This window comes from Streptosporangium lutulentum, assembly GCF_030811455.1.
In the GTDB taxonomy this organism is placed as follows: Bacteria; Actinomycetota; Actinomycetes; order Streptosporangiales; family Streptosporangiaceae; genus Streptosporangium; species Streptosporangium lutulentum.
Window position 1 is genome coordinate 4,352,442 of record NZ_JAUSQU010000001.1, and the last position, 115,343, is coordinate 4,467,784.

At 69.2% G+C, this 115,343-nt stretch carries 91 protein-coding genes and 4 tRNA genes (2 of these 95 cut by a window edge); 53 read left to right on the top strand and 42 right to left on the bottom strand.

Translation table 11 applies throughout. From position 1 onward, the window contains the following. A protein-coding gene (locus tag J2853_RS19445; protein WP_307559915.1) for an alkaline phosphatase family protein crosses the window boundary here: on the top strand, nucleotides 1-474 show its end. 1,719 nt of this gene lie to the left of the window's left edge; the window shows 474 of its 2,193 coding nt (coding positions 1,720-2,193); its start codon lies off the left edge, out of view; it ends in the stop codon at nucleotides 472-474. Here the strand turns inward: J2853_RS19445 and J2853_RS19450 are convergent. After that, complete coding sequence (locus J2853_RS19450; RefSeq protein WP_307559917.1) at nucleotides 420-968, bottom strand: HIT family protein; 549 nt, start codon at nucleotides 966-968, stop codon at nucleotides 420-422. The two genes, J2853_RS19445 and J2853_RS19450, sit on opposite strands and share 55 nt — an antisense overlap. Nucleotides 969-1,143: 175 nt before the next feature. Here J2853_RS19450 and J2853_RS19455 point away from each other — a divergent pair, with 175 nt between their 5' ends. Further along, on the top strand, nucleotides 1,144-1,689 hold the full coding sequence (locus J2853_RS19455) for an Asp23/Gls24 family envelope stress response protein (RefSeq protein WP_307559919.1): 546 nt from the start codon (nucleotides 1,144-1,146) through the stop codon (nucleotides 1,687-1,689). Nucleotides 1,690-1,915: 226 nt separating this feature from the next. Here J2853_RS19455 and thrS read toward each other — a convergent pair whose 3' ends face one another. Together thrS and J2853_RS19465 are read right to left on the bottom strand one after the other, a co-directional pair. Continuing rightward, on the bottom strand, nucleotides 1,916-3,889 hold the full coding sequence (gene thrS / locus J2853_RS19460; RefSeq protein ID WP_307559921.1) for a threonine--tRNA ligase: 1,974 nt from the start codon (nucleotides 3,887-3,889) through the stop codon (nucleotides 1,916-1,918). 69 nt (nucleotides 3,890-3,958) lie between these two features. Further along, nucleotides 3,959-4,570, bottom strand: a complete 612-nt coding sequence (locus tag J2853_RS19465) for a glycoside hydrolase family 25 protein (protein WP_307559922.1) — start codon at nucleotides 4,568-4,570, stop codon at nucleotides 3,959-3,961. 94 nt (nucleotides 4,571-4,664) lie between these two features. Here J2853_RS19465 and dapD point away from each other — a divergent pair, with 94 nt between their 5' ends. Together dapD and J2853_RS19475 are read left to right on the top strand one after the other, a co-directional pair. Beyond that, nucleotides 4,665-5,642 carry a 2,3,4,5-tetrahydropyridine-2,6-dicarboxylate N-succinyltransferase gene (dapD, locus tag J2853_RS19470; protein WP_307559923.1) on the top strand — a complete coding sequence of 326 codons (978 nt, stop codon included), beginning with the start codon at nucleotides 4,665-4,667 and terminating at the stop codon, nucleotides 5,640-5,642. Nucleotides 5,643-5,858: 216 nt separating this feature from the next. Further along, entirely contained in the window at nucleotides 5,859-6,461 is a 603-nt protein-coding gene (locus tag J2853_RS19475) for a phosphatase PAP2 family protein (RefSeq protein ID WP_307559925.1), read from the top strand. 146 nt (nucleotides 6,462-6,607) lie between these two features. Here the strand turns inward: J2853_RS19475 and J2853_RS19480 are convergent, their stop codons facing one another. Then, entirely contained in the window at nucleotides 6,608-7,504 is an 897-nt protein-coding gene (locus J2853_RS19480; protein WP_307559926.1) for an LLM class F420-dependent oxidoreductase, read from the bottom strand. 715 nt (nucleotides 7,505-8,219) lie between these two features. Next, nucleotides 8,220-8,291: transfer RNA gene (locus J2853_RS19485), tRNA-Val, on the bottom strand. Nucleotides 8,292-8,749: 458 nt separating this feature from the next. Here J2853_RS19485 and J2853_RS19490 point away from each other — a divergent pair. Next, complete coding sequence (locus tag J2853_RS19490) at nucleotides 8,750-9,166, top strand: SsgA family sporulation/cell division regulator (RefSeq protein ID WP_089210725.1); 417 nt, start codon at nucleotides 8,750-8,752, stop codon at nucleotides 9,164-9,166. A gap of 225 nt (nucleotides 9,167-9,391) precedes the next feature. Here J2853_RS19490 and J2853_RS19495 read toward each other — a convergent pair whose 3' ends face one another. Next, a complete protein-coding gene (locus tag J2853_RS19495) occupies nucleotides 9,392-10,003 on the bottom strand; it encodes a DUF305 domain-containing protein (protein ID WP_307559929.1) in 612 nt (203 codons plus the stop codon). Between the two features lie 85 nt (nucleotides 10,004-10,088). Between J2853_RS19495 and J2853_RS19500 the strand changes: the two genes are divergently transcribed. Further along, on the top strand, nucleotides 10,089-11,477 hold the full coding sequence (locus tag J2853_RS19500; protein WP_307559931.1) for an LVIVD repeat-containing protein: 1,389 nt from the start codon (nucleotides 10,089-10,091) through the stop codon (nucleotides 11,475-11,477). Nucleotides 11,478-11,482: 5 nt separating this feature from the next. On the opposite strand, the gene J2853_RS19505 is transcribed toward J2853_RS19500, so the two are convergent. From J2853_RS19505 to hutH, 3 genes are all read right to left on the bottom strand, one after another. Next, entirely contained in the window at nucleotides 11,483-12,313 is an 831-nt protein-coding gene (locus J2853_RS19505) for an aminotransferase class IV (RefSeq protein WP_307559933.1), read from the bottom strand. Between the two features lie 10 nt (nucleotides 12,314-12,323). Further along, on the bottom strand, nucleotides 12,324-13,322 hold the full coding sequence (locus tag J2853_RS19510) for a chorismate-binding protein (protein ID WP_307559935.1): 999 nt from the start codon (nucleotides 13,320-13,322) through the stop codon (nucleotides 12,324-12,326). Nucleotides 13,323-13,468: 146 nt separating this feature from the next. Next, on the bottom strand, nucleotides 13,469-15,034 hold the full coding sequence (gene hutH, locus J2853_RS19515; RefSeq protein ID WP_370879297.1) for a histidine ammonia-lyase: 1,566 nt from the start codon (nucleotides 15,032-15,034) through the stop codon (nucleotides 13,469-13,471). A 134-nt stretch (nucleotides 15,035-15,168) separates the two neighbouring features. Between hutH and J2853_RS19520 the strand changes: the two genes are divergently transcribed. From J2853_RS19520 to J2853_RS19530, 3 genes are all read left to right on the top strand, one after another. Further along, a tRNA-Gly gene (locus tag J2853_RS19520) sits at nucleotides 15,169-15,240 on the top strand. Nucleotides 15,241-15,266: 26 nt separating this feature from the next. Continuing rightward, a tRNA-Cys gene (locus J2853_RS19525) sits at nucleotides 15,267-15,337 on the top strand. A 13-nt stretch (nucleotides 15,338-15,350) separates the two neighbouring features. After that, nucleotides 15,351-15,425: transfer RNA gene (locus tag J2853_RS19530), tRNA-Val, on the top strand. Between the two features lie 187 nt (nucleotides 15,426-15,612). Here the strand turns inward: J2853_RS19530 and J2853_RS19535 are convergent. Further along, nucleotides 15,613-16,242, bottom strand: coding sequence for a GNAT family N-acetyltransferase (locus tag J2853_RS19535; RefSeq protein ID WP_307559937.1), 630 nt, complete (start codon nucleotides 16,240-16,242; stop codon nucleotides 15,613-15,615). A 339-nt stretch (nucleotides 16,243-16,581) separates the two neighbouring features. Between J2853_RS19535 and J2853_RS19540 the strand changes: the two genes are divergently transcribed. Then, nucleotides 16,582-17,190, top strand: a complete 609-nt coding sequence (locus J2853_RS19540) for a flavin reductase family protein (RefSeq protein WP_307559939.1) — start codon at nucleotides 16,582-16,584, stop codon at nucleotides 17,188-17,190. A 521-nt stretch (nucleotides 17,191-17,711) separates the two neighbouring features. On the opposite strand, the gene J2853_RS19545 is transcribed toward J2853_RS19540, so the two are convergent. Further along, a complete protein-coding gene (locus J2853_RS19545; protein WP_307559940.1) occupies nucleotides 17,712-18,140 on the bottom strand; it encodes a PPOX class F420-dependent oxidoreductase in 429 nt (142 codons plus the stop codon). Nucleotides 18,141-18,452: 312 nt separating this feature from the next. Then, nucleotides 18,453-22,049, bottom strand: a complete 3,597-nt coding sequence (locus J2853_RS19550) for a galactose-binding domain-containing protein (protein WP_307559942.1) — start codon at nucleotides 22,047-22,049, stop codon at nucleotides 18,453-18,455. Nucleotides 22,050-23,102: 1,053 nt separating this feature from the next. Between J2853_RS19550 and J2853_RS19555 the strand changes: the two genes are divergently transcribed. The 6 genes from J2853_RS19555 to J2853_RS19580 all read left to right on the top strand — a co-directional run bounded on the left by J2853_RS19555 (nucleotide 23,103) and on the right by J2853_RS19580 (nucleotide 32,080). Further along, nucleotides 23,103-24,116 carry a LacI family DNA-binding transcriptional regulator gene (locus J2853_RS19555; protein ID WP_307559944.1) on the top strand — a complete coding sequence of 338 codons (1,014 nt, stop codon included), beginning with the start codon at nucleotides 23,103-23,105 and terminating at the stop codon, nucleotides 24,114-24,116. Nucleotides 24,117-24,371: 255 nt separating this feature from the next. Continuing rightward, on the top strand, nucleotides 24,372-25,727 hold the full coding sequence (locus tag J2853_RS19560; RefSeq protein ID WP_307559946.1) for an ABC transporter substrate-binding protein: 1,356 nt from the start codon (nucleotides 24,372-24,374) through the stop codon (nucleotides 25,725-25,727). 73 nt (nucleotides 25,728-25,800) lie between these two features. Then, entirely contained in the window at nucleotides 25,801-26,712 is a 912-nt protein-coding gene (locus tag J2853_RS19565; RefSeq protein ID WP_307559948.1) for a carbohydrate ABC transporter permease, read from the top strand. Between the two features lie 10 nt (nucleotides 26,713-26,722). After that, on the top strand, nucleotides 26,723-27,709 hold the full coding sequence (locus J2853_RS19570) for a carbohydrate ABC transporter permease (protein WP_307559950.1): 987 nt from the start codon (nucleotides 26,723-26,725) through the stop codon (nucleotides 27,707-27,709). A gap of 125 nt (nucleotides 27,710-27,834) precedes the next feature. After that, complete coding sequence (locus J2853_RS19575; RefSeq protein ID WP_307559952.1) at nucleotides 27,835-30,336, top strand: CBM35 domain-containing protein; 2,502 nt, start codon at nucleotides 27,835-27,837, stop codon at nucleotides 30,334-30,336. Nucleotides 30,337-30,418: 82 nt separating this feature from the next. After that, the gene (locus tag J2853_RS19580; protein ID WP_307559954.1) at nucleotides 30,419-32,080 is read left to right on the top strand and encodes a glycoside hydrolase family 13 protein; all 1,662 of its coding nucleotides are present in this window, start codon (nucleotides 30,419-30,421) and stop codon (nucleotides 32,078-32,080) included. Between the two features lie 69 nt (nucleotides 32,081-32,149). On the opposite strand, the gene J2853_RS19585 is transcribed toward J2853_RS19580, so the two are convergent. Beyond that, on the bottom strand, nucleotides 32,150-32,587 hold the full coding sequence (locus tag J2853_RS19585; protein ID WP_307559956.1) for a YchJ family protein: 438 nt from the start codon (nucleotides 32,585-32,587) through the stop codon (nucleotides 32,150-32,152). A 149-nt stretch (nucleotides 32,588-32,736) separates the two neighbouring features. Here J2853_RS19585 and J2853_RS19590 point away from each other — a divergent pair, with 149 nt between their 5' ends. After that, nucleotides 32,737-33,522: a GNAT family N-acetyltransferase gene (locus J2853_RS19590; RefSeq protein ID WP_307559958.1), complete on the top strand. Its 786-nt coding sequence runs from the start codon at nucleotides 32,737-32,739 to the stop codon at nucleotides 33,520-33,522. A gap of 84 nt (nucleotides 33,523-33,606) precedes the next feature. Here J2853_RS19590 and J2853_RS19595 read toward each other — a convergent pair whose 3' ends face one another. Both J2853_RS19595 and J2853_RS19600 read right to left on the bottom strand, forming a co-directional pair. Next, nucleotides 33,607-34,416, bottom strand: coding sequence for a class I SAM-dependent methyltransferase (locus J2853_RS19595; RefSeq protein ID WP_307559959.1), 810 nt, complete (start codon nucleotides 34,414-34,416; stop codon nucleotides 33,607-33,609). 147 nt (nucleotides 34,417-34,563) lie between these two features. Continuing rightward, the gene (locus J2853_RS19600) at nucleotides 34,564-35,199 is read right to left on the bottom strand and encodes a TetR/AcrR family transcriptional regulator (protein ID WP_307559960.1); all 636 of its coding nucleotides are present in this window, start codon (nucleotides 35,197-35,199) and stop codon (nucleotides 34,564-34,566) included. A 130-nt stretch (nucleotides 35,200-35,329) separates the two neighbouring features. Here J2853_RS19600 and asnB point away from each other — a divergent pair, with 130 nt between their 5' ends. The 9 genes from asnB (at nucleotide 35,330) to J2853_RS19645 (ending at nucleotide 46,538) form a co-directional block, all read left to right on the top strand. Then, nucleotides 35,330-37,168 carry an asparagine synthase (glutamine-hydrolyzing) gene (asnB, locus tag J2853_RS19605; protein WP_307559961.1) on the top strand — a complete coding sequence of 613 codons (1,839 nt, stop codon included), beginning with the start codon at nucleotides 35,330-35,332 and terminating at the stop codon, nucleotides 37,166-37,168. Nucleotides 37,169-37,410: 242 nt separating this feature from the next. Continuing rightward, complete coding sequence (locus tag J2853_RS19610) at nucleotides 37,411-37,992, top strand: DUF4956 domain-containing protein (RefSeq protein ID WP_307559963.1); 582 nt, start codon at nucleotides 37,411-37,413, stop codon at nucleotides 37,990-37,992. Continuing rightward, a complete protein-coding gene (locus J2853_RS19615) occupies nucleotides 37,989-38,819 on the top strand; it encodes a polyphosphate polymerase domain-containing protein (protein ID WP_307559965.1) in 831 nt (276 codons plus the stop codon). Before J2853_RS19610 ends, J2853_RS19615 begins: the two co-directional genes overlap by 4 nt. 73 nt (nucleotides 38,820-38,892) lie before the next feature. Further along, nucleotides 38,893-39,825 (top strand): LysR family transcriptional regulator, encoded by a 933-nt coding sequence (locus J2853_RS19620; protein ID WP_307559967.1) that lies wholly within the window; start codon nucleotides 38,893-38,895, stop codon nucleotides 39,823-39,825. Nucleotides 39,826-40,152: 327 nt separating this feature from the next. Then, on the top strand, nucleotides 40,153-40,626 hold the full coding sequence (locus J2853_RS19625) for a formate dehydrogenase subunit gamma (RefSeq protein WP_307559968.1): 474 nt from the start codon (nucleotides 40,153-40,155) through the stop codon (nucleotides 40,624-40,626). Beyond that, complete coding sequence (locus tag J2853_RS19630) at nucleotides 40,623-42,188, top strand: formate dehydrogenase beta subunit (protein WP_307559970.1); 1,566 nt, start codon at nucleotides 40,623-40,625, stop codon at nucleotides 42,186-42,188. The genes J2853_RS19625 and J2853_RS19630 overlap by 4 nt, the downstream gene beginning before the upstream one ends. Continuing rightward, nucleotides 42,185-44,980, top strand: a complete 2,796-nt coding sequence (gene fdhF / locus J2853_RS19635; protein ID WP_307559972.1) for a formate dehydrogenase subunit alpha — start codon at nucleotides 42,185-42,187, stop codon at nucleotides 44,978-44,980. The genes J2853_RS19630 and fdhF overlap by 4 nt, the downstream gene beginning before the upstream one ends. 3 nt (nucleotides 44,981-44,983) lie before the next feature. Further along, the gene (locus J2853_RS19640; protein WP_307559975.1) at nucleotides 44,984-45,247 is read left to right on the top strand and encodes a formate dehydrogenase subunit delta; all 264 of its coding nucleotides are present in this window, start codon (nucleotides 44,984-44,986) and stop codon (nucleotides 45,245-45,247) included. A gap of 253 nt (nucleotides 45,248-45,500) precedes the next feature. Next, complete coding sequence (locus tag J2853_RS19645) at nucleotides 45,501-46,538, top strand: DUF4331 family protein (RefSeq protein WP_307559977.1); 1,038 nt, start codon at nucleotides 45,501-45,503, stop codon at nucleotides 46,536-46,538. A 252-nt stretch (nucleotides 46,539-46,790) separates the two neighbouring features. Here J2853_RS19645 and J2853_RS19650 read toward each other — a convergent pair whose 3' ends face one another. After that, nucleotides 46,791-50,069: a discoidin domain-containing protein gene (locus J2853_RS19650; protein ID WP_307568741.1), complete on the bottom strand. Its 3,279-nt coding sequence runs from the start codon at nucleotides 50,067-50,069 to the stop codon at nucleotides 46,791-46,793. Between the two features lie 267 nt (nucleotides 50,070-50,336). Between J2853_RS19650 and J2853_RS19655 the strand changes: the two genes are divergently transcribed. The 3 genes from J2853_RS19655 (at nucleotide 50,337) to J2853_RS19665 (ending at nucleotide 54,900) form a co-directional block, all read left to right on the top strand. Next, nucleotides 50,337-51,389, top strand: a complete 1,053-nt coding sequence (locus tag J2853_RS19655) for a LacI family DNA-binding transcriptional regulator (RefSeq protein ID WP_307559979.1) — start codon at nucleotides 50,337-50,339, stop codon at nucleotides 51,387-51,389. Nucleotides 51,390-52,413: 1,024 nt separating this feature from the next. Continuing rightward, nucleotides 52,414-53,829: a M14 family zinc carboxypeptidase gene (locus J2853_RS19660; protein WP_307559981.1), complete on the top strand. Its 1,416-nt coding sequence runs from the start codon at nucleotides 52,414-52,416 to the stop codon at nucleotides 53,827-53,829. 180 nt (nucleotides 53,830-54,009) lie between these two features. Then, nucleotides 54,010-54,900 (top strand): MurR/RpiR family transcriptional regulator, encoded by an 891-nt coding sequence (locus tag J2853_RS19665; RefSeq protein WP_307559982.1) that lies wholly within the window; start codon nucleotides 54,010-54,012, stop codon nucleotides 54,898-54,900. Nucleotides 54,901-54,939: 39 nt separating this feature from the next. On the opposite strand, the gene J2853_RS19670 is transcribed toward J2853_RS19665, so the two are convergent. Beyond that, on the bottom strand, nucleotides 54,940-55,863 hold the full coding sequence (locus J2853_RS19670; RefSeq protein ID WP_307559984.1) for a hypothetical protein: 924 nt from the start codon (nucleotides 55,861-55,863) through the stop codon (nucleotides 54,940-54,942). Next, on the bottom strand, nucleotides 55,860-56,243 hold the full coding sequence (locus tag J2853_RS19675; RefSeq protein WP_307559986.1) for a hypothetical protein: 384 nt from the start codon (nucleotides 56,241-56,243) through the stop codon (nucleotides 55,860-55,862). The genes J2853_RS19670 and J2853_RS19675 overlap by 4 nt, the downstream gene beginning before the upstream one ends. Before the next feature lie 374 nt (nucleotides 56,244-56,617). Here J2853_RS19675 and J2853_RS19680 point away from each other — a divergent pair, with 374 nt between their 5' ends. Beyond that, on the top strand, nucleotides 56,618-57,835 hold the full coding sequence (locus J2853_RS19680; protein ID WP_307559988.1) for a threonine synthase: 1,218 nt from the start codon (nucleotides 56,618-56,620) through the stop codon (nucleotides 57,833-57,835). A gap of 70 nt (nucleotides 57,836-57,905) precedes the next feature. Here J2853_RS19680 and J2853_RS19685 read toward each other — a convergent pair whose 3' ends face one another. Together J2853_RS19685 and J2853_RS19690 are read right to left on the bottom strand one after the other, a co-directional pair. Next, nucleotides 57,906-58,232: a hypothetical protein gene (locus tag J2853_RS19685; protein ID WP_307559990.1), complete on the bottom strand. Its 327-nt coding sequence runs from the start codon at nucleotides 58,230-58,232 to the stop codon at nucleotides 57,906-57,908. A 235-nt stretch (nucleotides 58,233-58,467) separates the two neighbouring features. Further along, on the bottom strand, nucleotides 58,468-59,031 hold the full coding sequence (locus tag J2853_RS19690; protein WP_307559992.1) for a CGNR zinc finger domain-containing protein: 564 nt from the start codon (nucleotides 59,029-59,031) through the stop codon (nucleotides 58,468-58,470). A gap of 180 nt (nucleotides 59,032-59,211) precedes the next feature. Here J2853_RS19690 and J2853_RS19695 point away from each other — a divergent pair, with 180 nt between their 5' ends. The 4 genes from J2853_RS19695 (at nucleotide 59,212) to J2853_RS19710 (ending at nucleotide 64,255) form a co-directional block, all read left to right on the top strand. Continuing rightward, on the top strand, nucleotides 59,212-59,655 hold the full coding sequence (locus J2853_RS19695; RefSeq protein WP_307559994.1) for a VOC family protein: 444 nt from the start codon (nucleotides 59,212-59,214) through the stop codon (nucleotides 59,653-59,655). A gap of 37 nt (nucleotides 59,656-59,692) precedes the next feature. Further along, entirely contained in the window at nucleotides 59,693-59,896 is a 204-nt protein-coding gene (locus J2853_RS19700) for a hypothetical protein (protein ID WP_307559995.1), read from the top strand. A 723-nt stretch (nucleotides 59,897-60,619) separates the two neighbouring features. Further along, nucleotides 60,620-62,533 carry a Xaa-Pro dipeptidyl-peptidase gene (locus J2853_RS19705; RefSeq protein ID WP_307559997.1) on the top strand — a complete coding sequence of 638 codons (1,914 nt, stop codon included), beginning with the start codon at nucleotides 60,620-60,622 and terminating at the stop codon, nucleotides 62,531-62,533. Nucleotides 62,534-62,710: 177 nt separating this feature from the next. After that, entirely contained in the window at nucleotides 62,711-64,255 is a 1,545-nt protein-coding gene (locus J2853_RS19710; protein WP_307560000.1) for an amidase, read from the top strand. A gap of 402 nt (nucleotides 64,256-64,657) precedes the next feature. On the opposite strand, the gene J2853_RS19715 is transcribed toward J2853_RS19710, so the two are convergent. Beyond that, complete coding sequence (locus J2853_RS19715) at nucleotides 64,658-65,614, bottom strand: ROK family protein (RefSeq protein WP_307560003.1); 957 nt, start codon at nucleotides 65,612-65,614, stop codon at nucleotides 64,658-64,660. Between the two features lie 62 nt (nucleotides 65,615-65,676). Here J2853_RS19715 and J2853_RS19720 point away from each other — a divergent pair, with 62 nt between their 5' ends. The 4 genes from J2853_RS19720 to J2853_RS19735 all read left to right on the top strand — a co-directional run bounded on the left by J2853_RS19720 (nucleotide 65,677) and on the right by J2853_RS19735 (nucleotide 71,466). Continuing rightward, a complete protein-coding gene (locus tag J2853_RS19720) occupies nucleotides 65,677-66,729 on the top strand; it encodes a LacI family DNA-binding transcriptional regulator (RefSeq protein WP_307560005.1) in 1,053 nt (350 codons plus the stop codon). A gap of 718 nt (nucleotides 66,730-67,447) precedes the next feature. Next, a complete protein-coding gene (gene mmsA, locus J2853_RS19725; protein WP_307560007.1) occupies nucleotides 67,448-68,995 on the top strand; it encodes a multiple monosaccharide ABC transporter ATP-binding protein in 1,548 nt (515 codons plus the stop codon). A 5-nt stretch (nucleotides 68,996-69,000) separates the two neighbouring features. After that, nucleotides 69,001-70,290 carry a multiple monosaccharide ABC transporter permease gene (gene mmsB, locus J2853_RS19730; RefSeq protein ID WP_307560009.1) on the top strand — a complete coding sequence of 430 codons (1,290 nt, stop codon included), beginning with the start codon at nucleotides 69,001-69,003 and terminating at the stop codon, nucleotides 70,288-70,290. A 63-nt stretch (nucleotides 70,291-70,353) separates the two neighbouring features. Then, a complete protein-coding gene (locus tag J2853_RS19735; protein ID WP_307560012.1) occupies nucleotides 70,354-71,466 on the top strand; it encodes a substrate-binding domain-containing protein in 1,113 nt (370 codons plus the stop codon). A gap of 257 nt (nucleotides 71,467-71,723) precedes the next feature. On the opposite strand, the gene J2853_RS19740 is transcribed toward J2853_RS19735, so the two are convergent. Continuing rightward, a complete protein-coding gene (locus J2853_RS19740) occupies nucleotides 71,724-72,563 on the bottom strand; it encodes an SDR family oxidoreductase (protein ID WP_307560014.1) in 840 nt (279 codons plus the stop codon). Nucleotides 72,564-72,638: 75 nt separating this feature from the next. On the opposite strand from J2853_RS19740, the gene J2853_RS19745 reads away from it, so the two are divergent. Next, nucleotides 72,639-73,250: a TetR/AcrR family transcriptional regulator gene (locus J2853_RS19745; protein ID WP_307560016.1), complete on the top strand. Its 612-nt coding sequence runs from the start codon at nucleotides 72,639-72,641 to the stop codon at nucleotides 73,248-73,250. Between the two features lie 204 nt (nucleotides 73,251-73,454). On the opposite strand, the gene J2853_RS19750 is transcribed toward J2853_RS19745, so the two are convergent. Further along, nucleotides 73,455-74,975 carry a PA0049 C-terminal domain-containing protein gene (locus J2853_RS19750; RefSeq protein WP_307560018.1) on the bottom strand — a complete coding sequence of 507 codons (1,521 nt, stop codon included), beginning with the start codon at nucleotides 74,973-74,975 and terminating at the stop codon, nucleotides 73,455-73,457. Nucleotides 74,976-75,585: 610 nt separating this feature from the next. Here J2853_RS19750 and J2853_RS19755 point away from each other — a divergent pair. Then, the gene (locus tag J2853_RS19755; RefSeq protein WP_307560020.1) at nucleotides 75,586-77,277 is read left to right on the top strand and encodes a PQQ-dependent sugar dehydrogenase; all 1,692 of its coding nucleotides are present in this window, start codon (nucleotides 75,586-75,588) and stop codon (nucleotides 77,275-77,277) included. 183 nt (nucleotides 77,278-77,460) lie between these two features. On the opposite strand, the gene J2853_RS19760 is transcribed toward J2853_RS19755, so the two are convergent. Beyond that, nucleotides 77,461-77,586: a hypothetical protein gene (locus J2853_RS19760; RefSeq protein WP_307560022.1), complete on the bottom strand. Its 126-nt coding sequence runs from the start codon at nucleotides 77,584-77,586 to the stop codon at nucleotides 77,461-77,463. A gap of 150 nt (nucleotides 77,587-77,736) precedes the next feature. Here J2853_RS19760 and J2853_RS19765 point away from each other — a divergent pair, with 150 nt between their 5' ends. From J2853_RS19765 to J2853_RS19775, 3 genes are all read left to right on the top strand, one after another. Continuing rightward, complete coding sequence (locus J2853_RS19765; protein ID WP_307560024.1) at nucleotides 77,737-78,174, top strand: cupin domain-containing protein; 438 nt, start codon at nucleotides 77,737-77,739, stop codon at nucleotides 78,172-78,174. Beyond that, entirely contained in the window at nucleotides 78,155-78,325 is a 171-nt protein-coding gene (locus tag J2853_RS19770) for a hypothetical protein (RefSeq protein ID WP_307560026.1), read from the top strand. Before J2853_RS19765 ends, J2853_RS19770 begins: the two co-directional genes overlap by 20 nt. 801 nt (nucleotides 78,326-79,126) lie before the next feature. Continuing rightward, complete coding sequence (locus tag J2853_RS19775) at nucleotides 79,127-80,167, top strand: hypothetical protein (protein ID WP_307560028.1); 1,041 nt, start codon at nucleotides 79,127-79,129, stop codon at nucleotides 80,165-80,167. Nucleotides 80,168-80,221: 54 nt separating this feature from the next. On the opposite strand, the gene J2853_RS19780 is transcribed toward J2853_RS19775, so the two are convergent. Both J2853_RS19780 and J2853_RS19785 read right to left on the bottom strand, forming a co-directional pair. Continuing rightward, a complete protein-coding gene (locus tag J2853_RS19780) occupies nucleotides 80,222-80,881 on the bottom strand; it encodes a hypothetical protein (RefSeq protein WP_307560030.1) in 660 nt (219 codons plus the stop codon). A 47-nt stretch (nucleotides 80,882-80,928) separates the two neighbouring features. Next, the gene (locus J2853_RS19785) at nucleotides 80,929-82,164 is read right to left on the bottom strand and encodes an ArsB/NhaD family transporter (RefSeq protein ID WP_370879300.1); all 1,236 of its coding nucleotides are present in this window, start codon (nucleotides 82,162-82,164) and stop codon (nucleotides 80,929-80,931) included. Between the two features lie 36 nt (nucleotides 82,165-82,200). Between J2853_RS19785 and J2853_RS19790 the strand changes: the two genes are divergently transcribed. Together J2853_RS19790 and rox are read left to right on the top strand one after the other, a co-directional pair. After that, nucleotides 82,201-87,906: a WD40 domain-containing protein gene (locus tag J2853_RS19790; RefSeq protein WP_307560034.1), complete on the top strand. Its 5,706-nt coding sequence runs from the start codon at nucleotides 82,201-82,203 to the stop codon at nucleotides 87,904-87,906. Nucleotides 87,907-88,157: 251 nt separating this feature from the next. After that, nucleotides 88,158-89,696 carry a rifampin monooxygenase gene (rox, locus tag J2853_RS19795; protein ID WP_307560036.1) on the top strand — a complete coding sequence of 513 codons (1,539 nt, stop codon included), beginning with the start codon at nucleotides 88,158-88,160 and terminating at the stop codon, nucleotides 89,694-89,696. Nucleotides 89,697-89,852: 156 nt separating this feature from the next. Here rox and J2853_RS19800 read toward each other — a convergent pair whose 3' ends face one another. The 3 genes from J2853_RS19800 to J2853_RS19810 form a co-directional block, all read right to left on the bottom strand. Then, entirely contained in the window at nucleotides 89,853-90,974 is a 1,122-nt protein-coding gene (locus J2853_RS19800) for an alpha/beta hydrolase (protein WP_307560038.1), read from the bottom strand. Between the two features lie 102 nt (nucleotides 90,975-91,076). After that, entirely contained in the window at nucleotides 91,077-91,484 is a 408-nt protein-coding gene (locus tag J2853_RS19805; RefSeq protein WP_307560040.1) for a cupin domain-containing protein, read from the bottom strand. After that, nucleotides 91,481-91,759 (bottom strand): hypothetical protein, encoded by a 279-nt coding sequence (locus J2853_RS19810; protein WP_307560042.1) that lies wholly within the window; start codon nucleotides 91,757-91,759, stop codon nucleotides 91,481-91,483. The genes J2853_RS19805 and J2853_RS19810 overlap by 4 nt, the downstream gene beginning before the upstream one ends. A gap of 281 nt (nucleotides 91,760-92,040) precedes the next feature. On the opposite strand from J2853_RS19810, the gene J2853_RS19815 reads away from it, so the two are divergent. Further along, nucleotides 92,041-93,183 carry a sensor histidine kinase gene (locus J2853_RS19815; protein WP_307560044.1) on the top strand — a complete coding sequence of 381 codons (1,143 nt, stop codon included), beginning with the start codon at nucleotides 92,041-92,043 and terminating at the stop codon, nucleotides 93,181-93,183. After that, nucleotides 93,180-93,839: a response regulator gene (locus J2853_RS19820; protein ID WP_307560046.1), complete on the top strand. Its 660-nt coding sequence runs from the start codon at nucleotides 93,180-93,182 to the stop codon at nucleotides 93,837-93,839. The genes J2853_RS19815 and J2853_RS19820 overlap by 4 nt, the downstream gene beginning before the upstream one ends. A gap of 99 nt (nucleotides 93,840-93,938) precedes the next feature. Here J2853_RS19820 and J2853_RS19825 read toward each other — a convergent pair whose 3' ends face one another. From J2853_RS19825 to J2853_RS19835, 3 genes are all read right to left on the bottom strand, one after another. Then, entirely contained in the window at nucleotides 93,939-94,886 is a 948-nt protein-coding gene (locus tag J2853_RS19825) for a TauD/TfdA dioxygenase family protein (protein WP_307560048.1), read from the bottom strand. A 347-nt stretch (nucleotides 94,887-95,233) separates the two neighbouring features. Further along, on the bottom strand, nucleotides 95,234-95,860 hold the full coding sequence (locus J2853_RS19830) for a cysteine hydrolase family protein (RefSeq protein WP_307560050.1): 627 nt from the start codon (nucleotides 95,858-95,860) through the stop codon (nucleotides 95,234-95,236). A gap of 33 nt (nucleotides 95,861-95,893) precedes the next feature. Continuing rightward, the gene (locus J2853_RS19835) at nucleotides 95,894-96,907 is read right to left on the bottom strand and encodes a zinc-dependent alcohol dehydrogenase (RefSeq protein ID WP_307560051.1); all 1,014 of its coding nucleotides are present in this window, start codon (nucleotides 96,905-96,907) and stop codon (nucleotides 95,894-95,896) included. A 95-nt stretch (nucleotides 96,908-97,002) separates the two neighbouring features. Between J2853_RS19835 and J2853_RS19840 the strand changes: the two genes are divergently transcribed. Beyond that, entirely contained in the window at nucleotides 97,003-97,926 is a 924-nt protein-coding gene (locus tag J2853_RS19840; RefSeq protein WP_307560054.1) for a LacI family DNA-binding transcriptional regulator, read from the top strand. Nucleotides 97,927-98,022: 96 nt separating this feature from the next. Here the strand turns inward: J2853_RS19840 and J2853_RS19845 are convergent, their stop codons facing one another. Continuing rightward, complete coding sequence (locus tag J2853_RS19845) at nucleotides 98,023-98,994, bottom strand: zinc-binding dehydrogenase (protein ID WP_307560056.1); 972 nt, start codon at nucleotides 98,992-98,994, stop codon at nucleotides 98,023-98,025. Nucleotides 98,995-99,223: 229 nt separating this feature from the next. On the opposite strand from J2853_RS19845, the gene J2853_RS19850 reads away from it, so the two are divergent. Next, nucleotides 99,224-100,171, top strand: coding sequence for an alpha/beta fold hydrolase (locus J2853_RS19850; protein WP_307560058.1), 948 nt, complete (start codon nucleotides 99,224-99,226; stop codon nucleotides 100,169-100,171). Between the two features lie 38 nt (nucleotides 100,172-100,209). Here the strand turns inward: J2853_RS19850 and J2853_RS19855 are convergent, their stop codons facing one another. Continuing rightward, complete coding sequence (locus J2853_RS19855; RefSeq protein ID WP_307560059.1) at nucleotides 100,210-100,581, bottom strand: DUF5997 family protein; 372 nt, start codon at nucleotides 100,579-100,581, stop codon at nucleotides 100,210-100,212. A 55-nt stretch (nucleotides 100,582-100,636) separates the two neighbouring features. Between J2853_RS19855 and J2853_RS19860 the strand changes: the two genes are divergently transcribed. The 3 genes from J2853_RS19860 (at nucleotide 100,637) to J2853_RS19870 (ending at nucleotide 105,382) form a co-directional block, all read left to right on the top strand. Further along, nucleotides 100,637-101,377: a LysR substrate-binding domain-containing protein gene (locus J2853_RS19860; RefSeq protein ID WP_307560061.1), complete on the top strand. Its 741-nt coding sequence runs from the start codon at nucleotides 100,637-100,639 to the stop codon at nucleotides 101,375-101,377. Nucleotides 101,378-102,361: 984 nt separating this feature from the next. Beyond that, entirely contained in the window at nucleotides 102,362-104,833 is a 2,472-nt protein-coding gene (locus tag J2853_RS19865; protein WP_307560063.1) for a family 20 glycosylhydrolase, read from the top strand. Nucleotides 104,834-105,190: 357 nt separating this feature from the next. Beyond that, entirely contained in the window at nucleotides 105,191-105,382 is a 192-nt protein-coding gene (locus J2853_RS19870; protein ID WP_307560065.1) for a hypothetical protein, read from the top strand. A gap of 122 nt (nucleotides 105,383-105,504) precedes the next feature. Here the strand turns inward: J2853_RS19870 and J2853_RS19875 are convergent, their stop codons facing one another. The 4 genes from J2853_RS19875 to J2853_RS19890 form a co-directional block, all read right to left on the bottom strand. Continuing rightward, nucleotides 105,505-105,987, bottom strand: coding sequence for a MarR family winged helix-turn-helix transcriptional regulator (locus J2853_RS19875; protein ID WP_307560066.1), 483 nt, complete (start codon nucleotides 105,985-105,987; stop codon nucleotides 105,505-105,507). 58 nt (nucleotides 105,988-106,045) lie between these two features. Continuing rightward, complete coding sequence (locus tag J2853_RS19880; protein ID WP_307560068.1) at nucleotides 106,046-106,843, bottom strand: YceI family protein; 798 nt, start codon at nucleotides 106,841-106,843, stop codon at nucleotides 106,046-106,048. A gap of 189 nt (nucleotides 106,844-107,032) precedes the next feature. Continuing rightward, nucleotides 107,033-109,561, bottom strand: coding sequence for an MFS transporter (locus J2853_RS19885; protein ID WP_307560070.1), 2,529 nt, complete (start codon nucleotides 109,559-109,561; stop codon nucleotides 107,033-107,035). A gap of 854 nt (nucleotides 109,562-110,415) precedes the next feature. Then, the gene (locus tag J2853_RS19890) at nucleotides 110,416-110,706 is read right to left on the bottom strand and encodes a hypothetical protein (RefSeq protein ID WP_307560073.1); all 291 of its coding nucleotides are present in this window, start codon (nucleotides 110,704-110,706) and stop codon (nucleotides 110,416-110,418) included. Nucleotides 110,707-110,856: 150 nt separating this feature from the next. On the opposite strand from J2853_RS19890, the gene J2853_RS19895 reads away from it, so the two are divergent. Then, nucleotides 110,857-110,979, top strand: a complete 123-nt coding sequence (locus J2853_RS19895; RefSeq protein ID WP_307560075.1) for a hypothetical protein — start codon at nucleotides 110,857-110,859, stop codon at nucleotides 110,977-110,979. 193 nt (nucleotides 110,980-111,172) lie between these two features. On the opposite strand, the gene J2853_RS19900 is transcribed toward J2853_RS19895, so the two are convergent. From J2853_RS19900 to deoC, 4 genes are all read right to left on the bottom strand, one after another. Beyond that, entirely contained in the window at nucleotides 111,173-112,108 is a 936-nt protein-coding gene (locus J2853_RS19900) for a ribokinase (RefSeq protein ID WP_307560077.1), read from the bottom strand. Between the two features lie 89 nt (nucleotides 112,109-112,197). Then, nucleotides 112,198-113,064, bottom strand: a complete 867-nt coding sequence (locus tag J2853_RS19905) for an aldehyde dehydrogenase family protein (protein ID WP_307560078.1) — start codon at nucleotides 113,062-113,064, stop codon at nucleotides 112,198-112,200. Nucleotides 113,065-113,112: 48 nt separating this feature from the next. Next, nucleotides 113,113-114,540, bottom strand: coding sequence for an aldehyde dehydrogenase family protein (locus tag J2853_RS19910; protein WP_307560080.1), 1,428 nt, complete (start codon nucleotides 114,538-114,540; stop codon nucleotides 113,113-113,115). Between the two features lie 11 nt (nucleotides 114,541-114,551). Further along, on the bottom strand, nucleotides 114,552-115,343 hold the 3' portion of the coding sequence (gene deoC / locus J2853_RS19915) for a deoxyribose-phosphate aldolase (protein WP_307560082.1). The gene runs 150 nt beyond the window's last position; the window shows 792 of its 942 coding nt (coding positions 151-942); the start codon falls outside the window, past its right edge; it ends in the stop codon at nucleotides 114,552-114,554.

Genomic DNA, 115,343 nt, shown 5'->3' on the forward strand with positions numbered 1-115,343 from the left:
GGCCAGGTGTTCACCGGCGAGGCGCTGGATGTGATCCTCCGCAAGCTCGGCGCGATGCTGAGCACGCTGCTCAGCCCCAACCTGATGCCGATCGTGATCGCCGCGTTCGCCTTCCTGATCTACGCGCTGCTGCGGCCCGAGGCCGCCAGCGCCGGGATCCTCCCCGCCGCGTTCACCCACTCCCCCGCGCTGAAGGCCGGCTTGATCGGCACCCTGATCAGCGGGGTGGTCGGCATGCTGGTCAACGACTCCGGCGCGGCCGTGCTGTCCATGGCGCTGGCGCTCGGGGTGCCGCTGACGCTGTCGGTGGGCATCAGGGCCCTGAACGACGGCCCGGCGCCCGACGAGGCCGGCCTCCGGGCTCCGGACGACGGCACGCCGCACCGCACGGGCGCCGGTGTTCCCGAGGGGGAGGCGCCTTACGAGGGGGGCCAGGACTCGGCGAGCAGTTCCCTGGTCTCACGGAGCAACTGAGGCAGCACCCTGGTGTGACCGACCACGGGCATGAAGTTGGTGTCCCCGCCCCAGCGGGGCACCACGTGCTGGTGCAGGTGGGCGGCGATCCCCGCGCCCGCCGCGGCGCCGAGGTTCATGCCCACGTTGAAGCCCTGCGCGCCGCTCGCCTTGCGCAGGGCGGTCAGCGCCCGCTTGGTGAAGTCGCCGAGTTCGGCGGTCTCCGCCACGTCCAGGTCCGCGTAGTCCGGCACGTGCCGGTAGGGGCAGACCATCAGGTGGCCCGAGTTGTACGGGTAGAGGTTGAGCAGCGCGAAGACCGAGTCGCCCCGGGCGATGATCAGGCCGTCCTCGTCGCTCATCTTGGGGATCTCGCAGAACGGGCAGCCGTCTTCGGGACCGGAGCCGGTGGGCTTGTTGGCTCCCTTGATGTAAGCCATCCGATGAGGAGTCCAGAGCCTTTCGAACGCGTCCGGCGTCCCTGCCCCGTGCTGCTCCTGCGGCTCTTCGCTCATGGCGATCAGCATATTGCCACGCGGATTCGTCCGGTCTGGCACCTCCCGGCTGGACGCCGCGTGAGGGGCGACCGGGAGGGTTCGGATGCGCCGCATTCCGCATTGGCGGACAAATGCGGCAGATTTCCGGCAGAATCCCAGCGAGCGTGACCACCGAACACCTGAGGAGCACCCCATGACCGACGTCTCCGTTGAGGATCTCACCGAGGAGACCGACTCTCCCTCCGAGACGAGCGGCACCGCCCGTCCGTATTCCCTGGGCCTTTCCACCCCGTCCGATCTGTCGGAGCTGCCGGCGCCGTCCGTCGCCGAGCCGCTGTCCTCCGCCGTGGTCAAGGGCCGGATCAAGGTCGCCGACGAGGTCGTGGAGAAGGTCGCGGCCCTCGCCACGCTGGAGGTGGCGGGCGTCGCCGACCTGGGAGGAGACTTCGCCCGGACGCTGGAGTCGGTCCGCGAACGCATGGGTGTCGGCAGCAAGCGCGGCAACCAGGGTGTGAGCGCCCACGTCCAGGACCGCACGGTCGCGGTGGACGTGACGATCGTGGCGGAGTACGGGCACGTGGTCATGGAGGTGGCCAACGAGGTCAAGACCAACGTGGCCCGCACGGTCAGCCGGATGCTGGGCATGCGGGTCGTCGAGGTCAACGTCAACGTGGACGACGTGCGCCTGCCCGGCGAGGTCGTTCCCACGGCCCCCGCCGACGGCCCCGAAGAGTCCTGATCTCTCCGTGCGGCCCGCGTTCGACCGGTGTCGGCGCGGGCCGCGCGTCTCAGAAAGCGTGATCACGGACGAGGCCGCGGCCCTGTCCACCGCGCCGAGCTTGCCGAAAACAACAAAGGGAACCCCTTCTCCCGAAGGAGCCCAAAGGATGGAAAACGAACGGCCCGCGCCTCCGGGAGACGCGGGCCGTTCGTGACGGGTGGGACGGGTCCCGCGGCGACGCCGGTCAGACCTGGACGCGCCGCTCGATCGCGTCGGCGATCTCGTTGATGGCGTCGTCGATCGGGACGCCGTTCCGCTGCTCGCCGTTGCGGAAGCGGAAGGAGACCGCGCCGTTGGCGATGTCCTCGTCTCCGGCCAGGAGCATGTACGGCACCTTCGACTTCTGCGCGTTACGGATCTTCTTCTGCATCCGGTCGTCCGAGGCGTCCACCTCGATCCGGATACCCCGCTCGCGCGCCTTCTTGGCCAGGTCGTGCAGGTAGGGCGCGTGGGCCTCGGCGATCGGGATGCCGACGACCTGCACCGGGGCGAGCCACGGAGGGAACGCCCCCGCGTAGTGCTCGACCAGGACGCCGAAGAACCGCTCGATCGAGCCGAACAACGCCCGGTGGATCATGATGGGCTGCTGACGGGAACCGTCGGCCGACTGGTATTCCAGGTTGAAGCGCTGCGGCAGGTTGAAGTCGAGCTGGATGGTCGACATCTGCCACGAGCGGCCGATCGCGTCGCGGGCCTGGACGGAGATCTTCGGCCCGTAGAACGCCGCGCCGCCCGGGTCGAGGACCAGCTGCAGGTTCTCCGACTCGGCGACCTCGCGCAGGGTCTCGGTCGCCTCCTCCCAGTCTTCGTCGGTGCCGACGAACTTGACCGGGTCCTTGGTCGACAGCTCCAGGTAGAAGTCGTCGAGGCCGTAGTCGCGCAGCAGTTCGAGCACGAAGCGCAGCAGCGACTTCAGCTCGTCGCGCATCTGCTCGCGGGTGCAGTAGATGTGGGCGTCGTCCTGCGTCATGCCGCGCACGCGGGTGAGGCCGTGGATGACCCCGGACTTCTCGTAGCGGTACACGGTGCCGAACTCGAACAACCGCAGCGGCAGCTCACGGTAGGAGCGCCCGCGAGCCCCGAAGACCAGGTTGTGCATCGGGCAGTTCATCGGCTTGAGGTAGTACTTGGCGCCTTCCAGCTCCATGGGCGGGAACATGCCGTCGGCGTACCACTCCAGGTGGCCGGAGGTCTTGTAGAGATTGTCCTTGGTGATGTGCGGGGTGTTGACGAAGGAGTAACCCGCCTCCTCGTGCCGCTTGCGCGAGTAGTCCTCCATCACGCGGCGGATCACGCCGCCCTTGGGGTGGAAGACCGGCAGGCCCGAGCCCAGCTCGTCGGGGAAGGAGAACAGGTCGAGCTCGGCGCCCAGCTTGCGGTGGTCGCGCTTCTCGGCCTCCTCCAGCAGGTGGAGGTATTCGTCCTGCTTCTCGCGCGACTCCCAGGCGGTGCCGTAGATCCGCTGGAGCTGCGGGTTCTTCTCGCTGCCCCGCCAGTAGGCGCCGCCCGAGCGCATCAGCTTGAACGCCGGGATGGACCGGGTGGTCGGCACGTGCGGGCCGCGGCACAGGTCCTTCCAGCACCGCTCGCCGGTCTTCGGGTCGAGGTTGTCGTAGATGGTCAGCTCCGCGCCGCCCACCTCGACGTCGGCCCCGTCGTCCGAGCCGGCGCCGCCCTTGAGACCGATCAGCTCCAGCTTGTACGGCTCCGCGGCGAGCTCCTCACGCGCGTCGTCGTCGGAGACGGCACGGCGGGAGAAGAGCTGCCCCTGCTTGACGATCTCGCGCATGCGCTTCTCGACGCGCTTGAGATCATCGGGGGTGAACGGGCTCTTGACGTCGAAGTCGTAGTAGAAGCCGTTCTCGACCGGCGGGCCGATGCCCAGCCTGGCCTCGGGGAAGATCTCCTGAACGGCCTGGGCCATGACGTGGGCGGTGGAGTGGCGCACGATGGCCCTGCCGTCGGCGCTGTCCACCGTGACCGGCTCGATCACGTCGCCCTCGGACACGGCCGCCGCGAGGTCCTTCAACTCGCCGTTGGCACGGGCGGCGATCACGGAGCGGCCGTCGGCCTCGAGCGCGTCGCCGTACGTCGTGCCCCCCGCCACCACACGCTCGGCTCCGGCGAGGGTGATACGAAGTTCTGGCACGGCGGACACTGGTGCTCCCTGAAAAACATCGAAGGTTGGTCTGAACCTCGATGCTACCGGTGCTCGCAGCGCGATATCTCAGGCATCCCGGCTCCGGCGCGGGCGATACCCCAATGAGGTGAGGTCGGCCCGGGTGCCGCGGAACACATTGCGGTCCACCGGCCTGTTGGAGTGCTGATGGATGGTCCAGCTGCTCCACGGCACCGGAACCTCCGGCCTGCCCCGCGGATGGTCGGGCGCGGCGATCCAGAGCGGATATCCCTCCAGCCCCGCGCAGTTGCCGTTGCGCGCGAACGAGAGGAACGTGTAGATCACCGGCCTCACCCCGGCCTGCTCGATGACCGCGTCGCACCAGCGCCGGGCGAAGCGGGCCACCTTGGGGGCGGGCAGGTGATCGTTGGTCTCCAGGTCGAGCGCCAGCAGATCGCCGCGGTGCAGCCCGCCCGCCTGCCCCACGGCCCTCAGGAAGTGCCCCACCTGGGCCTCGGGATTGCCCGACGGACGCGCGAAATGGTAGGCCCCGCAGACGATCCAGCTCTCCCGCATGCCCGTCCAGTTCCTGACGAACCACGGGTCGGTGAAGGTGACCCCCTCGGTCGCCTTGGCGAAGGCGAAGGCGACCCCCGCCCTGGCATGACGCCCCCAGTCGACGACGCCCTGCCAGTTCGACACATCGATGCCGTTCAACATGGCGGTCACGCTAACCGGCGGAGATCCTCCCGTACACGCCCGACGCTCCCTCGGCGTACTGCCATTGCGCCGACTTTGACTAGGCTTGGGCGGCGTGAACGCAGCAGCCCAGACCTCCGGTGCCCACGGCGCCGGCATCGCGACCATAACGTCCGGCGGAACCGTGCTCGACACCTGGTTCCCCTCTCCTCAGCTGGGCGAGCCGTCCTCGCCCGGCACCAGGCGGCTGAGCGCCTCCGAGGCCGTCGAGGCGCTCGGCTCCGGGGCCGCGGCACTGCTCGGCCCCGACGAGGACCGCGGCGTCGAGGTGGTCGCGGTGTACACCGGGATCACCAAGCTGTCGGAGGCCCCCGTCGACGCGCACGACGCCTACCTCCGCCTCCACCTGCTGTCGGCCCGCCTCGTCCAGCCGCACGGCCAGAACCTGGACGGGCTGTTCGGCCTGCTGAGCAACGTCGTGTGGACCAGCCACGGCCCCTGCGCGGTCGAGGGCTTCGAGGAGGTACGGCTGCGCCTGCGCGCCCGCGGCCAGGTGACCGTCTACGGCATCGACAAGTTCCCCCGGATGGTCGACTACGTGGTGCCCGGCGGCGTCCGGATCGCCGAGGCCGACCGCGTCCGCCTCGGCGCGCACCTGGCCAGTGGCACGACGGTGATGCACGAGGGCTTCGTCAACTTCAACGCCGGGACCCTGGGCACCTCCATGGTCGAGGGCCGCGTCTCGGCGGGTGTCGTCGTGGGCGACGGCTCCGACGTCGGCGGCGGCGCCTCCATCATGGGCACCCTGTCCGGCGGCGGCAAGCAGGTCATCTCCATCGGGCAGCGCTGCCTGCTCGGCGCCAACAGCGGCATCGGCATCTCCCTCGGCGACGACTGCGTCGTGGAGGCCGGCCTCTACGTCACCGCAGGGACCAAGGTGACCCTCCCCGACGGCCGGGTGGCCAAGGCCTCGGAGTTCTCCGGCGCCTCCGGACTGCTGTTCCGCCGCAACTCCACCTCCGGCGCCGTCGAGGTCGTCCCCCGCCAGGGCACCGGCCCGGAGCTCAACAGCATCCTGCATTCCAACGACTGACCCGCGGAACCCGTGGGGCGGGTGTGGTTCGCGGGGCGGGACCGGCTCACCGAGCCGCCCCTCCCCCGGACCCGCCCGCGATCGACGACGTGCCGGGATCCGATCCCTGACCTCCCACCTGACGGTGGTGACCCACGGACCTCACCCCGAGGGGAGCGGTTCTCCCTCCCCGGGGCGGAAGCCCAGGGATTTCCGCACAGGCACGGAAGGAATTCGATGACCGGTCAGGAAACGGCGACCACAACGGCGGTCGCCCGGTGGGTGACCGGGCTGTTCGCGCCACAGGTTCTGGTCATCGGGCTGCCTCCGCTCGTCGGGCTGCTGGCCGACGGGTGGCCGGGGGCGGCCTGGGGACTGGTGGCCTCGGCCCTGTGCGGCGGCGTCCCCGCCGGGGTGATCCTGGCCGGGGTCCGTTCGGGGCGGCTGGACTCCCATCACCTCGTGGACCGGGCGAGCCGGACGGGGCCGCTGCTGGTGGCGGTGGCGGCGGTGCTCGTGGCGCTGGTGCTGCTGATCCTCCTGGGCGCTCCCCGGTTGCTGGTCGCCACGGTCACCGCGATGCTGGCCGCGCTCGCGGTGACGGTCCCGGTCACCCTCGCGTGGAAGATCTCCTTCCACGCGGCCGTGTCGGCGGGCTCCGTCGTGGTGCTCGCCCACGTGTTACCCGCCGTGCCGACCCTCGTCGTGGGCGCGCTGCTCGTGGCGACGGTGTGCTGGGCCCGGGTACGGCTCACCCACCACACCCCGGCCCAGGTCGTCGCCGGAGTCCTCATCGGCGCCGGTACGGCCTGGGCGGTCCTGAGCGGCTTCGGCCCCTGACCGGGGCCCGGAGGGGCCTTACCCGCTCGGTCTTCGGTCCTTCGGCCTCTCAGCCCCTCACTCCCTCGGCCCTCGGCCTCCCCGGCACCCGGCCCTCCGGCTCCCGGCTCCCGGCTCCCGGCTCCCGGCTCCCGGGGGAAGATCCCTCAGAGCAGGGTCTTGAGGAACTCCCTGGTCCGCCCGTCACGGCTGTATTCGGCGGCGACGAAGTCGGTGACCCCGATCTCGGCGAGCGCCTCGATCTGGGCGGCCACGGCGTCCTCGTCGCCGACCATCGCCACTCCGCCCGGGCCCTCGACGCCCTCCCTGTCGAGCATCGCCCGGTAGGACGGCAGGTGGCCGTAGATCGCGAACTTCGCCGAGGCCTCCGCCCTGGCCGCCTCGACGTCGTCGGTGACGCAGATGGGCAGCGTGCACACGATCCTGGGCGCGGGACGGCCGGCCGCCCGGGCGGCCTCGGTGATGGCGGGCACGACATGCTCGGCCACGGTCTTGGGGCCGGTCATCCACAGCACCGTGCCGTCGGCCACCTCGCCGGCCAGCTTGAGCATGCGAGGGGCCAGCGCGGCGAGGAGCACGGGCATGTTCCCCGTGCCCGGTGTCGACAGCTCGATGTTCGCCTTGAGGGTCTCCCCCTCGAAGGACGCCTTCTCCCCGCGGACGAGCGGCATCAGGACGGACAGGTATTCGCGCATGTGCCGGGCGGGCTTGTCGAAGCTGTAGCCGTACATGCCCTCGATCACCATCTGGTGCGAGAGGCCGATGCCGAGCGCGAGCCGTCCGTCCACGGCGGCGTTGACCGTGAGCGCCTGCTGGGCGAGCGCGGCCGGATGACGGGGGTAGGTCGGCACGACGCCGGTGCCGAGCTCGATCCCGGGCACCTGGCTGCCGACCACCGCGAGCGCGGTCAGCGCGTCCAGGCCGAAGATGTTGGACACCCAGGCCGAGGAGAAGCCCTCGTCGGCCCCACGGGCGACTCGCTCCCGCAGCTTGCTCAGCGCGTCCGGCCCCTTGGGCTCGTTGAGAAACAGTCCGAATCGCATCGCTACCGAACCTCATTCTAGATTTTTCGTTCAGTGTAGGGCCCAGCGGCCCCGATCGACCGCCCCGCAGGCGATCCGGGCCCGTTCGATCATCCGGGCCCGCGATCGTCATGGGCGGCCGGACGGACTCGCGGCCACCGAAGCGACGGGAGACGGGAGACGAGCCCTCCATTGCCGGAAAAGGCCTGCGGCCTCCTCCGGCAATGGAGGGCGGGGCGCACGGGATGTCCCCGGGATGACCGGCGCGGCGGATGCGCCGCCGCGGCGACTAAGGTCAAACGTCTACAACAGTCATCATTATGGCAATAAACGGTCAAAGACATCATTAATGCACTCAGGGCAGATAAGGTGCGAGAGTTACGAAATCAGACAAGAGCGACTGAATGGTTCGCATTTCAATGCATGGATAGTCATGCGTACTCGCCATGACCTATCGGAGAAAATCACCCTCCGACCCGCCCGGCCGACTCACCTCTCCGGCGGCTCGTCACCGGCGACCCCGCCGGAAAATCCACCGGAGAACGGTCCGGCCGCGCCGGCGAACGGGGGCTCGGACCCGGCTTTGCCCCGCCCCGGGCGAGGAATCGGAACCCTCCCCACAGGGGGCCATCTAAAATGATCTTGACTTCCCGGGGTTCTTCCAGAGGAATCCCCGGGCATGGAAAACCCGACGGACCATGTAGTCCGTCGGGCTCCGACCTGCGTCTTACTACTGTGGGCGATACTGGGATCGAACCAGTGACCTCTTCGGTGTGAACGAAGCGCTCTCCCGCTGAGCTAATCGCCCGCCCCGTCGGCGACCTCTCGATGCCGACGTGAGAAACCATACCGCACTCCGAGACCGCTCGCGAAGCGGTCCCGACCACCAAGATGATCTTGGAGGTGACAGGATCGGTGAAGCAAAGGTCTGGGGATGCATCCGGCAGGGGGCTACGGTGTCATAGCATCGTCCTGATCCACAGAAGCACCGAACGACCCGAGCTAGACCCCTATCTCCTGAGACGCCCTAGCGGGGAGTCGACGGTGACCAAAACGATACGCAAAACCCTTGTAAATACGGCCCTGTTGGTGATGTTTAGCCAGGTAGATGCCCAAATGTCGCGCTGTGATGTGTGTTACAGAAGGGCGTGGAGGCGGAATCTTTCCTACAGGTTTCTTTGTTCCGCGTGCATAGCTCGGGACGAAGTCCGTCAGAGCATCAAAAGCCCCGAAGAGGGGACCGACGACGAAAAGGTTTGGCTGACGATGAACAGCTCCACCGTCTCTGCCGAGCTGGGCCTTCGGCTTGTGGTCCCCGACCGTACCACCGTCCCCCTGCTAGCCGGACTCAGCTACACGGCCGACGATCCATACGCGATCCGGATGGCCTTCCACGTGGGGAACGACGAACCGGTCGAGTGGATCTTTGCCCGTGAGTTGCTGACAGTCGGCATCGTGCGGCGCGTGGGCGACGGAGACGTCCAGGTGTGGCCCGCGCGTGCCGATGGTGAGCGCACCCTGCACATCAGCCTCACGTCGCCGTTCGGACAGGCCCTGTTCGAGGTGCCGCTGGCTCCGCTCACGGAGTTCCTGCACCGGACGTACGAGCTGGTCCCGGCGGGTCGCGAGACCGATTTCATGGATCTCGACGCCGAGCTCAGCAACATGCTCTGGAGTTCCTGACCCATCCGGCGGCCGCCGCCTCCCCGGCCGCCCCTGGCGCGCCCCGGCCGCCTCGCCGCGGCGGGGGACACGCCCCCCGCCGCGTGACCCTCACGTCCGCCCGCCGAGATCCGCGAGCCCGGCCTCCGGGCTCGCGGATCTCGCGTCACAGAGGCCGGACGCCGAATCGCCGCGCACCCGGTCCCCAGGCCGCCGTGGAGCCCGCCGTCCGGGCCGCCGCGCGGTCTAGCCGCCCAGCCTGAGCAACTCCCCGCGCATCCGGGTGATCTCGACGGCCTGGCCGGAGGCGACGTCCTTGGCCATCGTCAGCATGATCCGATCCGTGCCCTCCCCGATCTGCTCCCTGGCCATCGTCATCGCCGCCTCATGGTGAACGATCATCAGCTTCAGGAAGAGCCTGTCGAACTCCACCCCCCTGGCCGCCTTGAGCCGGTTCGTCTGCTCCTGCGTGATCACGTGGCCGTCATGGCCGTCGTGACCGTCCGGCGCCGGCCGACCGGCCGATTCCAGCCAGGACGTCAGGGCCGCGATCTCGGGCCGCTGGGCGGCGGTGATCCGCTCGGCGAGTTTCCACAGGACCGGTGAGGACGATCTGGGCCGCACCAGCGCGGCCATCTCCAGCGCCTGCCGGTGGTGCGGGATCATGCCCTCGGCGAACCTCACGTCGGCCGCCGTGACCCTCGCCTCGGACTCTCCGAGATCCTCCCCCGGCCGTGCCGTACGGCCCGCGTCGCCGGGGCCGCCCGGGATGATCACCGGTGCGCCGGTGCCCGCGACAAGCGGGGTCCGCGGCTCCGGTTCGGCCGCCGCGCAGCCGACGAGACCCGATGCGATCAAGATCGCAACAATAATCCGATCCGGCAGACGCAACCTCCGCATAGTTTTAATAATGGGGCAAAAGAGCCGACTCGATGGGGGCACTGTGCGATCGACCGTGGCATCCGGCCTGTGCGCGTTAGTTCTGGTGGCCGGATGCGCCGCGGATCCCGGGCCCGCGGATCCGCCGGTCGCCGCCACCTCGACGGGCGCGACGGCCTCCGGGGACCCCTCGCCCTCGGGTTCCCCCGAGGGCTCGGAAGAGGTCATCAAGAGCGCCAATGTCACACATGTGGCCAACGTGCCACCCCAGGCGCCGCTCGACGGCCCCCAGGCCTGGGGCACCGATCTCGCCTTCCAGGGCGATCACGCGTTCGTCGGCAACTTCGACGGCTTCAGCGTGTTCGACATCTCCGACCCCGCCAAGCCCACCGCGGTCAGCCGGGTGCTCTGCCCCGGCGAGCAGAACGACATCTCCGTGAGCGGGAACCTGCTGTTCCTGTCCCTCGACGCGGCGCGCGTCGGGCCGGAGTGCGACAGCGCGGAGCAGCGGGGCACCGGCTGGGAGGGCATCCGGATCTTCGACATCACGGACAAGGCCCATCCCACGTTCGTCTCGGCGGTCCGCACGGAATGCGGCTCCCACACCCACACGGTCGTCCCCGGCAAGAACCCGGACACGGTCTACCTCTACGTCTCCTCCCCCGGCCCCGAACAGTCGGCGACCTGCCCGGCCCCGCACAACAACATCTCCGTGGTCGAGGTGCCCGTCAAGGACCCGTCCGCCGCCAAGGTGGTGTCGCAACCCAAGCTTTCCGGGCAGAGCGGCCAGGAGGAGATCGCCAGCGGCTGCCACGACATCACGGTCTACCCGGAGAAGGACCTGGCCGCCGCCGCCTGCTTCGGCGACGGGTTCCTGCTGGACATCTCCGACCGGGTCAAGCCCACGGTGCTCCAGCGCGTGAGCGACGAGGAGAACTTCTCGATCTGGCACTCGGCGACGTTCAACAACTCCGCCACCAAGGTCGTGTTCGGCGACGAGCTGGGCGGCGGCGGGAGCGCGACCTGCGACGCCGACACCCCGAAGACCAAGGGGGCGAACGCCGTGTACGACCTCACCCCGGACCGCACGCTCAAGCTGCGCGGCTATTTCAAGATCCCCCGGGAGCAGGACCCCACGGAGAACTGCGTCGCGCACAACGGTTCGCTGATGCCGGTCCCCGGCAAGGACATCCTGGTCCAGGCCTGGTACCAGGGCGGAGTGTCGATCGTGGACTTCACCGCCGAGCCCAAGGAGATCGGCTTCTTCGAGCGCGGCCCGGTCGAGGGGCTCGGCGGCTCCTGGTCGGCCTACTACTACAACGGCTACATCTACTCCAGTGACATCACCAGGGGCCTGGACGTGCTCCGCGTCGACGACCCGCTGACCGACCCGGCCAAGAAGGTCACGATGAGGGAACTGAACGCCCAGACCCAGATGTCCTACCCGGACTGATCCCCTCAGGGGTCGAGGTCGGCGGCTCCGCGCTCGGCGAAGATCTTCATCGCCTTGGCGGTGATCGGGCCCGGAGCGGCCGGCAGCACGGTCTGGTCGACCGCGCGGATCGGCTGGATGTCACGGGTGGTGGAGGTCAGGAACGCCTCGTCGGCCTCGTAGAGGGCCGACAGCGGGACATCCTCCTCCGTGCCCCCGCACCACTCCAGCGTCAGCGCGCGGGTGACCCCGGCCAGGCAGCCCGAGGCGAGCGTGGGAGTGATCAGCCGGCCGTCGCGCACGATGAAGACGTTGCTGCCGGTGCCCTCGCAGAGGTCACCCGCGAGGTTCTCGAAGATCGCCTCCGCGCCGCCCCTCGTCTTGGCGTAGAGCAGGGCCTTGGCGTTGTCGCCGTAGGAGGTGCTCTTGACGCCCGCGAGCGCGCCGCGCTCGTTGCGCGGCCAGGGCACGACGGTGACGTCCGCGGTGGCGGGGAACGGCGCCTGCTCACCGACGATCACCACGGCCGTGCAGCCCTGGTCACCGCGGTCGGAGCCGAGCGGTCCCGGACCGCTGGTGTAGGTGACGCGGATCCTGCCGAGCGGCCACGGCGGCGCCTCCGCAAGGCAGGCGCGGATACCGGCGGCGATCGCGTCCACGTCGGGCTCGGGCAGGTCCATGCGCTGAGCCGACAGCCGAAGCCGGTCCAGATGACGGGTGAGGGCGAACGAGGCTCCGTTCATGCACTTGATCGTCTCGAACACTCCGTCACCGACCATCAGTCCGTGATCGAAGACTGAGACGATGGCCTGATCCGGAGGGATAAGTGCCCCGTTAACCCATACGGGTACGTTCATGCGACTCCTTCTAAGCTGATGTGGAAGCCAGCGCGATGAGCCGGGAGGCCTTCAACTCGGTCTCGTCCCACTCGCGGCGCGGATCGCTACCCCAGGTTATGCCCGCGCCCGTACCGAAGTGGATTTCACCGGGCGAGAGCCAGAACGTGCGGATTCCCACGGCCAGCGATGCCCGGCGCCGGTCGGCGTCGACCCAGCCCACCGTTCCACAGTACGGCCCTCGCCGCTCCGGTTCGAGCTCATCGATGATCCGCAGGGCGGAGGATTTCGGGGCCCCGGTCACGGAACCCGGAGGAAACGTCGCGGAGAACAGCTCGGGCCAGCCGTATTCCGGCGCGAGCCGCGCCCGGACCGTGGAGACCAGGTGCACGAGACCCGGATGCTCCTCCACCTCGCACAGCGCGGGCACGCTCACCGAGCCGACCTCGGCGACCCGGCCCAGGTCGTTGCGGACCAGGTCGACGATCATCACGTTCTCCGCGTAGTCCTTCTCCAGCAGGTCCTCCGCCGTGACCCCGGTCCCCTTGATCGGCCTGGACTCGATCACGTCGCCGTCCCTGGACAGGTAGAGCTCCGGGGAGGCGGACACGACGCTCACCTCCGGCAGGCTCACCGTCGCCGCATAGGGCGCGGGATTGCCCTCCGCCAGCCGTACGGCCAGCGCCAGCGGGTCCGGGCTCCCCGGCAGGGGCGCGCTCAGCACCCGGCACAGGTTGGCCTGGTAGACGTCACCCCGCTCGATGTGATCGCGGATGCGGCGCACGCCGTCCTCGTAGGCGGCCCGGTCCAGCGAGCTGCTCCACGACGACGGATGCGGTCCCCGCCAGGGGCCGCGCGGCGAGGGCAGCGGCGCCAGCCGGACGTCGTCGAACCTGGCACACGTCACCTTGCCCTCGTAGTCGACCACGACGGCCCACCAGCCCTCGCCGTCGAGCGCCGCCAGATCGGTGGTGACGTCGCGGAGCCGGGTCGCCAAGTACCCAGTGACATGCGCAAATGAACCATGCACGCCTCTATTGTCCCGCCATCTTCGCTTGACTCGTCATCCTCGCGAGAAAGCGCACCGGCGCGGGCCGCGGGCGGGCGACGCCGGCGACCCACACCCGCAGGTGGGTGACGCCGGCGACCACGCCCGCGGACGGATGACGCCGGCGGCTACGACAGAGGGCCGGTGATCGACTCCGCGGCGGCGGCGACCGTGTTGTCGGCGACGAGCTGAACCACCGTCTCGATCTCCGGGGCCAGGAACCGGTCCGGTCCGGGGCCGGGGACGGTCTCACGCAGGGCGGCCACCACGGCCCCGGTCGCGGGGGCGGGCCGGTGCGGCGCCCGCAGATCCAGCGCCCGGGCCGCGGTGAGGATCTCCACCGCGAGGACCCTGGTGAGGCCGTCCACCGAGCGGCGCAGCTTGCGCGCGGCCGACCAGCCCATGGAGACGTGGTCCTCCTGCATGGCGGAGCTCGGGATGGAGTCCACGCTCGCGGGCACGGCCAGGCGCTTGAGCTCGGAGACGATCGCGGCCTGGGTGTACTGGGCGATCATGTGGCCGGAGTCCACGCCGGGGTCGTCGGCGAGGAAGGCGGGCAGGCCGTGGCTGCGGGCCACGTCCAGCATGCGGTCGGTACGGCGCTCGGAGATGCTCGCCATGTCCGCGACCGCGATGGCGAGGAAGTCGAGCACGTAGCCGACCGGGGCGCCGTGGAAGTTGCCGTTGGACTCCACCCGGCCGTCGGCCAGGACCACCGGGTTGTCGATCGCGGAGGCGAGCTCGCGCGTGGCGACGGAGGCGGCGTGCGCGAGGGTGTCGCGGGCGGCTCCGGCGACCTGCGGGGCGCATCGCAGTGAGTAGGCGTCCTGGACGCGGGTGCAGGTGCCGTCCCGGTGGGATTCCATGATCCCGGAGTCCTTGAGCAGGGCCCGGAGGTTGGCGGCGCTGGCGGCCTGCCCGGGGTGCGGGCGCAGGCCCTGCAGGTCGGCGGCGAAGACGCGGTCGGTGCCGAGCAGCGCCTCCACGCTCATGGCGGCGCTGATGTCGGCGGTCCTGAACAGGCGGGTGAGGTCGTCCATGGCCAAGATGAGCATGCCGAGCATGCCGTCGGTCCCGTTGATGAGCGCCAGGCCCTCCTTGGCGGCCAGCTCGACGGGCTCGATGCCCGCCTGCTTCAGCGCCTCGGCGGCGTCCGTGCGCTCGCCCGCGGCGTCGCGGACGACCCCCTCGCCCATGATCGTGAGGGCCACGTGGGAGAGCGGCGCGAGGTCGCCGGAACAGCCGAGGCTGCCGTACTCGTGCACGATCGGGGTGATCCGCGCGTTGAGCAGGCTCTCCAGCACCTTGGCGGTCTTCGGGCGCACGCCGGTGTGACCGGTGGCCAGGGTGTGCAGGCGCAGCAACATCAGTGCCCGGGTGACCTCAATCTCCACCTCGGGGCCCGATCCCGCGGCGTGCGAGCGGACCAGAGAGCGCTGCAGCTGGGCACGGAGCGAGGGGTCGATGTGCCGGGTGGCGAGGGCGCCGAACCCGGTCGACACCCCGTAGGCGGGGGTGGGGCTCTCCGCGAGTTCGTCCACGCGGGTGCGGGCGGCGGCCATCGCCGCCACGGCGTCGTCGGTGAGGCGTACGGCGGCGCCGTGGCGGGCCACCTGGACGACCTCTTCGAAGCTCAGCGGCTCCGGACCGATGTTCACGACCACGTTGTCGCGCATGGCGTCACTCTCTCGCATAGTAAGCATTGGTAACCGGTGAACCCGGTGCTGGCTCCTTACATCACAACATACCGGTCCTATTCGGTTTGGGGAGTAGCCGGGTATTCGCTAGAGTTCCCTCAGTGACGCCGAGCCGATCCTGGCAGGCACACGCGGAAGTGGCTCAGTGGTAGAGCATCACCTTGCCAAGGTGAGGGTCGCGGGTTCGAATCCCGTCTTCCGCTCGGAAAGGGACTTCTGTCCCCCACTCGGTGGAGTGGCCGAGAGGCGAGGCAACGGCCTGCAAAGCCGTGTACACGGGTTCAAATCCCGTCTCCACCTCTGGTTTCAGCACGGACGATTAGCTCAGCGGGAGAGCGCTTCCCTGACACGGAAGAGGTCACAGGTTCAATCCCTGTATCGTCCACCACACTCCACGGCAGACCAGGCCTGACCTGGTTAAAAAGTCAAAGCCCCAGTTCACGGCACACACCGAGAATCTGGGGCTTTTTGTCGTTCCGGGTTGTCCGCGGTGCCTGTCGGCACCGGTGCCGATGTTGTGCTGACCCGTGGCGGCTCACCGGAACGCTCCATGATTTACCACCATGAAGGTCGCTTCAGAGACCAAAGTCGGACAGACAAGCGTCCAGACCGTGAACCTCAACGGGGACCGGGCAAACGAAGTCGTAACGATTCACGCGGAGCCGCTGGTCGATGCGGCGCTTGCCTTGAACCACCCGGGTGGTGATGCCGTCCGGTTGGTAGCCGAGCTTCCGGGAGACCGCCAACGACGCCGGGTTGTCCACGAACGCCGATGAAGTGGCCGTTTCTGCGTCCAGCCCGTCGAAGGCGAGGCTCAGGACGGCGGCGCGCATCTCAGTGCCCAGGCCCTTGCCCTGCCAGGCGCGCCCGAGCCAGGAGCCACTGGTGACCTCCCGGCTGGTCGCGAAGTCCGTCGCGCCGACGCCTTGGGAGCCGATGACCTGGCCGTCGTGCACGACGACGAAGTTGGCCTGCCATTCTTCGGGCCGCCACGCGGCGAGCATCCCGAGGTTGTGCTTGACCGTGTTGCGCGGCAACTGGTCGGCGGGGGCCTCTGTCCACGGGTGGAGGAACGGCATGAAGCCGGGCTCGTGCACCCCCTCCAGTGCCCGGTCGGCGAGCTCGTCCAGGTCCGCGAAAGAGGGCAGCCGCAGTTCCAGGCGAGGCGTGGTGAGGCGAAGATCGAGTAGAGGCCAGTGGCGCATATCCGGTGATTATCCCCGTGCGCCTGCCGTACGGCATCCGAATTGATCGCTGGTCGATTCCGGCGGACCACCCGCTTCGTGGTCGACCACGAAGCTCCCCGTGCCAGGAACGGTCACGGTCAATCCATCAGCCCTCAGGGCCCTGTGAACCTTCTGCCCCGTACCCGTGGCAACGCCGAACTCACTCAGCGGCTCAACCACGCTTGGCACACGGCCCCCAGGAGCGCAGATCCCATCATCGATGTTTCGGTCTCCGGGCCTCGGGTTCGCACGATGAGCTCTGAAACGGCTCCGCGTGGCTGCCGCCACGCGATGTGAGCGCGATGAATACTGAACGGCATGCGTGTCGACTTTGATCCCGAGGTCCTGGGCGGGGCGGCTTTCTACCGGTTCCTGACCTCGGTCGTCGTTCCGCGTCCGATCGCGTGGGTCTCCACCGTCACACCCGACGGAGCGGTGGACAACCTCGCTCCGCACTCCTTCTTCAGCGTCGCCAGCACCGATCCCCCGATCGTGCAGTTCACCTCGATCGGCCGCAAGGACTCCCTGCGCAACGTCGAGGACACCGGAGAGTTCGTCGTCAACTTCTCCTCCGAACCGCTGCTGAACCTGATCCGGGCCACCGCCACCGATTTCCCCCGGACCGTGAGCGAATTCGGCTTCGCGGGAATCGAACGCGAAGCCAGCCGTCATGTGCGACCGCCCCGGGTGGCCGCCTCTCCCGTTGTCCTGGAATGCCGTTCACACACCACTCTGCGCATGGGTAACTCCACCTTGGTGTTCGGCAGGGTCTTCCTCGCGTCGGTGCACGAGGAGTACATCGTCAACGGCCGGCCCGACGCCGAGCGGCTGCGCCCGTTGACCAAGCTCGGCGGCGACGAATGGGGGACGCTGGGCGAGATCTTGCACCTGAGCCGCATCCCTTACGAGGAGCCGCAGGCCGAATGACCCGTTGAGTCCGGAGGCTTCCCCGGCACGGTTCGGGCGAGCATGCCGCGGCCGACGCCGAACCGGTCACGCCGGCGCCCGAAGTCCTGTTCTCCCGCATTCCGTCCGGCCTCGAAGGTCTGAGAAGCGATCTGACCTCATGTTGGCTTGAGGTAGCAAGGTGGTCCGGGTGAAGACAACAGAGATCATCGAGCAGGCCCGCGAGATCGAGGCGATCAAGCGGGTGGTCGCCATGATCGAGCACTCCCAGAACAACGAGCTTCCCGACGAGTTCGTCGGCCTGTTCCGGTCCGACGCGATCTGGACGACGGGCGGGGGGAAGCTCCTGATCGGTCGCGATGAGATCGGAGAAGGCCCGCTCACCGGTGTGGCCGGTGAGCGGGTCTCGACGGCCGCCGGCCCGGGTTCGCCGGCCTGGAGATTCCTCGGCGTGTTCGATCGGCTGATTCACCCCGTCGTCGCGGAAGGCGACGCCGGTGACGGGTTCGTCGCGTCGAGCCGCCGCGGCCGGTGTCGCGGCGTCAGTCGGCGACGTCGGAGAAGGCGACGACCTTCTCGATGCGGACCCGGACCAGCAGCTCGCCGGGGACGCCGTTGCGGGCGCCGTACTCCTGTGCCAGATCCGCGCCCATGTAGCGGGCGGCGATCCGGGTCGCCCAGTCACGGAGCGCTTTCGGCTCGTCGCTGAGGTCGGCCCTTCCCTGCATCGTGACGAAGTCGAAGGGCGGCCGCTCGTCGTCGACGCATATCGCGACCCGGCAGTCTCGTGCCAGGTTGCGGCCCTTGACGGTGCTCTGACCGGTCATGAAGATCAGGTCGTCGCCGTCGAGCAGGAACCACACGGGCGCGATGTGCGGGCTCCCGTCGACCCGTACGGTCGACAGCTTGCCGGTGCGGGTCCCCTCCGAGACGAACGCCTGCCACTGCTCCTTCGACATTTTCTGTGCCATGTCTCCATCCTGCAACCATCGCCCGCCGAATCGCCGACCGCCTCGCCGGACCGCGCCGTCCTCGCGTCCACCGGGACGGGCCGGGACCTGACGCGCCGTCCGGGTGCGGGAGGACTCGGTGCCCGGCGCACGGCAAGGAGCTCGCGACCGAGGTCGTCGAGGACAGCGGGCCTCGGCGGACGAGGGGGCCGCTCCGAGGTCTCCGGGGGACCGAACAGGAGTGCCGCCGGAGGTCGGACCTCCGGCGGCACCCTGTCGTCGGCTCCGCCGACGTGGCGGCGTTGTCGGCGTCGTCGACTGCTTCTGGTTTTCCTACGGGTTGACGTTGATAGTGAAGGTGGACGTCGTGTTCCTGATGTTCACGGCGTTATTGGTCATCCTGAGGTTGTTGAACGTCACCGAGCCGACCGCGGGTCCCTGGCCGGGCTCGGGCATCTCGTTGGCCCAGATGCCGAACCCGGACTTGGCGTCGAAGGCGTCGCCGCTCTTCTGGGCACCCGAGATGGAGACGTTCGTGAAGACCGTGTCCGTGACCGGGAACTGCGGCTGGCCTCCCACGTAGTTCGTCTGGAACATGATGCCGCTGTAGGTCGGGTCCACGATGTCCACGTCGCTGACGCGGATGCCCTGGAACACCTTCGAAGCGGAGAAGACCCAGATCGCCGGGAAGGTCTGTCCTCCCCAGAAGTGCCCGCCGGCGCGGACGATCGAGATGTTCTCGAACCTGGTGGGCGGGCTGGCGCCGAAGCCGTTCATCGGGTAGCCGAAGTCGAGCGAGCTGATCGTGATGCCGGAGTAGACCAGCGTGTCCGCGATGTAGATGTTCCTGAACACGTTGTCGTACCCGCCGTAGACCGCGACACCGGCGGCACGCCAGGTCAGGATCGAGGTCAGGTTCTCATACACGTTGCCTCTCATATCGGATCCACCGCCGTCGATGGCCGAGAACAACGCGAAGCTGTCGTCTCCGGTCGCGCGGGCCTCGTTGTTGCTGACGAGGTTGTCCGTGCTGCCGTTCGTCATGTTGATGCCGTCGGCGAACATGTTGCGGATACGGGAGTTCTTGATCGTCACCCGGTCGGTGTTCAGGCCCCAGTACAGGCAGACCATGTGCTCGTTCCAGATGTTGTCGATCACGATGTTGGCGACGTTGGCGAAGTCGAACACCTTGCCCGGACCGTCGATGCGTGAGGTGTAGTTACCGAAGTAGGCGAAGTTCGAGAACGAGGAGCCTCCCGCCGATCCCTCCGCGCGGAAGCCGATGTCGGTGTTGTCCTGGGTCGTCGGAGCGCGGAACTGGGTGTACCACGGACCGGCGCCGACCACCTTGACGGCCTTGCCGTACACCTGGAACTTGCTCGCCGTCTGGTAGGTGCCCGGCGGCAGGTAGACGCCGACGAGGGTGCCGGTGGTGTCCATCCGGACCCGGTCGAGCGCGTTCTGCACGTCCTGGTGCGCGAAGCCCGTGGGCACCGCGTAGGTGGTGGGGTTGGGGTTGGCGATGGGCGCGACCTGCTCCAGGTTGATGAAGTCGATCGCGTACGTCGTCGTGTTGGCGGGGTCCTTCTGCAGCCTGATCTTGCTGCCGGCCGGGACGGTCGTCCCGAGCATGACGTTGGCCTCGTCGTAGATGTGACGTGCGCCCGCTCCCGGCGAGTTGCCGGGTGACGCCTCGTTGCCGTACAGCCACGCGTACTTGGAGGTCAGGTCGATGGGCTTGAGGAAGGTGCCGTTGACGTAGATGTTGAGGGTGGAGTTGATCCCGCTGCCGCCCGCCGCGTCCGGGATGGAGAACCGGGTGACGAGGGTGTTGGTGCTGGCCTTGGTGGTGAACTCGACGTAGCTGCCGTTGGAGTTCAGCGTCACGGCCTTGCGGCCGGAGGCCTCGCCCGCCAGGGTGCCGACGTCCCGGCTCGGGCCGACGACGGCCGCGCCGCCGCCGGTGACGGCGTCCTCGGCCTCATACATGTCGTAGGGCATGTTGGCGCCGCGTCCGACGAAGAACGACTGCGTGCCGGTGTTGTTCGCCCGCTTCACCGGCAGTTCGTTGGCGTCGTCGGCCAGCACCGTCTTGACGGTGTACTTGCCGTTGGCGGCCGTCCACGTTCCCAGGTTGACCGGGGCCGTGGTGGCGCCGGCGGCGATCACGCCGCTGTAGGAGCCGGTCAGCGTACGGAGAACGGTGCCGGCCTCGTTGGCGACCGTCAGGGTGATGGCGTGGGCGCCGCCCGCGGAGGCCACGTTGCCCTGGTTCTTGATCGGCACGGAGAAGGTGACGACGTTGCCGTTCGCCGGGTTGCTCGGCGTCCAGCTGGGCACCGCGACGAGGTCCGAGCTGTCGACGGGCCTGACGACGAGCGAGGACGGGTTCGTGAAGGTGTTGTTCGCCTCGTTCTGCTCGATGACGTCGTTGGCCTCGTCGACCTTGGCGCTCAGCGGGTAGGTGGCCGCGTCACGAGGGCCGACGTTGGCGGAGACGTTGGCGGTCGCCCCGGCCGCCAGCGCGCCGACGGCGGCGGTGCCGACCTTGGTGGTTCCCAGATAGAAGTTGACGTTCGTCGCGCCGGAGGCCGCCGTCCCGGCGTTGCTGACCGTGGCCGCCAGTGTGATGGCGTCGGTCTCGATCGGGGACGCGGGAGACGCCGACATGCCCGTGATCGTCAGGTCCGGGTTCGGGGCGGGAGTGCCGATGACCTGGAACTCCGCGACCTGGCCGGCGGGGGCGCCGGTGTTCGTGGTGAACCTGAGCTGGACGTCGGCGACCGTGGCGGTGACGGGGATCGTCACGGTGTTCCCGGTGGCGGGGTTGAAGGTGTGGGCCGTCGCCGAGGACAGGTTGGTGAAGCCGGTGGCGTTCTGCTCACGCCCGAGGACCTGGACGGTCTGCGTGCGCGTCCCCCAGGAGCTGTCGGGGTTCAGCTTCAGCACGACCGAGTTGACGGAGGCGTTCGAGCCCAGCTGCACGGTGATCGTGCTGGGCTGGCCGTTGCCCTCCCAGTAGGTCGCCGTGTTGTTGTCGTTGGCGTTCGTGGCCACGAAGGTGTGAACCGTGCCCGAAGCGGTGATCGCCTTGCCGACGGCCAGGTTGGAGCCGCCGCCACCGCCGCTGCCGGTACGCGTGACGGTGTTGCTGTTCGAGGACTGGTTGCCCGCCGCGTCCTTGGCCCTGACGTAGTAGGAGACCGTCGCGGTGGCCGGCTGGGTGTCGGTGTAGGTCAGGACGTTGCCCGCCACGCTGGCGCGCAGGGCGTTGTTGGCGTAGACGTCGTAACCGGTCACGCCCACGAGGTCGGTCGAGGCGCCCCAGGTCAGCCTGATCTGGCCGGAGCCGGGCTGGGTGTAGGCCAGGTTGGACGGCGCGCTGGGAGCCGTCGTGTCGTTGCCGGAGCCGACGGGACCGTACACCTCGAACTCGGAGAGCTGACCGGCGGGCCAGCCCGTGTTGCCGGTGATGTTCACCCGCACGTATCGGGCGTTGGTCGCGGTGAAGTTGATCGTCACCGTGTTGCCGGTCGCCGGGTTGAAGGTGTATCCGGCGGAGCCGACGGTGGTGGTGGTGGGCGAGCCGCTCGTGCCCGTCAGCACCGACAGGGTCTGCGTCCTGGTGGCCCAGGCCGTCGCCGGCGGCAGCTTCAGGATGACCTGGTTGACGCTGGTCACGGCCCCGAGGTCGATCTGGGCCCACTGCGGGAAGGCGTTGTTGTTGCTCTCCCAGTAGGTGCTCGGGTTGCCGTCGTTGAGGTTGCCGGCCCCGTAGACGTCACTGACGCCGCTGACCGTGGCCGTCTTCCCCGCCGCCAGGTTGGGCCCGGCCGCGGAGGCCGGGGAGACCGGCCCGGCGAGAGCGATCAGGCTGACCGCGAGTGTCGCCGCGATCAGCCGTAACACCGTTACGTACTTCTTTCTCATCGCTTCTTCTATCTCTCGTCTGTAACGACAGGGGGTGGCGGGGAGGCTTTCACCTCCGCCGCGGAATGCACTCGTTTACCGACGGGTGGTGCCTTGCTCGCGAAGTGTGTTCGGGGGTCCGGTGAGCGGGTCGGCGGGTGTGACCCGCCATGCCGATCCGCGAGTCTCGCTCCGTTCGCCGTGAGGAGCCGCGCCGCCCACCGTGTCACCGGCGGGACGGGAAGGTGACCGGCGGAACCGGTGATGTCTGTGAACGTCGAGTTTCGCCCCGGCGCCGGAAGAACGGTGTCCGGGACTTCTTCCGCGTCACCTGTGACGGCGACCCCGGGCGTTCCGGCCAGGCTCGGTCGCGATCTTGACAGCGCTTGTCGCGATCCGGGCCGGGTGACGGCCCGCCGATCGCGTCGACTCGGGAACGATCGGTCTTTGCAACCGCTGCCGCCAGGGCGGCGACCGGCCGCGCAATGCCGAAACCGACATCACCTGGGCCTCTCCGTTGATGAACGGGACAGGCGCACGGCTACGGCGCACTCCTGCCAGAAGTTGCGGAGAATAGAAAGAAACTGAATATAGCTTTGCAAAATTCTTACATTGCTTTGGCCAAAGGTTACATACGTGCTACGGCCACGTCAACGGCTCAAGAAGTTCGACTTGTTATGACATAGCAGACCAAGGCCGTTATGGCCTTTCCGGTCGACGCGAAGTTCCCGGCTCCCTCGGCGACGGACGGGAGCGGGGCCGCGTTCGCGCCCGAAGGTGAATCGCCGTCGGCGCCCGGAGATCTGACAGCACCTGTCAGATCCCGCCTCACTCCGGGAGGGCTCGGCGCCCGCGCGTCCCCGTTCCGGCCGACCCCGATCCGGCGCGGCGAGGACCCTCCGCGCCGATCTCGCCGAGCCCGGAATCCCTCCGGCCGGAACATGACCGCCGCCGAAGCGCCGGACCCGCGCCCCGGCATGCCGGCGGGCTCCGGAACGGCATGGCGAAATTCTTTATGTCAATTTCTTGCGCAGTCGATCTTCATTTTTGCGCCAACTGTTGTAACGTGGCGATGTGTCCAGACGACTTTCAGATGTAGCCAAGTTCGCCGGGGTCAGCGTGGCGACGGTGAGCCGCGTGCTGCACGACAAGCCCGGCATCGCCCAGGCGACCAAGGATTCGGTGCTGACGGCCCTCGACGTGTTCGGGTACGAGCGCCCGGCCAAGTTGCGCAACGAACGGGGCCCGCTCATCGGCCTCGTCCTGCCTGACCTGCAGAATCCCATCTTCCCCGCCTTCGCGGAGCTGGTGGTGTCGGCGCTGATCCGGCGCAACCTGCTGCCGGTCCTCTGCACCCGCACGGCCGACGGGGTGTCCGAGGCGAACTACATCGAGATGTTGCTCGCCCAGCAGGTCGGCGGCATCGTCTTCATCGGCAGCAGCTACGCCGACGCCGGCCCCGAACACTGCCGCACGCTGCGAGAACGCCGGCTGCCGATCGTCCTGATCAACGCCGCGGACGAGAACCTCGACGTGCCCCGGGTCTGCGTGGACGACAGCGTCGCCGTCGATCAGGCGCTGGATCACCTGACGGCCCTGGGACACGAGCGGATCGGGCTGGTTCTCGGCCCCGTGGGGCACGTGCCCTCGGTCCGCAAACTCGCAGCGTACGCGGCCTACGCGCAGGCGCGGGGCGATCGGGAATGGCGAGGGCGCGTCGCCCACACGATCTTCTCGATGGAGGGCGGGGGCACCGCGGCGACGCGCCTGCTGAAAGAGGAGGTCACCGCGCTGATCTGCGCCAGCGACGCCCTGGCGCTGGGCGCGATCCGGGCCGCGCGCAAGCAGGGCCTGAGCGTTCCCGGCGACCTGTCGGTGGTGGGATTCGACGACTCCGCCCTGATGAACGTGACGGATCCGCCGCTGACGACCGTACGCCAGCCGATCCAGGCGATGAGCACCGCGGCGGTCGCGTCGCTGATGTCGCAGATAGACGGCCGTGCCGTGCCCGTCGACGAGGTGCTGTTCGATCCCGAGCTGATCGTGCGCGGCTCGACGGGCATGTGCCGGCGGGGGGATCGTCGCTGACCGGCCATGCCGGTCCCCCTCTTGTCGTCAAATTGCAGTTTTAAGCGCTCTCCTCTGTCGATCCTATCAACTTTTTGCGTTGACCCATGGACTTCTAGCCTCGATGGTTTTACCGTTCTGGCTACACCTCAGCGCTCGAAACCTCGACGCGACATGTCGGCAACCACCCCTTGAACAGACGGCGGCACATGCGTTCCGCCGGCGATGCGGGCTGCGCAGATACAGGTGTGTTCGTACACGAAGGGATCGCATCTGATGAACCGAGCCAGGCGCGGCAGGGCACTCGGGCTGGTGCTCGCCGCCGGCGTGACCATGACCACGGCAGCGTGCGGGGGCGCCCAGGAGAGCGAGTCCGTGGCCGGAGGGCCGGTGACCATCACGGTCAACGGCCTGCCGGCGGCGACCGACGAGTTCAACCGGGCGCACTTCGAGGCCGACGTCAAGGCGTTCGAGGCGAAGTACCCGAACATCAAGATCGACGCCAAGGAGGGTCTCATGGACCCTCAGACGTTCTCCGCCAAGCTCGCCGGCGGCCAGCTTGAGGACGTCTTCTACGTCTACCTCACCGACGCGCAGAACCTGATCGCCAAGCGGCAGGTCTCCGACATCAGCACCCAGCTCGCCGGCTTCCCGGTGACCAAGGACTACAAGCCCGGGCTGATGAAGGTCTTCTCCGACGCCGCCGGCAAGGTCTACGGCCTGCCCGACGAGAACTACTCCCTCGGCCTGATCTACAACCGGAAGCTGTACCAGCGGGCCGGGCTCGACGTGAACAAGCCTCCGGTGACGTGGGCCGAGGTCCGCGAGCACGCCAAGAAGATCAGCGCGCTCGGCAAGGACATCGTCGGCTACGGCGACTACAGCAAGTCCAACACCGGGGGCTGGCACTTCACCGCCGAGGTCTACTCCATCGGCGGCGACGTCGCGGTCAAGGACGGCGACACCTGGAAGGCCGCCTTCAACGACGACAAGGGCAGGCAGGTCCTCCAGCAGCTCAAGGACATGCGCTTCACCGACGACAGCATGGGCAAGCGCCAGCTTCTCGAGTACGACGATCTGATCAAGCTGATGGCCACCGACAAGCTGGGCCTCTACGTCGGTTCGACCGGCGACATGTCCAACATCGTCAACCAGTTCAAGGGCACCTTCGCCGACTACGGCCTGGGCCCCATCCCCGACGGCAAGGGCACGCTGGGAGGTGGCTCCGGCTACATGTTCAAGGCCGGTCTGAGCCCGGAGAAGATCAAGGCCGGTCTGACCTGGCTGACATTCAAGAAGAACCCCGACCGCATCGCGTCCGACAACAAGAACGCGGCGGCCAAGGGCCTTCCGGTCGGCCTGCCCGAACCCAACGTGTGGAGCGGCGCGTCGGAGCAGAAGCTGATCGAGGCGACCAAGCAGTACGCCAACATCCCGTCGGAGAACTTCGCGCCCTTCGCCGCCGCGACCGCCACGATCCCGCTGAAGCTGGAGCCGCCGAACGCCCAGCAGGTCTACGCCGCGCTCGACCCGGTGATGCAGAAGGTCCTGACCGACCCGAGCGCCGACATCGGGCAGTTGCTCACCGATGCGGAGAAGCAGGTCAACCAGATCCTGTCGTCGGTCAAGTGAGGGGGTTTCCGGGCTCTCGGCGGCCGGTCCCCGGCGGCCCGGAAACGCACGTTCGGAAGAAAGAAGAGACTTGATGGCGGTCATCACCGCGAGCCGCGCCCACCGCGGGCCGAACCGGCTGCGCCGCAGGATCGGCGACAATCTCCAGGCCTACCTGTTCCTCGCGGCCGGCCTCGCCAGCTTCGCCCTGTTCTCCTGGTATCCGCTGGTCAAGGGCGTCATCCTCAGCTTCCAGCAGGACAACCTGGTCGTCCCGCCGTACTGGGTGGGCCTGGACAACTTCCGCGCCCTGTTCGCCGACCCGCTGTTCTTCACCGCCTGGCGGAACACGCTGGAGTTCACCGGGCTGGCGCTGGTGTTCGGTTATGCGGTGCCGTTCGTGGTCGCCATGGTGATCAACGAGTTCCGGCATCTCAAGGGCTACTTCCGCATCGCGGTCTACCTCCCGGTGATGCTGCCGCCCATCGTCAGCGTCCTGCTGTGGCAGTACTTCTACGACCCCGGATCGGGCCTGTTCAACTCCGTCCTGGAGAGCCTGCACCTGCCCACCTCGGACTGGACCCAGTCGCCCAAGATGGCGATGATCTCGCTGGTGCTGGTGTCGACCTGGTCGAACATGGGCGGCGCCACCATCATGTATCTGGCCGGGCTGTCCACCATTCCCAGCGAGCTGTACGAAGCGGCCGAGCTCGACGGTGCGAGCGTGTGGCAGCGCGTGCGTCACGTGACGCTGCCGCAGATGCGGTTCGTGCTCCTGGTCCTGCTGCTCCTGCAGATCATCGCGACGATGCAGGTCTTCGTGGAGCCGTACCAGCTCACCGGCACCACCAACGAAGAGACGATCACCGTGATGGTGCTGATCTACCGCTACGCGTTCACCGTCAACAACGACTTCGGGCTCGCCGCCGCGATGAGCGTGCTGCTGTTCGTGGTACTCGCCGCGTTCTCCGCCGTCTACCTGCGGCTGACCCGCAACGCCGACTGAGGAGGGCCCGATGACCGTCACCACCCCCAGCCCGGCCCGCGGCCGGGCCCCCGCTCCCACCCCTCCCGCGACCTCCCCCCGTACGGCACGCCGCCGGCCGCCCGCCCGGCGGACGGCCGCCACCCGCACGCTGATCTCCGACGCCGACCTCAACCGCGGCAGAGGAAGGCTCGTCTACCGGGTCACCCTGGTGACGATGGCGGTGCTGTTCGCACTGATCTTCATCTTCCCGCTCTACTGGATGATCACCGGCGCGGTGAAGTCGCCCGTCGAGCTGGCCCAGCCCACGCCCACGCTGATCCCGCAGACCTGGCATCCGGAGACCTACGCGGAGGCCTGGACGAAGCTGCAGATCGGCAGGTTCCTTCTCAACACCGCCTTCTACACCGTGGGCGGCTGGCTCATCCAGCTCGTCGTCGACGTCGCCGCCGCCTACGCGCTGTCCAAGCTGCGCCCGATCCTGGGCAAGCTGGTGCTGGGCATGATGCTGGCCAGCCTGATGCTTCCGGCGGCGGCGCTGCTGGTCCCCAGCTACCTCACCGTCGTCGATGTGCCGATCTTCGGCGTCAACCTGCTGAACACCCCCTGGGCGCTCTGGCTCCCCGGCGCGGCCAACGCGTTCAACATCTACGTGCTCAAGAGGTTCTTCGACCAGATCCCCGGCGAGCTGATCGACGCGGCCAGCATCGACGGGGCGGGCCGGTTCCGGACGCTGTGGAGCGTCGTGCTGCCCCTCTCCCGCCCGGTCCTCTCCGTGGTGTCGATCTTCGCGATCGTCGGGGCGTGGAAGGACTTCCTCTGGCCGCTGCTGGTGCTGCGGGACCCGGAGGCGCAGACCATCAGCGTGGCCCTGAGCCGGCTGTCCTTCACCGGTTACGTGACCCAGAACGAGATGTTCGCGGGCCTGGCCATCGCCAGCCTCCCCATGATCGTCATCTTCATGATCTTCCAGCGCGGCATCCTCAGCGGCCTCTCCGCCGGCGCGCTCAAAGGCTGAGCCACCCGGCGACCACCCCACCCCCCGTCCCCGGCCGAGGCCGTCCCCGCTCCCTCCGGCCGGGCCGCGTTCCCCTACGGCTCCGGCCAAGCTCACCCCCCACCCCGTCAGGAGTCCATCTCGCCATGCACCGGAAAGCTCGCATCCTCTTATCGACCATCGTCCTCGCCCTGGTGGGCGCCATGATCGCCGTGGCCCCGCCGGCGGTCGCGGCCACCACCACCTACCAGGCGGAGTCGGCGGCGCTGTCCGGCGGAGCGATCGTCGACACCGGGCACACCGGCTACACCGGCAGCGGATTCGTCGGCGGCTACACCGACGCCAACAAGGGCAACACCGCCACCACCTTCACGGTGAGCGCCGCCGCCGCCGGGCCCCGGGCCTTCTCCCTGCGCTACGCCAACGGCACCGGCGCGACCATGTCACTGTCGATCTACGTCAACGGCACCAGGATCCGGCAGACCGTCCTCCCCTCCCCCGGAGACTGGAACACCTGGGCGACCAAGGCGGAGACCCTCACCCTGCGGGCGGGCTCCAACACCGTCGCCTACCGCTTCGACACCACCGACCTCGGCAACGTCAACCTCGACAACATCGCGGTCACCGGAGCGAGCGACCCCACCGACCCGCCCACCGACCCGCCCGTCGGCCTGCCCTACCAGATGGAGACCGGTTTCCTGTCGGGCGGAGCCATCGTCGCCACCGCCGTCGGCGGCTTCAGCGGCACCGGGTACGCGAGCGGATTCACCACCGTGGGCGCCCGCGCCATCCGCACGGTCAACGTGGCCTCCGCGGGCAACGCCGTCACGACACTGCGCTACAGCAACACCACCGGCGGCGCGAAGACCCTGAGCACCTACGTCAACGGCCTCAAGACCGGCCAGATCACGCTACCCGCGGGCAGCGGCTGGCTCACGGCCACGCAGACGCTGCCGCTGCGCGCCGGCCTCAACCTGATCGGCTACCAGTACGACGCCGGCGACACCGGCGGCGTCGCCCTCGACGGCCTGAGCGTCGCCGGTGACCTCACGCTGAACACCCGCGGCGCCACCGTGCCCTACACCGAGTACGAGGCGGAGAACGGCTCGACCAACGCCACCGTCATCGGCCCCGACCGCACCTACCTCACCCTCGCCTCCGAGGCGTCGGGCCGCCGTGCGGTACGGCTCGACAGCACCGGCGAGTACGTCCAGATCACCCTGGCCAAGCCGGCCAACTCGATCGTCGTGCGCTACTCCATCCCCGACAACGCGGCCGGAACCGGCATCACCGCCCCGCTCGCGCTGTACGCGGGCGGCACGAAACTGCAGGACCTGTCCCTCTCCTCGGCCTACAGCTGGGTCTACGGCGAGTATCCCTACGGCAACGACCCCGCGGGCGGCAAGCCGCACCACTTCTTCGACGAGGTGCGCGCCCAGTTCCCCGCCCAGCCCGCGGGCACCGTGCTGAAGCTGCAGAAGGACGCCTCCTCCACCGCGGCCTCCTACGTGATCGACCTCGTCGACACCGAGCAGGTCGCCCCCGCGCTGACCGCTCCCGCCGGCCACCTGTCGATCACCGGCTACGGCGCGGTCGCCGACGACGCCGGCGACGACACCGCCGCGATCAACAGCGCCGTCGCGGCGGCACGCGCCCAGGGCAGGGGCGTGTGGATCCCGGCCGGCACGTTCGTCATCAACGCGCGCGTCAACCTCGCGGGCGTCAGCGTGCGCGGGGCCGGCCAGTGGCACACCACCGTCCGCGGCACCTCGGGCAAGGGCGGCTTCTTCGCCACCGGTTCGGGTGTCCAGATCGCCGACCTGACCATCTCCGGCGACGTGCGCTACCGCGACGACGCCAACTTCGACGCCGGAATCGAGGGGAACTTCGGCTCCGGCTCGCTGGTGCACAACGTCTGGATGGAACACGTCAAGGTCGGCATGTGGATCGACTCCGGCACCGACGGCCTGTACGTCGCCGGTGTACGCATCCGCGACACCTTCGCCGACGGCGTCAACATCCACGCCAACGTCAGGAACACCCGTTTCGACCAGAGCGCCGTGCGCAACACCGGAGACGACGGGCTGGCCATGTTCTCCCAGGGCTCCCCGGTCACGAACTGCGCCTTCACCTTCAACACCGTGTCCCTTCCGCTGCTGGCCAACACCGTCGGCGTCTACGGCGGCAACGGCAACCGGGTCGAGGACAACCTGCTGTCGGACACCGTCACCGGCTCCTCCGGCATCGCGATCAGCACCCGGTTCTCTCCCGTGCCGTTCAGCGGAACCACCTCGGTGCAGCGCAACACGCTGACCCGTACCGGCGGGTTCGAACCCAACTGGGGCGCCCAGCTCGGAGCCCTCTGGATCTACGCCGACACCGCAGACATCACCGCCCCGGTGCTGGTCAAGGACCTCACCATCGTCGACAGCACCTACCAGGCGATCCTGCTCAGCTACCAGAAGACGATCACCAACCTCACCCTCGACCACATCGCGGTCAGCGGTGCCGGCGGCTACGCCATCGAGGCGAACGCCGCGGGCAGCGCCACGGCGAACCACGTGACGGTCACCGGAGCCGCCTCCGGAGGCCTGAACAACCTGACCGGCTACGCCTTCGTACGCGGTCAGGGCAACAGCGGCTGGTAGCCGCGCGAGTCACCGTGGGCGTCCCGCACAGCGCGGGACGCCCACCGCATGTCCATCAGCATCCAGTCAGGAGAACCCGTCCATGCCCCATTCCCCCGCCGCCTGGTGGCGCACCGCCTCGATCTACCAGATCTACGTGCGCAGCTTCGCCGACGGCAACGGCGACGGCATCGGCGACGTCGCCGGCATCCGCGAACGCCTGCCGTACCTGCGTGACCTGGGTGTCGACGCGCTCTGGCTCACTCCGTGGTACGTGTCGCCGATGGCCGACGCGGGCTACGACGTCGCCGACTACCGGGATATCGACCCGATCTTCGGCACCCTCGCCGAGGCCGAGGCGCTCATCGGCGAGGCCCACGAGAACGGTCTGCGGCTCATCGTCGACCTGGTCCCCAACCACTGCTCGGACCGCCACCCCTGGTTCCAGGAGGCCCTGGCCGCGGGACCGGGCTCGGCCGCCCGTGAACGGTTCTGGTTCCTCCCCGGCAGGGGCGAGCACGGCGAGCTGCCGCCCAACGACTGGCGGTCCTACTTCGGCGGCCCCGCCTGGACCCGCGTCACCGAGACCGACGGCTCCCCGGGCCCCTGGTACCTGCACATGTTCGCCCCGCAGCAGCCGGACCTGAACTGGGAACATCCCCAGGTCCGAGCCGAGTTCGAAGACATCCTGCGCTTCTGGCTCGACCGGGGCGTGGACGGTTTCCGCATCGACGTGGCCCATGGCCTGACCAAGAAACCCGGGCTGCCCGACGTCGGCCCCGACCCCGACCCGACCGATCTGCCGTACCAGGACACGGACGGGGTCCACGACATCTACCGCTCCTGGCGTGCCGTCATCGACGCCTACGGGGGCGAGCGCGTCTTCGTCGGCGAGGTGTGGCTGCCCACTCCCGACCAGTTCGTCCGCTACCTGCGACCCGACGAGCTGCACTCGGCGTTCAACTTCGAGTTCCTGTGCTGCGCCTGGGAGGTGGGCCCGGTCCGCGAGGTGATCGAGCAGACCCTCGCCGCGCACGCTCTCGTCGGCGCACCGCCCACCTGGGTGCTCTCCAACCACGACACGATCCGTCACGTCACCCGGTACGGCAGGCAGGAGACCGGGTTCGACATGGGCGACAAGCGCCACGGCGCCCCGACGGACCTCGACCTCGGACTGCGCAGGGCACGGGCCGCGGCCCTTCTCACCCTCGCCCTCCCCGGTGGTGTCTACGTCTACCAGGGCGACGAGCTGGGCCTGGCCGAAGTCGAGGACATCCCCGACGACCTGCTCCAGGATCCCACCTGGGAACGTTCCGGCCACACCGACCGCGGCCGCGACGGCTGCCGCGTCCCGCTCCCGTGGTCCGGCGACCACCCCCCGTTCGGCTTCTCCCCGCCGGACGCACCCGCCGAGCCCTGGCTTCCCCAGCCTCTGGTGTGGAAGGACGCCACCGCCGAGGCTCAGTCGGGCGAGCCCGGCTCCATGCTGTCGCTCTACCGCACCGCCCTGACCCTGCGGCGCACGGATCTGACCCGGCTCCCGGAAACCGTCTCCTGGCTCGGCACCGGCCCGGAAACGGTCGCCTTCACCCGCGGCGACGACTTCGCCTGTGTCGTCAACTTCTCCGAAGCCCCCGTCGAGCTGCCCGCCCACCACGGCGTCCTGCTGGCCAGCGGCCCCGTCACCGGCGGGCTGCTGCCGTCCGACACCTGCGCCTGGCTCCGCCTGGCTCCCGGAGCGGCGTCGGACACGAACGCTCTTTGACCAGGTCGCCGACACCGCCTCGCCGGGCGACCCCTGAGGGCGATCCCGGCGGGATCGGCGTCTGTACGTCTATACGGAGAGGCCCGGCCGGTTGCCGGCGAGCCCGTCCAGATAGACCCAGGCATGATCGTGACGCACGAAGCGACTGTTCTCGTGGAGCTCGCCCGCGTGGCCACGCTCGGTGTAGTGGGCGCGGAACTCGACGGTGCCCTCGACGTTGAGCGGGCCGCCGGTGCTGCCGATGACGTCCAGGCGCAGCCAGCGCAGCGCGGGGTCGAAGTCGACGCCGGGCGGCCTGGTCGTGGGATGCCAGCTGCGAAGCAGGTATGCCTCGTCATGGACGGCGAACGCGCTGAAGCGGGAGCGCATCAACTGCTCCGGGGTGCTCGCCCGGACCTCCCCCCGGTGCAGCCGGCCGCAGCAGTCGTCATAGGTCGCGGGCAGGCCGCAGGGGCAGGCCGCCGAGGTGGCGCGGGCCCGCGGCGAGCGTGGCGTGCGTGAGGACATGACTCCATTCTGGGGGCACCGGGCACCGCGGTGAGGACACCGCCCGTCACCGCGAGGGCATCGAGCGGCGGAGGAGGAGGGAGAGCCGGCCGTCGGGGGACGTGAAAAAGCGGTGGCGCGGGCTCTTTCCGCGTGCCTACGTTCGCTCCATGAACGTTGTCGTCACCATGACCCCCGGCGGATGGACGGCCCACCACGGCGAGTCAGCCGTGGGAAAGGCCGCCGCGTTCGTACGGCCGGACGACCGGTGCGTCGTCTCCTTCGGTTCCTGCCGGGCCGAGGCCTACGGGCCACTCGCCCGGGCCGTCGCACAGCACTTCCAGCGAGATCTCCACACCGAGATCGACGAATCCGACACCGAGACGCACCGGCACCTCGCGGAGTCGGGTTTCGCGGTCCACCGGCGAGAGCACCTCTACGCCATCCCCACCGATCCGGCGATCACCGGCCTGGCCGGCGGGACCGCCCCGCCGGAATTCGAGATCGTCACCGCTGACCAGGTGGACGAGGACCGGCTCCGGGAGCTGGACGACGAGTTGCGGCAGGACGTCCCGGGCGCCGACGGGTGGAAGTGGTCCCCGCCGGGATTCCGCCGGGAGACCCACGACTCCCCGTCCTTCGATCCCGCTCTCTACCTCGTGGCCGTCGAGCGATCGACCGGTCGATACGCCGGACTGGTCCGGGTCTGGAATGACCCCGGCGTCCCGAGGCTCGGCCTGATCGCCGTCGGGCGTCCCTACCGTCGCCGGGGCCTCGCCTCGATCCTGCTCGCGCGAGCGTTCGCCGTCCTGCACGAGCGGGGAAAGACCGAGGTGACCGCCGAGGCCGACGTCACCAACACGGGGTCCACCACCTTGCTCACCGGCCTCGGCGCACGCCGGACCGGCGGCTCCGTCGAACTCGTCCGCCCCCGGCCGGAGGCCGGCCCTGTTTGAGCGGCGCCCCGGACGTTCCGCGGCCCGCTCAGGGCGAGAACCAGGCCGTACGGAGCCGGAGACGCGATGCCGCCCCGCCCCTCGTCAGAACTCCAGCCGGTAGAAGGTCGACATCCTTCGCATGACCGGGAGGAGCCTGGCCACCTTGACCACCGTACGGTAGCCCGCCCCGACCTTCTCGTAACCGTCGAGGTCGAAGGCGCTCAGGGTCGTCACACACCGCAGCCCGGGGGCGATCGTCTCGAGTTCGGCGCCGCCGTCGATTCCCCAGTGGAGCGTCGCTCCGGCGACCTGGACGACCTTGTTGATCCTCTGCATCGTGATGGCGCGCCTGCTGAAGCCGTCGAAGACGAACTGCCCGCCGGGAAAGTGGTCCACGATCCACCGGAAGAGCGCCCTGCCGTCGTCCTCCTTGAGATACATGGTCAGGCCTTCCGCGACGACCAGCACCGGCCGGTCGCCGGGCACCGGCGCCAACCAGGCGGGGTCGGTGACGGACGAGCCGATCATCTCGTAGCCGTCGCGCGACGGGTACAGCTGTCGCCGGAGCTCGATCACCTCGGGATGGTCCACGTCGAACCACCGCACGCCCGGGCCCGGATCGACGCGGTAGACCCTGCTGTCCAGGCCGCAGCCGAGATGCAGCACGGTCGCCTCCGGATGGACGGCGAGGAATTCCCGGACCCACGAGTCCAGATGCCCGGCCCTGAGCGCGACGGTGACCGCGTCGCCGCGCTTCAGTCCGGACGCGCCGAAGTCGAACTCGATCTTCTGGATGACGTCGAGCGCCATCGTGTCGTTGAGAAGGGGGTGTGGCGATTTCGCGTCCAGCGCCCTGCCGTACAGGGTGGCGAGCATCGTTGCCCTCTCGCCGGTGAAACGCACCTTTGGCATGGCGTCCACGCTACGTCCGGGAGACGGCGAGCGGAACGAGGATCGCTTTTCACCCGGAAACCCCGCGCACCCGGCTCCAGCCGGCGGAGGAGTCCTGTGGATCGGGCCCGCCGCCGACGTCCGGACCGTCTGGTGCGGCGGGGTCTGTCACTTCGGGGGGTAGTCCCCCAGGCCGTCGCGGAGCCGGTCGAAGACCCGGCGGACGTCGCGCTGGTGGGCGGCCTCGATCGTCTCGTCGCCGTCGCCGCTCGCCACCCGCTCGCGCAGCCGCCGGTACAGCGCCCGCTGCGCGCCGATCAGGGTGGAGGCGACGATGGCCGGAATGGGGTCGTCGGTCTCCGCCTCGGCCTCGGCCGCCAGCGCCTCCGCGAGAGTGCTCATGAGGTGGGCGTTGACCTCGTACATCTTGCGCTGCAGGGACGGGTTGTCGTTCACGAGGTCGAAGAATCCGCGAGGGCGCGCGAGATCCCGCCGGATCCCCGGAATGAGCCCGACCTGCTCGGAACAGAGCTGACGGAACGAGTCGAGGATGGAGACGCCGGCCGGACGCTCGCGGACGGCGGCCAGCGACATGGCCTCGCGCTCGTCGGCCCGGTAGAAGACCAGGTCCTCTTTGGTGGGGAAGTGGTTGAACACCGTCTTCTTCGACACCTGGGCCACGGCGGCGATCTCGTCGACCGTGACCTCGTCATATCCCCGATCACGGAAGAGCGAGGCCGCGGTGTCGGCGATGAGCCGGCGTGTCTGGGTCTTCTTCAGCTCCCGCAACCCACCCTCTCGCATGGGCACAGCATACCGGTCTCACCCTTGGTCTCATTTGACTTCACTAAGAGCATTCTTACACTGAGAGTATCGAAAATGGGGGCCTCACGGCACGACCGGCGACACTGCCTCGGCAGGACAGGGGATCGACATGTGCGGAATCACGGGATGGGTGTCCTTCGAGCGCGACCTGCGGCAGGAACGCCCCACCGTCGAGGCGATGACCATGACCATGGCCCGCCGCGGGCCGGACGACCACGGGACCTGGATAACGGAGCACGCGGCTCTCGGCCATCGCCGGCTCGCGATCATCGACCTGCCCGGGGGACGGCAGCCGATGAGTGTGCGCACTCCCGACGGTGACGTCACGCTGGTGTACTCCGGCGAGACCTACAACTTTCCCGAGCTGCGCGACGAGCTCCTGCGACGTGGCCACGCACTGCGCACGACCTCGGACACCGAGGTCGTGCTGCACGGCTACCTGGAATGGGGCGAGGCGGTCGCCGAGCGCCTGAACGGCATGTTCGCCTTCGCGATCTGGGACGGCCGGCACAACAAACTGGTCATGATCCGCGACCGCATGGGCGTCAAGCCGCTCTTCTACTACCAGACCCCCGACGGAGTGCTGTTCGGCTCCGAGCCCAAGGCCATCCTCGCCAACCCGCTGGCCGAGAGGGCCGTCGGGCTCGACGGTCTCCGCGAGCTGTTCGCCTTCGTCAGGACCCCCGGCCTCGCGATCTGGAAGGGCATGCGAGAGGTGGAGCCGGGCACCGTCGTCAGAGTCGACATCAACGCCCTGCGCGTCGACAGGTACTGGTCGCTGCGGACCGCACCCCATCTCGACGATCGCGAGACGTCGGTCGCGCACGTCCGCGACCTGCTCGACGACATCGTCCGGCGGCAGCTCGTCGCCGACGTCCCGCGATGCATGCTCCTGTCCGGCGGGCTGGACTCCTCGGCCCTGACCGCGATCGCCGCCGGGCAGTTGTCGGGCACCGGGGAGACGCTGCGCAGCTTCGCCGTCGACTTCGCCGGGCAGGCCGAGAACTTCGTCGCCACCGCGCTGCGCGCCACGCCCGACACCCCCTACGTGCACGACGTCGCCAAGCTGTCCGGCACCGATCACGAGGACATCGTCCTCGACTCCGCCGCCCTCGCCGACCCCGAGACCCGGGCGAACATCATCCGCGCCCGGGACACCCCCGGGGGCCTGGGAGACATGGACGCCTCGCTCTATCTCCTGTTCTCCGCCATCCGGCGGCACTCGACCGTCGCGCTGTCCGGAGAGTCCGCCGACGAGGTGTTCGGGGGGTACCAGCAGTTCTTCAGCCCCAAGGTCCAGCAGGCCGACACCTTCCCGTGGCTGGCGTACTTCGCCGGTGAGTCCCGTCCGCGGACCTTCCTCAACCAGGAGCTCGGCAAGGCCCTCGACCTCGGTCGTTACATCCAGGACAGCTACGACGCCGCCGTCGCCACGATCACGAGGCTGGACGGCGAAAGCGACTTCGAGTACCGGATGCGCCGCATCTCCCACCTGTACCTCACCCGCTTCGTCCGCGTGCTGCTGGACCGCAAGGACCGCACCAGCATGGCCGTCGGCCTTGAGGTCCGCGTGCCGTTCTGCGACCACCGTCTCGTCGAGTACGTCTACAACGCCCCCTGGTCGCTCAAGACCTACGACGGCCGGGAGAAGAGTCTCCTGCGCGGCGCGACCGCCGACCTGCTCCCCCAGTCGGTGCGGGAGCGGACCAAGAGCCCCTACCCCTCCACGCAGGACCCGGCGTACGCGACGAAACTGCGGGACAGCGCGCGGGAGGTCCTCTCCGACGCCGCCAACCCGGTGTTCGACATCATCGACCGCGAGGGGCTGCGCCGCGCCGTCGAGGTCGACACCCCACAGGCCGCGCCCTTCGCCCGTCGCGCGCTTGAGCGCGCCCTCGACCTCTCGCTCTGGCTGGACATGTACAAGCCCACCATCACGACCTCGTGACCGCTCCGCCGCGCTCGCGCCCCCCTGTCAGCGGCAGGGATCACACCGGACCCGGGCGAGGACGGCTCGGCGGTCACGCCCGAGTCCGGCACCGGCGACCTGCGACGACGCTCTGCTTCCACCCCGGTGGCGCGGACCCGGACGGATGATCATGAGGATCTCCTCATCGATGCCTCACTCACGGTTCACCCGCCCTCCTCAGGCTGTTCACAACAGAGGAACGGAACCGCTGGAGGACCCCCATGCACGCCACAACGATTCTCGGGTTCGCGATGAACCTCGTCGCCATCATCGCGCTGGCCTACGGGCTGTACTTCCGCCGGCACCATCGACGCGATCTCCTGTTCGCCTACCTCGCGCTGAACGTGGGCATCTTCGCCGTCGTCTCGCTGCTCCTCGTCCAGCGGGTCGACCTGGCGGTGGGATTCGGCCTGTTCGGCGTGCTCTCGATCATCAGACTCCGATCGAGCGAGATCACCCAGCAGGAGATCGCCTATTACTTCATCTCCATCGCGCTGGGCCTGATCAACGGCATCGCGGCGTCCTGGCCGCTCACCGCGCTGTTCCTCGACGTGGTGCTGCTGGCCGTGATGTACGTCGCCGACCATCCCCGCCTCCTGGGGACCACCCGCCACCAGGTGGTGACGCTGGACGTCGTCCACGCCGACCCGCAGGCGCTCCACGCCGATCTGGAGCGCCGGCTGCGTGCTCCCGTCCTGCAGTGCGAGGTGACACAGGTCGACTACGTCAGGGACGTGACCGTGGTGAACGTCCGCTACAGGGCATCGGCGTCGCGCCCGGTCCGGCAGGGGGGCGTGCGATGACGGACTCGGGAGTGCTGCTGGTCGGCGTCGCCGCGGCCCTGCCCCCCGTCGGGCTGGAAGAGGTGCTGAGCACCTCGGAGCTGATGACCCGGGTGGACCGCAAATACATCGTGCCCGCGACGACGATGGCCCATCTGGCCGCCGATCTCGCCGGACGTTTCGAGGTGCTCCAGATCGACGGCCGACGGCAGTTCGGCTACAGCTCGACCTATTTCGACACCCCCGACCTGCTCACCTTCCGCCACCATCGGCAGGGCAGGCGCCGGCGATACAAGATCCGCACCCGCACGTACCTGGACGGTGGTGGGCGCTGGCTGGAAGTCAAGCTCAGCGGCGCGCGGGGAGGCACCGACAAGCATCGCATCCCCTACACCGGAGCCGCCGACGTCCTCACCCCCGAGGCACTCGACTTCGTGGCCGAAACCCTGGCAGCCGGGCTCCACCTGAGCCCGCCGGACAAGCTCGGGCCGGTGCTGTCCACGGACTATCGGCGGGTCACCCTGGTCGACAGGTCGGGATCGGCCAGGCTCACCTGCGACACCGGCCTGGTCTGCCGAGACGCCGGGGGCAGGGTCTTCGCCCGCCGGGACTGTGTCCTGCTGGAGTCGAAGTCGTCGAACGGCGCGGCGCCGGCCGACCGGCTCCTGCACGGTCTGGGCGCCCGCCCGATCAGCACCAGCAAGTACTGCCTGGGGGTCGCCCTTCTGCGGGAGGTCTCCGCGAACCGGTGGCATGAGGCCCTGCGCCGCTACTTCCCGCCCCATCCCTCCGTCCCGGAACGGTCGGACCACTCTGTCGAACCCGCTGCGATCATGACGCCCGTCTGATCGAGGAACGACGATGACAGACTCCCTCCACCGCTGTAGACGGCATACACGCGACCACGGCATATTCACTCGTGTGTTGTTGCGCGAGTTGGAGTATCTGGTGGCACTGGCCAAGGAGCGGCACTTCGCCCGGGCGGCCGCGACCTGTCATGTCTCTCAGCCGTCCCTGTCGGCGGCCATCCGCAAGCTCGAACGCGACCTCGGCGTGCCCCTCGTACAGCGCGGTCAGCGGTTCGCCGGGCTCACCCCGGAGGGTGAGAAGGTACTGCTGTGGGCGCAGCGCATCCTCGCCGAGTGCGACGCGCTGCGCCAGGATCTGTCCACGATGCGCGGAAGCCTGTCCGGCACGCTCCGCATCGCGGCGATCCCCACGGCGCTGACCGCCGCCTCCCTGCTGACCGCCCCCTTCTGCGAACGGCATCCGCACATCCGGGTCTCCCTCACCTCCCTGTCCTCCCGCGAGATCAACCGGCAGCTGACGGAGTTCGAGATCGACGTGGCCATGACCTATCTCGACGACGAGGAGCTCTGCGGCGTCCGGGCCACCCCGTTGTACGAGGAGCGCTACCTCCTCCTCACCCCCGACGACGGAGAGCTGGCCGATCGGACGGTGGTGCGCTGGGCCGAGGTCGCCGCGCTCCCGCTGTGTCTCCTGGCGCCCCAGATGCGCAACCGGCGCATCCTGGACGGCATCTTCCTCGCGTCCGGGACCACCCCGGTCCCCGCCATCGAGACCGACACGGTCTCGGCCCTGTACGCCCACGTCGCCACGCACCGCTGGTCCAGCGTCATCGCCCACGCCTGGCTGCACATGTTCGGCGTCCCGGACGGCATGCGGGTGGTCCGGATGGAAAGGCCGGCGCACGTCCCCAGGGTCGGCCTGGTGATCGCCGACCGCAGTCCCGAACCCGTTCTGGCCCAGGCGCTGCTGGACGTCACCCGCGAGCTCGACCTCCGCGACGAGCTCGACCGACTGGTGCACCAGCACCTCGCTCCGCTCTCGTGAACCACCCGACGCGGGTGAACCGCGTGGCACGAGTGAGCCACGTGGCGTGAGCGAACCGCCCGACGTGAGTGAACCACGTGGCACGAGGGTCTTCCCATCGCATCTCGTGAACCACCTGGCGCGGGTGAACCACCCGGCGCGAGAATCTTCCCGTCGCGCCTCGCCGCCGGATCACCCCGGAGGAGAAAAGATCACCAAGGCTCTGGCACACCACCTGAGCAGGGGTGATAGATGACGCCTTTCATGCGATAGTAGAAAACGATTGGACGTCTTGCTATGGATACATGACCTTGCATAGTAAGTGTCCTATTATCTGAAGGGCCGGTCATGACATCGCAGTCAACGCAATCCTTGGAAGATCAAGTGCGTGCGATCGTCGCGGAGCACCGCGGCAAACGTGGAGCCCTGTTGCCGATCCTCCACGCGATCATGGAAGATCTGGGCTGTGTCGACCCGGCGGTGGTCCCCGTCCTGGCCGACGAGTTGAACATGTCGAGGGCCGACGTGCACGGCGTCATCACCTTTTATCACGACTTCCGGCAGACCCCGCCAGGGCGCAGGACGGTACGGATCTGCCGGGCCGAGGCGTGCCAGGCGGTGGGCGCCGCGAAGCTGGTCGACCGGGCCCAGGCGCGGCTCGGGGTCGCCTTCGGCGAGACGACCGCGGACGGCGCGGTCACCCTGGAACAGGTCTTCTGCCTTGGAAACTGCGCGATCGGCCCGTCCGTCCAGGTCGACGACCGGCTGTACGGCCGGGTCAGCCCGGAGAAGCTGGACCGCCTGCTGGAGGTGAGCGCATGAGCGCCCCGGACGAGATCGTGACCGTCTACGTCCCTCGCGACTCCGCGGCCCGTTCCGTGGGGGCCGACGAGGTCGCCGACGGCATCGCCGCCGCCGCGGCGTCGGCCGGTCGCCCGCTCCGCATCGTCCGCACCGGCTCCCGCGGCATGCTGTGGCTCGAGCCGCTGGCCGAGGTCGCCACTCCCGCCGGGCGGATCGCGTACGGCCCGGTCGCCCCCGAGGACGTCGAGGAGCTGGTCGCGGCGGGCATGCTCGACGGCGCCGAGCACCGCCTGTGCCTCGGCCCGGTCGAGGACATCGACTGGTTGCGCGATCAGACGCGTGTCACCTTCGCGCGGGTCGGCGTCGTCGACCCGCTCTCCGCCGAGGACTACACCGCGCACGGCGGGATGGCCGGGCTGCGGCGCGCCCTGTCCCTCACCCCCGAGGAGGTCGTCGCCGAGGTCACCGAGTCCGGGTTGCGCGGCCGCGGCGGCGCCGGCTTCCCCGCCGGCATCAAGTGGAAGACGGTTCAGCAGGCCGAGTCGGACCTGAAGTTCGTCTGCTGCAACGCGGACGAGGGCGACAGCGGCACCTTCGCCGACCGGATGCTGATGGAGGGCGACCCGTTCACCCTCATCGAGGGCATGACGATCGCCGCCTGGGCGGCCGGCGCCCAGGAAGGGTACATCTACATCCGTTCGGAGTATCCGGACGCGGTGGCCACCCTGCGGGCGGCGATCGAGACCGCCTACACGCAGGGCTGGCTCGGCCGGAACATCCTCGGCTCGGAGCTCTCCTTCGACCTGTTCGTCCGGGTCGGCGGAGGCGCCTACATCTGCGGCGAGGAGACCTCCATGCTGGAGAGCCTGGAGGGCAAGCGCGGCATGGTCCGCGCCAAGCCTCCGATCCCCGCGCTGGAAGGCCTGTTCGGCAGGCCGACCGTGGTCAACAACGTCCTCACCCTCGGCTCGGTGCCGATGATCCTGGCCGACGGCGCGGAGGCCTTCGCCGGTCTCGGCGTGGGCCGCTCCCGGGGCACCCAGGTCTTCCAGCTCGGCGGCAACGTCGCCCGGGGCGGCATCGTGGAGACCGCCTTCGGCATCACCCTCGGCGAACTGGTCGAGGGCTACGGCGGCGGCACCCGGTCGGGACGGCCGGTACGGACCGTCCAGGTCGGCGGGCCGCTCGGGGCATACCTGCCCACGTCCCAGTTCGACCTGCCCATGGACTACGAGGCGTTCGCCGCGGCGAACGCGATGGTCGGCCACGGCGGGGTGGTGGTCTTCGACGACACCGTGGACATGGCGGGCCAGGCGCGGTTCGCCATGGAGTTCTGCGCCGCCGAGTCGTGCGGCAAGTGCACCCCCTGCCGGATCGGGGCGGTGCGCGGAGTGGAGGTCATCGACCGGATCGTCGCGGGCGAGAACCGGCCGGCCAACCTGAAACTCCTCAATGACCTGTGCGACCTGATGGTCGAGGGCTCCCTCTGCGCGATGGGCGGCCTGACCCCGATGCCGGTGAAGAGCGCCCTCGCGCACTTCCCCGGTGACTTCGGAACGACGACGGAGGAACAGCGATGAGCCTGATCAAGGAACAGGACTACGGCACTCCGGCGCGGCCGGGTGAGGCGACCGTGGCCGTGGAGATCGACGGCAAGCCCATCATGGTTCCGGAGGGAACCTCGGTGATGCGCGCCGCCGCCGAGGCCGGCATCGAGATCCCCAAACTGTGCGCCACCGACAACCTCGATCCCTTCGGGTCCTGCCGTCTGTGCCTGGTGGACATCGACGGCCGCAAGGGCTCCCCCGCCTCGTGCACCACCCCGGTGGCGCCCGGGATGAAGGTGCGGACCCAGACGCCCAAGCTGGCCGAGCTGCGCCGCGGGGTCATGGAGCTCTACATCTCCGACCACCCCCTGGACTGCCTGACCTGCCCGGCCAACGGCGACTGCGAACTGCAGGACATGGCCGGGGTCGTCGGCCTGCGCGAGGTCCGTTACGGCTTCGACGGCGAGAACCACCTCGACGCGCCGACCGACAGCTCCAACCCCTACTTCGACTTCGACTCCAGCAAGTGCATCGCCTGCTCCCGCTGCGTGCGGGCCTGCGGGGAGGTGCAGGGCACCTTCGCCCTGACGCTCGACGGCCGCGGGTTCGACACGAAGATCTCCGCCGGCGCCGGCGGCACCTTCATGGAGTCCGACTGCGTGTCCTGCGGCGCCTGCGTGCAGGCCTGCCCGACGTCCACGCTGCAGGAACGCTCCGTGGTCGAGCTGGGCATGCCGAACCGCAGCGTGCTCACCACCTGCGCGTACTGCGGCGTCGGCTGCTCCTTCAAGGCCGAGCTGCGTGGCGACGAGGTCGTCCGCATGGTCCCCTACAAGGACGGCAAGGCCAACGAGGGACACTCCTGCGTCAAGGGCCGGTTCGCCTTCGGCTACGCCTCCCACCCCGATCGCCAGCTCAAGCCGATGATGCGCGAGCGGATCACCGACCCGTGGCGGGAGGTGGAGTGGGAGGAGGCCATCGGCTACGTCGGCCGGCGCATGCTGGAGATCCAGAGCCGGCACGGCCTGGGCGCCATCGGCGGCATCACCTCCTCCCGCTGCACCAACGAGGAGGTCTACGCGGTCCAGAAGATGGTGCGCGCGGCCTTCGGCAACAACAACGTGGACACCTGCGCCCGGGTCTGCCACTCCCCGACCGGCTACGGCCTGAAGCAGACCTACGGCACATCGGCCGGCACCCAGGACTTCAAGTCCGTCGACAAGTCGGACGTCATCCTGATCATCGGCGCCAACCCGACCGACGCCCACCCGGTGTTCGGCTCTCGGATCAAGCGCAGGCTGCGCCAGGGCGCCAAGCTCATCGTCGCCGACCCCCGCAGGATCGACCTGGTGCGGTCCCCCTACGTCGAGGCCGAGCACCACCTGCGGGTGATGCCCGGCACCAACGTGGCGCTGATCAACGCCATGGGGCACGTCGTGGTGACCGAGGGCCTCGTGGACCGCGATTTCGTCGCGGAGCGCTGCGAGGACTTCTCGGAGTGGGAGCGGTTCATCTCCGGCCCGGAGCACAGCCCCGAGGCCGTCGAGGAGATCACCGGCATTCCGGCCGCCGAGCTGCGGGCGGCGACCCGCCTCTACGCCGGCGCGCGCAACGCGACCATCATGTACGGCCTCGGGGTCACCGAGCACAGCCAGGGCTCGACCATGGTGATGGGCATGGCGAACCTCGCCATGGCGACCGGCAACATCGGCCGCGAGGGTGTCGGGGTGAACCCGCTGCGCGGGCAGAACAACGTGCAGGGGTCGTGCGACATGGGCTCCTTCCCGCACGAGCTGCCGGGCTACCGCCACGTGTCCGACGACGCGGTGCGCAGCACCTTCGAGACGCTGTGGGGCGCCGTACTGCAGTCCGAGCCGGGTCTGCGCATCCCCAACATGTTCGACGCGGCGGTCGACGGCTCCTTCCGGGCGCTGTTCGTGCAGGGTGAGGACATCGTCCAGTCCGACCCGAACACCAAGCACGTCACGGCCGCCCTGTCGGCCCTGGACCTGGTGGTGGTGCAGGACCTCTTCCTGAACGAGACCTCCAAGTACGCGCACGTCTTCCTGCCGGGCACGTCGTTCCTGGAGAAGAACGGGACGTTCACCAACGCCGAGCGCCGCATCAACCGGGTGCGTCCGGTGATGGCCCCCAAGACCGGCAAGCACGAGTGGCAGATCGTGTGCGAGATCGCACAGGCGATGGGCTACCCGATGAAGTACGACGACTCCTCCCAGATCATGGACGAGATCGCGATGACCACGCCCACCTTCGCGGGTGTGTCGTTCGCCAAGCTCGACGAGGTCGGCAGCGTGCAGTGGCCGTGCAACGAGGCGGCGCCCGAGGGCACGCCGATCATGCACATCGACGGATTCGTCCGGGGCAAGGGCCGGTTCATGGAGACCGTCTACGTCCCGACCCAGGAGCGCAGCACCCGGAAGTACCCGTTGATCCTCACCACCGGGCGCATCCTGTCCCAGTACAACGTGGGCGCTCAGACCCGGCGCACCGGCAACACGGCCTGGCACCCGGAGGACCTTTTGGAGATGCACCCGCACGACGCCGAGGTGCGCGGTATCCGCGACGGCGACACCGTGGCGCTGGCCAGCCGGATCGGGGAGACCAGCCTGCGGGTCAAGATCGACGATCGGATGCCGGTCGGAGTGGTCTACACGACCTTCCACCACCCGGTGACGGGCGCCAACGTGGTGACCACCGAGAACTCGGACTGGGCGACCAACTGTCCCGAGTACAAGGTCACCGCGGTTCAGGTGACGCTGACGCATCCCGTCCCGGCGCACTCCGTCCCGGCATTGGCGGAGTGAGCCGTGACCTCGACGCACACGCCTCCTCACATTCGCCTGGCCAACGAGATCGCGGCGCAGTTCCAGCGCCGCGATCCGGCCGACGCCGCCCGGGCGATCGCCGACCACATCCAGAGCTTCTGGGATCCCCGGATGCGGATCCGGCTGATCGCCGCCGCCCAGGACTCCGGCAGCGGCCTGGACCCGCTGGCCGTGGCCGCCGCGGCCCTGTTGCCACCACCCGTCGACAGGCACGCGGAACCCCGGCCCTCCCCGGCCGGGTTGTGACACCACAGGGCGGGAAGCAGGCGCCTTGACGGCCCCTTGGCAGAACCGGCCCTCCCCCCGGCGCGTCCGCTCCCCGGGAGGAGGGCCGGTGGGCCGCCCCGGCCCTCCCCCGCTCCGCTTGGAGCGGTTTTGAGGTCCGGCGCACCAGGAGACTGGATACTTGATCCAACCTTGGGCGCTTGACCGATTAATGCCACCAATAAGCCATTGACACTGTATTTAAGGCTCTCAGTCGATTCGAGAGGTTAATTCAGTGTCGCATCACCTTGACTGCGAGATCGCTCGCAGAGACAACCGGCTCGACATCACCGACCTCTTCGTTTTCCCCGGCGAGACGGGCACCGTTCTCGTCATGGACGTGAACAGTTCGCTGGCCGGGCCTGACGCGCGGCCGGGGTTCCACCCCGAGGCGCGGTACGAGTTCAAGATTCACATGGACGACGCGACGGTCGAGGAGCTCACCTACCGGGTCACCTTCGGCGAACGCGACGAGAGGGGCGAGCAGGCCGTCGCACTCCACGTCCTGACCGGCTCGGACGCAAGCGATGACACGGCGACCGGCGACCTTCTCGCCGAGGGGCGGACCGACAGCCCCATCTCGGGCCCGGACGGCCTGCGCCTGTGGGCCGGGCGCGCTCGTGACCCGTTCTACGTCGACCTGACGCAGGTCCGTGCCATCAACGCCGCCGTCAGGAACGGCGCCAGGATCGAACTGCCGGGGTGGGGTCCGAACGCGGCGAAGAGCAGCTTCGCCGGTTCGACGATCCACGCGATCGTGCTGGAGATCGCCGACCGGGATCCCCGGCTGAGCGCGGACCGGCGCATCGGGGTCTGGGTCACCACCAAACTGGCCACCGACGCCGGCGGCTGGCGGCAGATCAACCGGGAGGGCCATCCGATGGTGTGGCCGATCTTCCGTCCCGATGACAGCGAGTACGCCGGCGACGCGAACAAGGTTCATCCCGCCGACGAGATGGACGGCGAGAGTGAGCACATCGCGCGGCTCGTCGCGGGGGTCGTCGCCGCGAACGGCACCCACGACGATCCCGTCGCCTACGGCGAGACGGTGGCCCGGCGCCTGCTGCCCGACGTGCTGCCTTACCGTACGGGCACCCCGGCCGTCTTCGGATTCGCCGAACACAACGGTCGTCCCCTCGCCGGCAACGCGCCCGAGGTGATGTTCTCCCTCGTCCTGAACGCGGCGACGAGCACCGGTCTCACCCCCGGGCAGTTCTCCGACACCCGCAGCGGCACGTTCCCGTACGCGGTGGCGGAACCGGCCGCTCCCTGACCGCTCGGCCCGTGAGGCGAGGAGCGGGGTGAGGCCTCGGCCCCGGCGGGGGCGCGTGCCACGCCGACGCGGCTACCGCCGATCATGCCGGTGCGGGATTCAGACGGCGAACAACAGGGCGAGACTGATCGGCCGCTTCCCGGGCCTACCTCGCGGAGGCTGACCGGACGGAGCGTCGGAGGAGACCCATGGTCTCCTCCGCCGCCCGGAGAGAGGAAGGTCGTGGCCTCCCCCGCCGCTCGGCGAGAGCCGCTAGGAGGCGTACGCCTTGACCTCAAGCAGTCCGACGGAGGCACCGGTGGCGCTCTGCAGCAGCACCCGCAGCCGGGTGGTGTTCACCGCGGTGAAGGTCACGGTGTTGTACTGGTTGGCGGCGACGGGGTAGCCGCCGGCGCCGGGGACGTCCGCGTAGGCGCTGCCGTTCCAGTACTGCAGCTTCCACGACGCGGGCAGGTCGATGCCGCCGTTGTCGTCGAAGAAGTAGACCTGCGCCCGGCTGAGCGACACCGCCGACGACCAGGTCAGGGCTCCCCACTGCTCGCCCTGGTTGGGCCAGGTGCCCCAGCGCGGGTTGACCGTGTCGTTGGAGGAGGGCGGGTCGACGCCGTCGTTGAGGGCGGCGACCGACTCCCAGGCCGAGGTGTAGGAGGCGGAGGGCGTCGCCGACGGCGCCAGGTTGGTGCCGACCGGCGGTTGCGGCGGGTTGGTGCCTCCGCGGTTGTAGATCTTCACCTCGGTGAGGCCGCTCTTCGCCCCGGAGGGGTTGGTCATCAGCACCCTGACCCGCTGCGCGGTGACCGGGGTGAATCGGACCTGGTTGTAGTTGCCCTGCGGAGTGCTCGGCGTCTTCACCTGGGAGGAAACGGTGGTCCAGGTGCTGCCGTTGAGATATTGGACCTGGTAGGCCGACGGCGGCCGGTAGGCACTGCTAGCCGGGCGGCTGTCCTTGAAGTGGAGCCTGACCTCGTCGAGGGTCTTGGCGCTGCCGAGGTTCACCTCGTACCAGTCCTGGGCGTTGGGTGAGCCGCCCGCGCCCCAGTAGGGCTCGTTGGTCGGGAACCCGTCGATCACGGAGGCGACTCCGGTTCCGGAACCGGTGTGGGAGGCCGACACGGTGGCGCCCTGGGCGAGGTTGGTCAGGTTGGCGGTGAGATCGACGCCGGCCTTGGCGAGCGCGTCGACCACACGCGTGTCGGACTGGACGACCTGCTGCGGCGCCTGCAGCCCCGAGACGGCCGTGTTGTAGGCGACCGTACCGGTGGCTCCGGTGAAGGTGACCGCTCCGGTGGCGGGGTCCCAGACGAAGGGCACCAGCTGGTTGACGGTCGCGACCCGGTTCCCGTTGATGAAGATGGAGTAGCCCTGGGGCACGCCGGGATACTTGACCACGCCGTCGGCGGGGTCGTCCCAGACGACGGACAGGTCGGCGTTGCGGTAGCGGATGTTGTTGACCGCGAAGTTGGGCCATCCGATGTTGATCGGGGAGAGCTCCACCTTGTTGTCGTTGCGGGGGCGCAGCCCGGCCACGTCCTCGATCAGCGTCCAGTTGCCGCTGCCGAGGATGTTGTGGTGGATCCAGGACCGGTAGGTGATGGACGAGCCGTTCCAGTTGGCCCAGAACTCGTTGGCGTCCGGCCACTGGGTGTTGCCGCCGACGTACTGCGCCCAGGTGTTCCAGTAGAGCAGCTTCTTGTAGTCCTCGGTGGTGATGTAGGAGGTGGGGTAGTTGCGAAGGGCCGAGGAGAAGAGCCGGAACTGCACGGTGGAGTTGATGGTGGAGAAGTTGTTGCTGCCGGGGTTGCCGGCCGCCGCCGCGGCCGCCTTGTCCTTCTGGTTGGCGGTGTAGAAGGGGAAGACCGGATACTCGGCCGGGTCGGCGAACAGCCGCAGCGCCTCGCGGTAGGTGGCGGTGTTGGGCATCAGCCCCACCGCGTACGGGTAGAAGTTGTTGATCTCCTTCCACGGGTTGAGGGTGTTGGTGGACACGTGCCGGTGCTGCAGCACCCGCGCGGTGGGGTTCCACAGCACGTTGACGACCGCGTTCTGCACGCGGGTGGCCAGCGTGCGCATCTCGGCCGCCTTGGCGGTGTTGCCGATCGCGTCATACGCCTGCGCGGCGGCGAGGGCCCCGCTGTAGACGTAGGCGGACTCGGTGCGGTCGAGGTTGCCGCTGCGCCAGTGGAACGAGACCGCGTCGGCGTCGTTGCCGGTCAGCGCGCCCCAGTCGTACTCGATCAGGCCGTTGTTGTCGTGGTCGTAGAAGCTGAGCTGGCCCTTGGCGTCGCCCTCGGCGTACTTGGCGAGACTGGCCGCGATGGCGGGCTGGCCGCCGTGGATCTGGTAGCTGCGCCAGGCCGCCTCGCCGATGTACTGGGTGTAGCTGTTGGACCAGTTGGCCGGGTCTCCGGGGTTGTCGAGGAACCGGCCGCCCTTGGAGGTCTGCCCGACCGACAGCCAGTCACCGTAGGCGTAGAGCGGGGTGCGCAGGTATTTCAGGTCGTCGATGTGCATCGGCTGGGTGAGCGCGATGGCGTTGTTGTATCCGAGCACGCCCTCCATCGAGGTGGGGAACTGGTAGGTCTGGCCGGGCAGGTTCGCGTCGAGGTTGTTGAACCGCATCAACCACCAGCGGTAGTAGTAGTTCTTCTTGATGGCCGGTTCGGGCGAGTCGAAGTACGGGATGTTCTGCGCCCACCACAGGTTGTAGGCCCGTACGTGCGTGGCGAACGCGGTGGCGTTGCTGTAGCCCTTGTAGGCGTTGTAGTCGCTCAGCGACTCGGGGATCTCGCTGGTGACGAGGCCCAGCACCACCTTGGCGGTGACGGTGGCGCCCGCGGCGATGGTGGCGGAGCGGTTGAGCCCGCCGCCGGTGGCGGTGAATCCGTCACCTGAGAGGCGCGGGGAGAGGGTGGTGAGGTTGTTGAAGGCGTTGACGGTGCCGGTCAGCTCGTTGCCGCTGCCGGAGGTGGCGTACGGCGAGGTGGCCCGCAGTTGCAGGGTGGTGGCGGAGGTCCCGGTGTTGGTGATCGACAGGTTGGCCACGGCGACGTTGTTCTGGGTGATGAACTTCGTCTGCTCGATCCGGACGGCGCCGCCGGTGTGCACGCTCCTGAAATAGCTGGGCGCCTGCCAGCGCTGGCCGACCTGCTCGGTGAAGGTGCCCGGCGTGACCGCCACCGTGAACGCGCTCTGGTTGGTGATGCTCTCGATGTAGGCGGCGTTGCCGGCGAAGCCGAGCGTCCCGGGGGTGTGGGTCTTCATGAAGAACGCCCGGCCGCGGGTCATCAGGATGCCGCCGTCGGCGTCGGCGGGGTCGCTGCCGGGACGGCCGAGCAACCGGTCGACCCAGAAGTCGGTGCCGGAGCTCTCGGCGTTGTAGATGGCCTGCATCATGTTGCCGGCGGTGTATCCGACCGGGGGCGCGGGAACGGCCGGGCCGGAGAAGCTGGGGTATCCGATGGTCTGAGCGGCGGAGGCGTCATGTCCGAGGTTCAGGAAGGCGCTGCTGACGAGGCACAGCGCCGTCGCCACGGTCAACGATCTCGATCTGAATCGGGCGAGCGTCGGCATTACGTCACGTCCTTGGGGGGTGTGCGGATAGGACCTGGCGGGGTTGGAGGATGCGGGCTCTTCGAGGTCTGAGTTCACCATCGATTCCGAAAAGGTTTTCGGCAACGTTAAATTTCGGTAACGAGAGACCGGGAATGACCATTGATCGCGAGGGATGCCCGGCGTAAGCTCAGGGCCTGCGCGTGCTCCGGTGTGCGGACACCACGAAACTTTTTTGAAAGGATTTCGTTGGGTCGACGTCGTTCCGAACTGGTGACCCTTACCGACGTGGCCAAGCGCGCCGGGGTGTCCGTGGCGACGGCCTCCAAGGCCCTCAACAACCGGTCCGAGGTCGCCGACGAGACCCGGGCACGGGTACGGCGCGCGGCGGCGGAGCTGTCCTTCCAGCCCAACGCGCTCGCCCGCGGGCTGATCTCCGGCCGTACCCGCACCATCGGGCTGCTCACCGACGAGCTCGGCGGGCGCTTCTCCATGCCGGTGCTGCTCGGCGTGGAGAACGCGCTGGGCAACCAGGAGATGTCGGTGGTGCTCTGCGACGCGCGGGGCGACGCCATCCGCCGCCGGCACTACATCCGCGCCCTGGCCGCCCGGCAGGTCGACGGGTTCATCATCCTGGGCGAGAGCAACGACGTCCGCCCGTCGCTGACCCACGACATCCCCGTACCGGTGGTGTACGTCTACGGCGAGTCCAGCGACCCCGGCGACCTGTCGATTCTCGCCGACGACGCGGACGGCGCGCGCCTGGCCGCCGAACACCTCCTGTCACTCCAGCGCCGCCGCATCGGGCACATCACCGGCCCGCGGTCCTACCGCGCCGTCCGTGACCGGGCGAGCGCCCTGTGCGGGGTGCTGCGCGACCGCGGACTCGCCCTGGCCGGAGGGGACCCCCTCTACGGCGAATGGTCGCGCCGCTGGGGACGGCACGCGACGCACATGCTGCTCGCCGCCGAACCCGGGGTGGACGCGATCTTCTGCGGCAACGACCAGATCGCCGACGGGGCCTGCGAGACCCTGGACGACCTCGGCCGGCTGATCCCCGACGACGTAGCGGTGGTGGGCTACGACAACTGGGAGGCGCTGGCGGCCGACTGCCGTCCGCCGCTGACCACCATCGACCTCAACCTGGAACAGCTGGGCGCCATCGCGGTGCGGCATCTCTCCGCCGCCCTGGACGGGCACCACAGATCCGGCGTCATCCGGCAGCCGGGGCGGCTGGTGGTCCGGGAGTCGACCGGCCCGCTGCCGCGCAGGCAGGCGCTGGAGCACTCCGTCACGGGGTGAGCCGCGCGGCTTCCGTCCGGCGCCGAGAACCGGCTCCGTGGTGAAGACCCCGCGGTGAAGACCCCGCGGTGAAAGCCCGGCGGTGAAGACCCCGCGGCGAGGACCGGCTCCGCGGTGAGGGTCCCGCGGTGGTCCCGCGGTGGTGGGTCCGGCCACCGCCCACCCCGGGATGGGCGGCGGCGCGCCGGAGGAGGGCGCAAGGCCCCGGCCGCACGCCGGAACCTCACTCGGTTGGACGCGGGGTGGGCGGCGGAAGTTCACATCGAATCCGAATCGGTCTCAGGCAGGTGAACGCCCCGTCCGAGCGGGGACCCGGGAAAGTCCCGCCGGGAGAAACGGTCACTCCCCGGAATCCTGCGATCACCGGGCGGCGGCGAGCCCCGACCGGCCGCACACCCCGATTCCACGATTCGCGAGAGCGCGAACGAGACCGGAATCATGCGAGCGGGCCAAAGCGACCCCACGAAAACCGGAGTCCGCCCGGATGCCTCTACCCTCGGGGCTGAGTTTCGTGATTGCCTGTCATCCAAGTCAATTTCGATAAGCGGGTGACACCTACCCGTCACCGGACAACTCCATTGTGCGACAAATCCACAGCGCCGTCCGCCCGAGGTCTCGACTCCCCCGCCCCCGCCCGTGTTCCACGCCCTCGAAGGACCTCCGGACCGTCCGGCACGCACTCGCGGTCCGCCTTCGGCCCAAACGGAAAGAGAAAGCCCAGTTCAGGGATGCTCACTCCCGTTCGGGCTCCGACACAGGGAGCCTCCCCTGTCTCCGGCATTCCGCACTTGTGCGGGAAAATCGTCGATCAAAGAGAGTTGACAGGCATACATTCATACCCAAGACTAATTGAAAGTTTGCAATCAGCGGCCGATCGTCAGGCTTCCGGAAAAGCCCCCGAAAGAACACCCCTGAGAAAAGGGGTGCATTTCCGATGCCAATTCGTCCGTAGCTAGAAAGGGTCTTCAGCATGTCTTCAAAAGGCTCGCAGCCCCCAGCGGCCTGGAATACCAAGAAACGTGTTATGACGCTTGCGCTGAGCGTCGGCCTGCTGGGAAGCCTCAGCCTTCCGGCCGCCGCGGCCACCCTCACCGAGTCGACCGGCACCGCGGCGATCGTCCGGTCGGCGTCGGAGCGGGCGGCGGCCCTGCCCAGCGGCCGGACCACCTACCGGACGATCACGGACTACAACGACGAGATGCTCGCGCTGAGCAAGCAGCACCCCGATCTCGTCAAGCACATCACGCTGCCCCACAAGACCCGCCAGGGCCGCGAGGTGTACGGCATCGAGGTGACCCACGACGTCAACGCCTCCGACGGCAAGCCGGTCCTGCTCATGATGGGGATGCACCACGGGAACGAATGGCCCTCGGGTGAGCACACCATGGAGTTCGCCTACGACCTGGTCAACAACGCCAAGAAGGACCGGCAGGTCAAGCGTCTGCTCGATCAGGCTCGGGTCATCTTCGTCCCGGTCGTCAACGTGGACGGGTTCGTCATCAACCGGCGCACCAGCTGCGGCCTCTCACCGACGTGCGCCGGTAACGCCGGGATCGACATCAACCGCAACTACCCCTTCGGCTGGGGCAGCAACGCGGGTTCCAACGCGACGTCCCGCGGCCCGGGGCCGGGTTCCGAGCCCGAGGTCCAGAACATCATGGACCTGACCACGACCAACCAGGCCACCGTCCTGATCACGAACCACACCTCCGGTCACACCCTCCTCCGCCCGCCGCTGGAGAAGCGCGCGGGCGACGCCCCGGACGAGGCCGCCTACTCCGCCCTGACCGACGCGATGGCGGCCAAGAACGGCTACACGGGCATGAAGTCGGGCTTCGACTACGAGACGACCGGCGAGACCCCGGACTGGTCGTACTACGCCACCCGCGGCCTCGGGTTCACGTTCGAGATCATGAAGACCCAGTCGACCACCAACACCTACCCCGAGGTGATCGAGGACTACCTCGGCACCGGTCGCTACGAGGGCAAGTCGAACCGTGAGGCGTTCATGGTGGCCCTGGAGTACGCGGCGGACCCCGCGGGGCACTCCGTGATCAAGGGTAAGGCGCCGAAGGGCGCGGTCCTGAAGATCACGAAGAACTTCGACCTGTGGACCGCGCCGATCCTGCAGACGGGCGGCGTCCTCGACCCGCCCCAGGCCATCCCCACCCACCTGGAGTCCAGCCTGGTCGCCCCGACCAACGGCAAGTTCACCTGGCACGTCAACCCGTCGGTGCGTCCCGTCCCCGCCTACACGGCGAACGGCGTCGTCGCCACCGGCCCGGGCAACTTCCTCCGGGAGAGCTGGACGCTCACCTGCGCCCGCCCGAGCGGCGAGGTCCTCGAGACGGTGAACGTCACCGTCGACCGGGGCGAGCAGGTCGACGTGAGACTGCAGGAATGCAAGAAGCGCTTCAACGGCAAGGGCCCCAAGGGCTGACCGGTCGTCGTCGCACACCCGGCGCGCCGGGCGGTCCCCACGGGCCGCCCGGCGCCGCTCTGAGTCTGCGAAACCTCGCGTCTCATGAGGCAACCCGGCCAAAACCCGATCGCCTTGCCCGCCGGGCGGTGAGAATCATCGCTGAGTGTGTCACTCCACGGGGAAGGGAAGTGTTCAAGGATGGGGCACGCCAGGGAGGCCGGCCAGCCGCTCACCGTCCCGGACGCATCGCGGATCGCCGCGAACCTGCGCGGGCTCTTCGGCGATCACCGGCTCTCCCCCTCGCAGCGCCGGATCGCGCGCTACCTGCTCGAACACGCGCAGGAGGCCGTCTTCCTGACCAGTGCCGACATCGCCGAACGCGTCGGCGTCAGCCAGCCGTCGGTCACCCGCTTCGCCGCCGCGCTCGGGTTCAGGGGGTTCCCCGAGTTCCGGGACGCGCTCCGCTCGTCGGTGTTCGGCGACCCCCGGCAGACGCCGCCCGCCGAGGGCCTCAACGAGATCCAGGAACTGGTCAACTCCGAGATCCGCGACCTCGAACGGCTGCGGGACGGCCTGCGGGACACCCGTCAGCTTCGGGAGGTGGCCGACCGGCTGGCCAGGTCGCGTCCCCTTCTGGTCGTGGGACTGCGGATCTCCTCCCCCCTGGCGCACCTGTTCGGCCACCTCGCCGAGAAGGTGCTCCCGGACGTACGCGTACTGGACATCGCGGGCTCGATCCTGGAGGACCGGCTGAGCCGGGCGGCCGAATCCGGAGCCGAGTGGGTGCTCGCCATCGGGCTGCCGCGTTACCCTCGCGAGCTGGCGCAGGGGCTCACCTGGGCGCGCCGCGTCGGGCTGAAGATCGCGCTCATCACCGACCAGCCGGTGGGCCGGCTCACCGAGCTCGCGGACGAGGTCCTGCTCGCGCCGGTGAGCTCCGACTTCGCGTTCGACTCCCACGCCGGTCCCACGGTCCTGTGCACCGCGCTGCTGCACACCATGCTGGACACCCTCGCCACCGAAGGACAGATCAAGCTCGGAGCCTTCGACGACAGCGCGACGGAGCGCCAGATCTTCCTTCCCTACTGAACGGCGCGCGGCCGTCGCCGGTCACGGGCGGTCCCCCGGCTACGAGGCGGGGTGGTGTGTCTCGGGGTCCTTGCGCAGCGTGGTGGAGATCGCCAGACCGGTTTCCCGTGAGAGAGGACCGGAAGCCGGCACGCCCAGCTGGGTGGCCAGGTCACGGCCGTACAGATCGACGATCGCCTCGATGAGGTCGGCCAGGACCACCACGGTGTCTCGGGCGCGGATCCAGCCGGTGACGGCGAGGGCGAGGGCCACGGGCAGTGCGGGCCACCACCACCAGGCCACGAGCAGGTAGAGCAGCGCCCAGCCGACGAGCCTCGCCGCGGCGACATAGGCGTCACGGGCGACGATCAACTCGGTGCGGGCGGCATCGGGGACGAGCAGCCAAAGGCGCGGCCACGCGCCGGTCAGATCGAGATCGTAGGCCGTGTGCACACGCTGATCGGCGGCGCGAAGCCGGTCTCCTATCCAGGTGGGACGCCGGGGAGGGACGAGACCGATCGCGTCGCGGGCGGCGATCGCCGCCGCGACGTCCGGGACGGGGCCGTCCGCCGGCACGCCGGCCTGGGCTCGGACCGCCGCCTTGATCTGGGTCTGGACGTCGGCGTCGGCGGCGTCCCAGCCTTTCCGCCTGCGCTTGGTCAGCAGGCGGGCGGGCCAGCGCCGGCCTTCGGCGGTCCAGACTCGTTCGGTCAGCCGTCCCAGCCCGCCGGCGGCGAACCCGGCCGCGGCGGCGGCGGCCAGGACACCTGTGACGGTGAGCAGGAGCGCGGCGGACGTGGAGGCGGCGGGCCGGGCGGCGAGCCGGTCGATGGCCCCGGCAAGCCGGCCGACGTCCAGGGCATGCTCGTGGCGCAGGGTGAGGGCGACCGTCAGGCAGGCCAGATAGACCAGTCCGGGCAACACCAGCAGGGTCAGCCATCGTTCCGCCAGTTTCCTGCCCAGCTCATCCAGGAAACCGCTCACGTGGCCACCCGTACCAGGACGAGTGAATGCCCGGTGGCGGCGCACACCGGCGGCGGCCCTTGCCGAGCCTCCGTCTCCACCCGGCTGCACGGCTTGGGGGCGGGACACGCCCACGCCTGCACGACCGGATGCCCGCCGCCTGTGCCGGCGAGGGGTTGGTACGTACGCTCCGGCTGAGTGATCGCCCCGAGGCCGAGCCTGGCCATCGCCTCGTCCAGCGCGTCCAGATGGTGCTGGAGCGATCCGTCGTCTCCATCGCCGACGGCGGCCACGATGTCACGCAACGTCCGCCCCGAACCGGACTCCTCCGCGTAGTCCCACAGGTCGTCGTCGCCCAGCAGAGCGCACAGCCGCTCGACCCGTTCGGCGATGTCCGCCATCAGCCGTACCTCTCCTTCGCCGCACGCTCTCCAGGCCCCCGTTCGGCGGAACCCTTGCCGGAAAGGGGCTGATGACCCGCAGTGAGCTTAAGGGGATGAATCGGGACCTGCCAGATCTTTGATGACATCCCCACCGTCTCCCCGGTTGCTCGCGCCGCTCTGGAGAACAGCGCCCAGGGGCGGGGACGCCGCGGCGTGGCGCGATCGGCGACGGGCGGCCCGATACGCCGGCCGGCCGTTCTACCGAGGTGGAACGGAACCCTCGCCGAGGTCCATTCGAAACCGCCACAGACATACTTGAACCTGTTATCGCACCGCGACCGAAGACCCGGCGGCGCGAGAGCCGGTACCAAAAGAGCGGCAAGGGAGCACGTATGAGTTTCAGCCAGCTGTCCCACCTGGAGTGCGGCCGGTGCGGAGCCGATCATGACAGCGAGCGGCCACAGAACCTGTGCACGAAGTGCGGGTCGCCGCTGCTCGCCCGCTACGACCTGGCGGCGGTCCGTGCCTCGCTGAGCCCCGCGGAGTTCGCCCGGCGCTCCCCCGACCTGTGGCGCTATCACGAGCTGCTGCCGGTGAGGAACCGGGAGTCGGTGGTCACCCTGGGCGAGGGGATGACGCCGTTGCTGCCGATGGCGCGGTACGGCGAGCGGATCGGCCTGCCGCGGCTGCTGATGAAGGACGAGGGGCTGATCCCCACCGGCTCGTTCAAGGCCCGGGGCGCCGCGGTCGGGGTGTCCCGCGCGGCCGAGCTGGGGATCAAGCGGCTGGCGATGCCGACCAACGGCAACGCCGGTGCCGCCTGGGCGCTGTACAGTGCCCGGGCCGCGCTGACCGCCACGATCGTGATGCCCGTGGACGCACCGGAGATCACCCGGCGGGAGTGCGTGGCCGCGGGCGCCGACCTGCACCTGGTCGACGGTCTGATCAGCGATGCCGGGCGGATCATCGGCGAGCTGATCGCGGCCTCGGAAGGCCGGGTCTTCGACGCCTCGACGCTCAAGGAGCCCTACCGCATCGAGGGCAAGAAGACCATGGGCATCGAGATCGTCGAGCAGCTCGGCTGGCGGATGCCCGATGTGATCCTCTACCCGACCGGCGGCGGAGTGGGTCTGATCGGCATCCACAAGGCCCTGAACGAGCTGCGGGAGCTGGGCTGGATCTCGGGTCCGCCGCCGCGGCTGGTCGCGGTCCAGGCCGAGGGGTGCGCGCCGATCGTGCGCGCGTTCGAGCGCGGGGAGCGGGAGAGTCAGTACTGGGAGGGCGCCCGCACCGTGGCGTTCGGCATCAACGTGCCCAAGCCCCTCGGCGACTTCCTCATCCTGGACGCGCTCGCCGAGACCTCGGGGACCGCGGTCACGGTCACCGACGCCGAGCTGCTGGCCGAGCTGCGGGAGGTCGCGACCCTGGAGGGGGCTTTCGTCTGCCCTGAGGGCGCGGCGGCCTTCGCGGCGGCCCGCAAGCTGCGCGCGTCGGGATGGATCGGCGCCGACGACGAGGTCGTGGTGCTGAACACCGGAGCGGGCCTGAAGTATCCGGGGACGGTCTCCGTGGACGCCCCGGTCCTGGCGGTGGACGCCCACCTCACCTGACGCTCACCCGAGCGGGCCCTCGCGCCGCCGGAAGGCCGGACCGGACGAGGTCCGCCGCCGTCCCGCCCGGTTACGCGGATTTGGTGGGGCGCAGCACCCTCTGCGCCTCCGCCATCAGCTTGATCCCCACCAGGAGGGCGACGAACGAGAGCGGGATGAGGACGATCGACAGTTCGGCCGGCCAGCCCAGCAGCCGGGGCAGCGCCGTCGAAACGACGAAGAACGCGAAACACAGCAGCGACCACGCGTACGACCTCACCCGCGACGCCGGGATCCGTCTGGGCATCCTGCGGGGTTTCCGGCCCGTCACCAGCAGATGAACGCCGTACACGGCCATGAGGCATCCGATCGCCACGATGGCCCAGCCGAACACGATCGCCAATGCGTGCAGACTCATCGGAACCACACCTTCGCCGTCGGCGGCGAGCAGAACGACCTTTCCGCTCGCCGGCCGCCTGCCCGGCGAGGGACCGGGCAAACCATCCGCCCGGGTCGGGTGAGCGACGGCACACGGGCCTCACCGTCCATCCACCCGGGTCGGGTGGGCGACGGCGTCCGAGTCTCACCGTCGACCGAACCGAGGACGCGCCGACGATCTGGACGGCAACCTGGACGGCGACCCGGATGGCCACCTAGACGGCGACCTCTGCGGCGGCGGACCGCTTACGCGCACGGTAGGCCGCAGCTTTCACCTTGTTGCCGCAGGTTTGCATCGCGCACCATTCGCGACGCCCGCCCCGTGAGTGGTCGAGGTAGATCTGGGTGCACTCGGGGCGGGTGCATTCCTTGAGGGGCGGGGCATAAGGACCGCCGAGGATGTCGATCGCCTCCCTCGCCACCGACGACATCGCCTGCCCCGCCGTCGCCTCCCTCCGCCGACCGTCCCGGGTGAGGCGCGGGATCGCGGAGGGCGTGCCCGCCACGCGGTTCACGAGCGTGAGCGCGTCCTCGTCGTACCCGTCGTTCCTCATTCGCGCGATGACGAGCGCGTAGATCGCCTCCCGCAGCGCGATCGCGTCATCGAGGTCCGCCGGGCCGGCGTCGCCGCCGCCGGCGTCGACGAGTCCGGATTCCCGGAACCACGCGTCCAGGCTTCGCGGGGACGTGAGCACGTCCGTCGGCACGGGGTTGCGCCGCGCCCGCAGTGTCCCGACGAAATCGAGAGCCAGGTTGCCACAGGGAAATGCATGCTCCATGTCACCAGTCTGACGGGTGATGAGCTCGCGAACAAGACTTGTCACCCCTCAAGATGGTGACGAAGCATCACGCGTCACCTCCTTGACTGGTGATGGAAAACCGTGCCAGGATCATCACCAGTTGGGCCGGTGACGCACAAGGATGCAAGCCTCGCCGGGTCACGATCGAGAGGACACACGATGAACCTGAAGCTCGAAGTGCTGACGCTCCCCGTCTCCGACGTCGATCGCGCCAAGGCCTTCTACGAAAATCTGGACTTCCGGCTGGACGCCGACTTCGCCGTCGGCGAGAACTTCCGCGTCGTACAGCTGACGCCCCCCGGTTCCGAGGCGTCCATCATCATCGGCAACGGGGTCACGTCGGCGGCCCCGGGCTCCGTCCAGGGCCTGCACCTCGTCGTCACCGACATCGTCGCCACCCAGGCCGACATCGCCGCGCGCGGCGTCGACATCAGCGAGGTGTTCCACGACGCCGACGGGGTGTTCCACCACGCCGGAACGGAAGGACGCGTCTCCGGCCCGCACCCGGAGCGTCGCAGTTACAAATCGTTCGCCTCCTTCAGCGACCCCGACGGCAACGGCTGGGTACTCCAGGAAATCGTCACCCGCGCCCCCGGGCGCTGACCCGGCACCGGCCCTGACGACACGAAGAGGATCGACGATGGACCCGGCCACGAACGACATCCTGCTCGACGCGCTCAACCGCGCGGCCGAAGCCCATGGCGTCTACGAGGCGGAGGTGCTCGGCGGAAAACGTGACGACGGCTGGCCGCAGTGGTACGCCCGGCACATGACGCGCACCCTGGCCGAGGCCGGCTACCGGCTCGTCGGGCCGGCCGACCCCGGCGGACGCGGTCTCCCGTAGCCGGCTTCGACAAGGCGAGCGCCACCGTGGACACAGATGGAGCCCCCGCAGGGGAAGAGCGGGGGCTCCATCTGTTTCACGTTCCCTCCTGGGTACGGACGCGCCATATGCCCCAAAGGTTGACCTATATGCCAAAACAGTCGAAAACTTCACCGCAGCGGGGATTCGAGCCGGACGGATTCGCCCCGCTGCCGCGAACGGCGTCCGGTCCGGTCCAGCTCGGGTGACCGCGCCCATCCCGGCCACCGCACGCGCCCGGACCGGCCCGGACCACCGGCCGTTACTTCGACGGCGAGACGGAGGCGCGCGCCTCGGAGGAGGCCTGTGACCCGGACTATCGCCGGCTCCTCGGCGAACTGACGCAAGCACTGCCGGCCGGCTTCTGACCGCTCGCACCCCCTGACCGCACGCGACAGCCCGTCTCGCGAGACCGGCCGTCGCGTGCGCCTCGCCGGGCACCGGCTCGCCGCCCCGGCCGATCGACCACCCGCCTGCCGCGGGCTCCGTGTCTCCGTACGCGATCGTGTTCGGCACGTGCCAGATATGCCGCGATCGAGACAAGATCGAGACAAAACGGCCACCAAAAGACATTCGAAATGCATAGATCATTCTTGGGATCCTCTTTGGGAGCTACTGACCTATTTCCCGTCTGGATTTTCCAGGTTTGCATCGATCTTTTGGGAAGGTTCGCCAATGTCTTTGCCGCGTCAGGGGGTGGGCCGTATGGCGCCACCCGCTTTCCGTAGTCCGCGATCAGCACGCCGCGGAGCCGCGGCACTGGGGCTCGCCGTCACGATGACCCTTGCCGGGCTTGCCTCGATCTCGGCCCCCGCCGCCGCGGCGGCCCCCGTCGGACCGGTCTTCGAGAACGGCATGGCCCAGCCGGTGTTCTCGTCGAACCGCAACGACTGGATCCGCGAGGAGATGTGGGTCGAAACCCCGATCGACAGTGACGGCGACGGCCGGAAGGACCGGGTGCACGCCGAGGTCACCCGGCTCCAGGAGACCGAGACGGCAGGCTTGAAGTCGCCCGTCGTGTACGAGGCCAGCCCCTACTACGCGGGTGGCAACGAGATCACGAACCACAACGTCGACCACGAGCTCTACCAGGCGGTCCGCCCGGGCAAGGGCCGGATGGACCGCGGCGGTTCGGTGAAGGACCCGGCGACCGACGAGCGGCTGGCCGTGGCGGCCGACGCGGCCGACGTCGGCAGGCTCTCCGCCGACCCCGGCCCGCAGCCCGCCATCAGCACCAGCCATGAGTCCAACTGGCTGCCCCGCGGTTTCGCGGTGGTCCACGCCGAGTCGCTGGGCAGCGGCAAGTCCGACGGCTGCCCGACCACCGGTGGGACCAACGAGACCATCGGCGCGAAGTCCGTCGTCGACTGGCTGAACGGTCGCGCGAAGGCCTACGACGCCACCGGCAAGGAGGTCAAGGCGACGTGGACGACCGGCAAGGTCGGCATGATCGGCACCTCGTACAACGGCACCCTGCCCAACGCGGTCGCCAGCACCGGCGTCAAGGGCCTCGAGGCCATCGTCCCGATCTCGGCGATCTCGAGCTGGTATGACTACTACCGCGCGAACGGCGCGGTGGTCGCCGCCGGCGGCTACCAGGGCGAGGACGCCGACGTGCTCGCGGAGTACGTCTACACCCGCGCGGACAAGGACATCTGCCGGAGCGTCATCGAGGAGCTCGAGAAGGAGCAGGACCGGGTCACCGGTGACTACAGCGACTTCTGGGACGAGCGCAACTACATGAACGACGTCCGGAAGGTCCACGCCGCGGTGCTGGTCGCGCACGGGCTCAACGACTGGAACGTCAAGACCAAGCAGGCCGCGCAGTGGTATGAGGCGCTCAAGGCGCGCGGGGTGCCGCACAAGATCTACCTGCACCAGGGCGGCCACGGCGGCTCCCCCAGCGTCGACGTGCTCAACCGCTGGTTCACCCGCTACCTGTGGGACTACAAGAACGGCGTGGAGAAGGACCCTCGTGCGCTGATCCAGCGCGAGGACAGGACGCTGGTGGAATACCCCGAGTGGCCTGAGCCGTCCGCGAAGGACGCCAAGCTCAACCTGGCGCCCAGCACGGACGGGACCGCCGGCGTCCTCACCGCCGGCAAGATCCGCCGGGGCAAGCCGGTGACCGAGACCATCGTCGACGACGCGTCCCAGCGGGCGCAGACCCTCGCCGACGCCGCGACGTCTCCCAACCGCCTGGCCTACAAGTCAGGGACGCTGCCCGGTGCGGTCCGGCTCAGCGGCACGCCGGAGGTGTCGCTGCGGATGTCCTTCGGACAGCCCGCCGCGAACGTCACGGCGCTGCTCGTCGACTACGACCAGAACGGCAAGGCGAAGATCATCACCCGGGGCTGGACGGACCCGCAGAACCGCAAGTCCATCTCCAAGAGCGAGCCGATCAAGCCGGGCCACTCGTACGACCTCGACTTCGACATGCAGCCGCATGACTATGTGTTCCCCGCGGGACACCGCATCGGCGTCGTGCTGCTGTCGAGCGACTACGAGTACACCATCCGGCCCACCCCCGGCGCGACGCTGCACCTCGACACGGCGAAGAGCACGGTCAAGCTGCCGCTCGTCGGCGGAGCCGCCGCGCTCACCGCGGTGAACGGCTGACCCCGAGCCTGACGGCAGGGCGGGCCGCCACCCGGCGGCCCGCCCGGTCCGGCTTCGACGAAACAAAGTATTTTCAAGAGAAAGGATCATCGTTACGCTCGCCCCATGAACCCCATGCACCCCCCACGATGGCTGGCGGCCGTGGTATCGGCCGTGGTACTTACCTCAGGTTTATCCATGGCGACTCCGGCCCAGGCTCACGACAGGGCACCGCGCCCCTCCGACACCTTCCTGCGTGGCCTCGACCTCGACCGCGCCACCGTCCTCGACATGCAGAGCGCCATGGATCGGAGGCGCTTCGACTCGGTGTCGCTCACCCGGTTCTACCTCGACCGCATCCGCACGGTGGACCCGATGCTGCACGCGGTCGTCCAGACCAACCCCCTGGCGCTGAAGGAGGCCGAGCGCAGCGACCAGCGCAGGCGGCACGGCGCGCGCGGCGCTCTGGAGGGCATCCCGGTCCTGCTGAAGGACAACGTCGACACCACCGGGCCACTCCGTACGACCGCCGGCTCGGAGGCGTTGCTCGACTCCCGGCCCGCACGCGACGCGTTCCTGGTCCAGCGGCTGCGCGACGCGGGTGCGGTGATCCTCGGCAAGGCCAACCTCTCCGAGTGGGCGAACTTCCGCTCCGGCCCCTCCTCCAGCGGGTGGAGCGCGGTCGGCGGCCAGACCAACAACCCCTACGTCCTGGACCGCAACCCCTGCGGTTCGAGCAGCGGCTCGGCCGTCGCCGCCGCCGCGAGCCTGGCTGCGGTGACCATCGGCACCGAGACCGACGGCTCCATCGTCTGCCCCGCCGGCGTCAACGGCGTCGTCGGCATCAAGCCCACCATCGGCCTGGTCAGCCGCTCCGGAGTGGTCCCGATCTCGGCGCAGCAGGACACCGCCGGCCCGATCACCAGGAACGTCACCGACGCCGCCGCCGTGCTCTCGGCCATCCAGGGCGTGGACCGGCGCGACCCCGCGACCGTGCCCGGCGGCAACCGCGACTACCTCAAGGCACTGAAGCCGGGCGCGCTGGCCGGCAAGCGCATCGGCGTGTGGCGCTCGGTCACGGGAGACAACCAGGAGGTGCTGGCCACCCTGGACGCCGCCGTCGCCACGCTGCGGGCCAAGGGCGCGACCGTGGTCGACAACCTCGAACTGGAGGGAATGGACCAGGTCGGCGAGCCCGAGTTCACGGCCCTGCTGACCGAGTTCAAGCACGACCTGAACGCCTATCTGGCCGCCACTCCGGGACGGCACCCGCGCGACCTGGCCGGGCTGATCGAGTTCAACCGGCGGCACGCCTCGACCGAGCTGCGCTACTTCGGTCAGGAGCTGTTCGAGCAGGCGCAGGCGACCACCGGCGACCTCGACAACCCCGAATACCTCGCGCTCAGGAAGAAGGCGACCACGCTCGCCCGGCAGGCGATCGACTCCGCGATGTCCGCGAACCGGCTCGACGCGGTGTTCGCCCCGACCAACTCCGGCGCCTGGCTCACCGACCTGGTCAAGGGCGATGACTTCACCGGATTCGTGTCCTCGTCCGTGGCCGCGGCCGTCTCCGGCTACCCAGCGATCACCGTCCCCGCCGGCCATGCCAGGAACGTCCTGCCGCTCGGCGTCACCTTCTTCGGCGGCCGCTTCTCCGAACCGACCCTGATCGCCCTCGGATACGCGTTCGAGCAGGCGACCAAGGTACGCAAGCCGCCGACGTACCTGCCGACGCTGCCCTGACCCGAGGGCCTCGCCTGCCGCGGGGCCCGTCTCCTCTATGAATGCGCGAGCGAGCCCCCCAACGGCACGCTCGCCTGAGCGTCCCGGCGGGCGCCGCGGCATCGTGCCGCCCGCCGGGACGTGGTCACTCCGCCCTTCGCGCCCTCACCGCCGGCGTCTGCCTCGATCACGCCTTTCGGCCAGGGTCATCCCACCCCCAGCTTTCCGGTGCCGTACGGACTCGCCCGCCCGGAGAACGGCCGGGGTGAAGGCGGTCGACGATCTCATGTCGTCCTTACGCCGGAAGCCTCCGTGCGGTTCCGAGAGCGCGGCCGGCTCGATTCCTCCAAGACAACGTTGTCAATACTGATCGCGAAACCTCGTCGAAGCGGTCCGTTCGTTCTCCCGGAGCGCCCGGCCTGGTCAGGTGAGAGAGGCGACGCCGCGACCGGCGTACGCCTCCGGGGCGAGCACCAGGGCCCCGGCGCCGGCCAGGCCGGCGGAGTTGCCGAGACTCGCCGTCGTCACCGTCAGCCCCCGCAGGAAGGCCAGCCGGCCGTGTTCGGCGACGGCCGCCCGCAGCGGCGGGAAGAGCAGGTCGTGGGCGGCCGCGACACCGCCGCCGATCACCACCCTCGACAGGTCGCAGACGGCCGCCGTCGAGACGATGCCCGCCGCGAGGGCACGGCCGGCGCGCCGGAACGCCTCGCTCGCGTACGGGTCGCCGGCCCGGGCCGCGTCCGCGAGGTCCACGCCGGTCGGTGCCGCGACGGGCGCCCGCCACCCGGCGCCCAGCGCCCACGCGACCATGCTCGGCCCGCTGCTCATCGCCTCGACGCAGCCGCGCCCGCCGCACGGGCAGGGAACGCCGTCGAGGTCGACGACCACGTGGCCGAGGTGCCCGGCGTTGCCGCTCGGGCCCGCGACCAGGCGCCCGGCCTGGATCAGGCCGCCCCCGACGCCGGTGGAGACGACGATGCCCAGCAGGTCGTCCACGCCCTGCCCGGCGCCGCGCCAGTGCTCCCCCGCCGCGGCGCAACTGCCGTCGCCGGCGAGCCGGACCGGGACCCCGGGGACCAGTTCGGCGAGACGGTGCAGGAGCGGGAAGCGGCGCCAGGCCGGGATGTTGACCGGGCTGATCGAGCCCTCCGGCAGGTGGATCGGTCCGGCCGAGCCCACTCCGACGCCGGCCACCCGCGCCGTGCCGGCCGCCGCCCGCACCTCCGAGACGAGGTCGGCCACCGGCCGCCAGACCGCCTCGGGGTCCGGGGAAACGGCCGTCGGCCGCACCCGGCGCTCGGTGACGGTCCCGTCGGCGGTGACCAGGGCGGCGGCGACCTTGGTTCCGCCGATGTCGACGGCGAGAGCGAGATCGGACATGGGACTCCTAGGGCTCGGACAACGTTGTCACGATAGCGGGCGGGTACCTGTATGGTTCACGCATGGCTAGCGACGTCGGCCGTACGAGGCGGCCCACCATGGCGGACGTGGCGACTCGGGCCGGGGTGAGCCTGAAGACCGTCTCCCGGGTCGTGAACAACGCGCCGCACGTCCAGCCCGAGCTGATCGAGCGGGTGCTCGCCGCCGTGACCGAGCTCGGTTTCCGCCGCAATCCCCTGGCCAGCTCGCTGCGCTCCGGGCAGGCGACCGCCACGATCGGGCTGCTGATCGAGGAGATCGCCAACCCGTTCTACGCGACGATCGCGGGAGCCGCGGCCGAGATCGCCCGGCAACACGACATGATGCTCATCATCGCCAGTTCCGAGGAGGACCCGGCGCGCGAGCGGCAACTGCTGCGGGACATGTGCGCCCGCCGCGTCGACGGGCTGCTCGTGGTGCCCGCCGGTGACGACCACTCGTTCCTGCGCGCCGAGGTCGAGCTCGGCATCCCCGTGGTCTTTCTCGACCGGCCGGCCGGTGGGCTGCTCGCCGACACGGTGCTGCTCGACAACCGCGGGGGCGCGCGGGCCGGGGTGCGCAGGCTCGTCGAGGCGGGTCACCGCCGGATCGGGATCCTGCTCGACTCGATCGGCGTCTACACGATGCGCGAGCGGCTCGACGGCGCGCAGGACGCGCTGGCCCCGGCGGGCGTGCCGTACGACACCGGGCTGGTCCGCGAAGGCGTCCGGGATCCGGCGGCTGCCGCCCGGGCCGTCGCCGAGATGCTCGACCGGCCGAATCCGCCGACCGCCTTCTTCAGCCTGAACAACCGGATCACCCTCGGCGTGATCGAGGAACTGCACCGGCGCGGCAGCGACGCCGCACTGCTCGGGTTCGACGACTTCGACATGGCCCGCCTGGTGCCGTACCCGCTGACGGTGATCGCCTACGACACCCACGAGCTGGCCCGGACCGCCACCGACCTGCTGTTCCGCCGGATCGGGGGAGACCGGTCCTGGCCCCGTACGGTGGTGCTCCCCACCGAGCTGGTGGAGCGGGGCATCCCGCCGCGCCACGCCGGGCGCGAAGCGGGGGCGGCCGCCCATGCGCCGTGATCGTCTCCACCCGGCCGATCCTCCACGGTCCGGCCGCGAGCCGCACCGGCCGGACCTGCGGACCGGGTAACGGATCATGCGAGGTAGAACCCCCCAAATGGTGAAGTGCGTTACAAAACGAACACATTAAGCCAGGCCTGGTTGACATCCCCGCAATGCGGGAGGAGTCTCTACCCGCTGCCTGCCTGACAACGATGTCAGGGCTGATCGGAGGGAATCGAAATCGTTATGCTTGCCGACTTCTCCCTCCCACGGCACCGGATCCGGCCAGGAACCCCATGCGGACGCGGATCTGCCTGTTGGGCGGCGACGAGGCGAAGCGCCCCCGCGCGATCGTTTCCGGCGGGCGTCGCCGGCCGCCCACGACGAGGCGGCGGGGGCTCATCGGCGGTCGACCACAGCCCGTAACGGCACGCGACCGAGGCGTCGACGTACGCTGATTCCGCCCCGAATAGGCGGATGGTTCGAGAAATGAGCGAATCGGGGCTTTGTAGAGTCCCCTCATCTTCGAAACAGGTTTCAGGCCACGGACAAAGGTGCCTGAACTGATGACCCCGGAGGCAACAATGTCATTGGTGACGCGGCGTGGCCCCCTGCGACCGGACGCGCGCGGGCCCCTGCGACCGGACGTGCGCGGCTCCCTCCGGCGGCTCGGGGACGGCGCCCCCGCCGCCGCGCGGCCGTGTCCGGCACGGGCCCTGAGCGGGGTGAGCCGGTCATGAGCGGCGCACCCGTCCTGCTGGAGATGCGTTCGATCACCAAGGAGTTCCCCGGGGTCAAGGCACTCTCCGACGTGAACCTGGTGGTGCGGCCCGGCGAGATCCACGCGATCGCCGGAGAGAACGGCGCCGGCAAGTCCACCCTGATGAAGGTGCTCAGCGGGGTCTACCCGTACGGCACCTACTCCGGTGAGATCCTCTACCAGGGCACGGAGAGCAGGTTCTCCGACATCCGGGCCAGCGAGAACGCCGGCATCGTGATCATCCACCAGGAGCTCGCCCTGGTGCCTGGAATGTCCATCACCGAGAACATCTTCCTCGGCAACGAACCGGGCCGCGGCGGTGTGATCGACTGGAAGGTCGCCAACCACCGGGCACTGGAGCTGATGGCCCGGGTCGGTCTGGAAGAGGACCCGGACACGCTGATCAAGGACATCGGCGTGGGCAAGCAGCAGCTCGTGGAGATCGCGAAGGCGTTCGCCAAGAACGTGAAGCTGCTCATCCTCGACGAGCCCACCGCCGCCCTGAACGAGGCCGACTCCCAGCACCTGCTGGACCTCCTCCGCGACTTCAGGCAGCGGGGCATCACCTCGATCATCATCTCCCACAAGCTCAACGAGATCGCGCAGGTCGCCGACTCCATCACCATCCTGCGGGACGGCCGGACGATCGAGACCCTCGACCTCAAGGCGGACGGCGTCGACGAGGACCGGATCGTACGGGGCATGGTCGGCCGGGAGCTGCACAGCCGGTTCCCCGACCACACCCCCGACATCGGCGAGGTCTTCTTCGAGGTACGCGACTGGACGGTCCGGCACCCGATCTCCGCCGAGCGCCTGGTGGTCAAGAAGTCCAGCTTCACCGTGCGCCGCGGCGAGATCGTCGGGTTCGCCGGCCTGATGGGCGCCGGGCGCACGGAGCTGGCGATGAGCATCTTCGGCCGGTCGTACGGCACCTACGTCTCCGGGCAGATCTTCAAGGACGGCCGGGAGATCGTGCTGCGGTCCGTGTCGGAGGCCATCGAGCACGGCCTGGCGTACGTCAGCGAGGACCGCAAGTCGATCGGCCTTAACCTGCTCGACGACATCAAGACCTCGATGGTGTCCGCGAAGCTGTCCAAGGTCTCCACCCACGGCGTGGTCGACCAGGTGCGGGAGCACCGGGCGGCCGAGAGCTACCGGAAGAGCCTGCGCGTCAAGGCCCCCACCGTCGACGAGGCGGTCACCACGCTCTCCGGCGGCAACCAGCAGAAGGTGGTGCTGGCGAAGTGGATGTTCACCGACCCCGACCTGCTGATTCTCGATGAGCCGACCCGGGGCATCGACGTGGGCGCCAAGTACGAGATCTACGGCATCATCCAGCGACTCGCCGACCAGGGGAAAGGCGTCGTCGTCATCTCCTCGGAGCTGCCCGAGCTGATCGGCCTGTGCGACCGGATCTACACGGTGTTCGAGGGGACCATCACCGGCGACATCGACCGGGGGGACGCCGACCCAGAACTCCTGATGAAGCAGATGACCTCAGCGAAGAAGGCACGGACATCATGAGCCGCGTGAAAGAACTGCAGAAGTCCCTGTTCGGGGGGACGACCTCCAACGCCCGACAATTCGGGATGATCTTCACGTTGGTGGCGATCGTCCTGCTGTTCCAGATCCTGACCGACGGCCTGACGCTGAACTCCGGCAACCTCATCTCGCTGGTGAGCCAGTATTCGTACATCCTGATCCTGGCCATCGGGATGCTGATGGTCATCGTCGCCGGGCACATCGACCTCTCCGTCGGCTCGATCGCCGCGTTCGTCGGCATCGTGGTCGCGAAGATCATGCAGGACTACTCGGTGCCGTGGTTCCTGGCCATCCTGATCGGCCTGGCGGTCGGCGCCCTCATCGGCGCCTGGCAGGGCTTCTGGGTGGCCTACGTCGGGGTGCCTGCGTTCATCGTCACCCTGGCCGGCATGATGTTGTTCCGGGGCGGCAACCAGTTCATCGGCAACGCCGACACCATCCCCGTGCCCGAGGGGTTCAGGACCATCGGTGCCGGCTTCCTGCCGGAGGTCGGGCCGAACACCGGCTACAACAACCTCACGCTCCTGCTCGGCCTGCTCGTCTGCGCGGCGGTGGTGGTCCGGGAGTGGAGGGCCCGCCGGACCCGGCGGGACATGGCGGCCGACGTCGCCCCGATGTGGATCTCGGTGATCCGGGTCGCCATCCCGGTCGTCGTGGTGGTGTTCGCGTCCCTGCAGTTCGCCGGCGGACGGATCGGGACCAGCTTCCCCGTCTCCGGGATCATCCTCGGCGTCCTGGTCGTGGTCTACGGGTTCATCACCCGCAACACGGCGGGCGGCCGGCACATCTACGCGGTCGGCGGCAACGCCCGGGCCGCCGAGCTGTCCGGCGTCAAGCTCAAGCGGGTCAACTTCCTGGTGATGATGAACATGGCGATCCTGGCGGCCCTGGCCGGCATGATCTTCGTCGCCCGTTCCGCCGCCTCCGGGCCGCAGGACGGCATCGGCTGGGAGCTGGACGCGATCGCCGCCGTCTTCATCGGTGGCGCGGCCGTCTCCGGCGGTCTGGGCACGATCAGCGGATCCATCGTCGGCGGCCTCGTCATGGCCGTGCTCAACAACGGCCTGCAGCTGATGGGCGTCGGGTCCGACCGGGTGCAGATCATCAAGGGCCTGGTCCTGCTGCTGGCCGTCGCGCTCGACGTCTACAACAAGAAGCAGGGGCGCTTCTCGATCATCGAATCGCTGACGCGTCCATTCCGCCGGGAAACACCGACCGACCCTGCATCCCCCGTCGGGGCAGGGGAAGAACGCGGCAAGAGTCCGGTGGCCGGCTGACGGCCACCGACCGACGGGCGGAAAGCCTCCGCCCCGTCACACTTCTAAGAAGGGCACCTGAAAATGCGCAATATCCTCGTAAGGGGTGTGGCGGCCGGCGCCATCGCGCTGCTGGCACTCACCGCCTGCTCCTCCGAGCGGTCGGAAAGCACCGCCACCGCCGGCGGCTCGACCGAGGCCGCGAAGGGTTTCCCGGCCGACGCGCTGATCGGCGTCGCGCTGCCGGCGAAGACCTCGCAGAACTGGGTCCTGGCCGGTGACCTGTTCACCAACGGCCTGAAGGAGGCCGGCTTCCAGTCCGACGTGCAGTACGCCGGCTCCTCCACCACCGTCGCCGACCAGCAGGCGCAGATCTCGGCCATGGTCACCAAGGGCGCCAAGGTCATCATCATCGGCGCGACCGACGCCGCGCAGCTGAGCACTCAGGTGGAGGCCGCCAAGTCGGCCGGCGCGACGGTCATCGCCTACGACCGTCTCATCAAGAACACCCAGGGCGTCGACTACTACGTCGCGTACGACAACTTCAAGGTCGGCGAGCTTCAGGGCAAGGCCCTGCTCGACGGCATGAAGGAGAAGAAGCCGACCGGCCCGTACAACATCGAGCTGTTCTCCGGCTCGTCGGACGACAACAACTCGGCGGTCTTCTTCGACGGCGCGATGAGCGTGCTGAAGCCGCAGATCGACTCCGGCGACGTGGTGGTCGGCTCCGGCCAGACCGAGATCAAGCAGACCGCCACCGACGGCTGGAAGGCCGAGAACGCCCAGCGGCGGATGGACTCGCTGCTGACCTCCACCTACAGCAGCAAGACCCTGGACGGGGTGCTCTCCCCCAACGACACGCTGGCCCGCGCCATCATCACCTCGGTCAAGGGCGCCGGCAAGGACATCCCGGTGGTGACCGGCCAGGACTCCGAGCCGGAGTCGGTCAAGTCGATCGTGGCCGGCGAGCAGTACTCCACGATCAACAAGGACACCCGCAACCTGGTCAAGCAGAGCATCCAGATGGTCAAGGACCTGCAGGCCGGCAAGGCTCCCGAGGTCAACGACACCAAGTCGTACAACAACGGGGTGAAGGTCGTCCCGTCGTACCTGCTGGAGCCGCTGATCGTGACCAAGGCGAACGTCGTCGAGGCGTACGCCAACGACCCCGACCTGGCCCCGCTCACGAAGGAGTAGCGGCGCTCGGCTCGGTCAGGCGACATCGTGGGTCCCCGTCTTCCGGGGACCCACAGTCGTTCGTCGGGCGACGTCGCCCGATCGGGCCTGACCTTCAGTCGTTCGTCGGGCGACGTCGCCCGATCGGGCCTGATCTTCCGCTCACGTCCGGACCCCTCTCCGGGGCGGAGAAGGCCGACGTCGCCCGCTCCCTGAACGGCCGGTGGTCTCGGCCGGACCTCCGCGAGGCCCCGCGCACGCCCCGGAGATCGAACGCGTCAGGGCTGGGCCGGTGGCGCCAGGCGGCCCGATCGCATCGCGGCGATGACACCGCCGTCGACGAGCAGGTCGGTGCCGGTGATGAACGACGACTGCGGGCTGAGAAGGAACGCCACCGCGTTCGCGACGTCCTCCGGTGTGCCGACGCGGCCGGTCGCGGACGCGTCGACCAGCGCCTGGATGCCCCTGCCGAGTTCGCCTGTCAGTTCGCGCCGGCCCTGTGCGGTGGAGATGATCCCGGGGCTGACGCTGTTGATCCGGGCGCCGCGCTCACCCCAGGCCGCGCTCGCCTCCTGCACGCGGAGCTGGTTGGCACGCTTGGCGATCCCGTACCCGGTGACCGAGTCCGGAATCGCGTCCGGCTGAATGAACGGAAGGCCGCGCAGTTCCTCGATCGGCGCGGTCCGCAGAGCCGCCTCCTGCTCGGGCGTGAGCGAGACCACCGCGTTGGCCGCCATGCTCGCGAAGACCACACCGGCGCCCCCGTCGGCGATGACCTGGACCATCTCCTCAAGCATGATCACGACGCCGAACAGGTCGACCTCCATGATGGGACCCACCGGTGCCTGAGTCGCGTGGAGGCCGGCCGTGTGAACGACCTGCACGACCTGTCCGGCCGCATCCGCGGCCCGGGCGAGCGCCCGCATCGACTCGCGTGAGGTCACATCGACCTGGTGCGTGACGACGTCGTAGCCGTCGTCCCTCATGGATTCGCCGACCTTGTCCAAGGTGGCCTCGTTGAAGTCCGCGAGCAGGACCAGGTGTCCGGTCCCCTGGCGGCGGGCGACGACCTCGCCCATCCCGCCCACGCCGATGACGACGACGACACGTTTCCGCATGAGTTGTCTCCCGTGCTCTCAGCCACGCATTTGCGAGACAAACAGTCTCGTATTTGCCCACTGTAGCTTGAGCCCATGACGACGGGAAGACGTGGGCGTGCCCGCAGCGAGCAGGCGCGGCACGCGATACTCACGGCGACCGCCACGCTGCTGGCCGCCTCCGGCTATGAGCAGTTGTCGGTCGACCGCATCGCGACGACCGCCGGGGTGGGCAAGCAGACCGTGTACCGGTGGTGGCCCTCCAAGAGCGCCGTCATCGCGGAGTGCCTGCTCGACGGGTACGTCCTGTCGGATCTCATCGAGCCGGCGAAGAGCGGCGACGCCCGTTCGGACGTGCTGAGCTGGTTGCGGGCGCTCGTGGACTTCCTCGACGATCCGAAGAACGCCGCCCTGTTCCGCGCGCTCGCCGCGGCCGCGTCCGAGAACCGGGAGGTCTCGGACCGGTTGTACCAACGGTTCTCCGGCCCGCTGCACACCTCCCTGGTCGAGTGTCTTCGGGCGGGCGTCCGCACCGGGCGGATCCGCGACGACGCCCCCGTGCGCGCGGTCGCCGACGTCCTGATCGGAGCCGTCCTCCACCGGGCCCTGGCCCACATCGACATCCCCCTCGGCACGGCCGACGGGATCGTGGACGCGCTTTTTTCGGGCATCGCCGTCGCGGACCGCGAGGCACACCGATCACGCTGACGGCCGGCGAGGGCGGATCGGCCACCCGCACCGAGGCGCCGGCAGGTCAGCGTCAATCCGGCAGGTCCCCCGAAGCGGGCCCCGGCTCGCCACGGATGATCGATCGGCACCCGCGGGGCGAACACGCGAAGGCCTCCGCGGCGGGGATCCGCCGCGGAGGCCTTGTCGCGTCTCAGGCCGCTACCGGCTCACCGGACCGTTCGTTCAGGAGACGGTGTCGGCGACGACATGGATGAGGTTTCGCGTCTGCCCGACGATGGCCAGCCGCCACGCGTCGAAGGTCGCGTCACTGGGCTTGAAATCCGTCTCGAAGTGCTGCATGTCCGGCGTGTGGATGTGCCCGGCCGGGATGTCGAGGCCCATGCGGTCGCGGAGGAGCGTGTTCCGGTAGGCGCTCTCGTTCGACAGGTAGTTTCCGCCGCCGCCGCTGTAGGAACACGACCCGGGGTCGGGCGGGATCGGAGCGGTCGCCGGCGGATAATCGACCGGCGGCGGGTTGTTCCGCGTCACCCGGGTGGTGGAGGCGCAGTCCGGGAACTGCGTGTAGTTGGTGTGCCAGACCACCCCGAAGGCGACCGAGGGGTCCGGCCACGTGTCACCGGGCGGCCGGGGGATGGAGGCTCCCGTATCGGCCTTGATCATCTCGGCGATGGGCAGGGTGGCGGCGGTCCACTGGGGAGGCTCGGTCAAACTGAAGTTCCCCGGCCCGCCCCAGCGTTCCACCACGGAGCTGTTGCACTCGTTGTTGTTCACCGAGATCTGCGGCACGCCGTCGACCGCGGCGCACGGCCGAAAGTTGTCGTTGCCCGGCGAGACGCCGTGATAGCGCGCGTTCCACTGCTCCAGGTTGAACGCCGCGCCACCGGCCTGGCTCACGGTGATGGACGCGTCCACCCGCTTCGGCCCGGGACGCATGAAGGGCCCGACCGTGTCCTCCAGATACCCGCGCTGGAATTCGGGATAGTTGACGGGAAGCGTGTACGCCTCGATACGCGCGATCTTGCCGCTCTTCGTCCGGTACGTGGTGCCGTCCAGGGCGAGCGCGGTCGCCCCCGAAGGATTGCCGTGCCGGATGTTGTTTCCCACCGATCCCGGTGCGGGACCGGTCGTTCCGCCGTCGAGCGTGTAGGGGTCGAAGCCGCTCGCGATGACCCGCCTCACCCCCTTTCCACCGGGGAAGTCGACGTCGAACATGCCACGGGAGGCGCGGTCGAACGTGGTGATCAGTTTGGTGCGGTCGGCGGCGGACGACCGGAACCCCGGCTCCCACTGCCGCAGGGTGGCGGTCGACTCCAACCGGGTCCAGTAGAGCGGCCGGTCGTCGCTGTAGGGGAGGTCGCCCCTGACGGGTCTCCGCTGCTGGGCCCGCTGTACGGCAGTTCGCCAGAGCTCCTCGCCCTTCCGCAGGACGAGTGCCGTGGCGGCCTTGAGGCTCTTCGTGCGGCAGAGGTCGCGGACCAGCGCCGGGCCGAAGTCCTGGAAGCCGCCGCCCTCGATCATCTGTCGCGCGAACGTCCGCGACTGCGGCACAGCGGGGTTGTCGCCGTCGGGGAGGGTGAGGTCCAGCCGGTTCTCCTCCACGGACAGGGACACACCGGAATCGAGACATCCGGGACCGTGGGTGTTCTGCGCCGAGACCGGGCCGGCCGTGGCGAGCACGGTCGCGGCCACGATCGCCACGGCCAACACGCCGACGCGGGCGGACTCGGGTTGTAGGTGCTTCATGGTGCGCGTTTCCTCCTCATGAGCCTGCTTCCCGAAGGGGGAAGCAGCCAAGGTGAACTCCACCACCGGACCGTCGGGCTTTTGGGGACTCCGGGTAGGCATGGCCGGTCCGGCGTGATGCGCCGCCGATGCGAACCCGCTGTGCTCGCGGATGGCCCTCTGGTCCCGCGCCGCCCCGTGGGGCGGGTGGTCAGAGGCTCGGATCGGTCAGGAGTAGGGGTCTGCTCGAGTCGTTCGCGACGGCGGAGGCCGGCGTGCCGGCGGCCTCGCCCGCGGGACGGACCAGGGTTCGGATCGTTGACGACCTGGAGGCTGCGAGTGATCAGCTCGAAGATGATCAAACCTTACGAAATTGTTCAACAATCCGTCAAGAGGACAATATGTCAGGCGGCACATCGCGAGCGTACGAGCCGAGGCGGCGGCTCATAGAGGGTAAGTGCCGCATCGAGGCGTTCTTGCGCCGCAACTTTCGATGGATATATGAAAGTTTCATTGGCGCGATGCCATCCGCCCAGATCATCAGGGCGAACCGATCACGGGGTTTGAGGTTCCGCGACTCGCGTGCCTACGGTGCTGACATCCGCACCGTAATCCGGTCAAGGAGTCCATAATGCGCGCCCGCGTTGTTCCGGCCCTGATTCTGGCCCTGCTCGCGCTGATCATCACCGCCCCCGAGGCCCGCGCCCAGGTGGTGGGCGGCTTCGACTTCTCCCGAGCGCAGGTCTCCGTCACGGGCCTTCAGGTTCCCTGGGGCCTGGCGTTCCTGCCGGACGGCAGCGCACTGGTATCCGAACGCAACACCGGACGCATCCTGCAGGTGCGGCCGGGCCAGACGCCCACGGCGGTCGCCACCGTCAGCGGGGTGAGCGCCTCGGGTGAGAGCGGCCTGCTCGGCATCGCCGTGTCGCCCACCTACGCCCAGGACGGCTGGGTGTACGCGTACTTCACCAGCACCGCCGGGGACAACCGCCTGATCAGGCTGCAACTGACCGCGCCCCAGACGCAGACGGTGATCTTCTCCGGGGTCCCGAGCGGCACCATCCACGACGGCGGCCGCATCGCCTTCGGGCCGGACGGCATGCTCTACGTGGCGACCGGCGACGGCGGCAACACCGCCAACGCGCAGAACATCAACAGCCCCGCCGGGAAGATCCTGCGTATGACGCCCACCGGCGGCGTGCCCGCGGACAATCCGATCGCGGGCTCCCGCGTGTGGACCTCCGGCCACCGCAACGTCCAGGGCCTGACCTGGGACTCCCAGGGCAGGATGTACGCCGCCGAACTGGGCCAGAACACCCGGGACGAGATCAACCAGATCGTCGCGGGTTCCAACTACGGCTGGCCGACGTGCGAGGGCACGTGCACCAACCCCTCCTTCCGCAACCCGATCGTCACGTGGACGACCGCCGAGGCGTCGCCGAGCGGGCTGGCCTGGGCCAACGACACGCTCTTCGTCGCCGCGCTGCGCGGCCAGCGGCTCTGGACGGTGCCGCTGACCGGTGCCGGTACGCCCGGCACGCCGCTGGCCGAGTTCCAGTCCGCCTACGGGCGGCTCCGCACGGTCGCGGTCGGGCCGGACGGCTGGCTCTGGGTGACGACCAGCAACCGGGACGGCCGCGGCACCCCGGCGGCGCAGGACGACCGCATCGTCCGCGTCCCGCCGGCCACCACCGGAGGCGACACCACCCCGCCGACCGCGCCGGCCGGCCTCGCCGCGTCGGGGACGACCTCCACCGGCACCACCCTGGCCTGGACCGCCTCCACCGACAACGTGGGCGTGACCGGCTATGACGTCCTGCGCGCGCCGGGCGCGTCCGGCGGCGCCTTCACGCAGGTGGGAACCTCGGCCACCGCCTCGTTCGCCGCGACCGGGCTCACCGCGAACACCACGTACCGCTACCAGGTCCGCGCCCGCGACGCGGCGGGCAACCTCTCGCCGGTGTCGAACACCGCGACGGTCACCGCCGCCCCGGGCGGCGGTGGAGGCACCGGCGGATGCTCGGTGACGGCGACCGTCCAGACGCAGTGGGGGAACGGGTACGTGATCCAGCCCGTCACGGTCGCCAACACCGGCACATCCGCGATCAACGGCTGGACGGTGACCTTCACGCTGCCGAGCGGCCACACCGTCACCGGCTCGTGGAACGCCACGCTGACCGTCAGCGGGCAGACCGTCACGGCGAGGAGCGCCGGGCACAACGGCTCGCTCGGCGCCGGCCAGAGCACCACCTTCGGCCTCCAGGCGAGCCGTCCGAACGGCAACACCCAGACGCCGTCCGGCTACCAGTGCACGACCCCCTGAGTCCCGCCCACGCCTGAGAGAATCGGCGCGCCACCCGGCGACCGGGGATCACTCCCCGGCGACGACGGGTGGCGCGCCGGCTTCATGCCGGAGAGAACAGCGGCGACAGCACCTTCCTCAACCCCTGACCGGCGACCCGAAGAATTTTGCCGGATCTGTCACGGACCGGAGGACTGTCCTGGCTCAGCCGGTGATCGGATGGCAATGGACGCCGGTGGACGGGATGCCCATCAGGAAGATCGTGGCAATCGGCGGCACCGGTTTGATCGGGTCGAGGCTCGTGGCACGGCCCCGCACGGGCGTCACCACGGAACGGAGACAGGCGAGCGGACCCCGGTGCCGGAGGGTGACGCGATTCCCGGCGAGATCCGCTACGGCGACCGGCCGGGCCGGGACGTGGCGCTCCCCCGTCGGGCATCGGCCCGGCTCCACCACCGATTCGTTACGGAGGTACTTCTCATGCCGAACACCGATTCGACCGCAAGCGCGCGGACGCCGAGATCGACCGCGTGGCAGACGGCGCTCACCGTGCTGCAGGAGACAGAACCGCCCTTCATCCCGCAGGGAGCGCACGCGATGACCATCGTCGTCGAGTATCCGCCCGGCGATCCCGGCACACCGCCGCACCGGCACACCGGCCCGGCGTTCGGGTACGTGCTGGAAGGCGAGATGGTGTTCGAACTGGAAGGGGAACCGGAGCGGGTCGTGCGCGCCGGAGAGGTGTTCTGGGAGCCGGGTGGCGACGTCATCCACTACCAGGACGGCAACAATCGCGATGACGCCCGGGTCCGCTTCACCGTCACGATGCTGTGCGAACCCGGCAAGCCGATGCTCACCCTGGTCGACGACGAGGAGCTCGCCCGGCGCAAGGACCGCCGTGCCCCCCGGCCGTCCTGACCGGGCGTTCGATGCGCGGCCGGCCGCGGAGAAGGAGTTCGCACCGGCCGAGGCGGAGGTGGACCTCTCGCTCATCACGCCCCCATGTCCGGCTCTGTCCGGCAGCCACGGCCTGCCCGGCTTCCGGGAGATCGCCGCCCGGCAGGCCTGAACAGCTCGCCGACGCCCGCCACCGCGAACCGTCGTGGGCGGGGCACCTGCCCAACCTGGAGCGGCCTGCCGAGGTGACGGACCTGCTGATCCAGTTCTTGCACGCGACGGTCCCGACCCGCTGAGCGAGCCGCACCGGTGAGGGGGCGCCCGCCCTGGCGGATGCCCTTCTCGCTCGGGATTCGAACCCGCACTCCCTTGCGCCAGGACATTGGGGTAGACGTTTTCGCAGATCGACGGCTTTCAGGCAATCATGGATGGCATTCGGTGACATACGGGTTGCTCAGCCGTACGCACGACGCGTGGTCCCCGGGCGCGACGTTCCCCTGAGCACTCCGCTTTACGATGTAGATCAATTGGATATACGCCCGGCCCGTGGGCCGGGTTCTGATTCCGCAGGATCGCGACCCGCATCGGATCCGGAGGCGTGGCGTCCGGGCCGCGAAAACGCCGGCGCCGTTTGACGCTTCTCGCCCCCGCCTGCCGATGCGATGCGCCCCGACCCGCCGACGCGATCGTCTCGGCGGCATCCTCGGGAAGTACGATATGCCGCCTGACCTGGCCAGATGATTAATCAGCACCTTTAGGTTCGAATCCCGAAAAAACATGCCTTAAACGCATTTTGTTGGTGTCAGTAATCGCGGCGGGCGCCGAACTCGGCCGACCCCACCAATGGCATCCGCGATCGAATTACCCAGGTTCGCCCCGACGAATAGGTAGCGGAATTCAAGCGCAACAAGGACAATGCATACCGGGGGAAAGCCGGAATCCGCTCCCTACGCGTGTCCCAGGGATGTGTTTCATGTCGATCGAAACCGACAGGGACGATTCCAGTGGCCGGGGCTGGAAACAACGCCTGTCCTGGCTGCGCAACGAACCTGAAGCGGGGATCGCCCTTCTGATAGCCGTGGGCGCGGCCGTGGTCGATCTGATTGCCGACTTGGTCAACCCCGATATGCCGTCGATCGTGGACAAGGCCACCCTCGTCGTCCTCGCCCTGGTGGCCACCACGCTGATCCGCAGCCGGCTGCGCACCGGTGAGGTCGAGACCGAGCTCCGCCGGTTGCTGGCCGACTCCCGGGGCACGCTCAAGCAGTTGCCCTCGCGGTTCGACGAGGTCACCGAATCGCTCGGCCAGGCCAGGCAGGCGATCGACCAGGTGTCGGTCGTCTCACTCGTCGCGGGCTCCCAGGTGCGGGCCGAGTTGGTGGCCGCGAGCCGGAACACCAACATGTGGATCTTCAAAGGCGGCACCGGCACCTTCATCCGCGCGTTCACCCTGCCGGAGTGTGTGGAGAACTGCAGGGTCGCCAGGCGCCAGCTCCGGATGCAACTGGAGATCATCGACCCGGAGAATCTCACGGCCTGCGAGGTGTACGCCCGGTTTCGCCGGTCCCTCGTCACCGGCCGTACCGACCCCTGGTCCGCGGATCGCACCCGCGCCGAGTCCTACGCGACGGTTCTGGCTGCCAGCTGGTATCGCAAGCACAATGACTTTCTCACCATCAGAGTCGGCCTGTCGTCGACGATGACGACCTGCCGCTGGGACATGGCCGCCTCCCGGGTGGTCGTCACCCGGGAGGATCCCACCGCGCCGGCCATGGTGGCCTATCACGACAAGCTCTACTACTCCTGGTGCGAAACCGAGCTGAACAGCAGCTTCGGTCAGTCCAGGAGGATTCCGATCGAACGTGTGCTGACGGTGCCGCTCGGTGGCGAGCCGTCCGTCGACGAGGTCCGTGACCTCTTCCAGGTGCTGGGGCTTTCCCTCGATTCCCTCGACGACTCCGAGGTGATCGACGTGACCCGCCGCGCGCTCCAGCCGGAGGACCCGTACCGGTGAGGAGACGAAAGAGGCGGCCACCGCCGCCGGCCTGGACGCCTCGCCCTCATCCGGTCAGGGCTGCCGGTCCCGGACCGGTGAGGCCAGCTCGAAGGTTTCGACGACCTCGGTGCAGGTGCCGTGCTCACCCATCACGCACAGGGCGAGGGTCCGGTAGACCTCGTCGAACGACTCCGCCGGGGGGAGCAGATCGGGCGGGACCCGCTGGTCGCGCCGCTGGAACCGGGTCACGGTGATGTGCGGCCGGAACAGCTCGCCGATCTCGTCGTAGCCGTGCCGGTCGAGGTTGGCGCGGGCGACGGGGGGCGCGACGAGGCGGTGGTCGGCCAGCACGCGACCGACCGGGTCACGCTCGCGCAGCCCGACGCGCAGCGGGTCGAGCCCGGCGATGATCTCCTCCTGGAGCCGGGTGATCGCTTCGGTCTTGCGGTAGAACAGCTCGAACATGCCTTGATCGTTCCCGGCGAACCGGTCGGCTTCGAGCGGGATCTCGGAGGTCCGTTCGCTGACCTGTCCCAGTTCTTCCAGTACCGCCCCAAGCTGCGCTGACGCGAAATTCGCCATGTACAGCGAGATATGCGGATACAGCCCGTCGGCCCGCAGGACAAATTCGGTCGGGGCCAATTCGGTACACCATTCACTCATTCGCACCGAACGCGCATTGACATCCGCGCCGGGCAGGAGCACCGCGTCGTATACCGGAAGGTCTGACATGGCCCCAGTGTAAACGAGTAACGGCCGGTTGATTTCCCGGTGTGGATTCAGCTCAGCAACAGCACGCCGACCACCGCGGGCAGCAGGCATATCGCGAGAACCGCGCCGGTCAGCATGAATTTGACGAGCGGCACCCGGACGCCTCGGCGGCGGCACCATTCGAACCAGAGCAGGGTGGCGAGCGAGGCCCATGGCGTGATCACCGATCCGACATTGGTGCCGGTCAAGAGTGCCAGCAATTGGTCGTGATTGGCCAGGGGCACCACCTGCTCACCCGCCACATAGGCGGGCAGATTGTTCACCACATTGGACAGGCCCGCACCCGCCGTGGCCGTGCGGACCAATCCGCCGAACCCCTCTTCGGTGCCGATGAGCGCGGTCATCAGATCGTTCAGGCCATGCCGCATCAGCGTCGGCACCACGAGAAACAGCCCGGTGACGAAGACGAGCAACTGCCACGGGATCAGCGAGGGGCGCAGCGATCCCCGGTCTCGGATCAGGTAGGCGGCGATGGCCAGGGCCGCCGCGACGATCGCCGCGATCTCGATCTGCAGGCCCGCCAGGATGGCCGCGATGAACAGCACGCAGGCCGTCGCGGTGCCCCAGAACAGCAGCGTGTCCTTGATCGGTTCGGGTTCGGCGGGTTCGTAACGGTCGGCGCCCCGCACTCCCCTGCGCCAGTAGAACACCCAGAGCAGCGCCATGGTGATCGCGATCGAGACCGTTTGCGGCAGCCACATGCGGACCGCGAACTCCGGCGCGGAGAGGCCCACCTTGTTCAGCGCCAGCAGGTTCGTCAGGTTGCTCACCGGGAGCAGAAGGCTGGCGGTGTTGGCCAGCCAGACGGTGGTCATCGCCAGCGGCAGCGGCGCGATCTTCGCCTTCGGCGCGAGCGCCAGCATGACGGGGGTGAGCAGGACCGCCGTGGTGTCCAGGTTGAGGAAGATCGTCGTGGCCGAGGCGAAAGCGACGCACAGCAGGAAGAGCGCGGGATAGGCGCCCCGGCCGAGCAGCGCCAGCCGTGCCGCGATGACGTCGAACACCTGCGCCTGCTTGGTCAATTCGGCCAGCACAATAACACTGGCCAGAAACAACATAAGGGGGGCTATTCGCTCGACACTCGCCTGGGCCTCCGCAATGGGCAGCAAACCCGTCAGCACACAAACAACTCCGGCGACAAGCAGCGCGATACGAATCCAATCGAGTACGCTTGGCGCTAGTACAGCCCGTTTCCACAGGGGCACGGACGGTGACCCTTGGTCGTCCACAGATGAAAGTATCATGGCGTCAATCCGGCGAGGGTGGGTGATACCAACGTCATGGAGCGGCCAATCGATATTTTCATCAGCTATTCTCCCGCTGACGAACGATGGGCGTCGTGGCTGGCCTGGGAACTTGAAGCCACAGGATACCGCACGATGTTGCAGGCCTGGGACTTCGTTCCCGGCACGAATTTCGTCGATTTCATGGACCGCGGTGTCAAAGAGGCCGCGGTCGTTCTCGCTCTCCTCACCGAGAACTATTTGGGTTCGCGATTCGGAAAACTCGAATGGCAGGCGGCGCTCCGCGCCAATCCGGATAATCCAGAGAACAAACTCATCACCGTGCGCATCGAGGACTGCCGGGTCGATGGGCTGCTCTCCAACATCACCTGGGTCGACCTGGTCGGGGTGACCACTCCGGACCACGCGCGCGGGCTGGTTCTCACGCGCATCCGGGAGGCGCTGGCCGGGCGGGCCAAGCCCGAGCAGCGCCCCGCCTTCCCCTCCGCGGCGACGGTGACCCACCCACTGCCGCTGCTCAGCTCGCCACAGCCCACCGTGATGACCGGGCAGCGCCGCGCCCGCCGCGTCCCCGTGGTGCCCCCGGGCTATCCGGCCGGCTTCGAGCCGCCCGCCCGGCGGGACAGCCTGAGCGTGCTGCACGTGGGCGGGCCGAGGTTCGGCCGGACGATGGGGCAGGATCCGCCGCTCAGCCCCGACGAGCTCCAGGCCCGGATCTTCGCCGAGTTGATCCGGCTGACCAACGAGGGCGTGCCCCGGCCCGAGCTGATGGTGGTCGCCGGTGATCTCACGGCGGCGGGCAGCCGCAAGCAGATGGCCGCCGCGCTGACCTTTCTCACGGGGCTGCGCGCGCTCGCCGGGCTGGAACCGCAGCGGGTGATCCTGGTGCCCGGCGCCAGAGACGTCAACCTCGCCGCCTGCGAGGCCTACTTCAACGACTGCAAGGCCGACGACGAGCGGCCCGAATCGCCCTACTGGCCGAAGTGGCGGCACTTCTCCTCGCTGTTCCGGGAGTTCTACCAGGGCGTGGACTCGATCATGTTCGACAGCGCACAGCCCTGGACGCTGTTCGCGGTGCCGGAGCTCAAGGTCGTGGTGGCCGGGCTCAACTCCACGATGGCGATCAGTCACCGGATCGAGCACCGGTTCGGCCTGGTGGGCGAGTCGCAGGCCGCGTGGTTCGCCGAGCGGATCCGCGCCTTCGAGCGGGAGGGCTGGCTCCGCCTCGGCGTGCTGCACCACAGCCTGACCCCGGGGCAGACCGACTCGCTCACCGACCGGGCCAGCGTGGAGGGCCTGCTGGGTGGAAAGCTCCACGCGATCCTGCAGGGCAGCGGCCGGGACGAGAACCCGACGACGCTGGGCCCTGGCGCGCTCTGCCTGCCCAGACTTGAGCCCGGCCGGCAACAGGTGCTGGAATTCACCGCGGACGCCCTGGTCGTGCACCGCAGCGCCGCGCCCGCCGACCGGATCGAACGGCGCTGGGTGTCGGTCGGCGGCATCTTCCCGGCGTCCGGGACCGAGACAGGGCCGATCTCCGTGGGCGGCCCCGAGCCTGACCACCAGCTGACCGCGCAGGTGCAGGGACCTCGTGGCCGGCTCCTCGACCGGATCGCCGAAGCGTGCGAGACGCGGTTCGACCACACCGTGATCAGGACCGTCGACGCCGACCCGCCGCACCTCAGGGTGAGCTACCGCGACGGCGGGTTCGTCCGGGAGTTCTGGGTGGGTGCGGTGGTCGGCGAGCCGACCACCGATGACGTCGACGACTTCGTCAGGCATGTGCACGCGGGTCACATGGAGCAGTCCGCCGAGCTGGTCTACCTGGGCGCGATGCCGCCGCGCAGCCTGCGCGAGGAGTCGGCCCGGCGTGGGGTCCGGCTGCGCAGCCTGATCGAGTTCCAGGGCCTGATCGACCTGTCGGAGTACGTGTCGGCCCAGACCCGGCAGCTGAACGAGGACCCGACCTACCCCGCCGGCCTCTACGTCACCCAGGATTTCCGGGAGCTGGACCGGGCGGGCAGCGAGGTCCGTCATGATCTGGCCGGTGAGCTGATCTCCCAGCTCAACGGCGACCAGGGCAAATTCGTGCTGGTGCTGGGTGACTTCGGCCGGGGGAAGACGTTCGTCCTGCGCCAGGTGGTGCGGCGGATGGCCATCGAGACGCCGCACCTGATCCCGATCCTGATCGACCTGCGCACGCTGGACAAGGCGCACTCGGTGGAGACGTTGATCGCCGCGCACCTGGCCAACCACGGCGAGGAGCAGATCGACCTGAAAGCCGTTCAGTACATGCTCCGGCAGGGCCGGATCGTGCTGTTCTTCGACGGGTTCGACGAACTGGTCACCCGGGTGACGTACGACCGGGCGGCCGACCATCTCGAAACGCTGCTCCAGGCGGCCCAGGACCAGGCGAAGATCGTCGTGACGAGCCGGACCCAGCACTTCAAGTCGGACGCCCAGGTCTTCACCAAACTCGGGGAGATGGTGGGGATCCTGCCGCAGCGGCGGGTGTTCAGCATCGAAGGCTTCTCCTCCGAGCAGATCCTGGCGTACCTGGTCAACGCGTACGGCGACCGGAGACTCGCCGAGGAGCGGCTCCAGTTGCTGCGCAGTATCCAGGATCTGAGCGGGCTGGCCCGCAACCCCCGGATGCTCAGCTTCATCGCCGATCTGGCCGACGACCGGCTTCGCGCGGTCGCGCACGCCCGCCGGACGGTCAGCGCCGCCGTGCTCTACCAGGAGATCCTCGGCACCTGGTTGCGGCACGAGCAACTACGGCTGGGCAACCAGCGTGGCGCGCAGGCGGGGCTGGAAGAGGCCGATCTCTGGCATGCGGTGCGAACCCTGGCCATGCGCCTGTGGGAGACCAATGAGCCGTACCTGCGCCTGGCCGAGCTGGCCGAGGTGGCCGACACGTTGTCGGGGCTGGCCGACGGACGGATGTCCGGTGAGCAGGCCACCCACACCGTGGGCACCGCCAGCCTGCTGGTGCGGACCGAGGACGGCCTCTTCGGCTTCATTCACGGATCGGTGGCCGAGTGGCTCGTCGCCCACTACATCGCCGACGAGTTCGGCAAGGACCGGACGAATCCCACCGCCCTGACCCGGCGCGTGCTGTCGCAGCTGACGGTGGACTTCCTGTGTGACCTCGCCGTCACCCAGGACTGCCAGCAATGGGCCGACCGGGTTCTCTCCGACCCCGAGGCCGGGAACACCTCGCGCAAGAACGCCCTAAAGATCATTACTCGATTGCGCACGCCCGCCCAGACGAGCCTGCGCGGCGCGCTGTTACGCGGGGAGGACCTCTCGCACCGCGACCTCCAGGAGGTCGACCTCACCGACGCCGATCTGACCGACGCCCGGCTGGTGGGCACCAACCTGTCCCGCGCGATCCTGCGGGGCACCAAGCTGGCCGGCGCCTGGCTGGACGAGGCCAAGCTGACCGGCGCCGACCTGCGCGGGGCCGATCTGACCAGGGCCCGGCTGGCCAGAACCGACCTCCGTGACGCGGTCATCTCCGGCAGCAGGTGGACACGCGCCACACTGATCAATGTGACCGCGGCCGACCGGCTGCTGCTCTCCCCCGAACTGCGCGACGCGGCCGTGGTGCCGGGGCGCTCCATCGAGGCGCAGCTCGCCCCCGCCACGGTCGGCGTTCCGTACGGGTTCGACCCCTTGACCACCAGGCTGCCCAACCCGATCGCCTACAACATGGACGGGCAGATCTTCGTGGTGGGCAGCGACGACGGCGGGGTGCTGGTGTTCGAGTCCCCCTCCGGCCGGCCGATACGCACCCTGCAGGGTCACCGTGGCCGGACCTACGCGCTGACCTTCGGCGCCCAGGACCTGCTGGCCACCGGCTCGGCCGATGGGGACGTCCGGATCTGGGACACCGCGACCGGGGAGTGCTCGCACGTCCTGTCGGTACACCCGCAGGGAGTCTGGCCGCTGCTGTTCAACGAGGGCGGCACACTGCTGGCCGCGGGTTCCGCCGACGGCACGCTACGGGTGTGGGAAGCCGCCTCCGGCACGCTGCGCTGCGAGCTGACCGGGCACACCTCGCCGATCTACACGGCGGTTTTCGGCTCGGACGGGACCAGTCTGATCACGGGCGACGCCTCGGCCAATGTCCGGGTCTGGGACGTGACCACGGGCCGGCTGCGGGCGGTGCTGTCGGAAGGCACCGGGCCGGTGTACCGTCTGGCGCTCAGCCCGGACGGGACGATGCTGGCCGCCGGTGACCATTTCGGGCTGATCCGCCTGTTCGAGACCCGGACCGGGCGCGTCCTCCACGAGCTGCACGGCCATCCCGGCCGGGTGTACGCCGTCGACTTCCATCCCGAGGGCACCCACCTCGCCACCGGCGACACGATGGGCACGATCCGGGTCTGGAACCTGCGGGCTCCGCTGGTGCCGCGCCAGCTGGCCGGGCACGCCGGCGCCGTCTACCAGGTGTCGTACACGCCCGACGGAAAGAACCTGATCAGCGTCGACAGCAACGGGTCGCTGCGCGTCTGGCAGGGTGAGCTGGGGCAGCCGAGACAGGGCCTGTCCGGGCATCGGGGCTCGATCTGGCCGTTCGCCATCCATCCCGACGGCACGCAGCTCGCGACGACCAGCAACGACGACTCGATTCGGCTGTGGGATCTCAGCACCGGTCAGATGACACGCACCATGCGCGGGCACGGCCGGCGGGTCAGCTCCGTCAACTTCAGCCCCGACGGCACGATGCTGGCCAGCAGCGGCAACGACGGGATCGTCCGGATCTGGGAGCCGCCCACGGGGCGCCTGCTCAAGGAGCTCACCGGCGTGGGCGACCAGCTCACCTCGGCGGTGTTCAGCCCGGACGGCGAACGCATCGCCACGGCCACCAACGACGGCGGGGTGCACCTGCGGCAGACAGCCGGATGGGACTTCGAACGCGAGCTCGACATCGACACCGACTACGTGTGGGCACAGGCGTTCAGCCCGAACGGCGAGGTGCTGGCCACCGCCAACGACGACGACTCGGTCCGGCTCTGGTACCGGACCAGCAACACGCTCGCCACCAACCTGGCCGAGCATCGTGGCCGGGTGCGCTCCATCGACTTCAGCCCGGACGGCAGGCTGGTGGCGACGGGGTGCGACGATCGTCTGATCCGGGTCTGGGACGCCGTCACCGGCGAATGCCTGCGCACGATGGTCGGCCACACCGACCGCGTCTACAAGGTCGTCTTCAATCCGGCCGGGACCGCGCTGGCGAGCATCAGCAACGACGGCCTGGCCCGGATCTGGGACCACGCCACCGGCCGTGAACTGCAGGTGCTCGACCGGCACGTGGGACGCCTGTGGACGGGCGACTTCAGCGCCGACGGCGCGACCCTGGCGACCGCGGGCGACGACCTGGTGATCCGCCTCTGGGATGTCGCCACCGGCCGTCATCTGCACACGCTGTCGGGCCATTCCCGCCGCGTCATCTCGGTCGCGTTCAGCCCGACCGAACCCCTGCTGGCCTCGGCCAGCGACGACGGTACGATCATCCTGTGGGATCTGTCCACCGCCGAGCCGACCCGCAAGGTCACCCTTCTCGGCCTGCCCGGCGGCTGGGCCGCCTTCGCCCCCGACGGCCGCTACAAACAAGACGGCAACGTGCACGGCGAGTTCTGGTTCGCGATCGCCATGTGCCGGTTCGATCCGGGCGAACTCGATCCGTATCTGACCGACGTCATCCGCCGCCTTGTCACCCAGGAGGAGTTCTGACCACCGGCGGTGCGACGACCGCCGCTCTTCACACGGGCCCGTTCGGAGCCGTGATCACGTGGCCTGGAAAGGGTTGGACGGGGTGGTGCTCGGGCTTGTAGCTTGCAGTTGACCGTGACGCCGCCCGAGGAGGTGAGACCCATGAACGCTGTATCGATGTGGGTGCTCCCCCTTCCCGTCACGGTCGGGCGATTGACGTAGGTGTCGCCGGGAGCGCCTCGCCAACCAGGCACTCCCGAAAGGCAACACCTATGCACTCTCAGCAGGTCACCGCCGGGCCGCCGCCGAACGACAGAGCCGGGCGCGACTCCACGACGGGCGCCGATCCCCGGCCGCCGGCCTCCGGCGCCGATCGCGCGCCCCTCGTCTTCGATGTGATCATTGCCGGGTGCGGGCCGACCGGTGCGATGCTGGCCGCCGAACTGCGGCTGCACGATGTGCGGGTACTCGTTCTGGAGAAGGAAACCGAGCCCGCGTCGTTCGTCCGCATAGTCGGTCTGCACATTCGCAGTCTCGAACTGATGGCGATGCGCGGACTGCTGGATCGCGTTCTCCAGCACGGAAGACAGCGTCCGGCCGGCGCTTACTTCGCCGCCATCCCCAAACCCGCGCCCGAGGGCCTGGATTCCGCGTACGCCTATCTGCTGGGCATCCCGCAGCCGGTCATCGAACGTCTGCTTGAAGAACGTGCGATCGAACTGGGTGCGCAGGTCCGGCGCGGTCGCGCGGTCGCCGGTTTCGAGCAGGACGACGAGGGTGTGACCGTCGAGCTGGCCGACGGGGAACAGCTGCGTTCGCGCTATCTCGTCGGCTGTGACGGCGGGCGCAGTACGGTGCGCAAACTGCTCGGCGTCGGCTTCCCCGGCGAGCCCTCACGGACCGACACGCTCATGGGCGAGATGAAAGTGGGCGTGCCACGGGAGGAGATCGCCGCCAAGGTGGCCGAAATCAGCGAGACCCATCGGCGATTCTGGCTCAGGCCCTTCGGCGAAGGGGTCTACAGCGTCGTCGTCCCCGCCGCGGAAGTCGGTGACCGCGCGGAACCGCCCACCCTCGAGGATTTCAAACAGCAGTTGCGCACCATCGCCGGAACCGATTTTGACGTGCACTCCCCGCGCTGGTTGTCCCGCTTCGGGGATGCCACCCGGCTGGCCGAACGGTATCGCGTCGGGCGGGTGCTGCTGGCCGGCGATGCGGCGCACATCCATCCACCCATCGGCGGTCAGGGCCTCAACCTGGGCGTTCAGGACGCGTTCAACCTCGGCTGGAAACTGGCCGCGCAGATCCGCGGCTGGGCCCCGGAAACACTGCTGGACACCTACCAGGCCGAACGTCATCCGGTCGCCGAGGACGTGCTGGACAACACCCGCGCCCAGACGGAACTGCTGTCCACCGAACCGGGCCCGCAGGCCGTGCGCAGGCTGCTCACCGAACTGATGGACTTCGACGAGGTGAACCGCCATCTGATCGAGAAGATCACCGCGATCGGCATCCGCTACGACTTCGGCGAAGGCCCCGACCTGCTCGGCCGCCGCCTGCGCGACGTCGACGTGAAACAGGGCCACCTCTACGGGCTGCTGCATCGCGGCCGCGGCCTGCTGCTGGACCGCACCGAACGCCTGACCGCCGGCGGCTGGTCCGACCGGGTCGACTACCTCGCGGATCCCACTGCGGACCTGGATGTCCCGTGCGTCCTGCTACGCCCCGACGGCCACGTCGCCTGGATCGGCGACGATCAGCGGGACCTGGACGACCACCTCTCCCGCTGGTTCGGCAAGCCCGCCGACTGATTTCGCCTGAGCAGTGGTCATCCCGCACATACGTGGCGAGATGGCGAAGCTGGGTCTCGACGGTGATCGGGCCGGCGCCCCGGACGCGGATCGTCCCGATCACCGTGGAGACGTACTCGCTGACGCCACGCGAGCACGAGGTCACCGATGATCTGGTCACCCCGGCGGGGCCGGGCGCAGATGGCCGCGCAGGAAGGCGAGGATCTCGCGGCGCGCGGGCCGGGCGGCCGGTACCAGGCCGGGGGTGCTGAGGAAACCGTGGGTGGCCTTCGGATAGCAGGTCAGACGGGCGTCGGTGCCGTCCTCGCGGAGCCGTTCGACGTACCGGCTCCCGTGGTCGGCCACCGGATCCAGCGCGGCGGTGACGACCAGCGCCGGTGGCAGACCGGCGAGATTCTCGAACTTCACGGGAGACACGCTGCGCGGGTCGAGGGTCGGCGGCACGCTCAGCCTGCGGCTCACGCGCAACCGGGACAGCGAGAGGGTGGGATTGCCGGCGTTCTCCGCGATCGAGGGGTAGTCGGCCATGGTCTCGGTCCAGTCCGTGCCCGGGTAGTTCAGTACCTGGGCGCGTAGCGGCGGGCCGTCCTCGCGGGCACGCAACGCGATGAGAGCGGCGATCGTGCCGCCGGCGCTCTCGCCCATGACCGCGACGGCGGCGGGGTCGATGCCCGCGCCGACGGCGTCTTCGACAAGCCGGACGAGCGTGTCGTAGCCGTCCTCGACCGGCTGGGGCAGCGGGTGCCGCGGAGCGAGGCGGTACTCCACCGATACGACCACCGCTGGGCAGCGGGCCGCGAGGTGGCTGTTGAGCCAGTCGTTCTGCGCGGCGGTGCCCGCGATGAAACCCCCACCGTGAAACGAAACGATCAGAGGCAGTTTCCGGTCCGCGTTCTTCGGACGGTGTACCCGCAGCGTCAGGCGGCGCCCCGGAAGGTCGATCGGGACCTCCTCGATGCGCGCGCGACGGTCCGGCAGGCCGGTGACGATCCGTGCGGCGCGAGACGATGCCGTGCGGTTGGCCTTCTCGCGCGCGGCGATCACCTGATCGTCGGTCAGGGCCTCCCAGTCCCGGGTGTCCGCGAGGATGCGGGTGCCCAATGGGGCCTTGCCTCTCATGGTGTCCTCCTGAATTCGATGGTCATCGGCGGTGCCGACGGCTGCTCGCCGGGAAACAGCCGTCATCGCTGAGATCGACCGTGCCGGTTCGGCCTGATCCGGGTTGATCACCCGCGTCGGGATGCCCGGCTCGGCCAGGCGGGTCGGTGATCGCGCCACGTCATCACCCGGCCGGCGCCCGGCCCGAGGTCCGCGACCACTCCGCGAGGCGGCGGTGACCGAGGCGCACTCGATCACCGCGGCCGCCCCCCGCGATCGCCGTCATGGGTGAGGACGGGGTTCGAGGGTTTCGGCCCGTTTCTCCAGCCGACTGCCACGCGGCAGGGTGACGGCCATGATGGTGCTGGGGATGTCCAGCTCGATGCGGTGCCATCGCCCGCGCGGGACGATGGCGGCGGTTCCGGCCGTCAGCCTGATCTCCTCCTCCTGTCCCGGCCGCTCCAGACGGAGGTAGAGGCGCATCTTCCCGATGAGGCAGGACACGATCTCCTCGGCCTCGGGGTGGACCTCCCAGTGGTCGGCGTGGACGTCGGCGCCGGTCTTCGCGTGGAAGGCCGTCAGCTGCCAGCCGTCCTGGTCCGCGTCGCCCGTTCTTTTCCGGGCGTTGATCTCGCCGCCCTGGTGAAGGTGGATGGAGGACGTCAACAGATCGATCGGGGTGACGGTCATGCCTGGACGACCTTTCTACGGTGATCTTTCATCTGGCGGGTTGTGGCATGGGGTGGATCGCCGGTCAGTCCCGGACGGGAAGCGCGTCGCGGGATTGTCAGCCCCGCCGCGCTGAAGCCGAGGCCGAGGCCGGTCTGCGGGAGTCCGACGTTCACCACCGACAGGTCCAGCGACACCATGAACTGCACGACGGCCACCGCGGCGAGGGTGAGCCCCGGCCGGGCACCCGCGTCGACGATCGACTTTCTGCTTGCCGACTCCGTACGTGTCACCATGACTCGGCCCTCGTGGCTGGTGACCCACTCGTGCCGGGTTTCGGCGCGGGGGGTGACGGCCGGTGGCCCTCCGGGCTCGTGGAGCGGGACTCGCCCTTGATTCGGATCATGTGCATGCCGGACATCGTGGTATTCGGGCCGGTCGGCGGTCATCCTGCCCGGGGAGACATCTCCGCCTGACACCGGGGAAGGAGAATCGGCTCCACTACATCGCCGGGAGTAGCGATTTGTTACGACACCTGGCGGACGACCCCCGGCGGGAAAACCCCTAACCTACACAAATGACGTTCATGGACCGGTGGCGACCGCTCACCCAGGACGGCCTGCTCGCCGCGGTGATGGCCGTCCTGCTGTCGGTCATCGTGTTCTACACGCCGCACGCGGGCACGCTGGATTTCGCGGCCGTCCTCGCCGGCTCGCTCGCGCTCGTCGCCTGGCGACGGGCTCCCCTGGTGTCGTTGCTCGTCAGCACGGCCTGCATGCTCGTGATCACGGCGCACATCCAGCCCGGCCTGCCGGCCGCCTTTCCCGTGATGGTGTCGGTGTTCGCCGCGGTCAGGGCCGGCCATCGGCTGGCCGCGGCGCTGGCGGGCGTGGTTTTCCTCGGTGCCGGCCTGGTGGTGAACCTGCCCGGCGCCGACGGGTCCGTGCAGAGTCTCCAGGACACCGCACTGCTGGTCGGCTGGTTCGTGGCGGCCGGCGTGGCGGCGACGGTGACCCGGCACCGGCAGGCGTACCTGGAGGAGGCCGAGCGGCGGGCCGCCGAGGCCGAGCGCACTCGCGAGGAGGCGGCCCTGCGCCGCGCGGGCGAGGAGCGGCTGCGCATCGCCAGGGAGCTCCACGACTCGCTCACACACAGCATCTCGATCATCAAGGTCCAGGCCGGAGTGGCCGTCCACCTGGCACGCAAGCGCGGCGAGGACGTGCCCCCCGCGCTGCTGGCCATCCAGGAAGCCAGCGGCGACGCCATGCGCGAGCTGCGCGCCACCCTGGAGGTGCTGCGCGCTCCCGACGGCTCCGACGGCGAGGCCCTGGTCAGCGGCCTCGACCGGCTCGACGACCTGGTGGAGCGGGCCCGTTCGAACGGGCTGCCGGCCACGGTGACGATCTCCGGCATCCGGCGGGAGCTGCCGGCCGAAGTGGACCGGGCCGCGTACCGGATCGTCCAGGAAGCGCTCACCAACGTCTCCCGGCACGCCGGCGGTGCGTCCGCGGCGGTGCGCATCGACTACGCGGACGAGGAACTGGTCGTGCAGGTCGACGACGACGGCAAGGCCGACCCGGAGGCGCCGCCCGTGCCCGGCACGGGTCTGCTCGGCATGCGCGAGCGCGTCGCGGCGCTCGGCGGCCGGCTGCGGGCCGGTCCCCGCCCCGAGGGCGGCTTCACCGTACGCGCCGAGCTTCCCCTGGGAGAACCGTCGTGATCCGCGTGCTGCTCGTGGACGACCAGGCGCTCATCCGCGGCGGTTTCCGGGCCCTGCTGGAGATCGAGGACGACATCGAGGTGGTGGCCGAGGCCGTGAACGGCGAGCAAGGCGTCGCGCTCGCCCTTGAGCACCGGCCCGACGTCGCGCTCGTCGACATCCAGATGCCGGTGATGGACGGCATCGAGGCGACCCGGCTGATCGCCGCCGACGAGCGGCTGAGCGGCGTCCACGTCGTGATCCTCACCAACTACGGCCTCGACGAGTACGTCTTCAACGCGCTCCGCGCCGGCGCCTGCGGCTTCATGGTCAAGGACACCGAGCCCGCCGACCTGCTGCAGGGCGTCAGGGTCGCGGCCCGCGGGGACGCGCTGCTGTCCCCCTCGATCACCCGCCGCCTGATCGGCGAGTACGTCGCCCGCCGCCCCGAGTCCGCGCCCGAGGGGCTCGACGTGCTGACCAACCGCGAGCGCGAGGTCACCGCGCTGGTGGCCCGCGGCCTGTCCAACGACGAGATCGCCGCCCACATGGTGATCAGTCCGACCACCGCGAAGACGCACGTCAGCAGGGCGATGACCAAGCTGCACGCCAGGGACCGCGCCCAGCTCGTGGTGTTCGCCTACGAATCCGGCCTCGTCACTCCGCGGCGCGGCTGATCGCGTGCCGGTGCGGCCGCGACCACGAGCGTCGTCACTCGGGGATCGCCCCGAACACCCCCGCCGGCCGGCCGGGGACGTCCGCGGCTGAACCATCGCTCAGGCGGCGATGGGCGAGTAGGCACTGGCGTCGCCCTTGCGGACCACGCTGGTGTCACCGTTGATGCCGATCGGGATGTCGCCGGCCAGTGTGATCCGGTGGAGAAGCCGGGGCAGGTCGTCGTAGTCCGCGACGGCGTAGTGCTGGGTGGCCCGGTTGTCCCAGATGGCGATGTCGCCGACGCGCCAGTTCCACCGCACCGTGTTCTCCAGGCGGGTGACGTGCCGCTGCAGCAGGGCGAACAGATCGTGGGAATCGGCGCTGCTCAGGCCCGTGAACGACCTGACGAAGTGGCCGAGCAGCAGGGACGGCTCGCCGGTCTCCGGGTGGATGCGGACGACGGGGTGCTCGGTCTCGAACTCGCTGCTCCGGAACTCCTCGCGATACTCCTGCTCCTTGACGTCGATCCCGCCGATCTGCGGGCGCTGCGCCGCGTAGTCGTACAGGTTCGAGTGCACCGCGCGCAGTTGTCCCACCAGCGCCTGCAGACCGGGGTGCAGCCGCCGGTACGCCTCCACCGTGTTGGCCCACACCGTGGTCCCGCCGTAGGGCGGCAGCGTGATGGCGCGCAGCACGCTGATCGCCGGGATCCGGTCGACGAAGGTCACGTCCGTGTGCCAGCTGTTGGCCTTGCCCTGCTCGGAGTCGATCGGGAGCACGGCCTCACCGTCGCCGGTCACCGTCGGGTGCGGCTTGGTGACGGTGCCCAGCAGCCTGGTGAACGCGTGCTGGTCGGCGTCGGTGGCATGCTGCTGGTCGCGCAGGAAGACCACACGATGGCGCAGCAGCGCGGCGCGCAGCTCGGCGACCGCCGCCGCGTCGGCGTCGCCGCCCACGCGGATGCCGCCGACGACCGCGCCGATCACGCCGCCGACCTGTGTGACGTCGATGTGCTGGTAGGAGCCGTCGGCGACGACGGGCGCCTCGTGGTCATGGAGCTGAGTCATTCCCTGACACCTTTCGATGGGCGATGTACGAGTGGCCTCATCACAGCGTGTGCCGAGAAAAATATAATGTCAACTATTCCTACATGTTTACTAGGGATTTTTCCCGCGCTCGACCCGGGAACCCCTCTCGCCACGGGACGGCGCCATCGGTCAGGCGAGGCCCTCCGCTCGACCGGCGCGGGGGACCCGGTGGGTGCCGGGTCCCCCGCGCCGCCGATGACCGGGACGTGAGCGCTCTCCACGGCGCCCGGCGTGTGCCTGTGGTGGCCGGCGTCGCCGTCGTCTCGCGCGGCCACCCTCCGGCATGGCGATGACGGGACCGCCCTCATGCGGGAGCTGCGAGCTCCCTAACGGGCGAGGCCCGCGGCCCAGTCGGCCACGGTCGTCACGTCCGCCTGAGAGGGGAAGACCTTCTCGGTCAGCACCCGGTGCACCTCGGGATCGGCGTCGAGGCAACCGTCGGCCAGGACGGTGAGACCGAAGTCCAGGTCGGCCGCCTGGCGGAGGGTGGACAGCACGACGCCGCTGGTGGCGATGCCCGTCAGCACCAGGTGGTCGATCTCGCCCGCCCGCAGGACCATCTCCAGGTCGCTGCCGGCGAAGGCGCTGACGCGGCGCTTGGTCACGACGATGTCCTCGGGCCGCGGAGCCAGGTCGGGATGGATCTGGGTGGCCTCGTCGTTCGCGGGCATCCGGCCGCCGAGTGCGAGCGCGCCGAACATCTTGTTGCGGGCACTGACCTCGGGGTAGTTCGCGCGGAATCCGACGACCACGTAGACGACCGGAAGGCCGGCCGCGCGGGCGGCCTCCGTGGCCGTGCGCAGGCGCGGAAGGTAGTCAGGATCCGGGTATCGGTCCACGACGACCCGCTGAACATCCATCACGAGCAGAGCGCTCTGCGACACTGCCGTCCCCTCTCCGATCGGGTTCGTACGGTCGAAATCATCCATATTGGGCGCAATCTGGGCGTTCATCCTATTCCTGCCCGGGTCCGCGGCGGACGGCCGTCAGTCGAAGGTGACCACGACCTTCTCCGCGGCGCCGGGGGTGGAGGCGAGGGTGAGGGCGCGCTCGGCCTGCGCGAACGGGATGGTGTCGCTGACGATGAGCGCGTACTTCTCCCAGTTCTCGGCGATGTCGCGGGTGACCTCGAAGATCTCGGTGGGGTAGCCCATGGAGAGCACAATGGTCAGCTCGGTGGTGAGGATCGAGCCGAAGTCCAGCTCGACCGGCTTCTTGTGCACGGCCACGATACCGAGCGTGGCACCCTGCCGGGCCGTGGCCGTCACCGTCTGGATCACCACGGGGGCGCCGGCGGCGTCGAGGTAGATGTCCGTGCCGGACCGCTCGCCCTGGGCGAAGCTCGGGGGCGCCTGGCCGTGCAGCTCGATCAGCCGCTTGGCGACATCCTCCTCGGCGGAATTGATCACCGCGTCGGCGCCGATCTTGAGTGCCTTGTCCAGGCGGTTGGGAACGATGTCGACGACCACGACATGGGCGCCGCGGAGCTTGTAGCCGATCGCCGCGCCGAGGCCGATGGGACCCGCGCCGAAGACGACGACCTTGTCGCCGGCCTTGGGCCGGGTACGGTTGACCGCGTGCCGGGCGACCGCCATCGGCTCGTTCAGCGCCACGACGGGGAACGGGATCTCCTTCGGGACGGTGACCAGGTGGGTGCCGACCTTCGCGTCCCTGACCGCGACGTACTCCGACAGGCCGCCCTGCGCGCCGCCGCTGCCGATGATGCCGTCGCCGGCCGCCATGGGGTTGAGCACGACATGGTCGCCCACCTCCAGCCCCTCCACCTCCGCGCCCACCTCGGCGACCTCGCCGGCCGGCTCGTGTCCCAGCGGCGTGGCGCCCTGCCGCGGCGGGATGCCTCCGATCGCGATGTAGAAACCGTCGGAGCCGCAGATGCCGCAGGCCCGCATCTTCACCAGAACGTCGCGCGGCCCGATCTCGGGGCGCTCCACGTCGAGCACCGCCGTCTGTCCCGGCCCTGTGACCATCACCGTCTTCATCGACATCCTCCGTAGTCACCAACGATCACTAAATCGTGTTAGTTGCCTGATGCGGTAGCGTACACGTGGGAGAAGAGTTTGAGGAGGTGCCGTCGATGCCGGGCACGGGGCGCGCGACCATGCGAGACGTCGCCCAGGCGAGCGGGGTCTCGCGGACCACCGTGAGCTTCGTGCTGAACGACACGGCCGACCAGACCATCCCCGAGACCACCCGCGAACGGGTACGCCGCGCCGCCGAGGACCTCGGCTACGTGCCCCACTCCATCGCCCGGGCGCTACGCGAAGGCGCGTCCCGGATCGTCGTGCTCGAAGCCGGCGGCCTACCCCGCGGCCACAGCCTGGAGAGTTTCATCGACGGCCTCGACGAAGAACTCTCCGCGGCCGGGCACGGGCTGCTCGTCTCCTACGGCGACCGGTCCCGCGCGTCCACCCGCACCGTCCTCGACGCCGTCTCGCCACGGGCCGTCATCGACCTGCCCGCGCTTTACTCCCGGCCGGACCGGGACGTCGCCGACGGCGGCTGGATCGACGGCCTCGCCGCCCACGCCATGACCCAGGTCTCCTACCTGCGCTCGCGCGGCCACCTCGTGATCGCGACCGCGGTACCCACCCGGCCCGACCCGATCATGGCGCTGCTGGACGGGCACGTCCGCGCGGCGGCCCGCGAGCTCGGCATGCCGGAGCCGCGGTCGCTCCCCGTGGACGAGACCGGCGCCACCGCGCCGGATCTGCGGGCGGTGACCCGCGACGCGCCCATCAGCGCGGTGGCCGCGCTCACCGACGACCTGGCGCTCGGCGTGCTCGCGGCGATGGCGGACCTCGGCCTGACCGCCCCGCGAGACCTCGCGGTCATCGGCTTCGACGACACCCGGCACGGGTCGCTCTGGCGGCCGGCGCTCACCACCGTGCACATCGACGCCCGGGCCTACGGCCGGCGCACCGCCCGCGCCGCGCTGGGGCTGCCGGCGGGCGACTCCATGCCGGCGCCCGCACGCGTGATCCAGCGCGCCTCGGCCTGAGCCGGGTTCGCCCGCCGGGCCCGGCGAACACCGGCGAGCGAACCGTCCCCCGGCCGGGACGCCCCTGACCACGGGGAGCCCCGCCCCGGAACCCCGTCAGATCAGGAGCAGGGTCTTGCCCAGGGCACCGCGCGACTCGATCGCGGCGTGCGCGTCCGCGGCGCGCTCCAGGGGGAAGGTCTGCCCGATGATCGGCCTGATCCGGCCCGCCGCCGCCTCCGACATCACCCGCTCGGCCCACCCCCGCATCTTCGGCCCGAAGCCGAAGAGCTGCTCGATCCCGATCACCTCGACTCCGCGCCGTCGCGCCTGAGCAGGATCGATCACCGTGACCTCACCGCTGGAAGCGCCGTGGACGGAGAAGCGACCGCCGTCCGCCGCCACCTCGAACGCGGCCTGGCCGATCTCTCCGCCGACCCCGTCGAACACCACGTCGGGACCCGCGCCGCCGGTCGCCTCGCGTACCCGCTCCGCCCAGTCCGGATCGGAGTAGTCGGCCACGGCATCCGCACCCAGGTCGCGGACCAGGTCCAGCTTCCGCGCGCCGCGCGCGGCTCCGACGACCCTGGCACCGGCCGCCCGAGCCAGCTGCACCAGCAGGGTCCCGACACCGCCGCCCGCCGCCTCGACCAGCACCCACTCCCCGGGCAGGATCCGAGCTCCCTCGACCAGCCCCAGCGCGGTGCTGCCGTCGGTGTGCAGGGCGGTGGCCTCGGGCAGCCCCAGCCCTTCCGGCACCGGGATCAGGTTCTCCACGACGGCCACCGCACGCTCGGCGAATCCGCCGGTCTCCCCGACATCGGCGATGACGCGCCGTCCGGACCAGCTCGGATCCACGCCCTCCCCCACCGAACGCACCCGGCCGGCCACCGTACCGCCCGGCACGTACGGCAGCGCGGGCCTGCTGTGCCACCGGTCGGTACCACGCCGGATCTGCGTCTCGACGAACGTGACGCCCGCGACCGCTACGTCGACCACCACCTGTCCCGGTCCGGCGACCAGATCCGGCGCCTCGCCCGGAACCAGCACCTCGGGACCTCCGAACCGCGTCGCCCACACCACTCGCACGTCAACCGCTCCCCTGCGCTCACCTTGTCCGACACCGGCGCAGAGAAGTCTTCAACCTCAACCGCGGTCGAGGTCAAGCTGATCTCGGCGGGGACGGGCGGGTCGAAGGTCGTTGCCGAACCGGCAACGGGTTTCGCGGGTTTCCGGGCCCCGATCTCATGATGGAGCGAAGCACTTCGATTCAGGGGGATTCATGTCGCGGGCAGTTCAGGCCGGGGAAACACACCGTATGGTTCCTTCCCCGGCGGGCCGGACCCATCTGGTGGAGCAGGGCACCGGGCCGCTGGTGCTGTTGGTGCACGGGTTTCCGGAGTCCTGGTACTCCTGGCGCCACCAACTGGCGGCGTTGGCCGCGGCCGGATACCGGACGGTGGCCGTGGACGTGCGCGGATACGGCCGCTCGTCCAAGCCGGAGGGGGTGGCGGCCTACCGGATGCTGGAACTGATCGAGGACAACGTCGCGGTGGTGCACGCCCTCGGCGAGGAGACCGCGATCATCATCGGTCACGACTGGGGGTCGAACATCGCCGCCAACAGCGCCCTGGTCCGGCCGGAGGTGTTCACCGCGGTCGGGCTGCTGAGCGTCCCCTACGCACCGAGGGGCGGGCCCCGGCCCAGCGAGGTCTTCGCCCGGATGGGCGGCGAGGAGGAGTTCTACGTCAGCTACTTCCAGAAGCCCGGCCGGGCCGAGGCCGAGATCGAACCGGACGTCCGCGGCTGGCTGGCCGGGTTCTACGCCGCGCTCTCCGGCGACACCATGCCCGCCTCCGGCATGCCCGACCCTCATTTCGCCACCCGCGGCGGCACGCTCCGCGAGCGGTTCCCCACCGGCCCGCTGCCGTTCTGGCTCAGTCAGGACGACCTGGACGTCTACGCCGGAGAATTCGAACGCACCGGCATGAGCGCGGCACTCAACCGCTACCGGAACATGGACCGGGACTGGGAAGACCTCGCTCCTTGGGACGCGGCCCCCATCGCCGCGCCGTCGGTGTTCATCGGCGGCGCCCTGGACGCCTCCACCACCTGGCTGACCGACGCGATCGACGCCTACTCCGTCACTCTGCCCGGACTCGTCTCCTCTCATCTCCTCGACGGTTGCGGCCACTGGATCCAGCAGGAACGCGCCCATGAGGTCAACCAGATCCTGACCGGCTGGCTCGCGTCCCTGCCCACCTGAACCGCTCCGCCGCCCGTGCCCGGACCGGCAAAAGCTGTTCAGCGCTGCTTGAGGCGGAGTGCTTCTTTACGGGCCTCGACCTGGACGGACTGCTCGCGCTCCAGCCACGCCGGGTTCTCCGCTTTCAGAGCGTCGATCTCAGCGGTGGTGAGCGGTCCGGTGATTCCGCCTCTGAGCAGGCCGGCGACGGAGACCTTGAGCTTCGCGGCGATGACCTGCTTGGTGTGCGGGCCGTTGCGGCGCAGGTCGGCGAGCCAGGCGGGTGGCGTCGACTGCAGCTCGTTCAGCTCGTCCCTGGAGACGAAACTTGCCTGGAACTCGGCGGGAGTGGCCGAGAAGGGGACGCCCAGCTTCTTGGCCGCGGTCACGGCCTTCATCGTCTGGACGGTCTTCGGCTTGGGCGAGGTCATGGCGTCAAGAGTAGTCAGCCGAAACGGGTTCCCTTGACATCGGTACCCTGAGGACGTGACTGATGGAGAGACCGGCAGGGTGTTTCGACTGGCGTACGTGCCCGGGGTAACGCCCGCGAAATGGGTCAGCGTCTGGACCGAGAGAATGCCCGGCGTGCCGATCGCCCTGGTCGCGGTCCCCGCGGCCGAGGTGGTGGGACTCCTGCGGAACGGCGGCGCCGACGCCGGATTCGTCAGGCTGCCGGTCGACAGGGACGGGCTCAGCGTGATTCCTCTCTACGCGGAGACCACGGTGGTCGTGGCGCCCAAGGACCACGCGGTGGCCGCCGCCGACGAGGTGGCCGTCGCCGACCTCGCCGACGACGAGGTGTTCCATCCTCTGGACGACACCGTCGAGTGGACGGTCCGGCCCGGGCTGCCCGCGTTCACCCGCCCGGCCACAACGGCGGACGCGGTCGAGCTGGTGGCGACCGGCGCGGGGATCCTCCTGGTTCCGCAGTCGCTGGCACGCCTCCACCACCGCAGGGATCTCACTTACCGGCCGGTGCCGGACGGGCCGCAGTCTCAGGTCGCGCTGGCCTGGCCCGCGGACGCGACCACCGACCTGGTGGAGGATTTCATCGGCATCGTCCGCGGCCGTACGGTGAACAGCTCGCGGGGCCGTACCCCCGACTCCCCCGCGAAGAAACCGGCACAGCGGCAGGCGCAGAGGCAGGCGCAAAAACCCGCGCAGAACGGCTCCGGCCGCCGGGCCACGCCGGCCGGCCGTAACAAAAAGGGCCACCGGCCTCGGTGACCCGCGGGCAGGTGTGAAGACGCGCCGTCACCCCGACGATGGTCGGAGAAGCCGAGGCCACGGGCGGCGAACAAGGCACTGAGGTCGCACAGCACCCGCCGAGGCCACGGGCGGCGGGCAAGGCGCTGAGGTCGCACAGCACCCGCCGTGTCCGCTCGGCGACGACCTCGCCGGTGACGGGATCGTGCGGCTCCGTGCCGGGACGCCGAGGGATCGGCGGACGTCGGCAAGGCCGCCGTTCTCCTTGCCCGGATCGCCCTGAACCCATGGTGTCCCTCGGGTTCGCCGCGTCCGATCCCCCGGTCGGCGGCCCCGTCCGTCGAGTTCCGGCTCACTTCCGAGACGCCGTCGACGTCGCCCGCCCGGTATAGACCGGCCGCGGCAACGGCCGTTGTTGTTGCGAATCCGATATAGAGCCGTATAGATCAGGCTTTAACTTCTGTTTACCCTGACAGCCTGAGATCCCTACATAAGGGATTTATCAACCGCCCAAGGCCGCCAACCGGTATAGACCAGCCACCCTCAACAGCAAGGCGGTAAGCGAGATGAGCAAGAAGATCGCCGGGGCGGTCGATCCCCTGGCCGTGTGAACTCCCCCACCACCCCGTCAGGAAGCTGCAGCGTCGAGCGGGTTCGCCGGACATGTCCGATCAATGCCCGAACGCGGTCCGTGCTGGAGGTATGCGGTACCCCGATTCAAGGATTGACGTGAAGATCTCGTTCCTATCGGCGAAGCGCGAGCGGAGGAGGGACCGTGGCGCACGTCGGCGGCCTCGGGCCCGCGCGATCTCCGCTTTGACCACCGGTGCCCTCCTCGCCACATCCCTCACCGGTGTCACGGCGAACACCGCACAGGCCGACAGGGCGTCGACCGCGGCGGCATCGCCCCGGATCGTTCCTCTCCCGGTTTCGACGAGCGCCGCGGCCGAGAGCGTCAATCTCGCCCTCCTGCCGGGAGCGGTCGCCTCCGCCAAGTCTCAACGTATGACCAGGCCCGATGCGACGTACGCGCCCGCCAACGCCGTCGACGTCTTCGTCCACAACGGTTGGACCTCGAACTACGCGTCGGTCGGGAACGGCTATGACCCGGCTCAGGACTGGTTCCAGGTCAAGCTGGCCGAGCCCGCCCCGGTCCACGAGGTGTTCAGCCGCTGGACGTCGCCGGCCAAGCCGACGGAGTACGACCTGCAGGTCTCCACGGACGCCGGCTGTCAGACGTGGTCAACGGTCGCCCACGTGGTGAATCCGAGCGACAGGGATTCGCAGGTGATCGATCGCAAGGACCCGATCTCCTGCGTCCGGATGCAGGCCCTGGCCACGAATTCCACGACCGGATACACGATCAACGAGTTCGAGGTGTGGTCCGGCCCCAAGCCGGCGCCGGTCGTGGGTCACATCATTCCCGTGCCGGTGCGGCAGACGCCCGGCACCGGTCAGCCGTGGGAGCTCACGGCCGAGTCCCGGGTCGTGGTCTCCGGCGGTGGCCTCGCCGCCACGGCGGAGATTCTTGCGGGCTACCTGCGGCCGGCCACCGGGTACGAACTCCCCGTGGTGACAGGTTCCGCCACCGCCGCCGACATCGCCCTCACCCTCGCGCCGGTGCCCGGCCTTCCACAGGGCAACGAGAGCGCCGCGGCCGAAGGCTACTCCCTCACGGTGTCACGTACGGGCGTGAGCGTCGTGGCCCCGAAGGCGCACGGCCTGTTCAACGGCTTTCAGACCCTTCGGCAGTTGTTGCCGGCGGCGATCCACTCGCCTTCCGCCGGCGTGGGGCCGTGGACGGCACAGCCCATAACGGTGGTGGACTATCCGCGTTATGCGCATCGAGGTCTCCAGCTCGACCCTGCCCGCAACTTCCTGACGGTGGCCGAGGTAAGGTCCATGATCGATCAACTGGCGGCGTTGAAGGGCGACCGGCTGCACCTGCACCTGACCGACAGCCAGTCCTGGCGTCTGGAGATCAAGGGCTACCCTGCGCTGGACGGCACCGGGTGCAACGGAGCGAACTGCCTCGCGGGTTTCTACACGCAAGAGGACTTCAAGGGCCTGGTCACGTACGCGGCCGATCGGTTCATCGAGATCGTCCCCGAACTGGAGGGTCCGGCCCATGCCACGGCGGCGGTCACGGCCCTGGGCGGCCGCGCGGTCATGGGTTGCCAAGGCCAGACCCAGAACGACCGGTTCTGCACCGATCCGAACGACCCGGCCAGCGCGCGGGCCCTCGCGTTCTGGAGAGACGCGATCGCACAGCTTGCCGCGATCTCTCCCTCACCCATCCTCCACATCGGCGGGGACGAGGCCATCGGGATGCTCCACGAGGACTACAAGTGGTGGATCCGGCAGATGGAGATCATCGTCAACGACAACGGCAAGCGGTTGATGGGCTGGAACCCAGCGCTGGAGGGATACGCACCGAATTCCACCTCCATCAACCATTACTGGTCCGACTACACCGGCGGTGGGCCCGCTCTCATCAAGCCCGAGTGGTTCAACCAGGGCCGGGACGTCATCGTGACCCCGGAATACAACGCCTATCTCGACTTCGGATATGACGGATCCCCCGGCAGGACGCCGCGGACGGAACTGCTCCAGTCCTACTCGTGGGACCCGGAGTGGGTGTACGAAAAGTACCGGTCGGTCTGGGCGCAACCCGCCTACGGCGGGCCGAAGGCGGAGGACGTCCTCGGTATCGAGGCGCCCATCTGGGGCGAGCAGCTGCGTGGGCCGGCCACGAACGAGTACATGGTCTTCCCGCGGCTGGCCGGGATCCTCGAAAAGGCCTGGTCGCCCAAAGCGCTCACCCAGGACTACGACGCGTATCGGCAGCGGCTCAGCGTGGCCGGACCCCGGTGGGCGTTCGCGAACGTGAACTACGGGACCGTATCCCAGGTCACCTGGGGCACGGCGGCGATGGGGACGGTCGCCCGTTTCGGCGTGGACAGGACCCTGCGTGACGCACCCCTGGCGCGTATGGCCGCCGGTTCGATTCCGCCCAGTGAGGTCACGGCCGTGATCGACTGGGGCGACGGCTCCCCGGCGGAGCCGACCGGCGTCGCGGGACGCGATTACGTGGCGAGCCAGCGGCAGGGGCGAAGCCTGATGTCGGTCAGCGGGAGCCACACCTATCCGGCGGACCAGGTGTACCACGGAACCGTCACCTACAGTCACCGGGACCAGACCTGGGTCGTGCCGTTCACGGCGACCGGCGTCCCGTCCTGCACGAAGACGATCACCGGGCCCCACTCCGGCCCGTTGACCGTCTCCTCGGGTGTCACGTGCCTCGATGAGGCGACGATCACCGGGCCCGTGACCGTGCGTACGGGTGCCGGGCTTTACGCGTCCGGGTCCGAGGTGCGCGGCCCGCTGTCGTGCGCGGGGAACTCCCCCGCGCCGAGCGACGCCGGCCGGCCCAACACCGCGTCCGGCCCGAAATCGGGGCAGTGCGCCAGGCTGTAGACGGACGAAACGACCGGCCGAGGCGTCAAGCCCGGTCGGTGAACGCCGGTCACGGCGGTCCTCCCGCATTCGTGAGACGGGGAGGGCCGCCGTGACCGGTCAGGCACGGGCGCCGTGGGCCCGGAAGGTGGCTCCTCCCGACGCGGGAAGGCGCCACAGCACTCGCGGAGGTGAGTGATCGCGTCCCCATGATCCTCCAGGGCGTAGCCATCGATCTTCTCGCCGGGAACGCGACGCGCGTAGGCTCGAAGTAACCGACAGTCACTTCGTGGATCTACTTCACTCGGACGGCGAACCATGGCCAACAGTGAGCACACATGCGAGCTTCATCTCCGGATGGCCGGCGAACCTCACACCATGATGCTGCGTCTGCACGGCAACATGCCCACCGAGGACGATGTGGCGGCGTGGATGAAGGAGGGTTCGGTGATTCAGCTCCAGGTCTCCGAAACCGGAGTCCAGGCTCCGCACACCATGTTGGTGAACTTCGGCAGCGTCGTCTTCGCGTGGCTCACGCCGGACAACCCCGGCAGAGGCGTGGATCTGTAAGTCGGTGCGGGGCCGCCTCCGGAGGGCCGGGGATCATGAGTCACAGGTGCGACGAACTGTGATCATGAGTTTTACCTGCCCGAACGCCACCGCTTCTCCCCCGTGGTCAGGGCGGATCCTGTTCAGGCGTACGGGTCGCCGAGCGCGCCGGCGAGGGCGTTGAAGCGGGCGAGCATCCTGCCGACCAGCCGGACGTCCTCCGTCGGCCAGGTGGCCAGGAGCGCGTGGAAGCGCTGCCTGCGGCCGGACCTGGCGCGATCGAGCCGCTGCCGCCCCTCGTCGGTGAGATCCAGCAGGTGGGCGCGGCCGTCCACCGGGTCGGGCTCGCGCTCGATCAGCCCCAGCTCCTGCAACACCTTCAACTGGCGGCTGATGGTCGCCTTGCCGACGCCGAAGTAGGCGGCCAGGTCGGTGGAACGTGCCGGAGCGACCTCGCAGATGCGCACCAGCAGACTGTAGGCACCGGCCTCCAGCCCGGGGTGCACCGCGCGGCCTATCTCGGCGGACAGCGCGCGGGAACGCCGGAAGAGCACGCCGAGCTGGTGCTCGACCGCGCAGTAGGCTTCGAACTCCTCGCTGGAGGCGATCGCCGCTGTCTCGGTCATCGTGCTCCTCCCTCCTTACCGGTTCGGCGTCGATTCTTGGGGTTGGCCGCGTGGACGGTCAGGACGGCGGGAGTTCCCCTTGGACCGCCTGGATGTCGAGTTCGACCTTCAAGGTGGCTCCGATCAGGGAGATGCCCGCCTGCACCACCTGGTTGTAGTTCATCGCGAAGTGCTCCCGGTGCAGCTCGGTGGTCGCGCGGAACGCGGCCCGCAGGCCGCCCCACGGGTCGGGGCTGGTGCCGAGATAGCTCAGGTCGAGGTCCACCGTCCGGGTTATCCCGGCCATGTTGAGGTCTCCGCGCAGCGTCCACCGGTCCGGTCCCGCCGCGGACAGCCCGGTGCTCCGATAGAAGATCGTCGGATGCGTGGCGACGTTGAGGAAGTCGGCCGAGCGCAGGTGGTCGTCGCGCGTGGAATTGCCGGTGTCGATCGACGCGGCATCGATCTCGGCGACGACACGGGACGCCTCGGCGACCGTGCCGATCTCCATGCGGCCGCGGAAACGAGCGAAACGGCCGTGCACGCTGGACAGTCCGAGGTGCTGCGCGGTGGCGGCGACCTTGGAGTGGGCGGGGTCGATAGTCCACACGCCGGGCGGCGGCAGTTCCACGCCGCCCTGCCGCGTGAGCACGATGGTGCCCAGCTCGGCGGTGCCGGAGGCGGTCGCTATGGCGGTGAAGGCGACGGGCGTGTAACCGACCGCGGTGACGACGGCGGTGTAGACGCCGGGCACGAGCGGGGCGGTGACCACTGTGCCTTCGGCGTCCGCCTCGGCCCGCACCACTTGGTTGCCGAACCCGTCGGTCGCGGTGATGACCGCGTGCTGTACCGCCCAGCCGTCTTTCGTGCGCACCACGGCGTGCAGGCCGTGCGGCCCTGAACGCGTGCTTTCCGAGGTTTGAGGGCCTGTGTACATGGACGTTCCTGCTTTCACTTCAACTGGGACGGCTGCGCCGGGACGGGGCCGTTGTGGGCCGCTCCGGGCCGCTCCCCGTCCGCGGGCGTGAACGCTCACGGGCGGGGAGGCGGTCCGGTGTACCTGGGATCATTCGGCGTGGCCGAGCCAGAGGTCGTGGTCGTCGCTGTCCTGCCCTGCCAGGTTGATGGCACTGGCCACGGGTGGGTAGCCGGTGGCGATGACGGTGTACTGGCCGCTGGTGAGGTCGGCGAACGCGTACTCGCCGTCTTCGCCGGTGGTCGCCGTGCCGACGACGTTGCCGGCGGTGTCGAGAAGTGTGACCCGGGCGTCGGCGAGCGGGCGGACGCTGTTCTGGACGCGGATGGTGCCGTGCAGCCGGGCGCCGGCCTGGAGGACGACGTCCTGGGTGGTGTGTCCGGTGCCGACCTCGACCGGTACCGCCGTCGGACGGTAGGCCCCGGCGCTGACCGCGATGGTGTACGTGCCGGCGACGACGCCGCTGAAGACGAAGGTGCCGTCGTCGAGGGTGGCGCCCCTGGTGACCAACTCGCCGCGCACGTCGGTGACGATGACCATCGCCTGGGCGACGGCCCTGCCGTCCGCGTCGCGCACGGTGCCGGTGAGCTTGCCCGAGCTGGCCAGGATCAGGTCGAAATCCAGCGGCTGGTCGCCGACGGCCAGGGTCGCGACCTGCGGGTCGTGCTGGGGGGTCGAGGCGATCAGCACGTACGTGCCGCCCACCGGGGTTCGCACGCTGTACGAGCCGTCGGCCTGCGTGACCGTACGTCCGACCTGTTGGCCGCGCACGTCGATCAGGGTGAGGGCCGCCTGGTTCACCGGCGTGCCGTCGGAGCCCCGGATGAAGCCGCGGATTCCGCTGCCGCCGCCGAGGTCCTGCGGATCGGTGGCGCCCGCCGACGCGTACGCCATGTTCGGGACGCGGAGCGGCGCGGTGGTGGGGCCGTTGAGCATCCTCTGGGCATCGACCTGGCCGTTGCCGTTCTGGTGACCGGCGCCCACGGAGACCAGTTCCCTCGGGTGGCCCTGGGCGTGGCGGCCGGCCATCGTGCCGCTGTCCGAGGGGGTGCCCGCGTCGGTGGCGGGCGCGTCGGTGGCTGAGCTGCGCAGCGGGACCTCCTTGATGAACAGCACCACGATCAGGGAGAGCAGTGCCAGCGGCGCGGCGTACAGGAAGATGTCTCCGACGCCGTGGCCGAAGGCGCTCTTCACGACCTCCCGCACCGGAGGGGGCAGCTCGGACAGCACCGGGATGGTGCCGTCGCCGCCACCGGAGCCGGGCAGGCCCAGCTTGGTCAGGCCGTCGCTGGTGTAGACGGCGACGCGGTTGGCCAGGACGGCGCCGAGCGCGGCGACGCCGGCCGTGCCGCCGAGCGTGCGGAAGAACACGACGACGGAGCTGGCCGCGCCGAGGTCCTGCGTCCGGACCTGGTTCTGCACGGCCAGGACGAGGTTCTGCATCGTCATGCCGACGCCCGCGCCGATGAGGAACATGTAGATCGCGATCTGCCAGTAATCGGTGTCGAACCGCAGCATGCCGGCGAGGACGAACCCGGCCGTCAGGCAGATGCCGCCGATGATGAGGAAGATCTTCCAGCGGCCGGTGCGGGTGATGATCTGTCCCACGATGGCCGACGTCAATGCCAGACCGAAGATCAGCGGCAGGGTCATGATGCCGGCCATCGTGGGCGACTCGCCCCGGGCGAGCTGGAAGTACTGGCTGAGGAACGTCGTGACGCCGTACATGCCGATACCGACGAGCAGGCTGGCCACCACCGACAGGCTGATCGCCCGGTGGGCGAACAGGCGCATCGGCACGAGCGGCTCCTTCGCCCGGAGCTCCACGAAGACGAAGAGCAGGGCGAGGACCACCGAGCCGCCGACCATCGCACCGGTCTGCCAGGAGAGCCAGTCGTACTTGCTGCCGGCGAAGGAGACCCAGATCAGGAGGAGCGAGGTCGCCGCGGAGAACAGTACGGCGCCGGTCCAGTCGATCGAGACCTCTCGCTTGACCACGGGGAGGCGGAGGGTCCTCTGCAGCACGATCAGCGCGATGACGGCGAAGGGCAGGCCCACGTAGAAGCACCACCGCCAGCCGAGCCAGTCGGTGTCCACGATGACGCCGCCGATCAGCGGGCCCGCGACGGTGGCGAGGGCGAAGACCGCGCCGATGTAGCCGGAGTACCGGCCGCGTTCCCGCGGCGAGATCATCGCCGCCATGATCACCTGGACCAGGGCGGTGAGACCGCCCACGCCGATGCCCTGGATGACCCGGGCGCTGATGAGCAACCCCGCGTTGGGGGCCAGACCGCCGAGCGCCGAGCCGACCACGTAGATGATCAGGCCGAGCTGGACGAGGACCTTCTTGCTCACCAGGTCGGCGAGCTTGCCCCAGATGGGGGTGGTGACCGTGGTGGCGAGCAGTTCGGCGGTGATGACCCAGGAGTAGGTGGCCTCGGTCGCGTGTAGATCGGCGATGATCGTAGGCAGCGCGTTCGACACGACGGTCGCGGACAGGATGGCCACGAAGAGACCGAGCAGTAGCCCCGACAGCGCTTCCAGGACCTGCCGATGCGTCATCGGGACGGCCGAGCCAGGTGGAGCCTCCTGGGCTTCGGCCGATACTGCGGTTGTCATCGAATTCCTTTCACTGTTCGGGCCGTGCGTGAGGGATGCTCCAGACGGGCAGAGGCGAGCGTCGAAGCTCGCCTGGAGCCTGGCGGGGGGTTGGAGCGGCGGGGGGCCTGGCCTCGTGCTTCCAGGGCGGGCGCATGCCTGCCGGTTACCGACCGATCGACCTGTCAGGAGGAGCGTCGGACCTGAGCCGGAGGGGGCTGAGCTGCGGCTGCGCCGGTCTTGAGCACCACGAAGGCGCTCTTCGGCCGGACAAGCAACTCCTCCCGGAGACCGTGGGGTCGGCACCTCCATCTGGCTGCCCGATGCAATATATATGCTTGCCTCAGGCAACTTTGTGGGGGGTATATGACTTTTTGTCCGATCTTGTGGCCATCGCCTCCCGGCACCCCGGCGGTGCGGACGCCGGAGAGCCTGCTCTCCGGTCGACGGCGGCGCCCGTCCGGGACCGGCCGTCCGCTGCTCCACCCCTGGTCACATCGCCGCAGCGCCGCCGGCGGGTCAGATTTGAGAGGGGCGTGACCGGGAGGCGATCTTCTTCGGCCGCTCGGCGTCCGAGGCCGAGTACGGCCCGCTCCGGCGAGGCGACGATGTGGCGGACATCACTGGCCACCGGCCCTGCGCCGAACGAGGACCGCGGGGTCCACCTGGAGGAAGTCAGGGTGAGCCGTCTCTCTGCTCTCCGACTCCGGCGTACTCCTGGAAGGCGTCGCCCGTCTCCTCGGTCACAGCGGCACCGCCATGACCGAAGCCGTCTACCGCAAGCAACTCCGCCCGGTGCTGCTCGACGGAGCCGAAGCCATGGACCGGATCGTCACGTGATCAATCCGTTGGAACTACCCGGAGCCACGGAGCGATCATTCGAAGGATCGAGCCACAACCCAAACGGCGTACTCTTCCGTGGTCACCCCGCACACGGAACGGCCGTCGAGCGACATGGCCAGAAAAGCGGTCAGAAGCCGAAATGCCTTGACCCGCCCATCCTGCGGCACATTGCCGATAGCCAGTACCTTCCGCATATGAAAGCGACCTTCAGGCTGGCTCGTTACGTAAGGGGAAGGCCCCACTGGGCCGAGGTCACCGTTGAGGTGGCACCGGCCGGTCAGCCCGATGTCGTCATGGGGGAAGAAGTATTCGCGTGGCTTCACGTCTCCTACGGACCGAACGCCACCACGCGGGGACCCGCGTACGACGAGTTGAAGGCGAAAGCGGCCGACGGTGCCCGGTACGCCCTTCGGAGGCTCCCGCCAGAAGCACAGCCGGTGAGAGTACTCATCACCGAGATACGCGATTCCCCGGTGGACACCAACGAGGGCGACGTGAAGTTCGCCGCAGCGCATTCGGTCTGGCAGGCGCTCGGTCATGAGCCCGAACACCGCCCGTGGATCACCGATGACAGCATCGTGGTCTTTCCCGAATGACGCCGTCGGCGAAGGCACTTCGGCTCCGAGATGATCGCGAAACCGTCCCACGGGGTACGGACGAAGGCGCTCACCGCACACCCCGCGTCGCGATCGACGTCAGATGCTCTTCACCCGGCGACGAGCCTTGTCAATCTCCATCGCCGGCTCCTCATGAACGAGGCGGACGGCCTCCTCCTCCCGAATCGGCGGCTCATTCCGCGACGGCGTGCTGGTTGATCAGTTCGTCCACCGCTTCCCGGCCGGGAAGTGACGGGCTGGCACCGGGCCGGGTGGTCGCCAGGGCTCCGGCGGCCATCCCCCGGCGGATGGCCGTGGCGGTGTCAAGGCCGCCGGCGAGGGCTGCGCCCAGGGAGCCGGTGAAGGCGTCACCCGCGGCGGTGGTGTCCACCGGGTTGACGGGGTAGGCGGGGAAGTGCCGTGTCTGCTCCGGGGTGACCGAGAGAGCGCCGGCCGCGCCAAGCGTGATCAGCGCATGCCGTACGCCCCGATCGAGAAACCACGCCGCGGCCCGCTCGGCGGATTCGAGGTCGACGACCTCCACGCCGGTCAGAGCGGTGGCCTCGCTCTCGTTGGGTGTGACAACGGAGACGTACGGCCAGACACGGTCAGGCAGCGATTGCGCGGGCGCCGGGTCGAGCACGACCGTCAGCCCGGCCTTCGCGCCCGCCTCCGCGGCGTGACAGGCGACCTCGGTACGGATCTCAAGTTGGAGGAGAAGCACGCTCGCCCTGTCACGGACGGCACGGATGCTCTCGTCCACCATGTCGACGCTCAGGTCGGAGTTGGCGAGGGGTGTGATGACGATGTCGTTCTCGCCCGACGCGTCGACTCTGATGTGTGCGACGCCCGTACGGTTGTCGACGGTGCGGATCTCCGTCGAAGCCACCCCGTAGGAGTGCAGCCCCGCCAACACGATCTCGCTGAACGGGTCTTTGCCGACGCAGCCGGCCAGCCAGGTGGGCGCTCCCCCACGGGCGGCGGCGACCGCCTGGTTCGCGCCCTTCCCGCCCAGGACCAAAGTGACGTCGTCGCCGAGAATCGTCTCTCCTCGGCGGGGCAGCCTGCGGCTGAACGCTGTGACATCCGCGGTGATGCTCCCGACGACGAGGACACCTTTCGGTTTCATCTCGGTCCTCCTATTTCAAGCTGTTTCAGGCATTTCTAACTGAGGGTCGCGGCGTACAGCCGTAGACGGGGTGGGGGGGTGCGCCGGGTTCAGATCCCGATCGGATGCCAGACCGTCTTGGTCTCCAGGAACGCCGTCATCCGGCCGGTGCCCGGATCGGTGATCCAGTCGGCTTTCCCGGGGGCGGGGCGCAGGACGCGTTTGAGGTTCTCGGCGGCGGCCTGCTCACAGGAAACGGCCAATTCGAGCTCCGCGCCGGTGAGGTCGATGGCGTTGACGTCCATGTGGCCCGCCAGCCATGGCGCGATCTCCGCGGCCGAGCCGGTGAGGATGTTGACCACACCACCGGGCAGGTCCGACGTGGCCAGCACCTCGGCCAGCGTGATCGACGGCAGCGGCGCCCGTTCCGACGCGACCACCACGCACGTGTTGCCCGTGACGATCACCGGAGCGATCACGCTGATCAGTCCGAGCAGCGGGTCGGCCTCGGGGGCCACCACGGCGACCACGCCGGTGGGCTCGGTGCTGGACAGGTTGAAGTACGGCCCGGCCACCGGGTTGGCCGATCCACGGATCGTGCCGATCTTGTCCGACCAGCCCGCGTACCACACGAGCCGGTCCACGGCCGCGTCCACCAGCTCGCCGGCCCTGCGCACGCCGACGCCGTCGGCGTCGACGAGCTCGGTCACGAACTGGCTCCGGCGCCCCTCCAGCATCTCCGCGACGCGATAGAGGATCTGACCGCGGTTGTACGCGGTCGCGGCCGACCAGCCGGGGAAGGCCTTCCGCGCGGTGGCCACCGCCTCCCTGGCGTCCTTACGGGAGGCCTTGGACGCGTTCGCCAGGAACTCACCCTTCGAGGAGCTCACGACATATGACCTTCCGCTCTCGGATCGCGGAAACGCGCCACCGATGAACAGCTTGTACGTCTTGCGCACGCCCACGCGCTCACTCATTGCCGCATCGCCTTCTCGCGTTCTTCTGGTACGTAAGCTTTCCGGGGATCACACATCCAGATACGCCTCCAGACCCTGGCGTCCGCCCTCGCGACCGTAGCCGGACTCCTTGTAGCCGCCGAAGGGCGACGTGGGGTCGAACTTGTTGAACGTGTTGGACCAGACGACGCCGGCCCGGAGCCGGGACGCCATCCACAGCATCAGCGAGCCCTTCTCGGTCCAGACGCCGGCCGACAGCCCGTACGGCGTGTTGTTGGCCTTCTCGACCGCCTCCGCGGGAGTACGGAACGTCAGCACGGACAGCACCGGGCCGAAGATCTCCTCCCTGGCGATGCGGTGCGACTGGGCGACCCCGGTGAAGATGGTGGGCGGGAACCAGAATCCCTTGTCGGGGATCGGGCACGCCGGCGACCACCGCTCGGCCCCCTCGGCCTCGCCGGCGTCCGACAGCTCCCGGATCCTGGCGAGCTGGGCGGCCGAGTTGATCGCGCCGATGTCGGTGTTCTTGTCCAGCGGGTCGCCGAGCCTCAGGGTGGACAGCCGCCGCTTGAGGGCCTCCAGCAGTTCGCCGGCGACGGACTCCTGGACCAGCAGCCGGGAGCCCGCGCAGCAGACGTGGCCCTGGTTGAAGAAGATCCCGTTGACGATGCCCTCGACGGCCTGGTCGAGCGCCGCGTCCTCGAAGACGATGTTGGCGGCCTTGCCGCCGAGCTCCAGCGTGACCTTCTTGCGCGATCCGGCGACCGACCGGGCGATCTGGCGGCCGACCTCGGTGGAGCCGGTGAAGGCCACCTTGTCGACGTCGGGGTGGCGGACGAGCGCGCCGCCCGTCTCCCCGGCCCCCGTCACGATGTTCACGACGCCGGGAGGCAGGTCGGCCTGCCGGCAGATCTCCGCGAAGGCCAGCGCTGTCAGCGGCGTGGTCTCGGCGGGCTTGAGGACGACCGTGTTCCCGCAGGCCAGCGCGGGCGCGATCTTCCACGCCAGCATGAGCAGCGGGAAGTTCCACGGGATGACCTGCCCCGCCACGCCCAGCGGCCGGGGGGAGGGGCCGAACCCGGCGTGGGAGAGCTTGTCCGCCCATCCGGCGTAGTAGAAGAAGTGGGCCGCGACCAGCGGCAGGTCCACGTCACGCGACTCGCGGATCGGCTTGCCGTTGTCGAGGGACTCCAGGACGGCGAGCTCACGGGCCCGCTCCTGGATGATCCGGGCGATCCGGAAGATGTACTTGGCTCGCTCGGATCCGGGCATGGCCGACCACACGGTGAACGCCTTGCGCGCGGCCTGGACCGCCCGGTCGACGTCGGCCTCGCTCGCCACGGCGATCTCGGCGAGCACCTCCTCGCTGGCCGGGTTGACCGTCTTCTCGCGGCCCTCGCCGAGAGGCTCGACCCACTCGCCGTTGATGAACAAGCCGTACGACGGCTTGATGTCGATGATGTCCCGCGACTCCGGCGCGGGTGCGTACTCGAACATGGAGGGCCGCCTTAGTCCAGGGTGAAGTAGTCGGGCCCGGCGTACCGGCCGGTGGCCATCTTCTGGCGCTGCATGAGCAGGTCGTTGACCAGCGAGGAGGCCCCGAGCCTGAACCAGTCGGGGTCGAGCCAGTCCGGGCCTGCGGTCTCGTTGACCAGCACCAGATACTTGATCGCGTCCTTGGTCGTCCTGATGCCGCCCGCGGGCTTGACCCCGACCTTCCTGCCCGCCGTACGGAGGAAGTCGCGGACCGCCTCCAGCATGACGAGCGTGACCGGCAGGGTCGCGGCCGGCGACACCTTTCCCGTCGAGGTCTTGATGAAGTCGGCGCCCGCGATCATCGCGAGCCAGGACGCCCTGCGCACGCTGTCGTACGTCGAGAGCTCGCCGGTCTCCAGAATGACCTTCAGGTGTGCGCTGCCGCAGGCGGCCTTGACCGCCGCGATCTGCTCGAAGACCTTGAGGTAGTCCCCCGCGAGGAACGCGCCACGGTCGATCACCATGTCGATCTCGGACGCGCCGTCCGCGACCGCGAGCGCGGTGTCGGCGACCTTGACCTCCAGCGACGACCGGCCGCTCGGGAACGCCGTGGCGACCGAGGCGACCTTCACCCCCGAGGCGCCCAGAGCCTTTACGGCCGTCGCCACCAGGTCGGGGTAAACGCAGACCGCCGCCACCGAGGGGACGGAGGGGTCGGTCGGGTCGGGGTGAATCGCCTTGGCGCACATCGCCTTCACCTTGCCCGGGGTGTCCGCGCCCTCAAGCGTCGTGAGGTCCACCATCCGGATGGCGAGGTCGATGGC

Coding starts and splice junctions, on each gene's coding strand:
- J2853_RS19850 (WP_307560058.1), top strand. CDS start 99,224: ATGGTTCCTTCCCCGGCGGGCCGGACCCATCTGGTGGAGCAGGGCACC.
- J2853_RS19550 (WP_307559942.1), bottom strand. CDS start 22,049: ATGAGAAAGAAGTACGTAACGGTGTTACGGCTGATCGCGGCGACACTC.
- J2853_RS19575 (WP_307559952.1), top strand. CDS start 27,835: ATGCACCGGAAAGCTCGCATCCTCTTATCGACCATCGTCCTCGCCCTG.
- J2853_RS19840 (WP_307560054.1), top strand. CDS start 97,003: ATGCCGGGCACGGGGCGCGCGACCATGCGAGACGTCGCCCAGGCGAGC.
- J2853_RS19490 (WP_089210725.1), top strand. CDS start 8,750: ATGAACAGCTCCACCGTCTCTGCCGAGCTGGGCCTTCGGCTTGTGGTC.
- J2853_RS19765 (WP_307560024.1), top strand. CDS start 77,737: ATGCCGAACACCGATTCGACCGCAAGCGCGCGGACGCCGAGATCGACC.
- J2853_RS19720 (WP_307560005.1), top strand. CDS start 65,677: ATGGCTAGCGACGTCGGCCGTACGAGGCGGCCCACCATGGCGGACGTG.
- J2853_RS19875 (WP_307560066.1), bottom strand. CDS start 105,987: ATGACCGAGACAGCGGCGATCGCCTCCAGCGAGGAGTTCGAAGCCTAC.
- J2853_RS19905 (WP_307560078.1), bottom strand. CDS start 113,064: ATGAGTGAGCGCGTGGGCGTGCGCAAGACGTACAAGCTGTTCATCGGT.
- J2853_RS19830 (WP_307560050.1), bottom strand. CDS start 95,860: ATGAACGCCCAGATTGCGCCCAATATGGATGATTTCGACCGTACGAAC.
- J2853_RS19705 (WP_307559997.1), top strand. CDS start 60,620: ATGGCGCCACCCGCTTTCCGTAGTCCGCGATCAGCACGCCGCGGAGCC.
- mmsA (WP_307560007.1), top strand. CDS start 67,448: ATGAGCGGCGCACCCGTCCTGCTGGAGATGCGTTCGATCACCAAGGAG.
- J2853_RS19900 (WP_307560077.1), bottom strand. CDS start 112,108: ATGAAACCGAAAGGTGTCCTCGTCGTCGGGAGCATCACCGCGGATGTC.
- J2853_RS19755 (WP_307560020.1), top strand. CDS start 75,586: ATGCGCGCCCGCGTTGTTCCGGCCCTGATTCTGGCCCTGCTCGCGCTG.
- J2853_RS19910 (WP_307560080.1), bottom strand. CDS start 114,540: ATGTTCGAGTACGCACCCGCGCCGGAGTCGCGGGACATCATCGACATC.
- J2853_RS19465 (WP_307559922.1), bottom strand. CDS start 4,570: ATGTTGAACGGCATCGATGTGTCGAACTGGCAGGGCGTCGTCGACTGG.
- J2853_RS19625 (WP_307559968.1), top strand. CDS start 40,153: ATGACATCGCAGTCAACGCAATCCTTGGAAGATCAAGTGCGTGCGATC.
- fdhF (WP_307559972.1), top strand. CDS start 42,185: ATGAGCCTGATCAAGGAACAGGACTACGGCACTCCGGCGCGGCCGGGT.
- J2853_RS19505 (WP_307559933.1), bottom strand. CDS start 12,313: ATGAACGTACCCGTATGGGTTAACGGGGCACTTATCCCTCCGGATCAG.
- J2853_RS19865 (WP_307560063.1), top strand. CDS start 102,362: ATGACCAGGCCCGATGCGACGTACGCGCCCGCCAACGCCGTCGACGTC.
- J2853_RS19790 (WP_307560034.1), top strand. CDS start 82,201: ATGGAGCGGCCAATCGATATTTTCATCAGCTATTCTCCCGCTGACGAA.
- J2853_RS19885 (WP_307560070.1), bottom strand. CDS start 109,561: ATGACAACCGCAGTATCGGCCGAAGCCCAGGAGGCTCCACCTGGCTCG.
- J2853_RS19475 (WP_307559925.1), top strand. CDS start 5,859: ATGACCGGTCAGGAAACGGCGACCACAACGGCGGTCGCCCGGTGGGTG.
- J2853_RS19715 (WP_307560003.1), bottom strand. CDS start 65,614: ATGTCCGATCTCGCTCTCGCCGTCGACATCGGCGGAACCAAGGTCGCC.
- J2853_RS19870 (WP_307560065.1), top strand. CDS start 105,191: ATGATGCTGCGTCTGCACGGCAACATGCCCACCGAGGACGATGTGGCG.
- J2853_RS19585 (WP_307559956.1), bottom strand. CDS start 32,587: ATGTCCTCACGCACGCCACGCTCGCCGCGGGCCCGCGCCACCTCGGCG.
- J2853_RS19665 (WP_307559982.1), top strand. CDS start 54,010: ATGGGGCACGCCAGGGAGGCCGGCCAGCCGCTCACCGTCCCGGACGCA.
- J2853_RS19660 (WP_307559981.1), top strand. CDS start 52,414: ATGACGCTTGCGCTGAGCGTCGGCCTGCTGGGAAGCCTCAGCCTTCCG.
- J2853_RS19735 (WP_307560012.1), top strand. CDS start 70,354: ATGCGCAATATCCTCGTAAGGGGTGTGGCGGCCGGCGCCATCGCGCTG.
- J2853_RS19805 (WP_307560040.1), bottom strand. CDS start 91,484: ATGACCGTCACCCCGATCGATCTGTTGACGTCCTCCATCCACCTTCAC.
- J2853_RS19785 (WP_370879300.1), bottom strand. CDS start 82,164: ATGATACTTTCATCTGTGGACGACCAAGGGTCACCGTCCGTGCCCCTG.
- J2853_RS19570 (WP_307559950.1), top strand. CDS start 26,723: ATGACCGTCACCACCCCCAGCCCGGCCCGCGGCCGGGCCCCCGCTCCC.
- J2853_RS19780 (WP_307560030.1), bottom strand. CDS start 80,881: ATGTCAGACCTTCCGGTATACGACGCGGTGCTCCTGCCCGGCGCGGAT.
- J2853_RS19710 (WP_307560000.1), top strand. CDS start 62,711: ATGGCGACTCCGGCCCAGGCTCACGACAGGGCACCGCGCCCCTCCGAC.
- J2853_RS19595 (WP_307559959.1), bottom strand. CDS start 34,416: ATGCCAAAGGTGCGTTTCACCGGCGAGAGGGCAACGATGCTCGCCACC.
- J2853_RS19545 (WP_307559940.1), bottom strand. CDS start 18,140: ATGGCACAGAAAATGTCGAAGGAGCAGTGGCAGGCGTTCGTCTCGGAG.
- J2853_RS19680 (WP_307559988.1), top strand. CDS start 56,618: ATGAGTTTCAGCCAGCTGTCCCACCTGGAGTGCGGCCGGTGCGGAGCC.
- J2853_RS19700 (WP_307559995.1), top strand. CDS start 59,693: ATGGACCCGGCCACGAACGACATCCTGCTCGACGCGCTCAACCGCGCG.
- J2853_RS19565 (WP_307559948.1), top strand. CDS start 25,801: ATGGCGGTCATCACCGCGAGCCGCGCCCACCGCGGGCCGAACCGGCTG.
- J2853_RS19630 (WP_307559970.1), top strand. CDS start 40,623: ATGAGCGCCCCGGACGAGATCGTGACCGTCTACGTCCCTCGCGACTCC.
- J2853_RS19685 (WP_307559990.1), bottom strand. CDS start 58,232: ATGAGTCTGCACGCATTGGCGATCGTGTTCGGCTGGGCCATCGTGGCG.
- J2853_RS19835 (WP_307560051.1), bottom strand. CDS start 96,907: ATGAAGACGGTGATGGTCACAGGGCCGGGACAGACGGCGGTGCTCGAC.
- J2853_RS19480 (WP_307559926.1), bottom strand. CDS start 7,504: ATGCGATTCGGACTGTTTCTCAACGAGCCCAAGGGGCCGGACGCGCTG.
- J2853_RS19540 (WP_307559939.1), top strand. CDS start 16,582: ATGCGTGTCGACTTTGATCCCGAGGTCCTGGGCGGGGCGGCTTTCTAC.
- J2853_RS19855 (WP_307560059.1), bottom strand. CDS start 100,581: ATGACCTCGCCCAAGCCGAAGACCGTCCAGACGATGAAGGCCGTGACC.
- J2853_RS19535 (WP_307559937.1), bottom strand. CDS start 16,242: ATGCGCCACTGGCCTCTACTCGATCTTCGCCTCACCACGCCTCGCCTG.
- J2853_RS19690 (WP_307559992.1), bottom strand. CDS start 59,031: ATGGAGCATGCATTTCCCTGTGGCAACCTGGCTCTCGATTTCGTCGGG.
- J2853_RS19600 (WP_307559960.1), bottom strand. CDS start 35,199: ATGCGAGAGGGTGGGTTGCGGGAGCTGAAGAAGACCCAGACACGCCGG.
- rox (WP_307560036.1), top strand. CDS start 88,158: ATGCACTCTCAGCAGGTCACCGCCGGGCCGCCGCCGAACGACAGAGCC.
- J2853_RS19590 (WP_307559958.1), top strand. CDS start 32,737: ATGAACGTTGTCGTCACCATGACCCCCGGCGGATGGACGGCCCACCAC.
- hutH (WP_370879297.1), bottom strand. CDS start 15,034: ATGCGAGAGAGTGACGCCATGCGCGACAACGTGGTCGTGAACATCGGT.
- J2853_RS19750 (WP_307560018.1), bottom strand. CDS start 74,975: ATGAAGCACCTACAACCCGAGTCCGCCCGCGTCGGCGTGTTGGCCGTG.
- J2853_RS19810 (WP_307560042.1), bottom strand. CDS start 91,759: ATGGTGACACGTACGGAGTCGGCAAGCAGAAAGTCGATCGTCGACGCG.
- J2853_RS19825 (WP_307560048.1), bottom strand. CDS start 94,886: ATGACTCAGCTCCATGACCACGAGGCGCCCGTCGTCGCCGACGGCTCC.
- J2853_RS19450 (WP_307559917.1), bottom strand. CDS start 968: ATGAGCGAAGAGCCGCAGGAGCAGCACGGGGCAGGGACGCCGGACGCG.
- J2853_RS19740 (WP_307560014.1), bottom strand. CDS start 72,563: ATGCGGAAACGTGTCGTCGTCGTCATCGGCGTGGGCGGGATGGGCGAG.
- J2853_RS19695 (WP_307559994.1), top strand. CDS start 59,212: ATGAACCTGAAGCTCGAAGTGCTGACGCTCCCCGTCTCCGACGTCGAT.
- J2853_RS19745 (WP_307560016.1), top strand. CDS start 72,639: ATGACGACGGGAAGACGTGGGCGTGCCCGCAGCGAGCAGGCGCGGCAC.
- J2853_RS19580 (WP_307559954.1), top strand. CDS start 30,419: ATGCCCCATTCCCCCGCCGCCTGGTGGCGCACCGCCTCGATCTACCAG.
- J2853_RS19675 (WP_307559986.1), bottom strand. CDS start 56,243: ATGGCGGACATCGCCGAACGGGTCGAGCGGCTGTGCGCTCTGCTGGGC.
- asnB (WP_307559961.1), top strand. CDS start 35,330: ATGTGCGGAATCACGGGATGGGTGTCCTTCGAGCGCGACCTGCGGCAG.
- J2853_RS19615 (WP_307559965.1), top strand. CDS start 37,989: ATGACGGACTCGGGAGTGCTGCTGGTCGGCGTCGCCGCGGCCCTGCCC.
- J2853_RS19815 (WP_307560044.1), top strand. CDS start 92,041: ATGACGTTCATGGACCGGTGGCGACCGCTCACCCAGGACGGCCTGCTC.
- J2853_RS19775 (WP_307560028.1), top strand. CDS start 79,127: ATGTCGATCGAAACCGACAGGGACGATTCCAGTGGCCGGGGCTGGAAA.
- J2853_RS19455 (WP_307559919.1), top strand. CDS start 1,144: ATGACCGACGTCTCCGTTGAGGATCTCACCGAGGAGACCGACTCTCCC.
- J2853_RS19560 (WP_307559946.1), top strand. CDS start 24,372: ATGAACCGAGCCAGGCGCGGCAGGGCACTCGGGCTGGTGCTCGCCGCC.
- J2853_RS19610 (WP_307559963.1), top strand. CDS start 37,411: ATGCACGCCACAACGATTCTCGGGTTCGCGATGAACCTCGTCGCCATC.